General features: G+C 71.0%; 52 protein-coding genes and 2 pseudogenes (2 of these 54 cut by a window edge). 30 read left to right on the top strand and 24 right to left on the bottom strand.

The genetic code is table 11. The features are described 5' to 3' along the window. Positions 1–737 carry the 3' portion of a DUF1214 domain-containing protein gene (locus OG959_RS10435; protein ID WP_326657888.1) on the top strand. 334 nt of this gene lie to the left of the window's left edge, so the window shows 737 of its 1,071 coding nt (coding positions 335–1,071); its start codon lies beyond the left edge, outside the window; the stop codon is at positions 735–737. Positions 738–867: 130 nt separating this feature from the next. Here OG959_RS10435 and OG959_RS10430 read toward each other — a convergent pair whose 3' ends face one another. From OG959_RS10430 to OG959_RS10420, 3 genes are all read right to left on the bottom strand, one after another. Beyond that, positions 868–1,491 (bottom strand): helix-turn-helix domain-containing protein, encoded by a 624-nt coding sequence (locus tag OG959_RS10430; protein ID WP_326666315.1) that lies wholly within the window; start codon positions 1,489–1,491, stop codon positions 868–870. Between the two features lie 176 nt (positions 1,492–1,667). Beyond that, positions 1,668–2,342 carry a response regulator gene (locus tag OG959_RS10425; RefSeq protein WP_326657887.1) on the bottom strand — a complete coding sequence of 225 codons (675 nt, stop codon included), beginning with the start codon at positions 2,340–2,342 and terminating at the stop codon, positions 1,668–1,670. Next, positions 2,339–4,009 carry a sensor histidine kinase gene (locus tag OG959_RS10420; protein ID WP_326657886.1) on the bottom strand — a complete coding sequence of 557 codons (1,671 nt, stop codon included), beginning with the start codon at positions 4,007–4,009 and terminating at the stop codon, positions 2,339–2,341. The genes OG959_RS10425 and OG959_RS10420 overlap by 4 nt, the downstream gene beginning before the upstream one ends. Before the next feature lie 130 nt (positions 4,010–4,139). On the opposite strand from OG959_RS10420, the gene OG959_RS10415 reads away from it, so the two are divergent. Continuing rightward, positions 4,140–5,501: a cation:dicarboxylate symporter family transporter gene (locus tag OG959_RS10415; protein WP_326657885.1), complete on the top strand. Its 1,362-nt coding sequence runs from the start codon at positions 4,140–4,142 to the stop codon at positions 5,499–5,501. Between the two features lie 68 nt (positions 5,502–5,569). On the opposite strand, the gene OG959_RS10410 is transcribed toward OG959_RS10415, so the two are convergent. Then, positions 5,570–7,042: a glycoside hydrolase family 16 protein gene (locus tag OG959_RS10410; RefSeq protein WP_326657884.1), complete on the bottom strand. Its 1,473-nt coding sequence runs from the start codon at positions 7,040–7,042 to the stop codon at positions 5,570–5,572. 177 nt (positions 7,043–7,219) lie between these two features. Between OG959_RS10410 and OG959_RS10405 the strand changes: the two genes are divergently transcribed. Continuing rightward, positions 7,220–7,636: a MerR family transcriptional regulator gene (locus tag OG959_RS10405; protein ID WP_326657883.1), complete on the top strand. Its 417-nt coding sequence runs from the start codon at positions 7,220–7,222 to the stop codon at positions 7,634–7,636. Beyond that, complete coding sequence (trxA, locus tag OG959_RS10400; RefSeq protein ID WP_326657882.1) at positions 7,633–7,977, top strand: thioredoxin; 345 nt, start codon at positions 7,633–7,635, stop codon at positions 7,975–7,977. Before OG959_RS10405 ends, trxA begins: the two co-directional genes overlap by 4 nt. Before the next feature lie 62 nt (positions 7,978–8,039). Here the strand turns inward: trxA and glgB are convergent, their stop codons facing one another. The 4 genes from glgB to OG959_RS10380 form a co-directional block, all read right to left on the bottom strand. Continuing rightward, positions 8,040–10,466: a 1,4-alpha-glucan branching enzyme gene (gene glgB / locus OG959_RS10395; RefSeq protein ID WP_326657881.1), complete on the bottom strand. Its 2,427-nt coding sequence runs from the start codon at positions 10,464–10,466 to the stop codon at positions 8,040–8,042. 69 nt (positions 10,467–10,535) lie between these two features. Continuing rightward, a complete protein-coding gene (locus tag OG959_RS10390; RefSeq protein ID WP_326657880.1) occupies positions 10,536–11,930 on the bottom strand; it encodes a maltokinase N-terminal cap-like domain-containing protein in 1,395 nt (464 codons plus the stop codon). Positions 11,931–12,159: 229 nt separating this feature from the next. Beyond that, a complete protein-coding gene (gene treS / locus OG959_RS10385) occupies positions 12,160–13,866 on the bottom strand; it encodes a maltose alpha-D-glucosyltransferase (protein WP_326657879.1) in 1,707 nt (568 codons plus the stop codon). Then, complete coding sequence (locus OG959_RS10380; protein WP_326657878.1) at positions 13,863–15,902, bottom strand: alpha-1,4-glucan--maltose-1-phosphate maltosyltransferase; 2,040 nt, start codon at positions 15,900–15,902, stop codon at positions 13,863–13,865. The genes treS and OG959_RS10380 overlap by 4 nt, the downstream gene beginning before the upstream one ends. A gap of 766 nt (positions 15,903–16,668) precedes the next feature. Between OG959_RS10380 and glgP the strand changes: the two genes are divergently transcribed. Further along, positions 16,669–19,272 carry an alpha-glucan family phosphorylase gene (gene glgP / locus OG959_RS10375; protein ID WP_326657877.1) on the top strand — a complete coding sequence of 868 codons (2,604 nt, stop codon included), beginning with the start codon at positions 16,669–16,671 and terminating at the stop codon, positions 19,270–19,272. 223 nt (positions 19,273–19,495) lie between these two features. Then, positions 19,496–20,719 (top strand): alginate lyase family protein, encoded by a 1,224-nt coding sequence (locus OG959_RS10370; RefSeq protein WP_326657876.1) that lies wholly within the window; start codon positions 19,496–19,498, stop codon positions 20,717–20,719. 82 nt (positions 20,720–20,801) lie between these two features. On the opposite strand, the gene OG959_RS10365 is transcribed toward OG959_RS10370, so the two are convergent. The 3 genes from OG959_RS10365 to OG959_RS10355 form a co-directional block, all read right to left on the bottom strand. Then, entirely contained in the window at positions 20,802–22,838 is a 2,037-nt protein-coding gene (locus tag OG959_RS10365; RefSeq protein WP_326657875.1) for a M4 family metallopeptidase, read from the bottom strand. Between the two features lie 428 nt (positions 22,839–23,266). Continuing rightward, on the bottom strand, positions 23,267–25,153 hold the full coding sequence (locus tag OG959_RS10360) for an ABC transporter ATP-binding protein (protein ID WP_326657874.1): 1,887 nt from the start codon (positions 25,151–25,153) through the stop codon (positions 23,267–23,269). After that, the gene (locus tag OG959_RS10355; RefSeq protein WP_326657873.1) at positions 25,150–27,015 is read right to left on the bottom strand and encodes an ABC transporter ATP-binding protein; all 1,866 of its coding nucleotides are present in this window, start codon (positions 27,013–27,015) and stop codon (positions 25,150–25,152) included. The genes OG959_RS10360 and OG959_RS10355 overlap by 4 nt, the downstream gene beginning before the upstream one ends. A gap of 177 nt (positions 27,016–27,192) precedes the next feature. On the opposite strand from OG959_RS10355, the gene OG959_RS10350 reads away from it, so the two are divergent. The 4 genes from OG959_RS10350 to OG959_RS10335 all read left to right on the top strand — a co-directional run bounded on the left by OG959_RS10350 (position 27,193) and on the right by OG959_RS10335 (position 30,977). Then, complete coding sequence (locus OG959_RS10350; RefSeq protein WP_326657872.1) at positions 27,193–28,131, top strand: ABC transporter ATP-binding protein; 939 nt, start codon at positions 27,193–27,195, stop codon at positions 28,129–28,131. A 1-nt stretch (position 28,132) separates the two neighbouring features. Then, complete coding sequence (locus OG959_RS10345) at positions 28,133–28,915, top strand: ABC transporter permease (RefSeq protein ID WP_326657871.1); 783 nt, start codon at positions 28,133–28,135, stop codon at positions 28,913–28,915. Between the two features lie 45 nt (positions 28,916–28,960). After that, a complete protein-coding gene (locus OG959_RS10340) occupies positions 28,961–30,211 on the top strand; it encodes a sensor histidine kinase (RefSeq protein ID WP_326657870.1) in 1,251 nt (416 codons plus the stop codon). Between the two features lie 115 nt (positions 30,212–30,326). After that, positions 30,327–30,977, top strand: coding sequence for a response regulator transcription factor (locus tag OG959_RS10335; protein ID WP_326657869.1), 651 nt, complete (start codon positions 30,327–30,329; stop codon positions 30,975–30,977). A gap of 16 nt (positions 30,978–30,993) precedes the next feature. On the opposite strand, the gene glgX is transcribed toward OG959_RS10335, so the two are convergent. Then, positions 30,994–33,261, bottom strand: coding sequence for a glycogen debranching protein GlgX (gene glgX / locus OG959_RS10330; protein WP_326657868.1), 2,268 nt, complete (start codon positions 33,259–33,261; stop codon positions 30,994–30,996). A gap of 154 nt (positions 33,262–33,415) precedes the next feature. On the opposite strand from glgX, the gene OG959_RS10325 reads away from it, so the two are divergent. Both OG959_RS10325 and OG959_RS10320 read left to right on the top strand, forming a co-directional pair. Continuing rightward, positions 33,416–34,648, top strand: coding sequence for a L,D-transpeptidase (locus OG959_RS10325; protein ID WP_326657867.1), 1,233 nt, complete (start codon positions 33,416–33,418; stop codon positions 34,646–34,648). 270 nt (positions 34,649–34,918) lie between these two features. Beyond that, positions 34,919–36,172 carry a L,D-transpeptidase gene (locus OG959_RS10320; RefSeq protein ID WP_326657866.1) on the top strand — a complete coding sequence of 418 codons (1,254 nt, stop codon included), beginning with the start codon at positions 34,919–34,921 and terminating at the stop codon, positions 36,170–36,172. Positions 36,173–36,308: 136 nt separating this feature from the next. Here OG959_RS10320 and OG959_RS10315 read toward each other — a convergent pair whose 3' ends face one another. The 4 genes from OG959_RS10315 to OG959_RS10300 form a co-directional block, all read right to left on the bottom strand. Continuing rightward, entirely contained in the window at positions 36,309–37,028 is a 720-nt protein-coding gene (locus OG959_RS10315; protein ID WP_326657865.1) for a hypothetical protein, read from the bottom strand. A gap of 637 nt (positions 37,029–37,665) precedes the next feature. Next, positions 37,666–38,331, bottom strand: coding sequence for a 4'-phosphopantetheinyl transferase family protein (locus OG959_RS10310; protein WP_326657864.1), 666 nt, complete (start codon positions 38,329–38,331; stop codon positions 37,666–37,668). Next, positions 38,328–39,176, bottom strand: coding sequence for a metallophosphoesterase family protein (locus OG959_RS10305; protein WP_326657863.1), 849 nt, complete (start codon positions 39,174–39,176; stop codon positions 38,328–38,330). The genes OG959_RS10310 and OG959_RS10305 overlap by 4 nt, the downstream gene beginning before the upstream one ends. A 108-nt stretch (positions 39,177–39,284) precedes the next feature. Then, positions 39,285–41,990, bottom strand: a complete 2,706-nt coding sequence (locus OG959_RS10300) for an AAA family ATPase (protein WP_326657862.1) — start codon at positions 41,988–41,990, stop codon at positions 39,285–39,287. Between the two features lie 266 nt (positions 41,991–42,256). On the opposite strand from OG959_RS10300, the gene OG959_RS10295 reads away from it, so the two are divergent. Continuing rightward, positions 42,257–42,871 carry a TetR/AcrR family transcriptional regulator gene (locus tag OG959_RS10295; RefSeq protein ID WP_326657861.1) on the top strand — a complete coding sequence of 205 codons (615 nt, stop codon included), beginning with the start codon at positions 42,257–42,259 and terminating at the stop codon, positions 42,869–42,871. Between the two features lie 75 nt (positions 42,872–42,946). On the opposite strand, the gene OG959_RS10290 is transcribed toward OG959_RS10295, so the two are convergent. The 4 genes from OG959_RS10290 to OG959_RS10275 all read right to left on the bottom strand — a co-directional run bounded on the left by OG959_RS10290 (position 42,947) and on the right by OG959_RS10275 (position 46,316). After that, positions 42,947–43,216 carry a PqqD family protein gene (locus OG959_RS10290; protein WP_326657860.1) on the bottom strand — a complete coding sequence of 90 codons (270 nt, stop codon included), beginning with the start codon at positions 43,214–43,216 and terminating at the stop codon, positions 42,947–42,949. Positions 43,217–43,601: 385 nt separating this feature from the next. Beyond that, positions 43,602–44,366 (bottom strand): thioesterase II family protein, encoded by a 765-nt coding sequence (locus tag OG959_RS10285; protein ID WP_326657858.1) that lies wholly within the window; start codon positions 44,364–44,366, stop codon positions 43,602–43,604. A gap of 82 nt (positions 44,367–44,448) precedes the next feature. Then, complete coding sequence (locus OG959_RS10280) at positions 44,449–44,682, bottom strand: acyl-CoA carboxylase epsilon subunit (RefSeq protein WP_326657857.1); 234 nt, start codon at positions 44,680–44,682, stop codon at positions 44,449–44,451. A gap of 23 nt (positions 44,683–44,705) precedes the next feature. Beyond that, positions 44,706–46,316: an acyl-CoA carboxylase subunit beta gene (locus OG959_RS10275; protein WP_326657856.1), complete on the bottom strand. Its 1,611-nt coding sequence runs from the start codon at positions 46,314–46,316 to the stop codon at positions 44,706–44,708. Between the two features lie 546 nt (positions 46,317–46,862). Here OG959_RS10275 and OG959_RS10270 point away from each other — a divergent pair. From OG959_RS10270 to OG959_RS10215, 12 genes and pseudogenes are all read left to right on the top strand, one after another. Beyond that, a complete protein-coding gene (locus OG959_RS10270; RefSeq protein ID WP_326666313.1) occupies positions 46,863–47,729 on the top strand; it encodes an ACP S-malonyltransferase in 867 nt (288 codons plus the stop codon). 116 nt (positions 47,730–47,845) lie between these two features. Beyond that, complete coding sequence (locus tag OG959_RS10265) at positions 47,846–48,709, top strand: sugar phosphate isomerase/epimerase family protein (protein WP_326657855.1); 864 nt, start codon at positions 47,846–47,848, stop codon at positions 48,707–48,709. A 49-nt stretch (positions 48,710–48,758) separates the two neighbouring features. After that, a complete protein-coding gene (locus OG959_RS10260; RefSeq protein WP_326657854.1) occupies positions 48,759–49,988 on the top strand; it encodes a cytochrome P450 in 1,230 nt (409 codons plus the stop codon). An 11-nt stretch (positions 49,989–49,999) separates the two neighbouring features. Next, positions 50,000–50,194: a ferredoxin gene (locus OG959_RS10255; RefSeq protein ID WP_018551427.1), complete on the top strand. Its 195-nt coding sequence runs from the start codon at positions 50,000–50,002 to the stop codon at positions 50,192–50,194. 158 nt (positions 50,195–50,352) lie between these two features. After that, positions 50,353–51,888 (top strand): AMP-binding protein, encoded by a 1,536-nt coding sequence (locus OG959_RS10250; protein ID WP_326657853.1) that lies wholly within the window; start codon positions 50,353–50,355, stop codon positions 51,886–51,888. Continuing rightward, positions 51,885–53,147, top strand: a complete 1,263-nt coding sequence (locus OG959_RS10245) for a type III PLP-dependent enzyme (protein WP_326657852.1) — start codon at positions 51,885–51,887, stop codon at positions 53,145–53,147. The genes OG959_RS10250 and OG959_RS10245 overlap by 4 nt, the downstream gene beginning before the upstream one ends. Next, positions 53,144–53,644 (top strand): cobalamin B12-binding domain-containing protein, encoded by a 501-nt coding sequence (locus OG959_RS10240; protein ID WP_326657851.1) that lies wholly within the window; start codon positions 53,144–53,146, stop codon positions 53,642–53,644. Before OG959_RS10245 ends, OG959_RS10240 begins: the two co-directional genes overlap by 4 nt. Continuing rightward, complete coding sequence (locus OG959_RS10235) at positions 53,641–54,999, top strand: methylaspartate mutase (RefSeq protein WP_326657850.1); 1,359 nt, start codon at positions 53,641–53,643, stop codon at positions 54,997–54,999. Before OG959_RS10240 ends, OG959_RS10235 begins: the two co-directional genes overlap by 4 nt. A 110-nt stretch (positions 55,000–55,109) precedes the next feature. Beyond that, positions 55,110–71,435, top strand: coding sequence for a type I polyketide synthase (locus OG959_RS10230; RefSeq protein ID WP_326657849.1), 16,326 nt, complete (start codon positions 55,110–55,112; stop codon positions 71,433–71,435). Between the two features lie 109 nt (positions 71,436–71,544). After that, positions 71,545–76,635, top strand: a pseudogene (locus OG959_RS10225) (beta-ketoacyl synthase N-terminal-like domain-containing protein); the annotation flags it as partial. Positions 76,636–76,709: 74 nt separating this feature from the next. Continuing rightward, on the top strand, positions 76,710–77,915 hold the full coding sequence (locus OG959_RS10220) for an NAD(P)/FAD-dependent oxidoreductase (RefSeq protein WP_326657847.1): 1,206 nt from the start codon (positions 76,710–76,712) through the stop codon (positions 77,913–77,915). Between the two features lie 174 nt (positions 77,916–78,089). Then, positions 78,090–78,851 (top strand): TetR/AcrR family transcriptional regulator, encoded by a 762-nt coding sequence (locus OG959_RS10215; RefSeq protein ID WP_326657846.1) that lies wholly within the window; start codon positions 78,090–78,092, stop codon positions 78,849–78,851. Positions 78,852–78,947: 96 nt separating this feature from the next. Here the strand turns inward: OG959_RS10215 and OG959_RS10210 are convergent, their stop codons facing one another. The 4 genes from OG959_RS10210 to OG959_RS10195 form a co-directional block, all read right to left on the bottom strand. After that, positions 78,948–80,543 carry an MFS transporter gene (locus tag OG959_RS10210; RefSeq protein WP_326657845.1) on the bottom strand — a complete coding sequence of 532 codons (1,596 nt, stop codon included), beginning with the start codon at positions 80,541–80,543 and terminating at the stop codon, positions 78,948–78,950. Between the two features lie 130 nt (positions 80,544–80,673). Then, the gene (locus OG959_RS10205) at positions 80,674–82,224 is read right to left on the bottom strand and encodes an AMP-binding protein (RefSeq protein ID WP_326657844.1); all 1,551 of its coding nucleotides are present in this window, start codon (positions 82,222–82,224) and stop codon (positions 80,674–80,676) included. Beyond that, a complete protein-coding gene (locus OG959_RS10200; RefSeq protein WP_326657843.1) occupies positions 82,193–83,077 on the bottom strand; it encodes a helix-turn-helix domain-containing protein in 885 nt (294 codons plus the stop codon). Before OG959_RS10200 ends, OG959_RS10205 begins: the two co-directional genes overlap by 32 nt. Before the next feature lie 29 nt (positions 83,078–83,106). Further along, positions 83,107–83,343 carry an acyl carrier protein gene (locus OG959_RS10195; protein ID WP_326657842.1) on the bottom strand — a complete coding sequence of 79 codons (237 nt, stop codon included), beginning with the start codon at positions 83,341–83,343 and terminating at the stop codon, positions 83,107–83,109. Between the two features lie 511 nt (positions 83,344–83,854). Between OG959_RS10195 and OG959_RS38675 the strand changes: the two are divergent. From OG959_RS38675 to OG959_RS10175, 5 genes and pseudogenes are all read left to right on the top strand, one after another. Then, a pseudogene (locus OG959_RS38675) lies at positions 83,855–83,902 on the top strand (polyketide synthase docking domain-containing protein); the annotation flags it as partial. Positions 83,903–83,914: 12 nt separating this feature from the next. Next, complete coding sequence (locus OG959_RS10190; RefSeq protein WP_442805734.1) at positions 83,915–94,411, top strand: SDR family NAD(P)-dependent oxidoreductase; 10,497 nt, start codon at positions 83,915–83,917, stop codon at positions 94,409–94,411. Positions 94,412–94,552: 141 nt separating this feature from the next. Beyond that, the gene (locus tag OG959_RS10185; protein ID WP_326657840.1) at positions 94,553–99,409 is read left to right on the top strand and encodes a type I polyketide synthase; all 4,857 of its coding nucleotides are present in this window, start codon (positions 94,553–94,555) and stop codon (positions 99,407–99,409) included. Positions 99,410–99,473: 64 nt separating this feature from the next. Then, on the top strand, positions 99,474–110,198 hold the full coding sequence (locus OG959_RS10180) for a type I polyketide synthase (RefSeq protein ID WP_326657839.1): 10,725 nt from the start codon (positions 99,474–99,476) through the stop codon (positions 110,196–110,198). Then, on the top strand, positions 110,195–115,343 hold the start of the coding sequence (locus tag OG959_RS10175) for a type I polyketide synthase (protein ID WP_442805558.1). Its footprint extends 6,047 nt past the window's final position; the window shows 5,149 of its 11,196 coding nt (coding positions 1–5,149); the start codon lies at positions 110,195–110,197; its stop codon lies off the right edge, out of view. Before OG959_RS10180 ends, OG959_RS10175 begins: the two co-directional genes overlap by 4 nt.

Here is a 115,343-nt window from a genome sequence, read left to right as displayed (position 1 = left end):
GCTACCACATCGACGGCACCATGCTGCAGACCGGCGATCTGCACGGCCACGACCTCCCGGTCGACGAGCACGGCCGGTTCTCGTTCATCGCGAGCGTCGACAAGCCGGCGGAAGGTGCCTGGCTGCCGCTCGCGCCGGACAGCAACCTCATCTCCGTACGGCAGACCTACCAGGACCGCGTCAACGAGACCGCCGCCGAGCTGTCCATCGAATGCCTGCACCCGGAAGGTGAGTTCACCCCGCTGACCCCGGAGCGGATCGGCGCGCGCCTCACCGCGGCCGTCGGCAACGTGAGCGGCACCGCGAAGACCTTCCTGGAGTGGAGCCGCAAGTTCCGGCCGCGGGCCAACGAAATCGTGGACTGGGGCCAGGACTTCTTCCAGAACGCCGGTGGCGATCCGACGATCTTCTACCTCCACGGGTACTGGAAACTGGCCGAGGACGAGGTCTGGGTGATCGAGACCGAGGTACCGGACTGCGAGTACTTCAACTTCGTCCTGCAGAACTTCTGGGTGGAATCCCTCGACTACCACCGCACCACCGTCTACATCAACAACCACACGGCCAAGCTCAACGACGACGGCACCCTGACCATCGTGGTGGCCGCGAAGGATCCGGGCTACGGCAACTGGCTCGACACCGACGGACACCGTGAGGGCACCTTCGCGATGCGCTGGATCAAGGCCGACGCGCACCCGATCCCGACGTCCCGGGTCGTGAAGGCGCAGGACGCGTAGAGCCGAAGTCCTCCGCGCGGGAAGAAAGGCCTCGCCGACCGCCGGCGCAGCGACGGCGGCGAGGCCCCGCGTGGCCGGCAGCCTCACCTGCGCGGGCATCCTCGCCACCGTCCGTCGAGCCCGGTCGGTCCTACGCCTGGGCCGTCTCCCAGAACCGGTCCACGATGCCCACGAGGTACGCCCGGCCGGCGTCCCCGGTGGCGCCCGACGACTCCGTGCCCGTACTGCTCCAGCTGAGCGTGGACACCATCAGCGCCTGGTAGTCCGAGTGCAGCCGCTCCAGCGAGCCCTGGATCAGCGGGCGGTCCAGGGGCGCGAGTTTCGCCACCGGCCTGACGTACGCCTGCCAGCGGGTCTTCACCGCGCTGCGCAGCAACTCCGCCAGTTCCTCGTCGCGTCCGGAGACCGTCACGAACGCGGCGGGGCCGAGTCCCAGCGCCTCGCTGAGGGCGGCGGACTGGCGCTCGTTGCCCCGCCAACGTCCCGACTCCTCCATCCGGAGATACGCGGACGCGGAGATCCCCAGCTGCCCCGCCAGCTCCTCCGCGGTCATCTCCCGGGCGACCCGGTGCTCACGCAGGGTGCGGGCGGCGGTGAGGAGTTCGCCCGGCGCGCACCACAACACGCCTGCCAGAGCGGTGAGTTCGTACTCGGTCGGCCAGGCGAGTCCGCGCTCCCAGGCGGCGACCGTCTCGGCGCTGATCCGAAGGCCGTACTGGGCGCCGAGACCGTAGGCGACATGGCCGGGAGCCATCCCCAGGGCCTCGCGCAGTCTGCGCGCGGCGGGGGCGTTGAAAGGCGGGGTGGGGTGCACGGCCCCACCGTAGGAGGTCAGAGGCGGTATGACCACGGTGTGTTCACACGATGACCACAGCTCATAGGAACCTCCAGACGGCCGGGCGGTTCCGTTCGGGGCCGCCGCGAACCCGCTCAGCGCCCCTCCGCCAGCCACCGGTAGTGCAGTTCCGGGCGTCCGATCTGTCCGTACTGCGGACTGCGCACCGCCCGCCCGGCCGTCACCAGATGTTCCAGGTAACGGCGCGCGGTGATGCGCGAGATCCCGAGTTCCACCCCGGCCACCGCCGCCGTCACACCGTCCGGGGCCGCCCGCAGTACGCGGGTCACGGCCTCCAGCGTCGGGCTGCTGAGGCCCTTGGGCAGGCGGGCGGGCTGCGGGGTGCGCAGCGTGGCCAGCGCGCGGTCCACCTCGTCCTGGCCGCTCGCCTCACCGGCCGCCGCGCGGAACTCGGCGTACCGGACGAGCCGGTCGCGCAACGTGGCGAAGGTGAAGGGCTTCAGTACGTACTGGACGACGCCGAGCGAGACCCCCTCGCGGACCACGGCCAGATCGCGGGCCGAGGTCACCGCGATCACATCGGCCCCGTGCCCGGCCGCACGCAGCGAACGCAGCAGCTGCAGCCCGTGCCCGTCGGGCAGATACAGATCCAGGAGCAGGAGGTCGACCGGCACGCGGTCCAGGGCCCGCACCGCCTCGGCCCGGGAGTGCGCGACGGCCGCCACCGTGAACCCCGGGACGCGGTCCACGTACAGCTGATGGGCGTCGGCGGCGACGGGGTCGTCCTCGACGACCAGTACCTGGATCACGGGGTCCTCTCCTCCTGCACACCGCCGCGCCGCGCGAGCGGCAGCCGTACCGTGAACTCCGCGCCGCCGTCCGGCCCCTGTTCCAGCACCACCGCCCCGCCGTTGCGGTGCGCGGCCTGCCGGACGAGCGCCAGGCCGAGCCCGCGGCCCGCGCCGTGCGTCGACCAGCCGCGCCGGAACACCTCCGCTGCGTCGTCCGGTCCGACGCCCGCCCCGTTGTCGGCGACGCGCAGCAGGAGCTCCCCGTCGTCGGCGAGCGCGGTGACCGTGACACGGGCGCGGGCCGGGCGCGGGCCCGTGCGCCGGCCGGGCACCCCGCCGCCGGAGCCGGGGCCGGTCGCCGCCTCCGACGCCGCGTCCACCGCGTTGTCGATCAGATTGCCGAGGATGGTCACCAGATCGCGCTGCGGCAGCGTCGCGGGCAGCGCCCCGTCGTCGATCAGGCTGTCGTCCGCCAGCACCAGTTCCACCCCGCGCTCGTTCGCCTGCGCGGCCTTGCCGAGCAGCAGCGCCGCCAGCACCGGTTCACCGACCGCGCCGACGACCCGGTCGGTGAGCACCTGGGCCAGCTCCAGTTCCGCCGTGGCGAAGCCGACCGCCTCCTCCTCGCGGCCCAGCTCGATCAGTGAGACCACCGTGTGCAGCCGGTTCGCCGCCTCGTGCGCCTGCGAGCGCAGGGCCTGGGTGAACCCGCGCTCGGAGTCCAGCTCGCCGGACAGCGCCTGGAGTTCCGTGTGATCGCGCAGGGTGACGACGGTGCCGCGCCGCTCCCCGCCCACCACCGGGCGGGTGTTGACCACGATCACCCGGTCCGCCGTCAGATGCACCTCGTCGACCCGCTCCTCGGAGGCGAGCAGCGCCCCCGTCAGCGGCGCGGGCAGGTCGAGTTCGGCGACCCGGCGTCCGACCGTGCCGGGCGCCAGTCCGAGCAGTTCGCGGCCGGCGTCGTTGATCAGGGCGATCCTGCGCTGCCCGTCGAGCATCAGCAGCCCCTCGCGCACCGCGTGCAGGGTGGCCTCGTGGTAGTCGTGCAACCGGCTCAGCTCGGCGGCGTTCATCCCGTGGGTGTGCCGTCGCAGCCGGGCGTTGATCACGTACGTACCGAGACCGCCGAGCGCCAGCGCCGCACCCGCCGCGAGCCCCAGCGCGCCCAGCTGGGCCCGCACCTGCGAGGAGACCCGCTCGACCGTGATGCCCGCACTGACGAGGCCGACGATCCTGCCGCCGTCCCGGATCGGTGTGACGACCCGTATCGAGGGGCCGAGCGTGCCGGTGTACGTCTCCGAGAAGGTCTCGCCGCGCAGGGCCCGCGCGGTGTGCCCGAGGAAGCTCTCACCGATCCGTTCGGCGTGCGGGTGCGTCCAGCGGACCCGGTGCGGATCCATGATGGTGACGAACGCGATCCCGGTGTCCTTGCGGACCTGCTCCGCGTACGGCTGCAGCACCGCCGACGGGTCCGGGGTACGGATCGCCTCCCGTACCGACGGTGCGCCGGCGATCGCCAGCGCGGCCGTCCGTACCTGCCGGGTCGCGGTCTCCTTGGCCTGGGAGCTGCCGGAGACGTACGCGAAGAAGGCGCACCCCGCCACCACGGCCGCGACCAGCACCACCTGCATGGCGAAGAGCTGGCCCGCCAGGCTGCGCGGACGGGTAGGGGGGAAGCGCATCTCCACAGTCTGCCTGGCCGAAAACCTATGAACGAAATGCACACAAGGGTGACCGGCGTCACAGGGGGCGGGATAGTCGCCGGGGCCCCCAGGGACGGGGGAGGGACAAGGACGAGCCGAGGAGACCCCCGTGGGAGTGGCCGCCGCCAAGCGGGACCGTACGAAATATCTGTATCTCGCCGTGATCGCGGCGGTGGGGCTCGGCATTCTGGTCGGCCTCGTCGCTCCGGACACCGCCGTCGAGCTCAAGCCGATCGGAACCGGCTTCGTCAACCTCATCAAGATGATGATCTCGCCGATCATCTTCTGCACGATCGTGCTGGGCGTCGGCTCCGTGCGCAAGGCCGCCAAGGTCGGCGCCGTCGGAGGTCTGGCCCTCGGCTACTTCCTGGTGATGTCGACCGTCGCCCTGGCCATCGGCCTGGTCGTCGGCAACATCCTGGAGCCCGGCTCCAGCCTCCACCTCACCGAGGCGGCCCGCGCCGCGGGTGAGGCGCAGGCGGGGGACAGCGAGTCCACCGCGGACTTCCTGCTCGGCATCATCCCCACCACCATGGTGTCGGCCTTCACCGAGGGCGAGGTCCTCCAGACCCTGCTCATCGCGCTGCTCTCGGGCTTCGCGCTCCAGGCCCTCGGCTCGGCGGGCGAGCCCGTCCTGCGCGGCATCGGCCACATCCAGCGCCTGGTCTTCCGTATCCTCGCCATGATCATGTGGATGGCCCCGGTCGGCGCCTTCGGCGCGATGGCGGCCGTGGTCGGCGAGACCGGTGTGGACGCGCTGAAGTCCCTCGCGGTCATCATGATCGGCTTCTACGTCACCTGCGCGCTCTTCGTGTTCCTGATCCTGGGTACGATCCTGCGGCTGGTGGCCGGGGTCAACATCTTCGCCCTGCTGAAGTACCTGGGCCGGGAGTTCCTGCTCATCCTCTCCACCTCCTCGTCCGAGTCGGCCCTGCCGCGGCTGATCGCGAAGATGGAGCACATGGGCGTCAGCAAGCCCGTCGTCGGCATCACCGTGCCGACCGGCTACTCCTTCAACCTCGACGGCACCGCGATCTACCTCACGATGGCGTCGCTCTTCATCGCCAACGCGACGGGTGACCCGCTCAGCATCAGCGAGCAGATCTCGCTGCTGGTCTTCATGGTGATCGCCTCCAAGGGCGCCGCGGGCGTCACCGGCGCCGGACTCGCCACCCTCGCGGGAGGCCTCCAGTCGCACCGCCCCGAGCTGGTGGACGGGGTCGGCCTGATCGTCGGCATCGACCGCTTCATGAGCGAGGCCCGCGCCCTCACGAACTTCGCGGGCAACGCGGTGGCCACCGTGCTCGTCGGCACCTGGACCAAGGAGATCGACAAGGAGCGGGTGGACCAGGTCCTCTCCGGATCTCTCCCGTTCGACGAGGCGATGCTCGCGGACGAGGGCCCCGCCGAGCCGCACGTCCCCGAGGCCAGGGACGGCGGCGGGGAGCAGCCCTCGCTCACGAAGGTGTAGCGCGTTCGCCGATGCCGCCGGTACGGGAGGGCTCCCGTACCGGCCGCACCTGTCTGTCGCGGCCGGCCTCAGCCGTAGGGGATGTGCACGACGGACTGGTTGCCGACGCCCACCGTGCTCGTGCCGTTGCCGATCGCGTTCCAGATCTCGACCTTCACCGTGCCGTTGACCAGGTTGCCGTGGCTCCCGGTGGACGACATGAGGCCCTTGGCCTGCGTGTAGTGCTCGTACCCGCTGACCGGATCGGTGGCGAAGTAGTGGTACGTCTCCGTGCGGTCCCAGGTCCCGTCGCCCGTACGGTCGAAACTCACCCTCACCTGTTGCCCGTTCGCGATGGTGGTGCCCGAATCGGCGAAGACGTCGAACTGGGTGGAGCCGCCGTCGTACGCCCGGGTGATGCCGGTGGCGGTGAACGTCTGCGGGCTGTGCGGGGAGCCGTCGTGGTTACCGCCCCCGGCCGAGGCGACCGTCACCGACGAGGCGGTGGACTGGGTGGCCCCGAGGCCGCCGGCACTGCGCAGGGCGAGGGTGGAGGATCCGGTCGGCGGATCCGTGGGCGGGTCGGTCGGCGGCTCGGTGGTTCCTCCGCCGCCCTTGGTCCAGACGCCCACGTAGTCGACCAGCATGGGTCGGCCCGGCACCGTCTCGGCGGTCGGGGTGGAGCCGCCGAGCGCGTTCGGGAAGGCGCCGCCGATCGCGAGGTTCAGCAGGAGGAAGTACCCGGCGTGGTCCGTCATGTTCGCCCACGTCGAGGCGTCCAGCTGGTTCTGGGTGACGCTGTGGAAGAGCTGGTCGTCGACGTACCAGCGCAGGGCGTTCGGGGTGACGGCGCGGTCCCACTCGAAGCGGTAGGTGTGGAACGCGGACTGGCAGCTCGCCCCCGGGCAGGTGCGGCTGTTGCCGAGGCCGGTGGTCTCGTTGCAGGGGCCGCCCGGGTTGACTCCGCAGTGCAGGACGCCCCAGACGGAGTTGATCCCGTTGACGTTCTCCATGATGTCGAATTCGCCGATGCCCGGCCAGTTCCAGTAGTTGCCCCGGTACGGGGAGCCGAGCGCCCAGAAGGCCGGCCAGTAGCCGAGGGCCGCGTTGCCGGTGACGTTCGGCATCTGTACGCGGCCCTCGATGCGCAGGGTGCCGCCGGCCGGGGCCTTGAAGTCCGCCCGCTTGGTCTCGATACGGCCCGAGGTCCAGTTGCCCGCGCCGTCGCGGAGCGGGGTGATGCGGAGGTTGCCGCTGCCGTCGAGGCTCACGTTGTCGGGGGCGGCGGTGTAGTTCTGGATCTCCCCGGTGCCCCAGTTGCCCGGGCCGCCGGGATAGCCGTGCCCCGTGTCGATCTGCCAGTTCGCGGAGGACGGCAGGCTGCGGTTCGCGCCGTTGAAGTCGTCACTCCACTGAAGGTTCCAGCCGGGGGCCGGCGGTACGTCGCCGCGGGCGGGCCCGGAGCCTGCGACGGTGATCGCTCCGGCGAGGGTGAGGGCCAGGGCCGTGAGGGCGGCGAGGACGGTGGTGCGTCTGTGGGGGGTGGTGCGGCTCGTACGCAAGGGAACCTCCGGTGGGGACGGTGCCGGGAAGGTTGTCGTTGAGAGCGCTCTCAGAGTTATTTAGTTGCACCCGGGGCTACCGTCAATGGCTCCGGACGCTTTACGTCCCGAAGGTTCCGCGCGCCGTGCCCCGTCTCTCCTTGCCTTGACGCCGACGTCAAGGATTACCGTCGGGGCATGCGAATCGGGGAACTGGCCGAACGCGCCGGGACGACGACACGGACGCTGCGGTACTACGAGTCACGCGGCCTGCTGCAAGCACGCCGCGCGGAGAACGGCTACCGCACGTACGACGAGGGCGACCTGCGGCTGATCCAGCAGATCCGGACCCTTCAGGACTTCGGGTTCGACCTGGAGGAGACCCGCCCGTTCGTCGACTGCCTGCGCGCCGGCCATCCGGCGGGCGACTCCTGCCCGGCCTCGCTGGCCGTCTACCGGCGCAAGCTAGGCGAGCTGGACGCGCTCATCGGCCAGTTGCAGTCGGTTCGTACGGAAGTGGGCGCCCAGCTGGCCCGCGCCGAGATCGAGGCCTCCGCCGAGCTGCCGGGCGGTCCCGAACCACGTTGTGAACTGAACTGGGAGGACGAAGGATGATCCACGCAGAAGGTGTCGCCGAGGTCACCGACACGACGTTCGACGCCGAGGTGCTGGCAGGCGGCCTGCCGGTCCTGGTCGAGTTCACCGCCGACTGGTGCGGCCCCTGCCGCCAGCTGGCCCCGGTGCTCAGCGCGATCGCCGCGGAGGAGGCCGGCCGGCTCAAGGTGGTGCAGATCGACGTGGACCACAACCCGGGGATCACGAGCCGCTACGCGGTGCTCTCCATGCCGACCCTGATGGTGTTCCAGGACGGCGAACCGGTGAAGTCGATGGTGGGCGCCCGCCCCAAGCGGCGTCTGCTCCAGGAGCTGGAGGAGGTACTGCCGGCGGCCGTCTGACCCGCGCCGGGCAGGCGGGGGCCCGCACCACGGGTGCGTGGTGCGGGCGCCCCGTACCGCGGTCAGGCCGGCCGCAGCCACACCGTCGCCAGCGGCGGGAGCGTCAGCGTGATGCTGGTGTCCCGGCCGTGCGCCGCCACCGCCTCCGGCTTCAGCGGCTCCTCGTTGCGCACGTCACTGCCGCCGTATCGCAGCTCGTCCGTGTTCAGGACCTCCACCCAGGCCTCCGGCCCGTCCGGCACCCCGATGCGGTAGTCGTGCCGCACCACCGGCGAGAAGTGGGAGACGGCGATCAGCGGTGATCCGGCCGCGTCGTACCGGACGAACGCGAACGCGTTGTCCTCCGCGGCGCCGCCCTCGATCCAGCTGAAGCCCTCCGGCACGGTGTCGCGCTGCCAGAGCGCCGGCGTCGCCCCGTACACGGTGTTGAGGTCGCTCACCAGGGTCCGTACGCCGCGGTGGTCGCTCTCCGCCGCGTACGACGGGTCGAGCAGCCACCAGTCGGGGCCGTGCCCCTCCGACCACTCCGCTCCCTGGGCGAACTCCTGTCCCATGAAGAGAAGCTGTTTGCCGGGGTGGGCCCACATGAAGCCGAGATAGGCGCGGTGGTTGGCGCGCTGCTGCCACCAGTCGCCGGGCATCTTGCTGACGAGCGACCGCTTGCCGTGCACGACCTCGTCGTGCGAGATCGGCAGGACGTAGTTCTCGCTGTACGCGTACACCATCGAGAAGGTCATCTCGTTGTGGTGGTACTTGCGGTGCACCGGCTCCTTCGACACGTACTCCAGCGAGTCGTGCATCCAGCCCATGTTCCACTTCAGCCCGAAGCCGAGACCGCCGAAGCCGCCGGGGCCCACGTGGTGCGTGGCGCGGGTGACGCCGTCCCAGGCGGTGGACTCCTCCGCGATCGTCACGACACCGGGGTTGCGGCGGTAGACCGTCGCGTTCATCTCCTGGAGGAAGGCCACGGCGTCCAGGTTCTCCCGGCCGCCGTGCTCGTTGGGGGACCACTCCCCGTCCTCGCGCGAGTAGTCGAGGTAGAGCATCGAGGCGACCGCGTCGACCCGCAGCCCGTCGATGTGGAACTCCTCGCACCAGTACGTGGCGTTGGAGACGAGGAAGTTGCGCACCTCGGTGCGGCCGTAGTCGAACTCGAGCGTGCCCCAGTCCGGGTGCGCGGCCCGCTGCGGGTCCGAGTGCTCGTACAGCGGACGGCCGTCGAACTCGGCGAGCGCCCACTCGTCGCGCGGGAAGTGCGCCGGCACCCAGTCGACGATCACGCCGATCCCGGCGCCGTGCAGCGCGTCGACGAGGAAGCGGAAGTCGTCGGGCGAGCCCATCCGGGACGTCGGGGCGTAGAAGCCGGTGACCTGGTAGCCCCAGGAGCCGCCGAAGGGATGCTCGGAGACCGGCATCAGCTCGACATGGGTGAAGCCCAGATCGCGTACGTACGCCGGGAGTTGCTCGGCGAGCTGGCGGTAGGTGAGACCGGGGCGCCAGGACGGCAGATGCACCTCGTAGACCGAGAGCGGCGCCTCGTGCACGGGTACGTCCCCGCGGTGGGCCATCCACTCCTGGTCCTGCCAGACGTGGTGCGCGGCCGTGACGACCGAGGCGTTGGACGGCGGGACCTCGGCGTGCCGGGCCATCGGGTCGGCACGCAGCGTGTGCGAGCCGTCCGGGCGGCAGACGTCGAACTTGTACAGCGCGCCCTCGCCGATCGCCGGCAGGAACAGCTCCCACACCCCGGTGGAGCCGAGCGAACGCATCGGGAAGCCGGTGCCGTCCCAGTAGTTGAAGTCCCCGGACACCCGCACCCCGCGGGCGTTGGGAGCCCAGAGGGTGAACCGGGTCCCGGTGACGCCCTGGTGCTCCATCACCCGGGCACCGAGCGCGGTCCACAACTCCTCGTGGCGGCCCTCGCCGATCAGATGCAGATCGAGATCGCCGAGCGCGGGCAGGAAGCGGTACGGATCGTGGATCTCGATCTCGTTGTCGTCGTAGGCCACCAGGAGCCGGTACTCGGGGACGGTGGACATCGGCAGGAGGCCGGAGAAGAACCCGTCGCCGTCGTCCAGCAGTTGGGCCCGCAGCCCCTTGGCGAGGACGGTGACGGAGCGGGCGAAGGGGCGCAGCACCCGGAAGGTGACCCCGCCGCGGATCTGGTGGGCGCCGAGCAGCTCGTGCGGGGCGTGGTGCTCGCCCGACAGGAGGCGTGCCCGGTCGCCGTCGTCGAGCGCACCGGCGGGGCGGACGCCCTGTCCGCCGGCGCGCCGGGGCCGCGGCGGCGCCGCCCGCTTCGCCCGCTTGGCCGGTGGGGGCGTCGCCGCCGGCTCGGCGGGCGGTGCCTCCGCCTCCACCGGTGCGAGGGTTCCGGTGGCCGGGCCGGCGGCGGCGTCCGCGTGCTCGGCGGGGGCCGCGGAGAGGGGAACGTCGAGGGTGGGCGGGGCGGGGTCGGACGCTTTGCGGGACGGCTTGCGGGCGGTCACAGGGACAGCCTCCTCGGAGGGTGTGGGTGGGGTGGGGCGGGCAGGCGGGCAGCGGGTGGTCGTGCCGCGTCAGTCGGCGTCGGCCGCCAGACGGTGGATCGCGGCCATCGGGACGGGCAGCCAGTCGGGCCGGTGCCGGGCCTCGTACAGCACCTCGTAGACCGCCTTGTCGGTCTCGTGGGCGCGCAGCAGCTCCGGCTCGTCGCGCGGGTCGACGCCCGCGGCCTTGGCGTAGCCGTCGCAGTAGGCGGTCCGGCAGCGCGCCGCCCATGCCGCGTTCCAGGGGCGGTGCGAGCGGGCCGCGTAGTCGAAGGAGCGGAGCATCCCGGCGATGTCGCGCACCGGTGGCTGCGGGCTGCGGCGCTCCGGGAGCGGGCGGGCCGGTTCGCCCTCGAAGTCGATCAGTGACCAGAATCCGTCGGTGCCGCGCAGCGTCTGGCCGAGGTGGAGATCGCCGTGCACCCGCTGGGTGGGCCGGCCGCCACCCCGCCGGCCCAGGGCCGTCACGGCGTCGAAGGCGGCGCGCAGCCCGGGGACGTACGGCACCAGCGCCGGCACCGCGTGGGCGGCCGCCTCCAGGCGCTGCACCATCGCGGCGGCCAGCTCGTCGGTCTGGGAACGGCGCAGGGACGGTGTGGGCAGCGCGGCGGCCAGCGCGGTGTGCACCTCGGCGGTGGCCCGGCCCAGGGCGTGGGCCTCGTGTGTGAAGTCGTCGCCCGCCGCCAGGGCGCGCAGCGCGAGTTGCCAGCCGTCCTCGGCGCCCCGCAGGAACGGCTGGAGCACGCCGAGCGTGAGACGTTCCGGTGTGGCGGCCTCGAACCACGCGACCGGCGCGGGGACGCGTCCGCACCCCTGACGGGAGAGCGCGAGCGGCAGCTCCAGATCGGGGTTGGTGCCGGGGAAGACCCGGCGGAAGATCTTGAGGATGTAGGAGTCGCCGTACACGAGCGAGGAGTTGGACTGCTCGGTGTCCAGCACCCGGGGGGTGAGTGCGGCGGGGATCGGCTCCGCCCCCCGGCCGAAGCGCAGTGCGCCGAGGCCGCCGGGTGTGCGCAGCCGTTCCAGCAGCAGCGCGGCCAGGCGCCGGTCGTGCAGCCCCTCGTAGACGGCGCGGCCGGCCAGCGGTCCGTCCGTCACATGGCCGATGAGCGCGGGCGCGAGGCGCGGGGGCAGCGCGGACCGTACGCCGAGCAGCAACTGGTAGCAGTCCGCCGGGGGCTGGTCCGGCATCGTGGGCTGATGGGCCCGCACCAGCAGGTGCAGGAGCCCCGGGCCCGTATCGACGGCGGCGGAGTCCACCGGCAGTATCTCGGTCGCCGAGACGAGCGAGAAGGCGGTGATGGGCCGCCCCTTGCCCGCGAACCACCGCTGCCGGGGCAGCCATTCGTGCAGCAGCGGTCCGAGAGACGGGAGCAGGGCTGTGCTGTTCGCCAGGGTGACCTGAGCGGATGCAGCCTCCGACATGGCATCGCGTCCTTTCCCCGGGCACACCACAGGATGCGAAGAGTGTCCCGGATTGCGGCTTTGGCTGTCCGGCTGTGCGGGACGTGTCGGGTCAGGATGGTCCGTACGGACTCGACTCGGGGTGATCGAAACGCCAGGAGCGTCCAGGAAGCTTCCGGAACTGCTCGATATGGGGGGAAGAGTGCCCCGTGCGGGGCGGCGGAAACCGCCCCGCAGGTGCCGTTCGTGCTCAGGCCGGCGGTGCGTCCTTGCGCAGCCGGAACCAGTAGAAGCCGTGTCCCGCGAGAGTCAGCAGGTAGGGCCACTGACCGATGGCGGGGAAGCGCACCCCGCCGATCAGCTCCACCGGATGACGCCCGTTGAAGGACCTCAGGTCGAGCTCCGTCGGCTGCGCGAACCGCGAGAAGTTGTGCACGCACAGCACGAGGTCGTCCCCGTGCTCACGGGTGAAGGCGAGCACGGCGGGGTTGGAGGAGGGCAGTTCGTTGTACGAGCCCAGCCCGAACGCCGGGTTCTGCTTGCGGATCTCGATCATCCGCCGCGTCCAGTGCAGCAGCGAGGAGGGCGAGGCCATCGACGCCTCGACGTTGGTGACCTGGTAGCCGTAGACCGGATCCATGATCGTGGGGAGGTAGAGCCGCCCCGGATCGCTGGAGGAGAAGCCGGCGTTCCGGTCGGGCGTCCACTGCATCGGGGTGCGTACCGCGTCCCGGTCGCCCAGCCAGATGTTGTCGCCCATCCCGATCTCGTCCCCGTAGTAGAGGATCGGGGAGCCCGGCAGGGACAGCAGCAGGGCGGTGAACAGCTCGATCTGGTTGCGGTCGTTGTCCAGGAGTGGCGCGAGGCGGCGACGGATGCCGATGTTGGCCCGCATCCGCGGGTCCTTGGCGTACTCCGCGTACATGTAGTCGCGCTCTTCGTCCGTGACCATCTCGAGCGTCAGCTCGTCGTGGTTGCGCAGGAAGATGCCCCACTGGCAGCCGGACGGGATCTCCGGGGTCTTGGCCAGGATTTCCGAGACCGGGTAGCGGCTCTCGCGCCGTACGGCCATGAAGATCCGCGGCATCACGGGGAAGTGGAACGCCATGTGGCACTCGTCGCCGCCGGCCCGGTAGTCGCCGAAGTAGTCGACGACGTCCTCGGGCCACTGGTTGGCCTCGGCCAGCAGCACGGTGTCCGGGTAGTTGGCGTCGATCTCCTTGCGGACCCGCTTGAGGAATCCGTGGGTCTCCGGGAGGTTCTCACAGTTGGTGCCCTCGCGCTGGTACAGGTAGGGCACGGCGTCGACGCGGAAGCCGTCGATGCCGAGGTCGAGCCAGAAGCGCAGCGCGGAGATGATCTCCTCCTGCACCGCCGGGTTCTCGTAGTTGAGATCGGGCTGGTGCGAGAAGAACCGGTGCCAGTAGTACTGCTTGCGGACCGGGTCGAAGGTCCAGTTGGACGTCTCCGTGTCGACGAAGATGATCCGGGCGTCCTGGAACTGCTTGTCGTCGTCGGCCCAGACGTAGTAGTCGCCGTACGGCCCGTCGGGGTCGGTACGGGACTGCTGGAACCAGTCGTGCTGGTCGCTGGTGTGATTCATGACGAAGTCGATGATCACGCGCATGCCGCGCTGGTGCGCGGCGTCGACGAACTCGACGAAGTCGGCGAGGTCGCCGAACTCCGGCAGCACGGCGGTGTAGTCGGACACGTCGTAACCGCCGTCGCGCAGCGGCGACTTGAAGAACGGCGGCAGCCAGAGGCAGTCGACGCCCAGCCACTGCAGATAGTCCAGCTTGGCGGTGATGCCCTTGAGGTCTCCGATGCCGTCGCCGTTGGAGTCCTGGAAGGACCGGACGAGGACTTCGTAGAAGACGGCACGCTTGAACCAGTCGGGATCGCGGTCCTTGGCCGGGGTGTCCTCGAAGGTGTCGTGGACGGGCTCGTTGACGATCATGGTGTGGGTGACCCTCCGGTCGGCGGGGACGGTCGCAGGACCGCGATGTGCGCGGGCGTGACGCCCGGTTCCAGGCGCACATAGAAGGTCCTGCCCCAGTGATAGGAATGGCCGGTGAGCTCGTCGCGCACCGGCACGCTCTCGTGCCGGTCGAGGCCGAGTTGCGGCATGTCCAACGAGACGGTCGCCTCCTGGGTGTGGTGCGGGTCGAGGTTGACGACCGTCAGAACGATGTTCGAACCGGAGCGCTTGCTGTACACGATCAGGGCGTCGTTGTCGGACGAGTGGAAGTGCACGTCACGCAGCTGCTGAAGCGCCGGGTTGCGGCGCCTGATCCGGTTGAGTGTGGTGATGAGCGGAGCCAGTGACCGGCCCTCGCGCTCGGCGGCTTCCCAGTCCCTGGGCCGGATCTCGTACTTCTCCGAGTCGAGGTACTCCTCACTGCCGTTGCGGACCGGGGTGTTCTCGCACAGCTCGTACCCCGCGTACACCCCCCAGGACGGGGAGAGGGTCGCCGCGAGCACCGCCCGTGCCTCGAAGGCCGGCCTGCCGCCTTCCTGGAGATAACCGGGAAGGATGTCGGGGGTGTTCACGAAGAAATTGGGCCTCATGAAGGAGGCCGATTCACCGGACAGTTCGGTCACGTAGTCCGTGATTTCCTGCCGGGTGTTGCGCCAGGTGAAATAGGTGTACGACTGCTGGAATCCGACGGTGGCCAGGGTGTGCATCATCGCGGGGCGGGTGAATGCCTCGGCCAGGAAGATCACGTCGGGGTCGGTGCGGTTGATGTCGGCGATCACCTTTTCCCAGAAGATCACCGGCTTGGTGTGCGGATTGTCGACGCGGAAGATGCGTACGCCGTGATCCATCCAGAAGCGCAGGATGCGTACGGTCTCCGTGACGAGGCCCCGCAGATCCTTGTCGAAGGCGATCGGATAGATGTCCTGGTATTTCTTCGGCGGATTCTCCGCATAGGCGATGGTGCCGTCCGCCCGGTGATGGAACCACTCGGGGTGCTTCTCCACCCACGGATGGTCGGGCGAGCACTGGAGGGCGAAGTCCAGCGCGATCTCCATGCGCAGGGTGCGGGCCGCCTCGACGAAATGGTCGAAGTCCTCCAGCGTGCCGAGATCCGGATGCACCGCGTCATGACCGCCCTCCGCGGAACCGATCGCCCACGGCACACCCACGTCGTGCGCGGCGGGGGAGAGGGAGTTGTTGGGGCCCTTGCGGTGGGTGGTGCCGATGGGATGGATGGGCGGGAGGTAGACCACGTCGAACCCCATGGCGGCGACCGCGGGCAGCCGTTCGGCCGCCGTGCGGAAGGTGCCGCTGATGATCCGGGGCGGCTTCGGGGCCGCGGCGGCCTTGGCCGTACGACCCTTGCGGGGCGCCTTCACCGGCTCCACCCTGGCGCCCTCGGAGCGGGGGAACAGCTCGTACCAGGAGCCGAACAGCGCGCGCCTGCGCTCGACGACGAGCGGGTGCGGACGGGACGCGGTGACCAGCTCGCGCAGGGGATGACGGGCCAGCGCGTCGCGCGCCTCGGGGGTGAGCGCGGCGGCCAGCCGGGCGGCCGCCGGCCGGGACTCGTCGCGCAGGGCGTCGACCGCGGCCAGCACCGCCTCGCGCCCGTCGCGCTTGGGCACGCCCTCGGCGGCCCGCTCGTACAGCTCGGCGCCCTCCGCCAGGACCAGCGCGGTGTCGATCCCGGCCGGGATCTTGATCTTCGCCGCGTGCAGCCAGGTGGACACCGGGTCGCTCCAGGCCTCGACCGTGTACGTCCAGCGGCCCTCCGCGTCCGGAGTCACCTCGGCGCCCCAGCGGTCGGTGCCCGGAGCGAGCTCGCGCATCGGCGTCCACGGTCCGGGGCGCCCGCTCGGATCGCGCAGCACGACATCGGCCGCGACCGCGTCATGGCCCTCGCGGAAGACGGTGGCGGTGACCTGGAAGGTTTCACCGGAGACCGCCTTGGCGGGCCTTCTTCCGCAGTCGACCAGCGGACGGACGTCGAGGACGGGAATGCGACCGATCATGAAATCACCTGGGGACTGGAGCTCGGACTCGACAGGGCGCGAACCGGGCGCGGACGGCTGAACGTGTACGCCGCGATGGTGGGGTTCGGTCCTTTCTAGCTGCTCCGTCGACGACTGATGGGGTGTGGGCATGGCCGCTCCTGTCCGCGTTCACTCGAATGGCACTCGAATGGATGAGGTAGACGGTCCGGTGCACGGGTGTGGACCGAATGCGTGTGTCGTCCGTACCGATTGCATACGAACCGGGAGCGGATCGCCGGTGGACAGGGGATGAATCGTGCGGGGGCGGTTACGGATCGCCTTCGGCTCTCATCCGAATGCAGTCGTTCCGGGTACCGGAGAAGCCTTCCCACGGATCTCGGTGGGCCAATCCGGTGGTGTGTTAACTACTCGGGCGTATCTGTGAAGGTCCGAATGCGCCGGGCTCGACCGCGCGTACGCGGGATTGCGGGGAACCGGCGTACGCGGGGCGGTACCGGTGCCACAGGGCAGCTTTCCCTGTGGCGCGAAGCCCCACAAGGCCGCACGAGGGGAGGGAATCGGCCATAACGCCTGTGACGGATGTGTCTGGATCTGCGGATGATGCGGGACGGACCAGGGAGGGACCGGCGGTGGGGGCGGTCGGACCACCAGGGGTCGCACCACCCGCCCCGGCCGTGCGCCGTGGCTGCGGCCCACCGCGCACCGCTACCGTCGAGGGTGACGGAGCGGCGCACACAGCGGTGCGTCCCCTCGGATTCGTACGTCCCCTGTAAAGGTGGAATACGTGAAGGCCATTCGTCGATTCACCGTGCGTCCCGTCCTCCCCGACCCCCTTCAACCGCTCAGCGACCTCGCGCGCAACCTGCGCTGGTCCTGGCACACCGAGACCCGAGAGCTCTTCCAGGCCGTCGACCCGGTGGCCGGCCGGACGGCGGAGTGCGATCCCGTGCGTCTGCTCGGCGCCGTGTCCGCCGGACGCCTCGCGGAGCTGGCCCGGGACGAGCAGTTCCTGCACCGGCTCAATGAGGTGTCCGCCGACCTCCGGGAGTACCTGGAGGGCCCCCGGTGGTACCAGGAGCAACGCGCCCGCGGCGACGGGCTCCCCGCCGCCATCGCCTACTTCTCGCCCGAGTTCGGAGTGACGGCGGCCCTGCCGCAGTACTCCGGCGGACTCGGCATCCTCGCCGGAGACCATCTGAAGGCCGCCAGCGACCTGGGCGTTCCCCTCGTCGGCGTCGGCCTGCTCTACCGCCACGGCTACTTCCGCCAGAGCCTGTCGCGCGACGGCTGGCAGCAGGAGCGCTATCCCGTCCTCGACCCGAACGAACTACCGCTCACGCTCGTGCGCGAAACCGACGGGACGCCCAGCCAGGTCGTCCTGTCCCTCCCCGGCGGCCGCTCCCTGCACGCCCAGATCTGGCAGGCCCAGGTGGGCCGGGTACCGCTGCTCATGCTCGACTCCGACGTCGAGGACAACGCCCCGCTCGAACGCGAGGTCACCGACCGCCTCTACGGCGGCGGCAGCGAACACAGGCTGCTCCAGGAGATGCTGCTGGGCATCGGCGGGGTACGCGCGGTGCGGACCTACTGCCGGCTCACCGGCCACCCCGACCCCGAGGTCTTCCACACCAACGAGGGGCACGCCGGCTTCCTCGGCCTCGAACGCATCCGCGAGCTGTCCGGCACCGGCCTCGACTTCGACTCCGCGGTGGAGTCCGTCCGCGCCGGTACCGTCTTCACCACCCACACCCCGGTCCCGGCCGGTATCGACCGCTTCGACCGCGACCTGGTCGCCCGCCACTTCGGCGACGACGGCGAACTGCCCGGCGTCGCGGCCGACCGCATCCTGCACCTGGGCACGGAGACGTACGACGGCGGCGACCCCGGCGTCTTCAACATGGCGGTCATGGGGCTCCGGCTCGCCCAGCGCGCCAATGGCGTCTCCACCCTGCACGGCGCCGTCAGCCGCGAGATGTTCGCCGGACTCTGGCCGGGCTTCGACCCGCCGGAGGTGCCCATCACCTCCGTGACCAACGGGGTCCACGCACCCACCTGGGTCGCCCCCGAGGTCTACCGCCTGCGCACCGAGTCCGGGGGCACCCCCGGCCGGTGGGACTCCGTCGCGCAGATCCCCGACCGGCAGCTCTGGGACCTGCGCCGCACCCTGCGCGAACAACTGGTCACCGAGGTGCGGGAGCGGCTGCGCGCCTCCTGGCTGACCCGCGGCGCGCAGGCGGCCGAACTCGGCTGGATCGACGGCGTGCTGGACCCCGGCGTGCTCACCATCGGCTTCGCCCGCCGGGTGCCCTCGTACAAACGCCTGACGCTGATGCTGCGCGACCGGGACCGGCTGCGGGCGCTGCTCCTGCACCCCGAGCGCCCGGTCCAGATCGTCGTGGCGGGCAAGGCGCACCCGGCCGACGACAGCGGGAAGCGCCTGGTCCAGGAGCTGGTCCGGTTCGCCGACGATCCCCGGGTGCGCCACCGCATCGTCTTCCTGCCCGACTACGGCATGGCGATGGCCCAGAAGCTCTACCCGGGCTGCGACGTCTGGCTGAACAACCCGCTGCGCCCGCTGGAGGCCTGCGGTACGAGCGGGATGAAGGCGGCGCTCAACGGCTGCCTCAACCTGTCCGTCCTCGACGGCTGGTGGGACGAGTGGTTCGAGCCGGACTTCGGCTGGGCGATCCCCACGGCCGACGGCTCCGCGCTGGACGAGGACCGGCGCGACGACCTGGAGGCGGGCGCCCTCTACGAGCTGATCGAGGACCGGGTCGCACCGCGCTTCTACGACCAGGGGGAGGAGGGACTCCCCGGGCGCTGGATCGAGATGGTCCGCAGCACCCTGGGCACGCTGGGCCCCAAGGTGCTGGCCGACCGGATGGTCCGTGAGTACGTGGAGCGGCTGTACGCCCCCGCGGCGCAGGCCCGGCGCACGCTGGATCCCGCCGCGGCGCGGGAGCTCGCCGGCTGGAAGGCCAGGGTGCGGGCGGCCTGGCCGCGGGTGGCCGTCGACCATGTCGAGGCGGTGACGCCCACCGCGGCCGGCGGCTCGGCCGAACTGGGTGCCACGCTGGCGCTGCGGGTCCGGATCAGCCTCGGGGTGCTGGAGCCTGACGACGTGGAGGTGCAGGCGGTGGCCGGCCGCGTCGACTCCGCCGACGCGATCTCGGACGCCCAGGTGTTCCCGCTGAAACCGGCGGGCGGCCAGGACCTGGAGGGCCGCTGGCTGTACGACGGTCCGCTCGCCCTCGACCGCACCGGTCCGTACGGCTACACCGTGCGGGTGCTGCCGGCCCACCGGCTGCTGGCCACGGGTGCCGAACTCGGCCTGGTCGCCCAGCCGACGGAGGCGACGGGGGAGGGCGCGGGCGTGCTGATGCGCTGACGGTCCGCGTCACCGAGGGCCCGGCACCCCAGGGTGCCGGGCCCTTCGGCTGCCCGGGTACGGGTCCTTCGCCTTCTGAACACAAGACCTTGACGTGTGCATGGGAAGCCTTTAGGTTCCTCACTCATTGCAGCGTTCACAACTCGACTCGATGTTCACGCATATGAACTCCCTTTGTGTCGGGCCGAGTTGCGACCTCCTCCGTACCGGAAGGCACCCCCACATGCGCACCGGAACCATCGGGCGCGGCCTCGGCCTCGCCACCGCCCTCGCGGCCCTGCTCACCGGCCTCTTCACGGCCCCGGCCTCGGCCGGCCGCGCCGCCCCGGACCGGGCACCCGCGGCGGCGCGGGCCGCCGCTCCCGCGGCCTTCACCCATCCAGGCGTACTCGTCAGCCGCCCCCAGCTCGACTTCGTACGCGCCAAGGTGCAGGCCGGCGCGCAGCCCTGGAAGAGCGCGTACGACCAGATGATGGGGAGCAAGTACGCCTCGCTCAGCCGGACGGCGAAACCCCGCGCAGTCGTGGAGTGCGGCTCGTACTCCAACCCCAACTACGGCTGCACCGACGAGCGCGAGGACGCCATAGCCGCCTACACGCTCTCGCTGGCCTGGTACGTCACCCAGGACAGCCGCTACGCCGTGAAGGCCGTCGAGATCATGGACGCCTGGTCGGCCGTGATCAAGGACCACACCAACAGCAACGCCCCCCTGCAGACCGGCTGGGCAGGCTCCTCCTGGCCGCGGGCCGCCGAGATCATCAAGTACACCTACAGCGGCTGGCCGAACGCGGGCCGCTTCGCCACCATGCTGCGCACCGTGTACCTCCCGAAGGTCATCAACGGCTCGAACAGCAACGGCAACTGGGAACTGAGCATGACCGAGGCGGCGATCGGCATTTCCGTCTTCCTGGAGGACCGGACCTCGTACGACAAGGCCGTGAGCAAGTTCCGCGGACGTGTCCCCGCGTACATCTACGTGACCGCGGACGGTTCGCTGCCGAAGGCCGCGCCCGGCAGCGGTCTGGACACCCGTGACGAGATCATCGGCTACTGGCAGGGCCAGTCGACCTTCATGGACGGCCTCTCGCAGGAGACCTGCCGCGATCTGACCCACACCGGATACGGACTGTCCGCCATCTCGCACATCGCCGAGACCAGCCGGATCCAGGGACAGGACCTCTACCCGGAGATCGCCGACCGGCTGCGCCACGCCCTCGGCCTGCACGCCAAGTACCAGCTGGGGACGGCCGTTCCCTCGTCGCTCTGCGGGGGGTCGCTCAAGGACAGCCTCGGGCCGGTCACCGAGGTCGGCTTCAACGCGCTGCACAACCGGATGGGCATCGCGATGACCAACACCCAGACCCTCACCGAGCGGCAGCGGCCCGCCGGGTCCAACAACCTGTTCGTCGCCTGGGAGACCCTGACCCACGCGAACAACCCGAACTGACCGCACACACAGCCGCCCGGGAGGAGCGGTCTCCTCCCGGGCGGGGCGGTGCGTCAGATGCGGGTCAGGCGGCGGTACCGGTTCAGAAGGTCAGCTTGAAGCTGTTGATCTTGCCGGTGTCGCCCGAGTAGACGTCCTGGACCTTCAGCTTCCAGGTGCCGTTCGCCACCTCCGAGGAGGCGTTGACGGTGTACGTCGTCTTGACGTTGTCCACCGAGTCGCTCGACGAGGAGTTCTTCAGGCGGTAGGCGGTGCCGTCCGGGGCGACGAGGTCGATGACCAGGTCACCACGGTAGGTGTGGGTGATGTCCACGCCGACCTTGAGGGTGCTGGGGGCGTTGCCGGTGCGGCCGGTGACGGCGACCGAGCTGGTGACGGCCGCGCCGCGGTCGGGGATGGAGACGGCGGTGGCGTTCTCGAAGACCGTGCCGCCGGGGTCGGGGTCGGTACCGCCGGGACGGGCGCCGACGTTGATGCCGGCCCAGGCGTTGGCGACGGCGGTGTACTCGGCGCTGGTCGTGCCGTACAGCTCACCGGCCGCGGCGAGCGTGCCCGTGCGGGCGGCCGCGTAGTTGGTCGTGGAGGTGAACTTGGTGGTCAGCGCCTTGAACCAGATCAGCGCGGCCTTGTCGCGGCCGATGCCGGTCACGGGCAGGCCGTCGGAGGTCGGGGAGTCGTAGGAGACGCCGTTGATGGTCTTGGCGCCGCTTCCCTCCGAGAGGAGGTAGAAGAAGTGGTTGGCCGGGCCCGACGAGTAGTGCACGTCGACGTTTCCGATGCCCGAGTACCAGGCGTCCTTGGACGCGCCGTCCTTGCTGGGCTTGTCCTGGTAGCGCAGCGGGGTGCCGTCGCCGTTGATGTCGATCTTCTCACCGATGAGGTAGTCGCCCTTGTCGGTGGTGTTGTTCGCGTAGAACTCGACGGCGGTGGCGAAGATGTCGCTGGTCGCCTCGTTGAGGCCACCGGACTCACCGCTGTAGTTCAGGTCCGCGGTGTTGGAGGTGACGCCGTGCGTCATCTCGTGCGCGGCGACGTCCAGCGCGGTCAGCGGGGAGGCGTTGCCGCTGCCGTCGCCGTACGTCATGCAGAAGCAGCTGTCGTCCCAGAAGGCGTTGACGTAGTTGTTGCCGTAGTGGACGCGGGAGTACGCGCCGACGCCGTCGCCCTTGATGCCGTTGCGGCCGTGGACGTTCTTGTAGTAGTCCCACGTCTCGGCCGCGCCGTAGTGGGCGTCCGCCGCCGCGGTCTCCGCGTTCGAGGCGAGACCGTTGCCCCAGACGTCGTCGGAGCCGGAGAAGAGGGTGCCCGTGCCGGACGTGCCGTGGTTCAGGTTGTACGTCTTGTGGTTGCCGCGGGTGGTGTCGGTCAGCGTGTACGACGGGGCGGTGCCGAGCGTGACCTGCCCGCTGTACTCCGTGTTGCCGACGCCGTTCTCGATGGCCTGCCACTCGTAGAGCTTCGCTCCGGAGGTGGCATCGGTGATGACGTGGAGGGCGTTCGGGGTGCCGTCCTCCTGGAGTCCGCCGACCACGGTCTCGTAGGCGAGCTGCGGTGTGCCCGACGCCATCCAGACGACCTTGCGGGGCGCCTTGTCGGCCGCGGTCTTCGACGAGCCGTCCGCCTTGGCCAGGCCGACGGCCTGCTTCTCGGCGGTCGCGGGGGCCACGTCCGCGGTCAGGTCGACGGCCTTGAGCTGCGCCGAGGTGGTCCTGGACGCCTTGGTGACGCTCTTGGTCGCGCCGGCCTTCGACTCCTGGACGACCAGGTCGCCGCCGAGGACGGGGAGCCCGCCGAAGGTGCGCTCGTAACGGGTGTGCGTGGTGCCGTCGTTGTCCTGGATGACGTCCTTGACGACGAGCTTCTCCTGCGAGCCGAGCCCGAGCTTCCTGGCCGCGGCCGAGGTGCCGGCGCTCGCTTCGCGGATCAGCTCGGCCCGCTGCGAGGGCGAGAGCTGCTTGGCCAGTGCGCCGGGATTGGGCTGTGAGGCCGAGGGGGCGGCCTGTGCTCCGCCGCCCGGTGTGGCGGTGGCGGTGCCGGTCTGGACTCCTACGGCGAGGAGGGCTGCTGCGGCTATCAGAGCGCCGGTCGCGGTGGTACGACGGCTGAGCGTGGATCTCACGCGGACTCCTTCTGCGAGGGGGGTACCGGCGGCTGGGTGAGCCGTCCGGGCAGAGCAAGCAGTGCGCAGAACGGGGTGAACAGTGTCAGCAGATGGCGTTCTCTGTCAGGACCGCGTCAACAAGTTGGCCGGAATTCGTCCGTTGCCGGAATGGTCATGTTCGTTAAGCGGACGTTTCGCCGATCATCGCCGCGATGTCATCCGGGGCCCCGGAAGCCCAAATGTGAAGAGGGCGTCGAGGTAGGGGCCGAAGGTGACGTGTTCGAAAAGTGTGTGAAGAACAGGGAAGTGACCACCTGGCGAGACGGCCGGCAACTGTGGCTCGTTCCGCGCCTTCGGGCCCGCTGCCGGGCCGCCCGCAGCCGCCGGAACGGCCGGCCCCACTGACCGGGCGCTCCGGCCGCCCGGCCCGGTCCGCGGGAGGCGCCCTACGCCAGGCTCTCCCGCCACGCCCGGTGCAGTCCGGCGAACCGGCCCGTGCCGCCGATCAGTTCGGCCGGGGCGCCGTCCTCCACGATGCGGCCGTGCTCCATCACCAGGACCCGGTCCGCGATCTCCACGGTCGACAGCCGGTGGGCGATGACCACCGCGGTGCGGCCGTGCAGCACGGTGTCCATCGCCCGCTGCACCGCCCGCTCGCCCGGGATGTCCAGGGAGCTCGTCGCCTCGTCGAGGATCAGGACCGCCGGATTGGCGAGCAGGGCGCGGGCGAACGCGACCAACTGGCGCTGACCTGCCGAGATCCGGCCGCCCCGCTTGCGTACGTCCGTGTCGTAGCCGTCGGGCAGACCGGCGATGAAGTCATGGGCGCCGATCGCCTTGGCGGCCTGCTCGATCTCCGCACGGGTCGCGTCCGGGCTGCCGATCGCGATGTTCTCCGCGACCGTGCCGGAGAACAGGAAGGCCTCCTGGGTCACCATCACCACCCCGCGCCGCAGCTCGGGGGTGGCGAGGTCCCGCAGATCGGTGCCGTCCAGCAGCACCCGTCCCTCGGTCGGGTCGTAGAAGCGGGCCAGCAGCTTGGCCAGCGTCGACTTGCCCGCGCCCGTCGAGCCGACCACGGCGACCGTCTGGCCCGCCGGAACGGTCAGATCGAAGCGCGGCAGCACCTCACCACCCGTGCGGTAGGCGAAACGCACCCCGTCGAAGACCACTTCGCGGCCCGGGTGCTCGTCCACCGACGCCGGCAGCTCCCGAGGCTCCAGGGACTCGGGGACGGTGGGCGTCTGGGCCAGCAGTCCCGCGATCTTGTCCAGCGAAGCCGCCGCCGACTGGTAGGAGTTGAGGAACATGCTGAGCCGGTCGATCGGATCGTAGAGCCGTCGCAGGTACAGGACCATCGCGGCCAGCACACCGAGGGCGAGGGATCCGGAGGCGACGCGATAGGCGCCCCACAGTACGATTCCGGCCACGGCGGTGTTGGCCACCAGCCGGGACCCGACGACATAGCGCGCGTTCTCCAGCATCGCGTCGCCGTTCGTGCGCCGGTGCTCGTGGTTCAGCTTCCGGAAGACCTCGTCGTTGACCGGCTCCCGGCGGAACGCCTGGACGGGCCGGATCCCGTTCATCGTCTCCGCGAACTTCACGATCACCGCCGCGATCGCCGTCGACCGCGACGCGAAGATCACCGCGGCCCGGCGCTGATAGAGCCGCACCAGCAGGTACAGCGGCACGAAGGACAGGACGGCGACGGCACCCGTGCCGAAGTCGAGCCAGAGCAGCATCAGGGAGATGGAGACGAAGGAGAGGACGACACCGATCAGCTCCTGAAGGCCCTCGCTGAGCAGCTCCCGCAGCGACTCCACATCGGTGGTGGAACGGGAGATCAGCCGTCCCGAGGTGTACCGCTCGTGGAAGTCCACGCTCAGCGCCTGCGCATGGCGGAAGATCCGGCCCCGCAGATCGAGCAGCACGTCCTGGTTGACCCGCGCGGAGGCCTTGATGAAGGCGTACTGCATGGCGCCGGCACCGGCCGAGCAGAGCGCGTAGCCGAGGGCCACCGCGATCAGCGGCCCGTAGTCCTCGTCCCGGAACGCGGGCACCCCGCTGTCGATGGCGTACGCCACCAGCAACGGCCCCGCCTGCACCGCGGCCTGCTGGATCAGCAGGAACAGCGCGGCGACCACGACCCGGCCCCGCAGCGGCCGCAGCAGCGACACGAGCAGCGCGCGGGTCGCGCCGCGCGGAGTGGGCAGGTCGTCGCGGTCGAAGGGGTCCCCGGCGCGCGCGGCAGGTGCGACGGCCACCGCCTCCGGAGGCCCGCTCTCCTCGCTGTCGCCCGGCTCCGTGGGACGTCCGGTCGTGGTGCTCGTCATCGGGTGCTGCTCTCCTCGGCAGGGGCGTGGGCGCCCGGAAGGTCATCGGCCGTCGGGCCCGAAGGGGAGGTGTCAGCGGTTCCGCCCCCCGTGACACCCGCGCCGGACATCAGCCAGGCGTACTCGGCGTTGGTGCGCAGGAGTTCCTGATGGGTGCCGACCGCGCTGATCCGGCCCTCCGTCAGCAGCGCCACCCGGTCGGCGAGCATCACGGTGGACGGCCGGTGCGCGACCACGATCGCCGTGGTCTCCTCCAGCACGCGCCGCAGCGCCGCCTCGACCAGCGTCTCCGTGTGCACGTCCAGCGCGGAGAGCGGGTCGTCCAGTACCAGGAACCGCGGCCGGCCGACGACGGCCCTCGCCAGTGCGAGACGCTGGCGCTGGCCGCCGGAGAGGCTGAGGCCCTGCTCGCCGACCTGGGTGTCGACGCCGTGCGGCAGATCGTGGACGAAGTCGGCCTGTGCGACCGACAGGGCCCGCCGCAACTCCTCCTCGCCCCCGCCGCCGGCGCCCATCAGCACGTTCTCCCCGACGCTCGCCGAGAACAGCGTCGGCTCCTCGAACGCCACCGACACCAGCTCGCGCAGTCGCTCACGCGGCATGGCGGTGATGTCCTCGCCGTCCAGCGTGATCCGACCCGACGTGGCGTCGTGCAGCCGCGGAACGAGCGCGGTGAGTGTGGTCTTGCCGGACCCGGTGGCCCCGACCAGGGCCATCGTCTCGCCCGGCCGGATCCGCAGATCGATCCGCTTCAGGACGGGGACGGAATCCTCCTCCGCGTCCGGGTAGCGGAACCCGACCCCCTCGAAGACCATGCCGCCGGCCTCGGGCCGGTCATCGGGGGCAGCGCTCCCGGACACCGAGGTGTCCTCCTCCGCCACGTCCATGACCTCGAAGAACCGCTCCGTCGCCGTCGCCGACTCCTGGCTCATCGCGAGCAGGAAGCCGATCGACTCGACGGGCCACCGCAGCGCCAGCGCCGTGGAGAGGAAGGCGACCAGGGTGCCCGCCGACAGGCCCCCGTCCGCGACCTGGATCGTGCCGAGCACCAGCGCGGCCCCGATCGCGAGTTCGGGGATCGTCGTGATGAGCGCCCAGATGCCCGCGAGCAGCCGTGCCTTGCCGAGCTCCGTGGTGCGCAGCCGCTCGGAGAGCGCCCGGAAGGCGAGCGCCTGGCTGCGGTGGCGGCCGAAGCCCTTGATGATGCGGATGCCGAGCACGCTCTCCTCGACCACCGTCGTCAGGTCGCCCACCTGGTCCTGGGCCCTGCGCGCCACCACCGAGTACGTGGTCTCGAAGACGGAGCAGACGATCACCAGAGGCACGACAGGGGCGAGCAGCACCAGTCCGAGCGTCCACTCCTGGAACAGCAGGATCACGAAACCGACCAGGATCGTGGTGGTGTTGACCAGCAGAAAGGTCAGCGGAAAGACCAGGAACATCCGCAGCAGCATCAGATCCGTGGTGCCGCGCGACAGCAGCTGCCCCGAGGACCACCGGTCGTGGAAGGCCACCGGAAGCCGCTGCAGATGCCGGTAGAGGTCCGCCCGCATCGACGCCTCGACACCGGCCAGCGGACGCGCCACCATCCATCGCCGTACCCCGAACAGGACCGCTTCGGTGATCCCCAGCAGCAGCAGGAACAGCGCGCCGAGCCAGACACCGCCCGGGTCCTGGTGGGCGACCGGACCGTCGACGATCCACTTCAGTACGAGCGGGATCACCAGACCGAGACACGAGGCGACGATCGCGATCAGGGCGGCACCGAACAGACGGGTCCGTACCGGCTTCACATACGGCCACAGCCGCAGCAGGGACTGCGCGGCGGACCGGTCCTTGGGTGCTACATGTTCTTCGGGCATCAGGGGCGAGCCTACGGTTCACCACTGACATCGCTCATGTGGTTTTCCTCGTCCGGCCGAGGCGAGACGGAGCATGACCGAGGACGGTCGTAGTGCGGCATCAACCGATCGGCGGATGCCGGTTCGAGCGCGATGGCGGATGCCGCGGAGGGCCCTGCGCCCGCGATGCTCGCAGGCATGGCAATCATCGAGGTGAACGGGGTGCGCAAGACCTACGCGGGCCGCCCCGTGGTCGACGGGGTGAGTTTCTCCGTGGACGAGGGGGAGATCTTCGGGATTCTCGGCCCCAACGGTGCGGGCAAGACCACCACCGTCGAATGCGTCGAGGGGCTACGGGTCCCCGACGCCGGTACGGTCCGGGTCGCCGGTCTCGACCCCGCCGCCGACCACGACCGCGTGACCCTGCTGCTGGGAGCGCAGCTCCAGGAGAGCGAACTCCAGCCGAAGATCACGGTGGGCGAGGCACTGGAGCTGTACAGCGCGTTCTACCCGCAGCCCGCCGACTGGCGCCCGCTCGCCGAACGGCTCGGGCTGCACACCACGCTCACCACCCGGTTCGGCCGGCTCTCCGGCGGTCAGAAACAACGCCTGTCCATCGCACTGGCCCTCGTCGGCAACCCCCGGGTCGTGGTCCTCGACGAGCTGACCACCGGTCTGGACCCGCGCGCACGGCGCGACACCTGGCAGCTGATCGAAGAGGTACGGGACAGCGGGGTCACGGTGGTGCTGGTCACCCACTTCATGGAGGAGGCCCAGCGCCTCTGCGACCGGATCGCCGTGATCGACCGGGGCAGACTCGCCGCCCTCGACACCCCGTCCGGACTGATCGCCGGGGCAGGCAGCTCCACAGCCATCTCCTTCACCCCCTCCGAGCCGCTCCCCGACGCCGAACTGGCCGGACTGCCCGGTGCGAGCTCGTGCGAGATCAGGAACGGACGGATCGTCATCAACGGCACCGACGAGACCGTCAACGCCGTCATCTCGCTGCTGGCCCGGCTCCGGATCACCGCGCGGCAGCTCCGCGTCGCCGAAGCCACCCTCGACGACGCCTTCCTCGACCTGACCGAACACCCCGGCCCCGCGGACGAGCGCGGACTGACAGAACAGGCAGCCTGAGATGGTCACGGCGAACACCGTCCCCGCGCCCCGCACCGCCCTCTCGCGCGCCTCGCTCGCGGTCCTGAGGTCCGAGGCCCGGCTCTTCCTCCGCGAGCCCGGCAGCCTGTTCTGGATCCTCGCCTTCCCGACCCTGCTCATGACGATCCTCGGCCTGATCCCGTCCTTCCGCGAGCACGACGACGCGCTCGGCGGGCGCCGCGTCATCGACCTGTACGTACCCGTGGCCGTACTGCTCGCCATGATCATGGCCGGTCTGCAGGCGATGCCGCCCGTACTCACCGGCTACCGCGAACGCGGGATCCTGCGCCGCATGTCCACCACCCCCGTACGGCCCACCGCGGTGCTCGGCGCGCAGATCGTCCTGCACGGCGCCGCCGCGCTCGGCTCCACCCTGCTCGTGATGGCCGTCGGCCGGATCGCCTTCGGAGTACGGCTGCCGGGACAGCCGTTCGGCTATCTGCTCGGGCTGCTGGCGGCCGTCGCCTGCGTGCTGGCGCTGGGCGCGCTGGTCTGCGCCGTCTCGCGCACCACCAAGATCGCGGCCGCCGTCGGCTCGGTCGTCTTCTTCGTGATGATGTTCACCGCGGGTGTCTGGGTGCCGGTGCAGACCATGCCCGACACGCTCCGCCGCATCGTCCAGGTCACCCCGCTCGGCGCGGCCTCCCAGGTGCTGGACCGCGCGGCCACCGGCGCCTGGCCGAGCTGGGCGTATCTCGGGGTGGTGGCGCTGTGGACCGTACTGGCTGCGGCGGCCGCGATCCGCACGTTCCGCTGGGAGTAGGCGTTACGGGAGACTCCACCCATGGACGCGGGGGAGAGGAAGGCCATGAGCGGTGTGACGACGGCCGAGCAGTGGTGGGAGCGGTTCTTCCGGCACGGGCCCTACGGTCTGCTCGGCCTGGCCACCGTGGTCTCCGCCGTGACCAGCGGGCTCATCATGTCCCGCACGGACGTGTACGCCGCCGCGGTGCTGCTCCCGGCCGCGCTCGCCCTGCAGTTCCTGTGGAGCCGGGTCGCGGCCGAGCAGGGATCACGCGCCGCCCGGGCCTACTTCGTCGTCCGAACCCTGCTGGCCTTCGGGCTGACCTGGTGCAACCCGTTCTTCTCGATCTACGCCGTGCTCGGCTACTTCGACGCCGGCCGGCTGCTGCCGCCACGGGGCATGCGGGCCGGGCTGCTGGCCACCGCCGTCATCATGGCGGGGTCGCAGTCCGGCAGCGGCCTGCCGCCCCTCACCCTCATGAACTGGGTCGTCTTCGCCATCGTGCTGGCCGTGCACGTGAGCCTCACCATGGTCTTCGCCCAGATCGGGAACCGGGAGGCCGAGCAGGCGCGTACCCGGACCGACACCATCACCGCGCTGGAGTCGGCCAACGCCCGGCTCGAACAGGCCCTGGCGGAGAACGCCGGGCTGCACGCCCAACTCCTCGTCCAGGCACGTGAGGCCGGGGTGGCCGACGAACGGAGCCGGCTGGCCGCCGAGATCCACGACACCATCGCCCAGGGACTCACCGGCATCATCGCCCAGCTCCAGGCAGTGACCTCCACGGCGGAGACCGACCCCGCGCTGGCCGGTGAGCACCTCGCCCGGGCCGCCGCACTCGCCCGGCACAGCCTCGGCGAGGCGCGCCGCTCCGTGCACAACCTCGTCCCGTCGGCGCTGGTCCACGACGACCTGCCCGCCGCCCTGGAGAAGACGGTCACCACCTGGTCGGAACGGACCGGGGTCCGGGCCGAGTTCACCGTCACGGGCACCGCCGAGCCCCTGCACGACGAGGTCGGCGCCACCCTGCTGCGCATCGCGGAGGAGGCCCTCGCCAACGCGGCCCGGCACGCCGGGGCGTCCCGGGCCGGCATCACCCTGTCCTACATGGGCGACGAGATATCGCTGGACGTACGGGACGACGGCCGCGGCTTCGACCCGGCCACGCTGCCGCCGTACCGGGGCGCCGGCGGATTCGGGCTCGGCGGCATGCGGGCCCGCGCCGAACGCATCGCGGGCACGGTCGAGCTGGAGACCGGCCCCGGCCTCGGCACCGCGGTCTGCGCCCGGGTCCCGGTCGTCCGGCAGGACTGAGGGCCGTCCCTCAGGGCCACTCGTTCGGATCATGCCGGGCTCGCGGGGTCCGGTACCCGGCCTGATCCCAACGAAAGGACCTGGGGCCCTTCTCGGCGAAGTACGGTGGGCCGCTATGGACCGGGAACCCGCACGCGTCATCACGTTGATCGTCGTCGACGACCACCCCGTCGTACGGGACGGACTGCGCGGCATGTTCGAGTCCGCTGCGGAGTTCCGGGTGCTGGGTGAGGCGGCCGACGGTGTCGAGGGCGTCGACATGGCCGTCCGGCTCGACCCCGACGTCGTGCTGATGGACCTGCGGATGCCGGGCGGCGGCGGAGTAGCGGCGATCACCGAACTGACCCGTCGCGGCGCCCGTTCCAGGGTCCTGGTCCTCACCACGTACGACACCGACTCCGACACCCTGCCCGCGATCGAGGCGGGCGCCACCGGCTATCTGCTCAAGGACGCGCCCCGCGACGAGCTCTTCACCGCCGTCCGCGCCGCCGCCGACGGGCGCACCGTCCTGTCGCCCGCCGTCGCCTCCCGGCTGATCTCACGGGTGCGCACCCCGGTCGCGCCCGGCCACGAGGCGCTGTCCGCGCGCGAGCGCGAGGTGCTCCGGCTCGTCGCCCGGGGCACGTCGAACCGCGAGATCGCCGCCGAACTGTTCATCAGCGAGGCGACCGTGAAGACCCACCTCACCCATGTCTTCGCCAAACTGGGCGCCAAGGACCGGGCCGCCGCGGTCGCGGTCGCGTACGAACGCGGCATCCTCGGCTGACCGCTCTCCGCCGCGCCTACGACCTCACCCGCAGCAGCAGCACGGACCTCGCCGGCACGGTGAAGGGCGCGCCGCCCTCGTGGACCGTGCCCGGTGCGGCGGACTGGTCCTCCCGGGAGGTGTCCAGGACCAGTTCGTACGCGTCCGCCCACGGCGGTCCCGGCAGCAGGAAGTCCGCGGGCCGGTCCCCGGCGTGCAGGACCGCGAGGAAGCTGTCGTCGGTCACCTGCTCGCCCCGGGCGTCCCGGCCCGGGATGTCACGGCCGGAGAGGTAGAGGCCGACCGTGGCGGCCGGTGCGTACCAGTCCTCCTCCGTCATCTCCGCGCCCTGCCGGGTGAACCACGCCAGGTCCCGCAGTCCGTCGGGTGCCTGGGCCCGGCCGGAGAAGAACGCCCGGCGCCGCAGCACCGGATGGGTGTGGCGCAGCGCGAGGACCCGGGCCGTCAGCTCGGTCAGCTCGCGCCACTGCGGCTGTTCCAGCAGAGACCAGTCCACCCAGCCGATCTCGTTGTCCTGGCAGTAGGCGTTGTTGTTGCCGCCCTGGGTGCGGCCCATCTCGTCGCCCGCGACGAGCATCGGCACGCCCGTCGACAGCAGCAGCGTGGTGAGGAGGTTGCGCAGCTGGCGGCGGCGCAGCGCGTTGACACCGGCGTCGTCGGTCTCGCCCTCTGCGCCGCAGTTCCAGGACCGGTTGTCCGAGGTGCCGTCCCGGTTGCCCTCACCGTTGGCCTCGTTGTGCTTGTGCTCGTAGCTCACCAGGTCGCGCAGGGTGAACCCGTCGTGCGCGGTGACGAAGTTGACGGAGGCGTACGGCCGCCGGCCGCCCCAGGCGTAGAGGTCGCTCGACCCGGTCAGCCGGTAGCCGAGATCGCGTACGTCCGGGAGAGCGCCGCGCCAGAAGTCCCGTACGGCGTCCCGGTACCGGTCGTTCCACTCGGTCCACAGCGGGGGGAACGCCCCCACCTGGTATCCGCCGTTGCCGACGTCCCAGGGTTCGGCGATCAGCTTCACCCGGCGCAGCACCGGGTCCTGGGCGATCACCGCGAGGAAGGGGGACAGCATGTCGACGTCGTGCATCGAACGGGCCAGCGCCGCGGCCAGGTCGAAGCGGAAGCCGTCGACGCCCATCTCCGTCACCCAGTACCGCAGCGAGTCGGTGATCAGCCGCAGCACGTTCGGCTGCACCACGTGCAGGGTGTTGCCGCAGCCCGTGTAGTCCGCGTATCTGCGGGCGTCGGCCTGGAGCCGGTAGTAGCCCCGGTTGTCGATGCCGCGCAGCGACAGCATCGGGCCCAGTTCGCCCGCCTCGGCCGTGTGGTTGTAGACGACGTCGAGGATCACCTCGATGCCCGCGTCGTGCAGGGCGCGCACCATCCGCTTGAACTCGCCGACCTGTTCGCCCGCCGTGCCGCTCGCGGAGTACGCGGCGTGCGGGGCGAAGTAGCCGATCGAGTTGTAGCCCCAGTAATTGCGCAGCCCGCGCCGCAGCAGGTGGTCCTCGTGGGCGAACTGGTGCACCGGCAGCAGTTCCACGGCCGTCACCCCGAGGCGCCGCAGGTGGCCGATGGCCGCCGGGTGCGCGAGACCCGCGTAGGTGCCGCGCAGTTCCTGGGGGATACCGGGGTGGCGGGCGGTGAAGCCGCGGACGTGCAGTTCGTAGATGACGGATTCGGCCCAGGGCGTCTTGGGGCGGCGGTCCTCGGCCCAGTCGTCGTCGTCATGGACGACCACTCCTTTGGGAACGTACGGAGCGGAGTCCCGTTCGTCGCGCACGGTGTCGGCGACATGCTGCTGGGGCCAGTCCCTCACATGGCCGTACACCTCGGCCGGAAGGGTGAAATCGCCGTCGACGGCCCGTGCGTACGGATCGAGGAGCAGCTTCGCCGCGTTCCACCGGGCGCCCGTCCACGGGTCCCAGCGGCCGTGCACCCGGTAGCCGTAGCGCCGGCCGGGGCGCACGCCGGGCACGAAGCCGTGCCAGATCTCGTGGGTCAGCTCGGTCAGCGGGAGGCGGGTCTCGGTGCCGTCCTCGTCGAAGAGGCAGAGGTCGACGGCCTCCGCCCCGCCGGCCCAGAGGGCGAAGTTGGTGCCCGCGACCCCGTCGGGGCCCACACGGAAGCGGGCTCCCAGGGGGGTCGGGGCCCCCGGCCACACCGCGGGCGCCCGCGGTGCGGGGCCGGTGGCCCGGCCGGATCCGGTGGCGGGCGCACGCTCCACCGCTGCCGTCCCGGACGGCCCCGTGGCCGTCCTCGGCACTGCCTCCTGCTCGGCTGCGCTCGACACCTGCTCGCCTCCCGCGGCTCATGGGACCGGCACCGGAAATAGGGGTGTGCGGCGTCCCGGCCGCGGCTCCCCGAGTGTGGTCGTCCCCTCTGTTCTGCCCACGAGGGGGCCCGCACTCACGTTTCCCCCGGACCGCCCCCGTCGTTGGGGGGACGTGAACCACGTAGCGAAGAAGGCAGGGGCGAGCCCGGCGACCGTGAAGGCCCGGTCGGGACTGCTCGCCGTACTGGCCGTACTGGCTGTCCTGACGGGCTGCTCGGGTACGGATTCGATCATCGGCGGGAAGTCCCGCTCGCCGCAGGAAGCCATCCGGATCACCCCGCGGGACGGGGCCGAGGACGTCGCGCCCGACACCCGGGTCGAGGTGAAGGTGCCCGACGGGCGGCTGGAGAACGTCGAGGTGACCCGGATCGAGGACGCGCAGCAGCAGGAGGTGCGGGGCCTGATCGCCGAGGACGGCCTCTCCTGGTCCCCGCAGGGGGTGTCCGCCCGGCTCGGGCTCGCCGCCAAGTACAGCGTCGACGTGGTGGCCGTGGACGGTGCGGGGCACCGCTCGGCCCGCCACACCACCTTCACCACGGAGGTCCCCGAGCACCGCTTCATCGGGTACTTCAAACCGGAGAACCGGTCGACGGTCGGCACCGGCATGATCGTCTCCTTCGCGTTCAACCGTCCCGTCACCCGTCGCGCGGCCGTGCAGCGGGCCATCCGGGTGACGGCCGATCCGGCGGTCGAGATCGCGGGGCACTGGTTCGGCGACAAGCGTCTGGACTTCCGCCCGGCCGCGTACTGGCAGCCGGGCACCGAGGTGACCGTCGAGATGGGGCTGCGCGATGTCGAGGGGGCGCCGGGGGTGTACGGCAGCCAGCGCAAGACGGTCCGGTTCACCATCGGCCGGGAGCAGGTGTCCCGGGTGGACTCGGCCGCGCACACGATGGAGGTGCGCCGGGACGGGCAGCTCGTCTCCACCGTCCCGATCACCGCAGGCTCCCCGACGACGACCACGTACAACGGGAAGATGGTGGTCAGTGAGATGCACGAGGTGACACGGATGGACGGGCGGACCGTCGGCTTCGGCGGCGAGTACGACATCAAGGACGTCCCGCACGCCATCAGACTCACCGAGTCCGGCACCTTCCTGCACGGCAACTACTGGTCCGACGACGACATCTTCGGCTCGACGAACGTCAGCCACGGCTGCATCGGGCTGCGCGACGTGCAGGGCGGCAGCGGTTCCACCCCGGCCGGCTGGTTCTTCGACCGGACGCTGATCGGGGACGTCGTCGAGGTCGTCAACTCCAAGGACAAGAAGGTCGCTCCGGACAACGGTCTGGGCGGCTGGAACCTGGACTGGAAGCGCTGGAACGCGGGTTCCGCACTCCGCTGACACCTGGAGGCGCCCCCTCCGTCCCCCCTCGACGGCGCGGCCACTTCGGCCGCGCCGTCCGGCGTACCGGCCCCATGGCGGCGGCAGTACCCCCGACCAGGCGAAGTCCCGGGACGAGTTGGGACTGAACGGTGACATTCCGGGGGAGATCTGCCCCCAGTCGGTGTGATTATCTTTCGCTGAGCGCGCGTGTGCAGCGTGCGGGGGTGGGAGCCTGCGGGCTCCCTGGGGCCTTGGCGGGACCAGGCCGTGTGAGGGGAGACGACCACATTGAACGGGCAGCCGATATCGGGGGCATCGGCCGGGGCGGACAGCAGGCGGCGGGGGCGTGGGTCCACGGGTCTGCCGGCTCTGGTACTGGGTGCGCTGCTGTTGCTGGTGACGGCGTGCGGCGGGGGAGACACCGACGGCGGGAGCAAGGGCGGCAAGGCGGCCGGGGCGGGGACCGGGGACACCACGGCCTCGCAGGCCGTCGTGAACATCGTGCCGAAGGACGGGGCCGACTCCGTCGCCACGAGCGGGGCGCTGAAGATCTCGGCCCAGCAGGGGAAGCTGGCCACGGTCAAGGTCTCCGACCCGAAGGGGGCCGAGGTCGAGGGGAAGATCGCGGCCGACGGTACGAGCTGGGAGCCGGACCGTCACCTGGCATCGGCGACGAAGTACAAGGTCCACGCGGTCGCCAAGGACGCGAAGGGCCGTGAGTCGGCGAAGGACACCAGCTTCACCACGCTGGTTCCGAAGAACACCTTCATCGGCCAGTACACCCCGGAGGACGGTTCCACGGTCGGCGTCGGCATGCCGGTCTCGATCCACTTCACCCGGGGCATCACCGACCCGGAGTCGGTCGAGAAGGCCATCGAGGTGACGGCCGAACCCGCCGTCGAGATCGAGGGCCACTGGTTCGGCAACGACCGTCTGGACTTCCGTCCCGAGGACTACTGGGCCGCGGGCACCAAGGTGACCGTGAAGCTCAACCTCGACGGTGTCGAGGGACGTCCGGGGGTCTACGGCAAGCAGGCCAAGACGGTCTCGTTCACCGTCGGCCGCCGGCAGGTCAGCACCGTCGACGCGGAGTCGCACCGGATGAAGGTCGTCCGCGACGGCAGGCAGATCAAGGACATCCCGATCTCGGCGGGTGCCCCGGCCACCACCACGTACAACGGCCAGATGGTCATCAGCGAGAAGCTCCGGGTGACCCGGATGAACGGTGACACCGTGGGCTTCGGCGGCGAGTACGACATCAAGGACGTGCCGCACGCGATGCGCCTGTCCACGTCGGGCACGTTCATCCACGGCAACTACTGGGGCGGATCGGGCATCTTCGGCACGACCAACACCAGCCATGGCTGTGTCGGTCTGCAGGACGCGCGCGGTGCCGGTGACCCGAGCACTCCGGCTGCCTGGTTCTTCAACAGCTCCCTCATCGGGGACGTCGTGGTCGTCAAGAACTCCCACGACAGCACGATCCAGCCGGACAACGGTCTCAACGGCTGGAACATGAGCTGGTCGGAGTGGACCAAGTAGGGCCCGCCACCGGGCACGAACGCGGCGTCGGCTCCCAGCACCTCGGTGAGGTGCTGGGAGCCGACGCCGTTCTGCGCAAGGGGAAGTAAAGCGGCATTCCGGCAGATACTCGATACGTGCGTAACCGTCCGGTTCGTTACGTGGGTGATGTTCCGGGCTCTGCGGAGGGCGACGGCCCTTCCGTGGCGCGGGAATTATTCGGTGAGGCGGAAAAGTTTTCCGCCAGGCCTGCCGGGTCCACCGGAAAAGGGTCGTCGACGAGGCCCGCCCGGGTCAGGACAACACCGGCTTGGAAACGGCTGATGGCGCCCTGTTCATCCATGATTTCCGCTATATGCCGACGGCAGGTGCGGACCGATATGCCGAGTCGGCGAGCCACCATTTCGTCCTTGTGGCCCATCGCCATAAGGCGCACTATCGACTTCTTGAGGGCGTCGATCGTGTGGGGGGTGTCCTTTGCGTCGGGAATGAGCGGGCATGCGGTGTTCCACAGGTTCTCGAAAGCGGCACAGGCGAACGCCACCATCGCCGGGTCCCGCACCGCGACCGCCGCCGTCATGCCGGCCTCCCCCGAGGAGGCCGGTGAGTGGGGCAGGACGAGGGTTTCGCGGTCGAAGGCGACGAGCGGATCGATCAGTTCGGCGCTGGTCCTGACCTCGGCCCCGTGCTGGGTCAGCTCCCGGATCAGAGCGCGTGTGACCAGGTCGCCGCGTACGGCGTGCTGGTAGATCAGCCGGGCCCGCACTCCGCGGCCCAGCAGGTCCAGGGCGATGGTCCGGGCGGCCGGGAACGCGTGACAGGGGCGGGCGCCGCTCGGCAGCACGAGGAGGAGTTCCCGCTCGCAGCGGCTGCTCATCCCGCTGACCAGTGTGTGAAAGGCCGTGACGCCCGCGGGGCCGCCTGCCGTGGAGGGAGGAGGGTCCACCGGGGCCGGCCGTCTCTCGCCGCGGTCGAACGGTGGCCCGCCGCCACGGATGCGTTGCGACGGTGCGCCGTGGTCCAGTGGTGTGCGTTCCCCGACCGAGTGGGACCCTCTGGCTGCCGGCATTCGCTGCTCCCCCTTGCGCCCGCAGGTCGTTCGGGCGTCAACTATAAGGTATCCGGATTTCGTGAAAAGAAATGGAGTGCAAATCCACTCACGAGTGATCCGAGAGTACGGCCAAGCAGTGGAGAGAGGGAATACGCAAAGTTTCGCAACGGGTGGCGGAAATTAACACAAGGGTGCTCGGTGGGGGTGGCCCGGTAGTGCTGGGTCAGGGAATTGTCTCCCTCGTCCAGGATTTCCGGTAAGTTATTCCGATTTGGTTCGGTCGATCATGAGCGTAACTGAGTGGGTTGCCCATCGAACAACATTTACTCAATAAATGCGTTTCATTTACTTTCCCTTTACTTGCGTTCAGATCGTGACACCGTTTGGGCACGCCGCATGAAGGGAACGCGGAACAATTCCGGCGCGCGCCCGCACCGGGCGGCCCGTGGACGGGCGGGCTGCTTCAGCCCGGCAGGACGATCGCGGTCAGGACGAAGCCGTGCCCCACGGTCCAGCGCCCCGAGAACGTGGTGTGGCGGTGCCCGGCCACATCGGGTCCGGGCACCAGGAGTCGCGCCGAGAACGTGCCCTCCCCGGGGTCGAAGTCGAGCTCCGCCTCCGTGAAGTCGAGCTCGCGCCGGGTCAGCGGGTACCAGGTCTTGAACACCGACTCCTTGGCGCTGAACAGCAGCCGGTCCCAGTGCACGTCCGGGCGTTGCCGGGAGAGTCCGGCGAGCCACGCCCTCTCGCGCGGCAGGGAGACGACCTCCAGGATGCCGTCGGGCAGGGGCAGGTTCGGTTCCGCGTCGATACCCAGTGACACGGCGACCTCGGTGCGGGCGACCGCCGCCGCACGGAAGCCGGTGCAGTGGGTCATGCTGCCGGTCACGCCGGCCGGCCAGTCGATGGCGCCCCGCTTCCCCGGCACCAGGGGTACCGGGGACATTCCGAGCTTGTCCAGAGCGCGGCGTGCGCACAGCCGGACGGTGGTGAACTCGGCGCGGCGCTGCGGCACCGAACGGGCGATCACCGCCGTCTCCGCCGGGAAGAGCCCGCGGCCGTCCGCGGGCGACAGATCGCCGAACACGCTCACGGCTGCCACGTCCGGGGGCAGCACTGCGTCGATCATGCCGTGTGCTCCGATGCGGGGCCGGGCAGGATCTGACGCAGCGGCGAGCGGGGCGGCCGGGAACGCCACTCCCTCGGGTACCCGATCGACACCTCTTCGAAGCGGACGCCGTCGTGCCAGGTGACCCGCGGGATATGGAGGTGGCCGTAGACGACGGCGGCCGCCCGGAAGCGCAGGTGCCAGTCCGCGGTCAGCTCCGTGCCGCACCACTGTGCGAACTCGGGATACGTCAGGACCCGTGTGGGGTCCCGCACCAGCGGATAGTGGTTGACCAGGACCGTGCGGTGCCGCGGGTCGACGGCCGCGAGCCGTTCCTCGGTGAGAGCGACCCGGGCCCGGCACCAGGCGTCACGCGACGGGTACGGGTCGGGGTGGAGCAGGTACTCGTCGGTGCACACCACCCCTGCCTCGTGGGCAACGCGCAGGGACTCCTCCTTCGTGTGGGTCCCGGGAGCGCGGAAGGAGTAGTCGTACAGGACGAACAACGGGGCGACGGTGACGGGCTCCTCGCCGCCGTGCCAGACCGGGTACGGATCCTCCGGGGACAACACGCCCAGTTCCCGGCACAGTTCGACCAGGGACTCGTAGCGTTCCGCGCCGCGCAGAGTGACAGGGTCGGCGGGATGGGTCCACAGCTCGTGGTTGCCGGGAGCCCAGACGACCTGGCGGAATCGCTCCGAGAGGAGTTTCAACGCCCAGGCGATGTCCTCGAACTTCTCGCCCACATCCCCTGCGACGAGCAGCCAGTCGTCGTCGGACTCCGGCCGGATCGACTCGGTGATGCGCCGGTTCTCCTTGTGGGCGACGTGCTGGTCGCTGAGCGCGAACAGCTTTCCGGGGGTCACGGAGGGCAGTCCTTCCATCGCGTTGAAGCCGGCTGATCGGACCGGCTCGGCTGATCGGAGCGGCTCGGCCGGTCGGACTGACCCGGCCGGCCGGACCGCTTCGGTTCATCAGACCGCTTCTGCCGTGGAGACCGCAAGATGGAGATCGACCGGAAGATCCTGCCGACGCGTGATGTTGAGCTTGCGGTAGACGCGTGTCAGGTGCTGCTCGACGGTGCTGACGGTGATGTGCAGTTTCAGGGAGATCTCCCGGTTGGTGTAGCCGCTGGCCGCGAGAGTGGCCACCCGGCGCTCGGAGTCGCTGAGCTTCGTGTCGAGATCGGAGCGGAACTCCTCCGGGGCGCCGCGCCGGCGCATCCGGTCCTCCGGACCGAGCTCCGGGCTGAACTCCTCGCACAGCGTCTCGGCACCGCACTCCCGGGCCAGGTTCCAGGCCCTGCGGATCACCGCGTCCGCACGGGCGGGCTCGGCGACCGCCCGCAGGGCGCGGCCCAGCTCCGCGAGTGAACGGGCCAGCTCCACCCGGTCGCCGGACCGGCTGAGCTCATCGACCGACTGATTGAGCAGGGTGAGCCGCTGGCGCGGATCCGAGGTCACCGCGCGTAGACGCAAGCTGATTCCGCGCACCCAGGGCCGGCGCGCGTCCGGGTCGGCGAACTGCTGCTCCACGAGTGTCCTGGCCCGCTGGGTCTCCCCGAGCCGGAACAGTACGTCGGCCGCGTCCGTGCGCCAGGGCAGCACCGCCGGCCGGTCCACGCCCCAGCTCCTGGCGAGCCGGCCCGCTTCCAGGAAGTCGCCCAGGGCGGCGTGAAGCTGATGCGTCGCCAGCAGGTAGAGGCCGCGGGCGCGGAGATAGGCGAGGCCGTGGGTGCTCTTGAACAGCGTGTCCGAGACGGGCTGGTGGAGCTGGCGGGCGACTGCCGCATGGTCCCCCATGAGGGTGCGCGCACGGATCAGGGTGGCGGTCGGGCTCCCGACGAACGCGCTGCTGCTCTGCTCCGGCAGGCAGTCGAGTGCCCGGCACGCGTGCTCCTCGGCGGCGTGCAGATCGCTCAGGCGCAGAAGTACCGCCGCGAGGGCCGAGGAGAACAGGGCCTGCCAGGCGGGTGCCTTCTGCCGCTCGGCCTCGGCGATCAGTTCGCGGCAGCAGGCTGCGGCCTGCTCCGGGTGACCGAAGTAGGCGAGGGACCGCAGCGCCCGCATGACCGGTTCCAGTGTGTCGTCGGTGAGGACGGTCGTGCGCAGGAAGCGTTCGGCGGCCGTGGTCTCCGTGCCGCTCTCGGTTCCGGGCGCGAGCCTTCCCTCCCCGGGCCCTCGCGGGTTCTCGGTCCGGGTGCCGGACACACCGGCGTTCTCGTCCGGGCGGGGTCCGAATCCGGTGCGGTCCTCGCCCCCTGTGCTGCCGGCCACGGTCTCCCGCAGGATCCTGGACGTCACCTCTCCCGCCTCGGCGACCCGGCCCTGACAGGTGAGGAGTTCGGCCAGCGGCGCCAGGCGCTCCGCTGCCAGGCGGCCGGCACGGAGCACCGCGAGCGGAGCGGACAGGTGCTTCTCCGCCCGTCCCGGGTTGACCCGCCAGGTGACGGCCGCGAGCCGGGTCTTGATATCGGCACGCTGCTGCTCGTCACGGCTCAGTTCATGGGCGAGTTCGAGCGCCTGGGTGGCCCGGTCGGGGTCGCTGTGCGTCAGCAGGTCCTCGGTGGCCTCGCGCAGTACGTCCACGGCCCACGGGAGGGCGCTGAGCGATCCGCCCAACTGGGCTGCGGTGATCAGATGTCCGGAAACCCGGGTGACGGATTCGCCCTCCACATGGAGGAGTTCGCCGGTCCGCAGATGCAGGGCGGCCAGCACATCGGCCGGGACCTGATCGAGGACGGCCGTCTGGGTGTGCGGGTGCGGGAAACGGTGACCGCTGAGGATGCCGGAGGCGGACAGGGAGGCGACCGACTGCGCGGCGGTGAAGGCCGGGACGCCCAGGAGTCTGCCGGCCCGTTCCGGGGTGTAGGCGTCGCCCAGCACGGCGAGCGCCGCTCCCAGGTCCAGCATGCGTGGTCCGCTGTGGCGCAGACATGTCAGAACCGCCTGTCCGAACAGCCCGCCCTGCTCGGGGCGGAAGGCATCGCCGGTGGCCGGCGCGGAACGGTACTCCTCCAGGAGGGCGCGCAGCAGCAGCGGGTTGCCCCCGCTGATCGCGTGCAGCTCGCCCGAGAGCGCCTCGCGCGGTGTGGGGCCGGGGGAGGTGGCTGCGACGCGCCGGCACCCCTCGGGGGTGAGCCGCCGCAGCCGGATGCGCCGCACGTTGCGGCTGCGCAGCAGCTCCGTACCGAAGGAGGCGTCCTGGCTGTCTTGGTGCAAGGGTGTCGTGAGCACCAGCAGCATCCGGGTGGAGCGGCTGTGCCGGACGATGTGCTGGAGATAGCGCAGGGAGGCGCTGTCCGCGTGGTGCACGTCGTCGACGGAGATCACGACCGGAGTCGTGCTGCTCAGCCGCTCCAACGCCGCCTGGAACTCGCGCATCGCACTGACCTGCGGTTCTCCGTCCGGTGTGGCGGAGACCTCGGGTAGTGCGCCGGCCGGTGCGTCCCCGGTCAGCTGTCGCATCAGGCCCAGGGGCAGATCCCGTTCGGTCGGTGAACCGAACGCCCGCAGGGTCAGGTCGTCCGCGTCGGCCCATTCGGCGAGGGAGTCGATGAGTTCACTCTTGCCGCATCCCGCGGCTCCCTCGATGACGACGATGCGGGCCGCGCCGCCCCGGCACTCACCGAGTGCGGTGCGCAACGCCCGGACTTCCAGCTCTCTTTCGGCAAATTCCACAGTGTCCCCCGAACCCATGCTGCGCTTCGACCTGTCCCGGCATTGGGAAAACGCCTTGATGGAACGCGTGTGGCGTATATGGAACGCGTGTGCGTACGCTACACGCCTATGAGTGTGGCGCACGCTCGTCGCATCCTCTAGTGGCCACAAGCTGCACGCTCGGCGAAGCGGTGGCACGTTCGGCATCCATTGGTCAACGCTTTCCCATTACAGGCGAGTTGGGTCGGTCTAAGATGCCCCGACGGCTTCGAGGCAAGGGTGGTGCTGTGGGTCACCGTGAAGATCTTCTGGAAGGCGCGAAGCGCTGTCTGCTGGAGAAGGGCTTCGCCCGGACGAGCGCCCGGGACATCGTGGCGGCATCCGGAACCGCCCTGGCATCCATCGGGTACCACTACGGTTCCAAGGACGCCCTGCTGGTTCAGGCCTACGTCCAGGCGATGCAGGAGTGGGCGGACGAGTTCGGCCCGGGCACCGCGATCGGGGCCGATCTCGAATCCGCGTCGTCGCCGATCGAGCGCTTCGAGCTGGTCTGGAACCGCATCGTCGAGATCTTCCCCGAGCGCAAACCCCTGTGGGCGCTGAGCGTGGAGGTCGCCGTGCATGCCGAGAATCTGCCGCAGATGCGCGAAGGGCTCTCCAGGGCCCAGCCGTTCGGCTGGTCGGCGCTGGTGGCGCTCTTCCACGGCGTGGACGAGAGCGAGGTCGACGAACAGATGGCGGTCACCCTCGGCCGGTTCTACGCCGCCCTGCTCAACGGCGTGATGTCGCTGTGGCTGTTCTCGCCGGAGACCGCGCCCTCGGGGCGTGATCTGGCCGAGGCGATGAGGTCGATTCTGGTACTGCATCAGGGCGCCGCCGCCGGTGCCGGCCCGGCCGCCTGAACGGGGTGGCCGCAACGGCCGGGAAGAGGGCCGGCGGCCGGCGCCTGGAGGGGCAGGTCGTGCGTCGCGGCGCGCTCAGGGCTCGTCGCGGACCAGGCCGGCGTCCCGCAGCTCGCTGACCCAGATGTCCATGTCGGTGCGGGTGTTCTCCGGGTCCGTACACCACAGTTCGGCCAGCATCTCGGCCGCCGGGCCGAGTTGGCCGTTGTGCTGGCGCAACGCGATCCACATGGCTGCGGCGACGGGGCTGCACCGGTAACTGGCGCCGTCCTCCGCGGTGAGGAATTCGAGGTACCCGTCCTCGGTCACGCGCGACGTGACGCCGTTCTCTGGTCGTACCGGCACTCTGGCCTCCGTAGTCGATAGCCGGTCGGTGACGGCCAACCATGGGAAGGAGGCGTGACCGTGTACACGGGGCGGGGATGGGGGTGTCTGCCCGGGCGGTGCGTTTGCCGGCGCCGACCGGGGCTGCCTCGCACATCGGCTCTTGAGGGCAGGCTGCCCGATGCCGCGATAGACGTTAGTCTAGTACGGTCGTCTAGATTCTGGTGAGGGAAGCGCAACTCTGTCCGGAATACATTGCCCGGTACATGAAGTACGCCTGCCCCGGAAGTGGTTCCGGGGCAGGCGGGAGCGGGTCCGGGAAGGGATGCCGGTCGTCGGCGCCCCATAGGGAGTCACCCGTGTGTGACCGGGAGCGACGGCCGGACGGTCCGCCGTTCCCCGCCGTTCACGTTCCGACCGTCAGCGCGCTCGTGCGGGCGCGGATCAGGTCGAGGACCTGGGCCACATGGGAGTCGAGGTAGAAGTGGCCGCCGGGGAACACCTTCAGCTCGAACGACCCGGTGGTGTGCTCGCGCCATCCGGCCGCCTCGTCGACCGTCACCTGCTGATCGGTGTCACCGACGAGCGCCACGACGTCCAGGCCGAGCGGCGGACCCGGTCGGTAGCGGTAGGTCTCCGCGGCCTTGTAGTCGCTGCGGATCGCCGGAAGGATCATGCGCAGGATCTCGGGATCGCCGAGCACCGCGGCATCCGTGCCGCTCAACTGGGTGATGTCGGCGATGAGGCGGTCGTCGTCCGCCAGATGCACGCGCTCGTCGCGCACCCGGGAGGGTGCCCGGCGGCCGGAGGCGAACAGCGCCACCGGTGATGTCCCCGCGGCCTCCAGCCGGCGGGCCACCTCGAACGCGAGCGTGGCCCCCATGCTGTGGCCGAACAGGGTCAGGGGCAGGTCCTTCCAGGGGCCCAGCTCCTCCACGACGAGATCGGCAAGCTTCTCGATGTCCTCGACGCAGGGTTCCTGCCTCCGGTCCTGGCGGCCCGGGTACTGGATCGCGAGAACGTCGATCGCCGGGGACAGCGCACGCGCCACCGGGAAGTAGTAGGTGGCCGATCCGCCCGCGTGCGGGAAGCAGACCAGGCGGGTGCGGGCCTCGGGCGCCGGATGGAAACGCCGGATCCAGGGTCCGGTCTCCCGTGAGTCGTCCCTCATCAGTCCTGTACATCCTTCGTCTGCGGCTGTGACTGTGGCTGTGGTCGTCGGGTCGGGTCCGGCGGGGGCCGGCGCCCTCGCCTCATCGTGCCGCCCAGCTTCCGGGGGGCCGGTAGTGAAGGGGCGTGCTCCACCGGGGCGCCGTGCCCCGACCGGTTCCCGGGCCGTCCGCCGGGGCGCGGCGCAGGCTCAGCAGTGCGGCGGTCACCGCGGCGATCTCCTCGGCGGACGGCACGCCGCCGAGGAAGCGCAGCGCCGGTCCGGCGCGGTCCGGGTCCGCGGCTCCGGATGCGGGGGAGCAGGGGGCAGTGGTCATGGTTCGGTCACTCCTCACAGGGCTCAGGTCGGGGGGTTGCCGTGCTTGCGGGCCGGGACAGGCGCGTCCTTGGTCCGCAGCATCGCCAGGGAACGCACCAGCACCGCGCGGGTCTCGGCCGGATCGATCACGTCGTCGACCAGGCCGCGCTCGGCCGCGTAGTACGGGTGCATCAGCTCCTGCTGGTACTCCTTGATCCGCTGCTCGCGGGCCGCCGCGGGATCCGGCGCGGCGGCGATCTCCCGGCGGAAGACGATGTTCGCCGCGCCCTCCGCGCCCATCACCGCGATCTCGTTGGTCGGCCACGCGAAGGAGAGGTCGGCTCCGATGGAACGCGAGTCCATCACGATGTACGCCCCGCCGTACGCCTTGCGCAGGATGACCTGGACGCGGGGAACGGTCGCGTCGCAGTAGGCGTAGAGCAGCTTCGCGCCGTGCCGGATGATTCCCTGGTGCTCCTGGTCGGTGCCCGGCAGGAAGCCCGGCACGTCGACCAGGGTGATCAGGGGGATGCTGAACGCGTCGCAGGTCTGGACGAACCGAGCCGCCTTTTCCGAGGCGTGGATGTCCAGCACCCCGGCCTGCGCCGCGGGCTGGTTCGCCACGATGCCGACCGTGTGGCCGTCCAGCCGGGCGAGCGCGCAGATGATGTTGGTGGCCCACTGCGCGTGGACCTCGAAGAAGTCCTCGTCATCGACGATCTCCCGGATCACCGCGCGCATGTCGTACGACTGGTTGGCGTGATGGGGCACCAGGCTCAGCAGCGCCTCGCACCGCCGGTCCGCAGGGTCGTCGGTCGGTGCCTCGGGCGGGAGTTCTCGGTTGTTCGCGGGCAGCAGCGAGAGCAGGTGCCTGACTTCTTCCAGGCACTCCGCCTCGTCGTCGTACACGAAGCCGGCCGCGCCGGAGACCGTTCCGTGGACCTCCGCCCCACCGAGCTGCTCGTGCGTCACGCGTTCGTTGGTGACGGCCTGGACCACATCCGGCCCGGTGATGTACATCTGCGAGATGTCCCGCACCATGAAGACGAAGTCGGTGAGCGCCGGCGAGTAGGTGGCACCGCCCGCGCACGGCCCGAGGATCACGCTGATCTGGGGGATCACCCCGGAGGCCCGTACGTTGCGGCGGAAGATCCCGCCGTATCCGGCGAGCGCCGTCACACCCTCCTGGATCCGGGCCCCGGCACCGTCGCTCAGCCCCACCAACGGCGCGCCGGACGAGATCGCCAGGTCCATCACCTTGTGGATCTTCTGCGCGTGCGCCTCGCCCAGCGAGCCGCCGAAGACCCTGAAGTCGTGCGCGTACGCGAACACCGTACGTCCGTGCACCAGGCCCCATCCGGTGATCACCCCGTCCCCGCTCGGCCGTCGGTGCTCCAGGCCGAAGCCCGTGGACCGGTGCCGCCGCAGCGACTCCACCTCCTGGAACGTCCCCGCGTCGAAGAGCAGCTCCAGCCGCTCGGGTGCGGTCAACTTGCCCCGTGCGTGCTGCTGTTCCGTGGAGCGAGGACCCATTCCCTCGCGTGCCGCGCTCTTCAGCTCCGCCACCTGAGCCACCAGCGAGCGCAGATCGGGCCGGAACTCCGTCGAGTCGTTACCGCCGTTGTCCGACGGGGCGTCCTGAATCACTGTCATGGTCCCACCCACCCAAGGCTTGACGGTGCGCGGTGGCTGCTCGCACCGGCGCCGGAATCGGGATAACCGTCCCTCATTGAAGACCCGGTGCGATCCCCGTGCCCTCCCCTAAGTTGTCCGGCACCCCCCTAGGACTTCTCGTTCGGAGGCCCGGAGACCCGACAGCCGTCGCCACCTCACGGCCCGCGGGCAGGCCCCCGCCCGCCCGCCGGCCCGGCCGCTTCGGACCCAGGACCCTTAGGGGCTCTACGGGGCCTCGCCGGGTGGAGGCGAAGTGCCTTTACACCACCTGGGTTGCGGGGTGTCCAGCGTCCGGCACAAGTGGCTGTCAACGGAATTGGGACCCGCGAACCTTAGGGGTTTTGGCAGCGACGGGCAGACCTCAGCCTGGATCCCGACCGGTTCGGAAACGAAGCGCCCGACGGGCTGATCGCTCCGGAACGACGTGCTGAAGGGCAGGACACCATGAGACACGACTTCCGCACCGGCGGTGCGCTGGTCTTCCCCGGCATGAGCCCCACACGCTTCCAGGACTCGGCCAAGTTCATGCTGATCAACCCGGTGGCCCGGCGGCTCGTCGCCGAGGCCGACGAGGCGCTCGGCTACTCGCTCGTCGACCGCTACCGCGACACCGAGGGCGACTACAGCGAATACGCGCAGGTCGCCTTCCTCGTCAACTGCCTGGCCCTCGCCGAGTGGGCGCAGGACCGGTTCGACCCGCAGCCCGCGCTCTGCGTCGGCCCCAGCTTCGGCGGAAAGACCGCGGCGGCCCACACCGGCGTCCTGGACTTCGCCGACGCGGTCCGCCTGACCGCCGGCTGGGCCAGGCTCCTGGAGTCCTGGTTCGCCGAGAACCACCGGGACGTCGTCACCCACTCCTTCACGCGCGTCCCGCGCCCCGAACTGGACCGGGTGCTCGCCGAACTCGACGAGCGCGGTGAGTGGTACGAGATCGCCTGCCACGTCGACGAGGACTTCTACATGGTGTCGCTGCGCGAGACCGTGCTGGAGTGGCTCGGCAAGCGGCTGCGTTCGGTCGGGGGCCTGCCGCTGTACACGATGCGCCCGCCCATGCACGCGAGCGTCTTCGAGCCCCTGCGCCGGCGGGCCGAGGAGGAACTCTTCGCCCCGCTGACCTTCCACGATCCCCGGATACCGGTCGTCGCCGACCAGGACGGCGCCCTGCTGACCACCGGCGACGAGGTCCGCACCATGCTGCTGGACGGCTTCGTCCGTCCGGTCCGCTGGCCCGCCGTCGTCGACGCCCTGCGCAGCCACGGCGTCGGCAAGCTGTACGTCGCCGGGCCGGACAGCCTCTTCGGCCGGGTTCCCGTCACCACCGGGAACTTCGACGTCGTCGCCGTGGACCCGAGGACGGCCCTCCAGCCCGTCCGCCGCAGCCTCGCCGCCTGAGCGAAGCCGGGGCACCCCGGACCCGACGCACCTCCGGTGGGACGCGCCCAGGCCGGCGCCGCGCCCCTGCCGCCTGCACCAGGACCGGCCGAGGACTTTCGAGTGAGAGGTACACCATGACCCTTCTGACCAGGACCGACCTGGGATTCGCCTATCTGCAGCTGACCGGGTCGGTCTGGCAGGAGCCGGTGCGGTACACGCTGGAGGAACGCCTGGCGGCGCTGGCCGAGAACAACTGTGTCTCGATGGGCATGAGCGTCGAGGAACTGGAGGCGTTCCTCGCCGACCACTCGGCGGACAAGCTGCGCGGCCTGCTCTCCGAGTACGGGGTCCGGCTGCACGAGCTGGAGGTCCTGTTCGGCTGGAACGCAGGACCGGAGGAGAGCGGCCCCGCCCTGGAGTCGGAGACCCGCCTCTTCGAGCTGGCCGTGCTGGCCGGCATCCCCACCGTCAAGTCCTGCGCCGTGTACCCGACCGGTGTCGAGATGCCGCCCACCGAGGTCCTCGCCGAGCGTTTCGGCGCGATGTGCGACCGTGCGGCCGCACGCGGGCTGGACATCTCCCTCGAAGCCATGGCCGTGATGCCCGGCTTCACCTACCAGGTCGCCTCCGACGTCATCGTGGCCGCCGACCGTCCCAACGCCGGTCTGCTCATCGACATGTGGCACCTCTTCCGCGACCCGACGGGCCTCGGCGCGGTCGACCAGCTCACGGGCGCGCAGATCGCCGGCGTGGAGTTCGGGGACGCCCCGAGCACCCCGTCCCCCGACGTCATGAACGAGGTCCTCAGCGGCCGCCTGCTGCCCGGCGACGGCGACTGCGACATCACCGGGCTGCTGCGCACGCTGGACGCCAAGGGCGTCGACGTCACCCCGTCCGTGGAGGTCCTCTCCGCCGACCTGCGGGCGCTGCCGCTCAGCGAGAACATCGCCCGCACCGCCGCCGCCGTACGCGCCTCCCTCGAGAAGGCCCGTGGCTGAGAGCGCCGCCCCCTACCCACCGAGCGCAGAGACCTCTGGAGAAGGAACCATGTCCGATCTCGTCGACGCATGTCCGCACGCCCAGCCCCGCCCGTTCCCCCTGGAGCGCACCGGCTGCCCCCTGGACCCCGCACCGGAGTACGCGGTGCTGCGGGAGACCGAGCCGGTCTCCCGGGTCAAGCTCAAGTTCAACGGCCGTGAGGCCTGGCTCCTCACCCGGTACGAGGACGTCCGGCAGATGCTGGTCGACCCGCGGTTCAGCTCCAACATGGCCGACCCCGGCTACCCGCTCCAGTTCCACTTCCCCATGGAACTCCTCGGCAAGGTCAAGCCGGCCCTGCTCCACATGGACCCGCCGGAGCACACCGCGCACCGCATGATGCTGATGCCGGAACTCAGCGTGAAGCGCGTCGAGGCGATGCGGCCGCGTACCCAGGAGATCGTCGACGAGTGCGTCGACGCGATGCTGGACGGGGGCGGCCCGGTGGACCTGGTCTCCATGCTGTCGATGCCCGTGCCGTCCATCGGAATGTGCGAGCTGACCGGCGTGCCGCACGAGTCGCGTGACCTGTTCCACCGCTGGGTCACCCTCCTCGTCACCCAGGGCAGCGCCGAGGAGCACGCCTCGGCCAACGCCGAGGTCGAGGTGCTGCTCTACGAGCTCATCGCCGAGCGGCAGAAGAACCCCGGCGACGACCTGATCAGCAGCCTGCTCCAGCGCAACGACCAGAAGAACGAGCTGGAACCGTCCGACATCAGCGCCCTGGTACGGGCCATGATCGCCGCCGGTCACGAGAGCACCGTCAACGGCATCACCATCGGCACCCTGGTCCTCCTCCAGCACCCCGAGCAGGCCGACTGGCTGCGCGCGCACCCCGAAATGTCGGGCCAGGCCGTCGACGAGCTGTCGCGCTACTCCAGCATCTCCGATCACGGCACCGTCCGCGTCGCCCTGGAGGAAGCCGAGATCGGCGGCCAGCTGATCCGCAAGGGCGAGGGCGTCATCTGCTCGCTCTCCGCCTCCAACCACGACCCGGCGGTCTTCAAGGACCCCAACACCCTCGACCTGACCCGCCGCGAGGCACGCCACAACGTGGCCTTCGGCTTCGGACGCCACCAGTGCGCGGGCCAGATGCTCGTCCGCATGCAGCTGGAGGTCGTCTTCACGACCCTGCTGCGTCGCATCCCCGGACTGCGTCTCGACGCGGCCCTGGACGAACTGCCCTTCAAGGCCAACGCCCTCATCGACGGCGTCCACGAGCTGCCGGTGACCTGGTAAAGGAGTTTTCCATGCGTGTGATCGTCGACAAAGAGCGTTGTGTCGCGGCCGGTTCCTGTGTGATCACGTCACCCGCCGTCTTCGACCAGAACGACGAGGACGGCAAGGTGGTCCTGCTGATCGAGACGCCGGACGACAGGCTGCGCGAGGAAGTCCTGGAGTCCGTCAACGTCTGCCCGGTCGGGGCACTGAGCATCGCCGACTAGGGAGCGACCACCCCCCCCCGGAATCCGGGGCACGGGCCCGCCCCCTCCGGGTCCGTGCCCCGGCCGCACCGGGACCTCCCCACACCCCCAAGAGCCGGGCCCCGTCGTGCGACGGTGCGGTCCGCTCGCCACCCACTCCCGAAAGCGACGTTGGAACCGTGGAGAATCCGAACACCACTTGCGCGCCGACGGCGCACGGGAACGGCGGGACGGTCCATTCCCTGCTCGACGACGCGGCCGCGGACACCCCGGACGGGCAGTGTCTGCACGACGCCGCCGGCGAGGTGACGTACCGGCGGATGGCCGAACTCAGCCACGGCTTCGCCGTCTGGCTCAGCGAGCAGGGCGCGGCACGCGGTGACCGGCTGCTCGTGCAGCTCCCCAGCCGGCGCGAGCTGGTGGCCATGGTCTACGGGGCCTCGCGCCTCGGTGTGATCCTGGTGCCGCTCAACCCCGCGATGAAGGAGTACCACCTGCGGTCCGTCATCGAGGACGCCGAACCCTCCCTGGTCATCGGCGACGGCCCCACCACCGAGGTGCTCGGCCGGGCCGCCGCTCTTCCCGTGCACGACCTCGCGGCGATCTGGCCCCACGTCGAGGAGGCCGCGGGCCGCCCGGCGCCGCCGCCCCGCGGCATCAGCGCGGACGACACCGCGTTCCTCGTCTACACCTCCGGCAGCACCGCCGCCCCCAAGGCGGTCGTGTGCCCGCACGCTCAGGTCACCTTCGCCTCCCGCGCCATCCAGGAGGTGCTGGGCTACCGTCCGGACGACGTCGTCTTCTGCCGCTTCCCGATCTCCTGGGACTACGGCCTGTACAAGGTGCTGCTCGCCTGCCTGGGACGCTCCCAACTGGTCCTGGACGGTGGTGAGTCCGACCTCGTGCTGCTGCGGCGGATGCGGGAGACCGGCGCCACCGTGGTCCCCATCGTGCCGTCGCTGGCCACGATGATCGGCACCCTCGCCGCACGCGACGCGCAGGACCCGCCCCCCGTGAGGATGTTCACCAACACCGGCGCGGCGCTCCCCGACCACGCGGTCAGCGCCCTGCGCGAGGCGTTCCCCGGAGTACGGGTGGTCCGCCAGTTCGGCCAGACCGAGTGCAAGCGCGTCAGCATCATGCCGCCGGACCAGGAACACGAGCGTCCCGGGTCGGTGGGGCTGCCGCTCCCCGGCACCACCGTCCTGATCCTTGACGCGGAGGGCCGGTCCCTCCCGGCGGGCGAGACCGGCGAGATCGTCGCCGTGGGACCGCACGTCATGCCCGGCTACTGGCGCCGCCCCGAACTCTCGGCGCGCACCTTCCGCCCCGACCCGGACACCGGGGCGCCGCGGCTGCACACCGGCGACTACGGCCGGCTCGACGAGGACGGCTACCTCTACTTCGAGGGCCGCCGCGACGACATGTTCAAGCGCAAGGGCATCCGGATGAGCACGGTGGAGATCGAGGCCGCCGCCATGGACATCCCCGGCGTGCGCACCGCCACGGCGCTGCCGCCCACCGACACCCGCGACCTGGTCATCTTCGCCGAGACCGATCTGGCCCCGCACACCGTTCTGAAGGAACTGGCCGAGCGTCTGGAGTCGGCCAAGGTGCCCGCCCTGTGCCGCGTCCTGGACGAACTGCCGCTGAGCCTGCACGGGAAGAACGCCCGGCAGGTACTGACCGAGATGATCGACGGGGAAGGGCGATGAGCCGATACCAGGCACTGGCCGAACGCTTCGGCACACCTCTGTACGTGTACGACCTCGACGAGGTCGACGCGGCACGTCAGCAGCTGTTCGACGCCCTGCCCGAGGAGTTCACCCTCTTCTACGCCCTCAAGGCCAACCCGCACCCGGGTCTGGTCCGGGCCCTGCGTGAGGGCGAAGGCCGCCACTGCCGGCCCGAGATCAGCTCCACCGGCGAGCTGGAGTCCGCCCTCGCCGCCGGGTTCCGCGGCGAGGACTGCCTCTACACCGGTCCCGGCAAGACCCCGGGCGAGCTGGCCGAGGCGATCCGGCTGGGGGTCCGCGTCTTCTCCACCGACTCGGTCTCCGACGTCCGCCACGTGGCCGCCGCCGCCCTGGCGAACGGTGCGACCGCCGACTGCCTGCTGCGCGTCAACAGCGCCACCGCCAGCGCCACCAGCAGCATCCGGATGACCGGCACCCCCTCGCAGTTCGGCTTCGACAGCGAGACCCTGGCCGGTGTCCTCCCCGAGCTGCGCACGATCGCGGGCGTCCGCATCACCGGGATGCACTTCTTCCCGCTGAGCAACGCCAAGGACGAGGAGAGCCTCGTCGGCGAGTTCCGGCACACCATCGAGCTGGCCGCCCGCCTCCAGGACGAACTGGACCTTCCCCTGCGCTTCCTCGACATCGGCGGCGGCTTCACCGTGCCGTACGCCGTTCCCGGTGGCCGAGGCGTGTACCCCAAGCTGCGCGGCGAACTCGCGGCCGCGCTGGACACCCACTTCCCGCAGTGGCGGACCGAGGGCCCCGAGCTCGCCTGCGAGTCGGGCCGCTACCTCGTCGGGGCGAGCGGCACGCTGGTCGCCTCGGTCAGCAACGTCAAGGTCAGCCGCGGCCGCAAGTTCGTCATCCTCGACGCGGGCATCAACACCTTCGGCGGCATGTCGGGCCTCGGCCGGCTGCTGCCCGTCGCCGTGGGGACCGAATCGGGGGAGTGCGTCGAATCCGCCAGTCTGGTCGGCCCGTTGTGCACCCCCGGTGACATCCTCGGCCGTGAGATAGACCTGCCGGCACTCGCCCCGGGCGACCTGGTGACGATCCCCAACGCCGGTGCCTACGGGCCGACCGCCAGCCTGCTGATGTTCCTGGGCCGCCCGGCCCCCACCGAGGTGGTGGTGCGGGGCGACGCGGTGCTGTCCGTCTCCCGGATCGAGCACAGCCGCTCCTACGCGGCCGTGGACGGAACGTCCGCCCACACCGCTGCGGGAGAGGCGGAGTGAGCGCCGGCCTGATGCACGGCGCCACGCGCACCGTGAGCCCGGCGGGCGCCCGGCGCGGCACCGTCGTCGTCACGACCGTGGCCTCCGACTCGCACACCTGGAACCTCGTCTTCCTCCAGCTGCTCATCGAGGAGCTGGGCTACGAGGTGATCAACCTCGGCCCGTGCGTCCCGGACCGGGTCCTCGTCGACGCCTGCCGGGAGACTGCCCCCGACCTGGTGGTGATCAGCAGCGTCAACGGGCACGGCCACCAGGACGGCCTGCGCGTCATCGACGCGCTGCGCGCCTGCGGTGAACTGGCCTCCACCCCGGTGGTCATCGGCGGCAAGCTCGGCGTCGCCGGACAGCAGAGCGACGCGGCGATCGGTGAGCTGATGTCCGCCGGATTCGACGCCGTCTTCGACGACTCCTCCACCACCACGAGGGAGTTCAGCCGGTTCGTCGGCGCGCTGTCCACGGCGGCCCGTCCCCTGGAACGTACCGAGGTCGTGGCGTGAGACCGGGCGCGCACCCGCTCCGGCGGACGGCCGAGGGCGCGCGCCCGGTGGACTTCGGAGCCTTCGTCCGAGCGAGAAGCCGGACCGGCGACCTGGTGGTCCAGCCCCGCATGGGGTTCAGTGACCCCGCCACCATGCGCGCGGGACTGGCCGCCACCAGCGCCGCCGACGCCACGACGGTCGGCACCATCACCCTCGACAGCTATACGAGGGTCGGTGAACTCACTGCCGTGGACGAGGCGTTGAGCTCGGGTGCGAAGCTCAACGGATACCCCATCGTCACCTACGACCGGGCCGTGACCGGGCAGGTCCTCGCGGGCATCAGGGACGAGACGTTCCCGGTCCAGGTCCGGCACGGATCGGCGGTTCCCGGGGACATCTTCGCCGCGCTGCGCAGGACGCTGATCAATGCCACGGAGGGCGGCCCCGTCTCCTACTGCCTCCCCTACGGGCGTACTCCGCTGGACGAGTCCGTACGGAACTGGGTCCGCTGCACCGAGGATTTCGCGCAGCTGCGGGAATCGGGAGTGGAACCCCATCTGGAGACGTTCGGCGGCTGCATGCTGGGGCAGTTGTGCCCCCCTAGTCAGCTGGTGGCGATCAGTGTGCTCGAAGCGCTGTTCTTCTGCCAGCACGGAATACGCAGTGTGTCCCTCAGTTATGCCCAGCAGACCCATCCGGGCCAGGACCGGGAAGCGGTCGCGGCTCTGCGGCGGCTCTGCGGCGAATTGCTTCCGACCACCAACTGGCACGTGGTCATCTATGCCTACATGGGCGTGTACCCGACCACGGACGAGGGCGCCTACCGGCTGCTCGACGAGGCGACGCGGCTCGCTGTCACCTCCGGTTCGGAGCGGCTCATCGTCAAGACCGTGGCGGAGTCCCGCCGGATCCCGACCGTCGCGGAGAACGTCGCCGCACTCGAGGCGGCGGCCCTGACCGCGAAGGCGGCGCGGTCCGGCGGCCCGGCCCCCGCCGAGTCCGACTCGCAGACGTACCTGGAGGCCAGAGCGTTGGTCGAGGGCGTACTCGAACTGTCCTCCGACATCGGGCACGCATTCGAACTCGCCTTCAGGCAGGGGGCCCTGGACATCCCCTACTGCCTGCACCCGGACAACCACGGACGGGCCCGCAGCTACATCGACGGCGACGGCCGGCTGCGGTGGGCCGGCACCGGGAGGCTGCCGCTGGCCGGGCTCGTCGGCCCGGCCCGTACCCGCGAGGTCACCGCGTCGGGACTGATCGCCGACCTCTCCTACGTACAAAGGGCGTTCGACAGGCCGGCGATGGAATCCGGTGGTGTCCGGCACCGTGACCGCGCGGATATCGCGCCGCCGGATTCCGGTTCCTCTTAGGGGGGCTCTAGGGGCTGTGCGCGGCCCTTCGCCTTCATAGCGTGACCCGCAATGGTGCGGTTCCTTGGTGAATTCCGTCCGGTGACGGGCGACAATTGTGTGGAGTGCAGATGACTGAGTCGGAAAACTTCGTCTCTGGCACCGACGGTGTGCCGGACGGGGGTACGGAGCGGCAGGCCGCACTCGTGCGTGAGCTGGAATCCCTCCCCACCTCGGAGCAGACCCGGGTGCTGCTGGACCTGGTGCGCGAGCACACCTCGGCCGTCGTGCGGCAGACCCGGCCGGACACCACACGGACCGTGGACCCGGCACGCGCCTTCCGCGAGCTGGGGCTCGACTCCGTGGCGCTGGTGGCCCTGCACGCCCGGCTGATCGCGGCCACCGGCCTCCCGCTGCCCCCTACCGTCGCCTTCGACCACCCCTCACCGGCCGCCCTCGCCGCACATCTGCGCACCGAGGCGCTGGGCCTGCCGGACCTGCCCGATCCGGTCGTCGCGCCGGGCATCGCGACCGACGACCCGATCGCCGTCGTCGGCATCGGCTGCCGCTACCCCGGTGACGTGTCGTCGCCCGAGGATCTGTGGCGACTGGTCGCCGACGGAACGCACATCCGCGACGACTTCCCCACCGATCGCGGCTGGAACCTGGACCGCCTCTTCGACGACGACCCCACGACCCCCGGCACCACCTATGCCCGCCACGGCGGGTTCCTGTCCGGCGCAGCCGAGTTCGACGCCGACTTCTTCTCCGTCAGCCCTCGTGAAGCCCTCGCCATGGACCCGCAGCAGCGTCTCGTGCTGGAGACCGTGTGGGAGGCCGTGGAGCGGGCCGGCATCGACGCGCAGACCCTGCGCTCCAGCCGGACCGGCGTCTTCGTCGCCGCGGAGCCGCAGGAGTACGCGATGCGCCTGCACGAAGCACCTGACGGTCTGGACGGATATCTGCTCAGTGGCAACGCTCCCAGCGTGGTCTCCGGCCGGGTCGCCTACACACTCGGTCTGGAAGGCCCCGCGCTGACCGTCGACACGGCCTGCTCGGGTTCGCTGGTCGGCCTCCACCTCGCCGTCCAGTCCCTGCGGCGCGGCGAGTGCACCCTCGCGCTGGCCGGCGGGGTCGCCGTCATGGGCAGCCCCGGCGTGTTCACCGCGTTCAGCCGGCAGCGCGGTCTCGCGGCCGACGGCACGGTCAAGGCGTTCGCCGCCGCCGCGGACGGCACGGCGTTCGCCGAGGGCGCCGGTGTGTTCGTCCTGGAACGCCTCTCCGACGCACGGGCCAACAACCACCCCGTCCTCGCCGTCATACGCGGCACGGCCATCAACCAGGACGGGGCGTCCAACGGCCTGACCGCACCCAGCGGCCGCGCCCAGCGCCAGGTCATCCGCCAGGCACTCGCGGACGCCGGACTCACCGCCGGCGAGGTCGACGCCGTCGAGGCGCACGGCACCGGCACCACGCTCGGCGACCCCATCGAGGCCCAGGCGCTGCTGGCCACCTACGGGCAGGAGCGCACCGGGGGACCGGCCTGGCTCGGTTCGGTGAAGTCCAACATCGGGCACACCCAGGCGGCGGCGGGCTCGGCCGGACTGATCAAGATGATCATGGCGATGCGTCACGGGCTGCTGCCCGCGACACTGCACGTGGACGCGCCCTCGCCCAACGTCGACTGGTCGGCGGGAGAGGTCCGGCTGCTGACCGAACCCGTGCCATGGGTGCCCGGCGAACGCCCCCGCAGGGCCGCCGTCTCCTCCTTCGGCGTCAGCGGCACCAACGCCCACATCGTCGTCGAGGAACCGCCGGCCGGGAGCGCGCAGAGCGACGCCGGGGGCGACGGCGCCGCGGCCGACGAGGGCCTGCTGCCGGCGGCTCTCTCCGCGAAGAGCGAGGCAGCCCTGCGCGACCAGGCGCGACGCCTGCTGACACACGTCGAGAACACCCCGGGCACCCGGCCGCTCGACCTCGCCCACTCCCTGGCGACCACCCGCTCCGCGCTGCCGCACCGTGCCGTGGTGCTCGCCGGTGACCACTCGGGCCTCCTGGACGGACTGCGCGCCGTGGCCGACGGCCGTGAAGTCCCGGGCGTGTTCACCTCGGTCGCCGAAGGCGGTGGCACCGCGTTCCTCTTCACCGGTCAGGGCAGCCAGCGTCTGGCCATGGGGCGTCGGCTGTACGACGCCTACCCGGTCTATGCCAAGGCCCTCGACAACGCCATCGGCTATCTCGATCTCCAGCTCGACCGCTCCCTGTGGGACGTCCTGTTCGCCGACGAGGGCACCCCCGACGCGGCTCTGCTGGACCGCACCATGTACGCGCAGGCGGCCCTCTTCGCCGTCGAGATCGCCCTGTTCAGGCTCCTGGAGTCCTGGGGCGTTCGCCCCGACTACGTGGCCGGGCACTCCATCGGCGAGCTGACCGCCGCCCATGCCGCCGGTGTGCTCTCGCTCGACGACGCCGCCACCCTCGTCGCCGCACGCGGCCGGCTGATGCAGGAGCTGCCGGAGGGCGGCGCCATGATCGCGGTGGAGGCCGACGAGGCGACGGTGGAGCCACTCCTCGCGCACTGCCGCGACACGGTGAGCATCGCCGCGGTCAACGGCCCCCGCTCGGTCGTCCTGTCCGGCGACGAGGCCGCGGTTACCGCCCTCGCCGCCCGGCTGGAGGCCGACGGCCACCGCACCAAGCGGCTCCGGGTCAGCCACGCGTTCCACTCGCCGCTGATGACACCCATGCTCGAAGAGTTCCGGCAGATCACCCGGATCCTCACCTACACCGCGCCGAAGATCCCCGTCGTCTCCGCCCTCACCGGCGGGCTCGCCACCGCCGAGGAACTCACCGATCCCGAGTACTGGGTACGGCACATCGGCGCGCCCGTACGCTTCCACGACGCCGTCGCCTCCCTCACGGACCGGGGCGTCGCCACCTTCCTCGAGCTCGGTCCCGACCCGGTGCTCTGCGCCATGGGCCGCGCGAGCACCGGTTCGTCCGCGGTGTTCATCCCGCTCCTGCGACGCGGGCACGACGACCCGCAGCAGTTGCTCACCGCCGTGGCTGTCGCCCACACGCGTGGCACGCGCATCGACTGGAACGCCTTCTTCGCCGGTTCCGGCGCCCGTCGCGTCGAGCTGCCCACCTATGCCTTCCAGCGCGAGCGGTTCTGGCTCAGTGCCCCCGACGCCGCCCAGGACGCGACGGCACTCGGCCAGATGGCCGCCGACCACCCCCTGCTGGGCGCGGTGGTGGGCCTCGCGGACACCGGGGGAGCCGTTCTCACCGGACGGGTCTCGCTGCGCTCGCACCCCTGGCTCGCCGACCATGTGATCGACGGCCATGTCCTGCTGCCCGGAACCGCGTTCGTCGACCTCGCGGTCCGGGCCGGTGAACAGACCGGCTGCGAACGCCTCGACGAACTCGTCATGGCGGCCCCGCTGACCCTGCCCACCACGGGCGGTGTCGCCCTCCAGATCGTCGTCGACGCCCCCGACCCCGCCGGACTGCGCGCCGTCGCCTTCTACTCACGCGACGAGGACGCCCCCGCCGACGCCCCGTGGACCCGTCACGCGACCGGCCGCCTCGCCCCCCGGAACCCCTCCGGGCCGCAGACCGCGGACTTCGCGGCCGGCACCTGGCCGCCTCCCGGTGCCGAGCCCCTCGACATCACCGGCCTCTACGGTGACCTGGCCACGCAGGGCTACGAGTACGGGCCCGCCTTCCACGGACTGCGAGCCGTGTGGAGGGGCGGGGAGGGCGAAGTGTTCGCCGAGGTGCGGCTGCCCGGGACGGCCGGCGACCCGCCCTCCGCCTACGGACTCCACCCCGCGCTCCTCGACGCGGTCCTGCACGCCACCGACTTCGCCACAGCGGCCGACACGGACACCCCGGACGACCGCATCCTGCTGCCCTTCGCCTGGACCGGAGTCACCCTGCACACGGCGGGCGCGGCCATGCTGCGGGTACGCGTCACCGCCACCGGCACCGACGAGGTCGCCCTCGAACTGGCCGATGACGCCGGAACCCCCGTGGCCTCCGTCGACTCCTTCCTCGTCCGGCCCCTCGCCGCCGGCGGACTGGCCGCCACCGCCCACCCCGACGCTCTCCACCACGTCCGGTGGATCCCGCTGCCGGCCCCCGCCGCCATCCGGCCGGCCCCCGACGCCGCCGTCCACATCTGCCCCGTACCGGCAGGTCCCGATATCGCTGCCGACGTCCGTACCGTCCTCGGGGCCACGCTGGCGGCGATACGGGACCGGCTCGCCGACGAGCGGTCCGCCACCGCGCGGCTGACCGTGCTCACCCGGGGCGCGGTTGCCGCCGTCGCGGGCGAACCGGCCGCGCTCGCCCAGGCGCCCGCCTGGGGTCTGGTGCGCTCGGCCCAGGCCGAACACCCCGGCCGCTTCCTCCTGCTCGACACCGACGGATCCCTCGACACGGACGAGCTGCTGCGCCTCACCGCCGACACGGACGAACCAGAAATCGCCCTGCGCGAGGGACAGCTGTACGTACCCCGGCTGACCCGCACCACGCAGGCACCGGACACCGCCGCCGCCGCACCCTGGCGCACCGACGGCACCGTACTGATCACCGGTGGCACCGGCGGCGTCGGCGCCACGGTCGCCCGGCACCTGGTCACCGCACACGGCGTACGCGGACTGCTGCTCACCGGCCGCCGGGGCGTGGATGCCCCCGGCGCCGAGGAGCTGCGGGCCGAGCTGACCGCACTCGGCGCAGAGGTCGTGATCGCCGCCTGCGACGCGGCCGACCGCGATGCGATGGCCGAGACCCTGGCCGCCGTACCGGAGGGGCTGCCGCTGAGCGCCGTGGTGCACGCGGCGGGGGTGCTCGACGACGCACTGGTCGACTCCCTCGACGACGCCCGCCTGGACACCGTCCTGCGGCCCAAGGCCGACGGCGCCTGGCATCTGCACGAACTCACCCGCGACATGGACCTGTCGGCATTCGTCCTGTTCTCCTCCACCGCCACCGTGCTGGACGGTGCCGGACAGGGAAACTACGCCGCCGCCAACGTTTTCCTCGACGCCCTGGCCACCCACCGCGCCGCCCTCGGACTCCCCGCGACCTCGCTCGCCTGGGGGCTGTGGACCGGCACCGGCGGTATGGGCGGCACCCTCGACGAGGCCGCGCTGCGGCGCATCGAACGCCTCGGCCTCCAACCCCTGTCCGTCGCGGAGAACCTCGCCCTCCTGGACCGTGCGGTCACCACCGCGGACCACCCGGCCGTCATGCCCGTACGCCTGAACCTGCGCACGCTCAACGCCCGCGCCGGTGACGTACCGGCCCTCCTTCGCGCTCTGGTCCGTCCGGTGCGCCGCGCCGTGGGCGGTGGCGGGATCAGGGTCGAGCAGTCCCTCGCGCGCAGCCTGGCCGGCCTGACCCGCTCGGAGCGTGGCGAGGCCCTCCTCGACCTGGTCCGTACCCAGGTGGCCGCCGTCCTCGGCCACGACGGACCCGAACGCGTCGTCACCACACGGGCGTTCAACGAGATGGGCTTCGACTCCCTCGCAGCCGTCGAACTCCGCAACCGGCTCGGCTCCGCCACCGGCCTGCCCCTGACGGCCACCCTCGTCTTCGACTACCCCTCGCCCGGAGCCCTCGCCGACCATCTGGCCTCCCGGCTCGGCGGCGACACGGAACGACGGGCCGGCCTGCCCGCCCCGGCCGCTGCCACCGCCTCCGACGACGACCCCATCGCCATCGTCTCCATGGCCTGCCGCTACCCCGGCGGCGTCACCTCGCCCGAGGAGCTGTGGCAGCTCGTCGAGGAGGGGCGCGATGTCGTCTCGGCGTTCCCCACCGACCGCGGCTGGGCCACCGACATCCACGACACCGTGCCCGGCACACCGGGCAAGAGCCTCACCGACCAGGGCGGCTTCCTCTACGGGGCGGCGGACTTCGATGCCGAGTTCTTCGGCATCAGCCCCCGCGAGGCGCAGGCCATGGACCCCCAGCAGCGACTGCTGCTGGAGATCGCCTGGGAGACCGTCGAACGCGCGGGCATCGACCCGCACGCCCTGCGCGGCAGCGACACCGGTGTGTTCGCCGGTGTGATGTACCACGACTGGGGGCTGCGGCTGGGCCCGCTGCCCGAGCACGTGGCCGGGTACCACGGCAACGGCAGCCTCGCCAGCGTGGTCTCCGGACGGGTCGCCTACACCCTGGGTATCGAAGGCCCGGCCGTCACCGTCGACACCGCCTGCTCGTCCTCGCTCGTCGCCCTGCACTGGGCCGCCCAGGCGCTGCGCCGCGGCGACTGCAGCCTCGCCCTCGCGGGCGGCGTCACCGTCATGTCCACCCCCGACACGTTCGTCGACATGAGCCGGCAGCGAGGCCTGGCCACCGACGGGCGGTGCAAGTCGTTCGGCAGCGGTGCCGACGGCACCGGCTGGGGCGAGGGTGTCGGCATGCTCCTGCTGGAGCGGCTCTCCGACGCCGAACGCAACGGTCACCGGGTCCTCGGTCTCGTCCGGGGCTCCGCCGTCAACTCCGACGGGGCCTCCAACGGTCTGACTGCACCCAACGGGCCCGCTCAACAGCGCGTCATTCGGCGTGCGTTGAGCGTTGCCGGCCTCACCCCGGCCGACGTCGACGCCGTCGAGGGCCATGGCACCGGCACCGTCCTCGGCGACCCGATCGAGGCGCAGGCGCTGCTGGAGACCTACGGCCAGGAGCGCCCGTCGGACGACAGCCCACTGCTGCTCGGCTCCATCAAGTCCAACATGGGCCACACCCAGGCGGCGGCCGGCGTGGCGGGCATCATCAAAATGGTGCAGGCGATGCGTCACGGCACCCTGCCCGCGACCCTGCACGCCGACGAGCCGTCACCCCAGGTGGACTGGGAATCCGGCGCCGTCGCGCTGCTGACCGGTCCCACCGTCTGGCCCGCGCACGGTCGCCCGCGCCGCGCCGGGGTGTCGTCGTTCGGCATCAGCGGCACCAACGCCCACGTGATCATCGAGGAGCCGCCCGCCTCCACGCCGCAGGACGCGCCAGAGCCCGCCGGGCCCCCTACCACCCTGGTCACCTGGCCGATCTCGGCGAGGACCCCGGACGCGGTGAGCGCCCAGGCGGCACGCCTGCTCAGCCACCTCGCGACGGTCCCCGACGACGCCCTCGCCGCGACGGGCCACGCCCTCGCGACGACCCGCGCGGCTCTGGACCACCGCGCCGTCGCGATCGGCGCCGACCGTACCGAACTCGCCGCCGCTCTGGAGGCGTTGGCCTCCGGCGGCGGGCCGGTGCGGGACGCCGTCAGCGAGGGCAAGGTCGCGTTCCTGTTCACGGGTCAGGGTGCGCAGCGGTTGGGGATGGGCCGGGAGTTGTATGGGGCGTTTCCGGTGTTCGCGGCGGCGTTCGACGATGTGCTCACGGAGTTGGATGTCCGGCTGGGCGTGAGTCTGCGTGAGGTGGTGTGGGGTGAGGATGCCGGTCTGTTGAGCGGGACGATGTTCGCTCAGGCGGGGTTGTTCGCGGTGGAGACGGCGTTGTTCCGGTTGGTGGAGTCGTGGGGTGTGCGGCCGGACTATCTGGTGGGTCATTCGGTGGGTGAGATTGCCGCTGCCCATGTGTCGGGTGTGCTGTCGTTGGCGGATGCGGCTGAGTTGGTGGTGGCGCGTGGTCGGTTGATGCAGGGGTTGCCGGCGGGTGGGTCGATGGTGGCGGTGGAGGCGACGGAGGCTGAGGTTCTTCCGTTGCTGAATGCTGAGGTGGGGATCGCGGCGGTCAACGGGCCGCGTTCCGTGGTCGTCTCGGGTGCGGAGTCGGCGGTTCGCGAGCTCGTCGCGACGTTCGAAGGTCAGGGGCGTAGGACGAGTGTGTTGCGGGTGTCGCATGCGTTCCATTCGCCTTTGATGGAGCCGATGTTGGCGGAGTTCGGGGCGGTGGTGGCCGGGCTGTCGTTCGGGGCCGCGTCGATTCCCGTGGTGTCGGGTGTGTCCGGGGACCTGGCGGAAGGATGGGGCGCCGCGGACTACTGGGTGCGGCATGTGCGGGAGGCTGTGCGGTTCGCCGACGCGGTCCGGTTCCTGGAGGACCGGGGCGTCACCTCGTACATCGAGATCGGACCGGACGCCGTGCTCAGCGGCATGGGCCAGGACTGCGTCCAGGACACGGAGGCGACGGCGTTCGTCCCGTCGCTGCGACGGAGCCGGCCCGAGGTCCGCGAACTCCTCGCTGCCGTCGGTCGCGTCCACACACGAGGTGTCACCGTCGCATGGGACGCCTTCTTCGGTCTCCGTGGCACCGGGCAGGGCCCGGACCTGCCCACCTACGCCTTCCAGCACCAGCGCTACTGGCTCGACCTGGCCACCGCCCCCGGCGACCTGGACGCGGCCGGCCTCGAAGCCGTCACCCACCCCCTGCTCAGCGCCGCCGTGGCGACACCGGACGACGGCGGGGTCGTCCTCACCGGACGGCTCGCGACCGGCACCCAGCCATGGCTCGCGGACCACGGCGTGCTGGGCAGCGTGCTGCTGCCGGGCACCGCTTTCGTCGAGCTGGCGGTCCGGGCGGGCGACCACGTCGGCTGCGGCCGGATCGAGGAGCTGCTCCTCGAAGCGCCGTTGACACTGCCGGCCCGCGGAGGTGTGGCCCTGCGCGTCGTCGTCGGCGCACCGGACCCCTCCGGCGCCTGCACCGTCAGCATCCACTCCCGCGGCTCCTCGGACCCCGACGCGCCCTGGACCCGGCACGCCCACGGCACCCTCACCCGTGAGGCACCCGAACCCGCCTTCGACCTCACCCAGTGGCCGCCGGCCGGCGCCACCCCGGTCGACGTCGACTCCGCCTACGAGCGGCTGCGCGAGCGCGGCTACGCGTACGGCCCCGCCTTCCAGGGCCTGCGCGCGGCGTGGCGGCGCGGCGACGACGTGTTCGCCGAGGTCGCCCTCGACGGTGCCGCCCGCGACGAGGCGGCGGCCTTCGGACTGCACCCCGCGCTCCTCGACGCGGCCATGCACGCCGATCTGCTGACGGATTCGGCCGACGACGCGGCCACGCTGCTGCCCTTCTCGTGGAACGGCGTCACCCTGCACGCCGCCGGAACCCCTTCGCTGCGCGTCCACATCCAGCGGATACGCGGCGACGAGGTGTCCGCCATCCTGGTCGCCGACGAGAGCGGCGCACCGGTGGCCACCGTGGAGTCGCTCGTCTCCCGTCCTGTCTCGCCGGAACAGATCGCGGCAGCCTCCGGAGCACGGTCCGCCTCCCTCCACCGGATCGTCTGGCAGCGGACGGACCGTGCCCCCGCGGACGCCGGCGCCACCTCCGCGTACGCCGTCCTGCACTGCCCGGCGGCGCCCGAGGGCCAGGACGTGCCGGAAGCGGCGCGTGCCCTCGCGCACAGGGTGCTCGGCGAGATACGCGACCGGCTCGACGATCCCGAGGCGGGCACCGCCCCCCTCGTCGTGGTTACCCGGCGCGCCGTGCCCGTGCGGTCCGGCGAGGACGTGGACCCGGCCCAGGCCCCCGTATGGGGGCTGGTACGTGCCGCGCAGGCCGAGAACCCGGGCCGGTTCCACCTGCTCGACGTCGAGGACGGGCCCGAGGCGACGGAGGCCGTCATCGCGGCCGCGGCCGCGTCCGGCGAACCCGAATCCGCCGTGCGCGGCGGGGAGTCGTGGGTGCCCCGGCTGGGCATCGCCACCCCACCCGAGCCCGCATCGCCCGCCCCGTGGGACACCGGGGGCACGGTGCTGATCACCGGAGGCACCAGCGGACTCGGCGCCCTCGTCGCGCGCCACCTCGTCACCGAACACGGTGTGCGGCACCTCCTGCTGGCCGGCAGACGTGGCCCGGGCACACCCGGTGCGGATGCACTCGCCGCCGAACTGACGGGCCTCGGCGCCCAGGTGAAGATCGCCGCGTGCGACGTGGCCGACCGTGACGCCCTGGCCACCCTGCTCGGCGGGATCGACGCCGACCGCCCACTGCGCGCCGTCGTGCACGCCGCCGCGGTCGCGGACGGCGGCCTGGTCGGCAGCCTCACGCCCGAACGGTTCGACGCCGTCCTGCGCCCCAAGGCCGAGGGCGCCTGGAACCTCCACGAACTGACCAGGGACACCGATCTCACCGCCTTCGTCATGTTCTCCTCGGCGGGCGGCCTCGTCCTCGCCGCCGGGCAGGGCGACTACGCGGCGGCCAACGTCTTCCTGGACGCGCTCGCCACCCACCGCACGGCGGCCGGACTGCCCGCGACGTCGATCGCGTTCGGCATGTGGGACGTCAGCACCGGGCTCGGCGGCGACCTCACCGAAGCCGACCTGGACCGGATGCGCCGCCTCGGCCTGCCGGCGCTCCCCGCCGACCGGGGCCTGGAGCTCTTCGACGCCGCCCTCGTCGCCGAGGACGCCGTCGTCGTCCCCCTCACCATCGACGCGGCGGCGCTCGCCGCTCGCAGCGACGAGGTGCCCGCACTGCTGCGCGGCAGGGGGCGTGCTCCCGCCCGCCGCACCGTACGGGCGACCGCCACCGGCTCCGCCCTGGAACGCCGCCTGGCCGGCGCGACACCGGACGAGCGGGCCCGCATTCTGCTGGACACGGTCCGCACCCAGGTCGCCTCCGTCCTCGGCCATGCGACCCCCGAGGCGGTCGGACCCGACACGGCCTTCCGCGATCAGGGTTTCGACTCCCTCGCCGCAGTGGAACTGCGCAACCTGCTGGCCGGCTCCACAGGGCTGCGACTGCCCGCCACGCTGGTCTTCGACTACCCCAACTCCCGTGCCGTGGCCGGGTATCTCGACACCCTGCTCACCGGCACGACCACCTCCGCGGCGCCCGCCGCCACCCCGCTCGCGGCCTTCGACGACGACCCGATCGCCGTGGTGGCCATCAGCTGCCGCTTCCCCGGCGGCGTCCGCTCACCCGAGGACCTGTGGGACCTCGTCGCGGACGGTGTCGACGCCATCGGCGACTTCCCCGCCGACCGTGGCTGGGACGCCGACGCCCTCTACGACCCCGAACCGGGACTCCCCGGCCGCACCTACGTGCGCGAAGGCGGATTCCTCTACGACGCGGCGGAGTTCGACCCCGGGTTCTTCGGCATCATGCCGCGCGAGGCCCTGGCGATGGACCCGCAGCAGCGGCTGCTGCTCCAGTCCGCATGGGAGACCTTCGAGCGGGCCGGCATCGACCCGGAGACGCTGCGCGGCAGCCAGACCGGTGTGTACGCCGGTGTGATGTACCACGAGTACGGCAGCCGGGTCACCGACGTTCCCGACGACCTGGCCGGATACCTCGGCAACGGCAGCGCGGGCAGCATCGCCTCAGGCCGCGTCGCCTACGCGCTGGGCCTCGAAGGGCCCGCCGTCACGGTCGACACCGCCTGCTCCTCCTCCCTGGTCAGCCTCCACATGGCCTGCCAGGCGCTGCGCACCGGCGAGATCGACCTCGCCCTGGCCGGCGGTGTCACCGTCATGCCGACCCCGGAGATCTTCGTCGACTTCAGCCGGCAGCGCGGACTCGCGGCCGACGGACGCTCCAAGGCGTTCGCGGGCGCGGCCGACGGCACGAGCTGGGCCGAGGGCGTCGGCCTCCTGCTGGTGGAGCGCCTCTCCGACGCCCGCCGCAACGGGCACCCCGTCCTCGCGGTGGTCCGGGGAAGCGCCATCAACCAGGACGGCGCCTCCAACGGTCTGACCGCCCCCAACGGCCCCTCCCAGCAGCGCGTCATCCGCAAGGCCCTGTCGGCAGCGGGTCTCACCCCGGCCGATGTGGACGCGGTGGAGGGACACGGCACCGGCACCCGGCTGGGCGACCCGATCGAGGCGCAGGCCCTGCTCGCCACGTACGGTCAGGACCGCCCCGCCGACCGTCCGCTGTGGCTGGGCTCGGTCAAGTCGAACATCGGGCACGCCCAGGCCGCCGCCGGGGTCAGCGGCGTCATCAAGATGGTGATGGCCCTGCGCAACGGCCTGCTGCCCCGGACCCTGCACGTCGACGAGCCGTCACCACAGGTGGACTGGGAGACCGGCGGCGTACGACTGCTGACCGAGCCGGTCGACTGGGCGGCGCGGGACCGGCCCAGGCGGGCAGGCGTCTCCTCGTTCGGGCTCAGCGGTACCAACGCCCACGTCATCATCGAGGAGGCGCCGGCGGCCGAGGGCGGCGAACCGGACGGCACTGCCGCCCCGCTGCCCCCCGCCCCGCTGTCCGTCGTACCACTGCCGCTCTCCGCGCGGAGTGCCACGGCGCTCACGGCTCAGGCGGAGCGTCTGCTCGCGCACGTGGAGGCCCACCCCGACGCGTCGCCGGTCGATATCGGCTTCTCGTTGGGTACGACGCGTGCGGTGCTGGATCACCGTGCGGTGGTGCTGGCCTCGGATCGTGGGGCGGCGGTGCGTGCGCTGTCGGATCTGGCGGCGGGCCGGGAGTGCGCGGATGTGGTGATGTCGGCGGGTTCTTCCGCGGAGGGGCTGACGGCGTTCCTGTTCACGGGTCAGGGTGCGCAGCGTCTCGGTATGGGGCGTGAGTTGTACGGGGCGTTCCCGGTGTTCGCGGAGGCGTTCGACGCCGTCACCGCAGAGCTGGATGCCCGGCTGGGTTGCTCCCTGCGTGAGGTGGTGTGGGGTGAGGACGCCGAGCTGCTGAACGGAACGATGTTCGCCCAGGCCGGGTTGTTCGCGGTGGAGACGGCGTTGTTCCGGCTGGTGGATTCGTGGGGCGTACGTGCCGATGTGGTGGCGGGGCATTCGATCGGTGAGATCACGGCCGCGCACGTCGCGGGCGTGCTGTCGCTGACGGACGCGGCTGAACTCGTTGTGGCGCGGGGGCGTTTGATGCAGGCACTTCCGGCCGGTGGGGTGATGGTGGCGGTGGCGGCTTCGGAGGCGGAGGTGCTTCCGTTGCTGGGTGGTGGTGTGGGGCTGGCGGCGGTGAACGGTCCGTCGGCGGTGGTGGTGTCGGGGTCGGAGAAGGAGACGCTCGCGGTCGCGGAGCACTTCGCGGGGCTGGGGCGTCGGACGAAGCGGCTGGCCGTGTCGCACGCCTTCCACTCACCGCTCATGGAACCCATGCTCGACGCCTTCCGAAAGGTCGCCGAGTCACTCTCGTACGCCGCACCCTCGATACGCGTCGTGTCCCACGTGACGGGAGCCGAGGCGACCGCGGAGCAACTGACCTCGCCCGAGTACTGGGTACGTCATGTGCGCGAGGCCGTCCGGTTCGCCGACGGCATCGCCCACCTCTCGGACCAGGGCGTCACCCGCTTCGTGGAACTCGGACCCGACGCGGTGCTCACCGCACTCGCCGAGGCCACCGCACCCGACTCGCCCGGCACCCTCACGGTGCCCGTCCTGCGCAAGGGCCGGCCCGAGGTCCCCACCCTGCTCACCGCCCTCGCCCGGCTGCACGTCGCCGGCCCCGTCATCAGCTGGGCCGACGTCCTCGACGGCCGCGGCGGCCGCAAGGTCGAGCTGCCCACGTACGCATTCGACCGGACCACGTACTGGCTCGACGCCCCCGACCCCGTCGGCGGCGACGTGACCGGCCTCGGCCAGACCGCCGCCGCGCACCCGCTGCTCAGCGCCGTGGTCGCCTCCCCGGAGGCCGGCGGTGTGGTGCTCACCGGGCGGCTCTCCGTCCGCACCCACCCCTGGCTCGCCGACCACGACGTTCTCGGGACCGTGCTGCTCCCCGGCACCGGCTACATCGAACTGGCCATCCGGGCCGGTGAGGAAGTCGGCTGCGAGGTGGTGGAGGAACTCACCATCGAGGCACTGATGCCGCTCCCGCCCCACGGCGGACTTGCCGTCCAGGTCGTCGTCGACGCACCCGACGCGGGCGGGCGCTGCTCACTCGCCGTCTACTCCCGCGCCGACGACGCTCCGGCGGGCGCGGCCTGGAGCAAGCACGCCAGCGGCGTACTCGCCCCGGGAAGCGGACAGGCGCCGCCCGCCGGAGCCTTCGCCCCCGCCCCGGCCGACTGGCCGCCCACAGGCGCGACCGAGGTCGACATCTCCGGGGTGTACGACTACCTCACCGGCCAGGGATACGGCTACGGCCCCATGTTCCGGGGCCTGCGCGGCATCTGGTCCCGGGGCCGTGAGACGTTCGCGGAGGTGTCACTGCCGGAGGACTCCCTGGACGTCGGCAAGGACTTCCGGCTCCACCCCTCCATCCTCGACGCGGCGCTGAGCGCCACCGACTTCATGGACGGACGCCGCCCCCAGGACGTCGGCGGCACCCAACTGCCGTTCGCCTGGTCCGGAGTCACCCTGCACGCCGCAGGCTCCTCGCGGCTGAGAGTGCGCATCACCGCCGTCGAATCCCACCGGTCACAGGGGTCCGACGCGGTACGTCTCGAACTCACCGACCCCACCGGCACCCCGGTCGCCACCATCGACTCCCTGGTGGTCCGTCCCGTCACAGCGGCGAAGGTCAACGCGGCCGCAGCCGCGGGAGGCGGCGGCGCGCACGAGACCGTGTTCCAACTGGTCACCCAGCAACTGCCCCTCGGCGCATCCGTCGCCGCGGCCACCGACCGCTGGGCGGTGCTCGGTACCGGCCCCGACGGCACTGCCGCGGCCTGGCCCGGCACGGCGTACCGGGACCTCTCCGGCCTCGGCGCCGCACTGACCGACGGCGCCCCGCTGCCCGACGTCGTCGTCCTGCCCGTACCCCGCGCCACGGATCACGAGGACATTCCGGCGGCCGTCCGCTCCGTCACCGGCCAGATCCTCGCCACGCTCCAGTCCTGGCTGGCGGACGAGCGGTACGCCCGGTCCCGCCTCATGGTGGTCACCCGTGACGCCCTGCCCCTCCAGGAGGCCGACGCCGGCGGCGTGGACCTGGTCCAGGCACCGGTGTGGGGGCTGCTGCGTTCCGCCCAGGAGGAGTACCCCGGCCGTTTCGTCCTCGTCGACTCCGACGGCAGCGACACGGCGCGCGAGTCGCTGGCCGCGGTGGCCGCGTCCGGAGAACCCGAAGCGATCCTGCGCGGCGCCGAAGTCCGGGTGCCCCGCCTGGCCCGGGTGACAGCGGCGGCACCCACCACGCCCCTGCCCTGGGACGCCGAGGGAACCGTACTGATCACCGGAGGAACCAGCGGCCTCGGCGCTGTCGTCGCCCGCCACCTGGTGGAACGGCACGGCGTACGCCATCTCCTGCTCGCCGGACGACGCGGCCAGGACGCGCCGGGCGCCACCGAGCTCCGCGACGTACTGCACGAACTCGGCGCCCGCGTCACCCTCGCGGCCTGCGACACGTCCGACCGCGCGGCCGTCGACGAACTGCTGAGCGCTGTACCCGCCGAACACCCGCTGACGGCGGTGGTCCACGCAGCCGCCGTCATGGACAACGCGCTGTTCGCCGCCCTCACCCCGGCACAGGTCGACACGGTCATGCGCCCCAAGGTGGACGCGGCCTGGAATCTGCACGAGGCGACACGCGGCCTGGATCTGAAGGCATTCATCCTCTTCTCCTCCTGCGCCGGCCTGGTCGTCGGAGTCGGTCAGGCCAACTACGCCGCCGCCAACCGCTTCCTGGACGCCCTCTCCGCACACCGGCGCGCGGCCGGGCTTCCCGGCACGTCCCTCGCGTTCGGCCTCTGGGAGACCAGAACCGGCCTCGGGGGCGGCGTGACCCACGCCGACCTGCGGCGCATGCGCATCATGGGCATGCCCGCCCTGCCGACGGCCGAGGGCCTGGCCCTGCTCGACGAGGCCCTGGAACTCGACCGGCCGGTCCTCGTGCCGATCCGGGTGGAGCGCGACCAGCACGCCCCGGCCGAACCGCCGTACCTGCTGAAGGACGTGCTCGGCGCACCGGAACGGCCCACTGCCCGCAAGGAGGTCCGCGCACCCGCCGTCACCGCGACGGTCACGCAGGCGGCCGAACTCACCCTGGAACAACGGCTGTCCGGCATGAAGGCGGCCGAACGCCGCCGCACGGTACTCGACGTCGTACGCGAACAGGTCGCCGGAGTCAGCCACAGCGTCCCGGCCACCATCGACGTCTCCAAGGGCTTCACCGAGCTCGGCCTCGACTCGCTCGCGGCGATCGATCTCCGTAACCGGCTCCAGAAGGCCACTGGCCTCCGACTCCCGGCGACACTCATGTTCGACTACCCCAGTCCGACGGTGCTGGCCAACTTCCTCCTCGACGAACTCCCTTCGGACGTCGACGAGAACACACCGGACACACCCGTCGCCTCCGCACCGGGCGGGCCCGTGACCGCGGAGACCGACGCCTCCATCCGGCAGACCCTCGCGGACACCCCGGTCGACGCGCTCCGCGAGTCCGGCCTGCTGGACGCACTGCTGAAACTCGCCGCACGACCCGCGGCACCCGCACCCGCCACCCGATCCGGCACGAACGCCCCGCACGACGTGGCCGTGGCGGCCGGCGAAGCGATCAGGACCATGGACGTCGACGACCTGGTGCGCGCCGCGCTCGCGTCCGCCGACCCGACCCGGAACCCGAGCGAGGGCTGAGGACATCATGGAAGCATCTGTAGAGCAGCTGGTTGCAGCCCTCCGCTCGACCATGGTCGAGAACGAACGCCTGCGGTCGGCCAACGACCGCCTCACCGGAGACGCCACCGAGCCGATCGCGATCGTGGGTATGGCGTGTCGTTATCCGGGTGGGGTGGGTTCTCCGGATGAGTTGTGGGATCTGGTGGTGGAGGGCCGGGACGGTGTGTCGGGGTTTCCGGTGGATCGTGGGTGGGATGTGGAGGGGCTCTACGATCCGGAGCCGGGGAAGCCGAATCGTACGGTGACGCGTGAGGGTGGGTTTCTGTACGACGCGGCTGATTTCGATGCCGGGGTGTTCGGGATCTCGCCGCGTGAGGCGTTGGGGATGGATCCGCAGCAGCGGTTGTTGCTGGAGGCGTCGTGGGAGGCGGTGGAGAGTGCGGGGATCGATCCCCTCTCCCTGAAGGGCAGCCGGACCGGCGTCTTCGCCGGTGTCATGTACCACGACTACGGACCCGGCACGAGTGACGGCAGCCTCGTCACCGGCCGCGTGGCCTTCACGCTCGGCCTCGAAGGCCCTGCCGTCACCGTCGACACCGCGTGCTCGTCGTCCCTCGTCGCCCTCCACTGGGCAGGGCAGGCACTGCGCCGGGGAGACTGCTCGATGGCGCTGGTCGGTGGCGTGACGGTGATGACGACGCCGGACATGTTCCTCTACTTCAGCCACCAGCGCGGCATGGCCAGGGACGGCCGCTGCAAGTCGTTCGCCGCCGATGCCGACGGCACCGGCTGCTCGGAGGGCGTCGGCGTCCTCATGGTCGAGCGCCTCTCCGACGCCCGACGGAACGGCCACCCGGTCCTCGCCGTGGTCCGGGGCAGCGCCATCAACCAGGACGGCGCGTCGAGCGGGATGACCACCCCGAACGGCCCGTCGCAGCAACGCGTGATCCGCGCGGCGCTGGAGAACGCCGGGATCACGACCACGGACGTGGATCTGGTGGAGGCGCACGGGACGGGGACGCGGTTGGGTGATCCGATCGAGGCGCAGGCGCTGCTGGCGACGTATGGGCAGGGTCGCCCGGAGGGTGATCCGCTGTGGCTGGGCTCGCTGAAGTCGAACCTGGGCCACACGCAGGCGGCCGCCGGTGTGGGTGGGGTGATCAAGGCGGTGCAGGCGATCCGGCACGGTGTGCTACCGAAGTCCCTGCACTCGCAGACGCGTTCGCCCCACGTGGACTGGGATGCGGGTGCGGTGGAGTTGTTGACGGAGTCGCGGGCGTGGCCGGTGCGGGATCGTCCGAGGCGTGCAGGTGTGTCGTCGTTCGGCCTGAGTGGGACGAACGCGCATGTGATTGTGGAGCAGGCTCCGGCGACGGACGAGCCGGAGACCGAAGCGGTGAACGGGCTCTCCGTCGTCCCCGTCGTGCTGTCGGCGCAGAGCGGGAGCGGCCTCCTGGACCAGGCCACGCGGTTGCTGGGCCGGGTGGCGGGTGAGTCCTCTCCGTCGTTGTTGGATGTGGGTTTTTCGTCGGTGGTGTCGCGTGCGGTGTTGGAGCATCGTGCGGTGGTGGCGGCTTCGGGCCGTGAGGAGTTGGTGCGGGGTCTGACGGCGCTGGTGGAGGGTGAGGCGTCGGCTTCGGTGGTGCGGGGGTCGGCCCGGCCGGCTGGTGCTACGGCCTTCTTGTTCACGGGGCAGGGTGCGCAGCGGTTGGGGATGGGCCGGGAGCTGTATGAGGCGTATCCGGTGTTCGCAGCGGCGTTCGACGATGTGCTCACGGAGCTGGACGCCCGGCTGGGCGTGAGTCTGCGTGAGGTGGTGTGGGGTGAGGATGCCGGTCTGTTGAACGGGACGATGTTCGCTCAGGCGGGGTTGTTCGCGGTGGAGACGGCGTTGTTCCGGTTGGTGGAGTCGTGGGGGGTGCGGCCGGACTATCTGGTGGGTCATTCGGTCGGTGAGATTGCCGCTGCCCATGTGTCGGGTGCGCTGTCGTTGGCGGATGCGGCTGAGTTGGTGGTGGCACGTGGTCGGTTGATGCAGGCGTTGCCGGCGGGCGGGTCGATGGTGGCGGTGGAGGCGACGGAGGCTGAGGTCCTTCCGTTGCTGAACGGTGAGGTGGGGATCGCGGCGGTCAACGGGCCGCGTTCCGTGGTCGTCTCGGGCACGGAGTCGGCGGTTGCTGATCTGGTGGGGAAGTTTGCCGGTGAGGGCCGCAGGACGAGTGTGTTGCGGGTGTCGCACGCCTTCCACTCGCCTTTGATGGAGCCGATGTTGGCGGAGTTCGGGGCGGTGGTGGCCGGGCTGTCGTTCGGTGCTGCGTCGATTCCGGTGGTGTCGGGTGTGTCCGGGGACCTGGCGTCGGACTGGGGTTCGGCGGAGTACTGGGTGCGGCATGTGCGGGAGGCGGTGCGGTTCGCGGATGCGGTGTCGTTCGTGGTGTCGCGTGGGGTGACGTCGTTCGTCGAGATCGGTCCGGACGGGGTCCTGTGCGGGATGGCGCAGCAGTCGGTGGACGCGGAGGCCGCGGTCTTCGTTCCGCTGGTGCGTAAGGGGCGTCCTGAGGTGGCGGCGACGGTTACCGCGCTGGGGCAGTTGCATGTGAGTGGTGTGCCGGTGGACTGGGCCGGGTTCTTCGAGGGCACCGGCGCCCGTCGCGTCGATCTGCCGACGTATGCGTTTCAGCGTGAGCGTTTCTGGTTGGAGAGCGTGGGCGGTGGGGATGCGGGCGGCCTGGGGCAGGTCGTGGTGGATCATCCGGTGCTGGGCGCGGCGGTGTCGTTGCCGGATTCGGGTGGTGTGGTGTTGACGGGGCGGTTGTCGGTGGAGGGGATGGGGTGGTTGGGGGATCACGTGGTGTTGGGGTCGTTGTTGTTGCCGGGGGCGGCGTTTGTGGAGTTGGCGGTGAAGGCCGCTGATGAGGTGGGTTGTGGGGTGGTGGAGGAGTTGACGTTGCGGGCGCCGTTGGTTGTTCCGGAGCGTGGTGGTGTGGCGTTGCAGGTGGTGGTGGGTGGTCCGGATGAGGCGGGTTCTCGTTCGGTGCGGGTGCATTCACGTCGGGAGAGTGCGGGTGCGGGTGGGGCGTGGGTGTTGCACGCGGATGGTGTGGTGGGTGGTGGCGCGGGGGAGCCGGTGCCGTCGTTCGACCTCACCGAATGGCCCCCGCCCGGAGCAACAGCCGTACGAACGAGCGATGCCTACGAGCTGCTCCACAAGCAGGGTTACGTCTACGGCCCCGTCTTCCGGGGGCTCAAAGCCGCGTGGCGGCGAGGCGACGACGTCTTCGCCGAGGTCGAGCTGCCCGAGCAGGCGCACGGTGACGCCGAACGCTTTGGTCTCCACCCCGCTCTGCTCGACGCGACCATGCACGCGTTGGGAGTCGGTGAGGATGTCACGGGCGACGAGCCGACCGAGCTTCCCTTCACCTGGACGAACGTGTCCCTGCATGCCGCCGGTGCCCGCTCGCTGCGGGTGAGGCTCTCGCCCCACGGTGTCAGCAGCCGCACGCTGAGCCTGGCCGACCAGGACGGCGCCCCTGTGGCCACGGTCGGCGGACTCATGTTCCGTCCGGTGTCGGTGGAGCAGTTGGCGGGGTCGGGTGTGGGTGGTGGGTTGCATGAGGTGGTGTGGCGGCCGTTGGTGTCGGCTGGGGGTGTTGCTGGTGGTGGTGTGTCGGTGCCGAGGGTGTTTGAGGTGCCGGTGTCGGTGGGTGTGGATCCGGTGGTGGGTGTGCGGTCGGTGTTGGGTGGGGTGTTGGGGGCGGTTCAGGGGTGGTTGGAGGCTGATGAGGCTGGTCCGTTGGTGGTGGTGACGCGTGGTGCGGTTTGTGTGGGTGGTGATGTGGGGGTGGATGTGTGTCAGGCGCCGGTGTGGGGGTTGGTGCGGGCGGCTGAGGCGGAGAATCCGGGTCGGTTCGTGTTGGTGGATGTGGATCCGGTGGGTGGTTCGTTCGCTGATGTTGCGGGTGTGGTGTTGGGGTCGGGTGAGCCGGAGGTTGCGGTGCGTGGGGGTGAGGTTCTGGTTCCGCGTCTGGTCGAAGTGGCTGCTGCGGAGGCCGTTCCGGACACGGTGGTGGATGGGGCGGTGTTGGTGACGGGTGGTACCGGGGGTTTGGGTGGTTTGGTGGCCCGGCATCTGGTGGAGGTGCGTGGGGTGCGGCGTCTGGTGCTGGCGGGGCGTCGGGGGATGGAGGCCCCCGGTGTCGATGAACTGTGTGGCGTTCTGCGTGGGTTGGGTGCTGAGGTGTCGGTGGTGGCGTGTGACATGTCGGACCGGTCCGCGGTGGTGGGTCTGGTGGAGGGTGTGGGTGCTGGTCTGGTGGGTGTGGTGCATGCGGCGGGTGCGGGTGACAACGGTCTGGTGGGGTCGATGGATGGGGCTCGGTTGGATCGGGTGTTGGGTGCGAAGGCGGATGGTGCCTGGTACTTGCATGAGCTGACACGTGAGCGTGAGTTGGCGTTCTTCGTGATGTTCTCGTCGGCGGGTGGTTCGGTGCTGGCGGCGGGTCAGGCGAACTACGCGGCGGCGAACGTGTTCCTGGACGCGCTCGCGGTGCATCGCCGGGCGGAGGGACTGCCGGCCACCTCCCTCGCGTACGGGCTGTGGGACGTCGCCACGGGCCTGACCGAGACCATCGACGACGATGTCCGCCTCATGGCGGCACGCGGCCTCCCGGCCCTCGCCCCGGCCGACGCACTCCGGCTCTTCGATGCCGGCCTGCGCTCCCAGTTGCCGGCGCTGGTGCCGCTCGCCGTCGACGTACCGACCCTGAAGGCGAAGCCGGGTGCGCTGCACCCCCTTCTGCGGGACATGGTCCCCGCCGGGGCCGGCCCCGTGGTCCGGAGCCGCACGAGGAGCGCCGATCCCGCCGCGCTCGTCGCCCGTCTTGCCGGACTGGGCACCGAGGACCGCGAACGGGCCCTGCTGGACCTGGTGCGCGGTCACGCCGCCGCCGTTCTGGGGCACTCGGGCGCCGAGGCCGTCCCGGCCGAGCGCGGATTCCTCGACATCGGATTTGACTCGCTGACGGCTCTGGAACTCAGGACCCGACTGGGTGAGGTGACCGGCTGCCGGCTGGCACCGACCCTGATCTTCGACCACCCCTCGGCCGCCGATCTTGCCACGCACCTGCGCACGACGCTCTTCGGCGAGGACACCCCCGCGGACGACCTCAGTGCGGCCACCGCGGACGAGCTGTTCGACATTCTCGACGGCGAAGCGTAATGCCCTCCGGGCAGACCTCGTCGGTCATGGCACCAGGTGTTGACGTGAGTACGGAACGGAGACGAGGAGCGAGTGTGCTGAACCGGATAGTCGTCGTGGGCGCGGCGGCCGCAGGACTGACCGCGGTGGAGACGCTGCGTGCCAAGGGGTACGAGGGAGAGCTCACGCTGGTCGGTGACGAGCGCCATCCCCCCTACGACCGGCCGCCCCTCTCCAAGGAGTTGCTGAGCCCGGGCTGGGAGCCCCCGAGCACATGGTTGCGGAAGAAGGACGTGCTGGCCGCCGTCGATGCCGATCTGCGGCTCGGCTGCCGGGCCACCGGCCTCGACCCCACCGCCCGCACCGTCACCCTCTCCACCGGCGAGAAGCTTCCCTACGACGCGGCGATCATCGCGACGGGACTGCGGCCGCGCCGGCTGCCCTGCGGGGACGGCCTCCGCGGTGTTCATGTCCTGCGGTCACTGGACGACGCGGTCCGACTGCGCGAGGCGCTCGCGGCAGGCCCCAGGGTCGCGGTGATCGGAGCCGGCTTTCTCGGTGCGGAGATCGCCGCCACGGCACGCGGGGCCGGGCTCGACGTGACACTGATCGACACGAACGCCCAGCCGCTCGCGCGTCAGGTCGGCGCCGAGATCGGCGGGCTCGTGGCAGGCCTCCATCGTGAGCACGGGGTGCGGCTCGTTCTCGGTGCCGATGTGGTGGGAATGGCACGGGACGGCGCCGGTGTCCGGGGGGTTCTGCTCGCCGACGGCACCACCGTCGACGCCGACCTGGTCGTCGTCGCGATCGGCTCCGAGCCCGCCGTGGACTGGCTCGCCGATTCCGGACTGCCCCTGGGCGACGGGGTCCTGTGCGACGCCTACTGCCGTGCCGCCCCCGGGGTGTGGGCGGCGGGAGACGTCGCCAACTGGCCCCACCCCATGGTGGCCGGGGCCCGGGTCAGGCTCGAACAGCGGACCAACGCCGCTCAGCAGGCCATGGCGGTCGTCGCCAACCTGCTGGCCGGCGACGGGGGAGGAGCGCGGCCGTACACGCCCGTGCCCTTCGGCTGGACCCATCAGTTCGGGGAGAAGATCCAGACCATCGGCTGGTGCCCCCCCGACGCACGGACGGAGATCATCAGCGGGTCCACCGCGGACCGGGAGTTCGTCGCCGCGTACCACCGCGACGGGATCCTCGTTGGCGGGCTGGGCTGGAACAGTGCGCGTGGCCTGCGGCAGTGCCGGCAGCTGCTCGGCCGGCCGTCGTCGGAGCTGTCCGCCACGGCGGCCGGCGTCTGACATCCCTACCAGGAGGCGGGCGTGGGCCGCCCGGTACGGCACCGCGCTCGGTGTCGTACCGTCTCTCCACCTCGGTCTCACACCGGCTCCGCGTACGGCGGACCCGGGGCGTATACGATGCTCTATGCGTGCGTGGTACGCATGGGAAGGGCTCCTGATGAAGGCAGGCACGAGATGACTACTGGTGAAGGAACGAGCACGGAAGGCGTCGGTCTGCCGAACAGCATCGCGGTGCTCTGGGAACTGCGGAACCGGGAGCAGCGCACCGCGCGCACCGGTCTGAGTGTCGAGCGCATCGTGACGGCCGCGATCGAGTCGGCGGACGCCGACGGTCTGGCCGGTCTGTCCATGTCCCGCGTCGCCAAGAGCCTCGACTTCGGCACCATGTCGCTGTACCGCCACGTGTCGAGCAAGGACGAGCTGCGGCAGCTGATGCTGGACATGGCGTACGGCACCCCGCCCCGTATCGACACGGCCGAGGGCGACTGGCGGGACGGGCTGGAGCAGTGGGCCCGGGCCTTCCAGGAGGTCTTCCACCGGCACCCCTGGATGCTGCAGATCTCGGTCAGCGGACCGCCTCTGGAGCCGGGCCAGCTCAGCTGGCTGGAATGCGGCCTGCGCACTCTGGGAGGTACCACTCTCCGGCCGGACGACAAGCTGTCCGTGATGATGCTGATGATCGGCTATGTGCGCAACAACGTGCAGATGTCGCTCGGTGTCGTCACCCAGGACATCAGCGAGGCGGACCTGATGGCCAACTACGGCCGCGCGCTGGCCAAGTACGCGGACTCCGCGTCGTTTCCCGCTCTCGCCGAGCTGCTGGAGGCCGGTGCGTTCGACGAGCCCGAGGACGACTTCACCTTCGGGCTCCAGCGGGTTCTGGACGGCATCGAAGTGCTGGTCCGCATCCGCAACGGTGAGAAGCCGCTCACCTGACGGGCGTTCCGGCCGCACGCGTGGAAGGGGGCTGGTTGCCCACCCGGCCGGGTGGGCAACCAGCCCCCTTCCACGCGTGCGGCGCCCCGGGCCGGATCAGCCCGCGGTGGGCTGCATGCGCTTGGGGGAAGGCACGGTCGCCGGTGCGTCTATGTCGTACGGGTCGATCGGCTCGCCCGTCTCGATCGGTACCTTGCGCAGCAGCACGGCGACGATCGCGGCCACCACGACCATCGCGGCGGCCCCGGAGAGCGCTGCCACCTGGAGGCCGTGGGTGAAGGCCTCGCGGCTGGTGGCGAGCAGCTCGGCACCGACCGCGGCCGGCTGCTGGGCGGCGACGGTGGCGGCACCGCCGATCGTGTTGCGTACCGCGTCCAGCGCCTCGCCGCCGAGACCGGTCGGGTTTACCGCGTCCATGTCATGCCGGTAGATGGCGGAACCGATGCTGCCGATGACGGCGAAGCCGAACGCGCTGCCGAACTCGGTGAACGTCTCCGAGGTGGCGGTGGACGATCCGGCGTGCTCCTTCGGTGCGGAGGTGACGACGATCTCCGCGGTGAGCGTCTTCGAGGCCGTCATGCCGGCTGCCATCAGCCCCACACCCACCAGCAGGACGGCGACGTTCGAGTCCACCGTGAGCCGGCTGAGCACGCCGAATCCGACGGCCATCACGAGCATCCCGCTGGCGACCAGGTAGACCGGCTTGACCTTGCGGGACAAGGCCGAGACGAGGCCGACCGCGATCCCGATCGCCGGCATCACCGCCATGGACCACAGGGCCGCCCGGAAGGGCGTCATGCCCAGCACCATCTGGAGGAACTGGTTGGTGAGGATGCTGACGCCCATGAACGAGAACATCACCATCAGGTTGGTCAGGATCGCTCCGGTGAAGCCGCCGTAGCGGAACAGCGAGATGTCGATGAGCGGGTGGGACGTCATGCGCTGGCGCTGCACGAAGGCGACGAGCAGGACGGCGCCGACGCCGGCCCAGATCGCGGACTCGCTGGACCAGCCGTCGACGGCCAGCTCCTTGAGGCCGTAGATGAACGGCATGATGCCCGCGATCGACAGGAACGCACCGAGCACGTCCAGCTTGCCGCGCGAGGGGTCGCGCCGTTCCGGAAGCAGGATCGGGGCCAGGACCAGCACCAGCACCATGACCGGGGTGTTGATCATGAAGACCGAGCCCCACCAGAAGTTGTTCAGCAGCAGGCCGCCGACGACCGGGCCGAGGGCCGCCCCGGTGGCGAGGGTGCCGCTCCAGGCGGCGATGGCCGACTTCCGCTGCTTGGAGTCGTGGAACATGTTGCGGATCAGGGCCAGGGAGGTCGGCGTCAGCGTCGCGGCACCGAGCCCCAGCAGGGCGCGCGAGGCGATGAGCATCTCGGGGCTGTCCGCTGTCGCGGCGAGTGCGGACGCGACGCCGAAGACCAGAGCGCCGATGATCAGCAGCTTCCGCCGTCCGAAGCGGTCGCCGACCCAGCCCATCGTGATCAGTGCGCCGGCCAGTACGAAGCTGTAGATGTCCATGATCCACAGCAGCTGGGTGGCGCTCGGCTTCAGTGACTCGCTGATGGGCGTGATCGCGAAGCCGAGTACCGAGATGTCAATGGCGATCAGCAGGGTGACCAGGACGATCACCACGAGGCCGAGCCATTCCTTGAGCCCCGCCCGGGGCTTGATTTCTGTCATGGCAAACGTCCATGCCTTCCTGCGTCATGACCATGGGTACGTAACACGCTGAGCGTATCAGGTACGCGTGGGCGTGTCGCGTACTCATCAGTGGCCGCCCGGGGCCCCGGGGGCCTGCCCCACAGAGGCTTCAGTGCGGCCGACCGAGCAGTTCCAGTGCGCGGTGCAGCAGTGCTCGGCGGTCGATCTTCCGGTTGGAATTGAGCGGGAATTCCGCGATGTGGAAGAAGTGCTGGGGGAGTACGGAGCGGGGGAGTGTGCGGCTCAGCTCGCGGGCCAGGGCGACGGGCGGCACGCGCTCGCCGGTGTGGAACGCCGCCAGCGTGATGCCCTGCTCCGAGGGCACCGGTACCGCGACGGCGTCCTCCACCCCCGGGCATCGGCGCAGCGCCTCGTCGACCTCCGCCAGTTCGATCCGTACGCCACGCACCTGAACCTGCTGATCCAGCCGGCCGAGGTAGAGCAGTTGGCCGTCTTCGCCCAGCCGGATCCGGTCGCCCGTCCGGTAGTAGCGGGCTCCGTCCCGGTCGAGGAACCGGCCCGCGTCATCGGCCGGGTCCAGATACCCGGCGGTGAGCTGCGGGCCGGCGACACACAACTCGCCTTCCAGCGGGTCCGGTTCCCCGCCCGCGCCGAGGAGCATCCACGCGTGCCCTGCGTGCACCGGCCCGATCGGGACGACACCGGCGACGGAGATCCCGGGCGACCTCTCGGGCGACCAGTGGTGCCGGGTGATGGTGATCGTCAGTTCGGTCGGGCCGTAGAGGTTCTCGACGGCCGAATGCGATGCCGCGCGCTGCCAGTCCGTGACGTCCTGGCAGGTCACCGCCTCGCCCGCGAAGAAGCTCCAGCGCAGGGAGGGCAGTGCGCCGTCCGTCAGTTGTCCCGTGCGACGGATCAGACCGATCGCGCTGGGGGTGGAGAACCAGACGGTGACGCCCTGTTCGGCGACGAAGCCGGGGAGGTCCCGGTACGCACCCGCCGGAACGGCCACCAGCGTCGCGCCGGCACCCCACGCGCAGAACAGGTCGAACATCGCGCAGTCGAAGTTCAGATCGAAGTTCTGGGAGAACACGTCGTGCGGGCCGAAGTCGTACCGTGCGTCGAGCAGGCCGAAGTAGTGGGCCCCGTTGGCGTGCGTGACCGGCACACCCTTGGGGCGGCCCGTGGAACCGGAAGTGAAGAGCACGTACGCGATGTCGTCGGGGGCAACCGGGTGAGGGCGTGACAGACGGGATGCCGGATCGGGGGCGATCATTCCGGCGGCACCGTCCGCGGCCCCGTCCAGCAGGGCGGGAAGTGCGACGCCTTCGGCGCGCAGCTTCTCCAGCGCCGTGACCGCCTCGGCGTCGACGATCAGTGCCTCCACCTCCGCCGCTTCGAGCATCTGGAGGGTACGGAGCACCGGGAAGGAAGGCTGCAGCGGGACCATCGGCACCCCGGTGAACAGGCAGGCCAGGATGCCCGTATAGGCGTCGAGGCCCTTGCCCGCGAGCACGCCCACCGCGGCCGGGCGCTCCGGGAGCGCGGTCAGCAGCGAGCCCGCCCAGGTCAACGCCCGGTCGTGCAGCTGCCGGTACGTCAGCGAGGCGTCGCCGACACGGATGGCCACCCCCTGCGGGGACCGCGCGAGTCCGCGCAGGAATCGGTCATAGAGGGCGTGGATCGACGTCTGGTCCATGAGTGTTCCCCGGATGGCGATGAATGGATGAGAGGGAGCGGTGCCCGGAGCCCGCGAGCCGCAGGACGACCTCGGTGAGATCGGCCCAGGAACGGGTGGCCGGCGCATGGTGCAGGGAGACCCGGGGATTTCTCACCAGCCACTCGCGTACGCCCCTGGAGCGCACCGCACCCGTTCCGTTCAGGAGCACGTGCAGCCTCGGATAGGGGTGGGCCTGTGCGACCGCGTCCAGGAGGTTCAGAAAGGCGGCCGGCGCGGAAGCGCGGTCGGCGCCCGGCCCGGCCCGGTCGACCAGCAGGGGGCGGAACCGCTCCTCGGCCCGGCGCCCGGTCCGCTCGTCCGCCCGCAGGACCACGGCGTTCCACGACGACGCGCGAAAGACACCGACGACCCCGCGATGGACACCCGGCGGAAGGGGCGGCACGGACGGCAGTTGGAAGGTCTCCGGGCGATGCGGCCGCACTCCCCACTTGCGCCATACGCGCGACACCGTGGAGTGGGCGATTCCCAGCTCGTCGGCGAGCAGCCGCGACGACCAGTACGGGGCCCGCAGCCGGGTCGGAGGCCTGGCGCCGTCAGCGAGCGTGGCGACGAGCACCGCCACCTCGTCCACCGTCGCGGGACGCCCCGGCCGGGGCAGATCACCCAGCGCCGCGATACCCGAATCCGCGTACCGCGAACGCCACTTGATGACGGTCGGACGGGAGACCCGCAACTGGGCGGCCACCTCCGTGTTCGAGGCGCCCCCCGCGGCGAGCAGCACGATCCGCGCCCGCCGGACGAGCCCGGCGGGCGCCGTCGACATGCGGGTCAGAGCCTCCAGCCGGGCCCGGTCGCCCTCGTGCAGTCGCAATGCCGGGACGCTATGCATGTCACCGGCCCTCAGCGCAGACGTTGCAGTGCGTTCCAGAGGACGTCCGGGGTCTCGAATATCTCCAGGGAGAGCGCCTCGTCGCGGAAGCGCACGTCGTAGGCGGCTTCGAGGCCCGCGAGCAGCTCGATCATGCCAAGTGAATCGAGACCGAATTCGCGCATTCTCATGTCCCCCGTGATCGGCTCGTCCGGGGAAAGGAAGGACAACTGCTTCCGAAGGAGAATGTCGAACTGTTCATCCCACATGATGGCTCCGGTTTCAGGCGCGAAGGGGTGAATGGTGTTCCGGGATCGCCCGACCGCCGGACGGAACGGGACGGAGGCGAGGCAGCCGGCCGCCCACGTGCCCGGCCGGAATTGGGATACCGGGCCCCGACGCTAGTCCCGACGGGCCCGAACCAGTACCCCTACCCGCCCCTATGAAGGCGTCGCGTGTTGGGCGTCTTCGACAGCGGATACGGGCTGAGTCCTCCGCGGCCGCACCTTCCCTCGCAGGTGAGGGCGGTAGCCCGGCCCTCGCCGCACCGCTCTCCGCCCGCCGGGACGGTCCGGTGACTCCACCCCGGCTCTGGGGTGACCGGGGTGGAGCAGGGGCCCGATTGTGGGGACCCCGGGCACGACTAAGGGGTGGGCAACAGGTCCGTCGGCCACGTAATTTTCCGAGTGGCCCCACGCTTCATTCTCTTCATTCCGCTCATTCCGTCATTTTCTCGGGTCCGCGGTCCGCTGAACGTCATGACACAGGAGGGCATGCTCGGTGAGTAACGAGGAAAAACTTCTCGAGTATCTGCGCCGGGCGACAGCCGACTTGCGCGACATGCGTAAAAGGCTCGCTGCCGCCGAACGCAAGTCCAGTGGCGAGCCGATCGCGATCGTGGGTATGGCGTGTCGTTATCCGGGTGGGGTGGGTTCTCCGGATGAGTTGTGGGATCTGGTGGTGGAGGGCCGGGACGGTGTGTCGGGGTTTCCGGTGGATCGTGGGTGGGATGTGGAGGGGCTCTACGATCCGGAGCCGGGGAAGCCGAATCGTACGGTGACGCGTGAGGGTGGGTTTCTGTACGACGCGGCTGATTTCGATGCCGGGGTGTTCGGGATCTCGCCGCGTGAGGCGTTGGGGATGGATCCGCAGCAGCGGTTGTTGCTGGAGGCGTCGTGGGAGGCGGTGGAGAGTGCGGGGATCGATCCCCTCTCCCTGAAGGGCAGCCGGACCGGCGTCTTCGCCGGCCTGATGTACCACGACTACGCACTGGGCACGGAAGCCGCCGCCACGACCGGCGGCAGCCTCGTCTCAGGGCGCGTCTCCTACACCCTGGGCCTCGAAGGGCCGTCCGTCACGGTGGACACCGCCTGCTCGTCGTCACTGGTGGCCCTGCACCTGGGCGCCCAGGCCCTGCGGTCCGACGAGTGCTCGATGGCGCTGGTCGGTGGCGTGACGGTGATGACGACGCCGGACATGTTCCTCTACTTCAGCCACCAGCGCGGCATGGCGAAGGACGGCCGCTGCAAGTCGTTCGCCGCCGATGCCGACGGCACCGGCTGCTCGGAAGGCGTCGGCGTCCTCATGCTGGAGCGCCTCTCGGACGCCCAGCGGAACGGCCACCCGATCCTCGCCGTGGTCCGGGGTAGCGCGATCAACCAGGACGGCGCCTCCAGCAGCATGACGGCTCCGAACGGTCCGTCGCAGCAGCGGGTGATCCGTGCGGCGTTGGCGGATGCGCAGATTTCGTCGGATCAGGTGGATCTGCTGGAGGCGCACGGGACGGGGACCCGGTTGGGTGATCCGATCGAGGCGCAGGCGCTGCTGGCGACGTATGGGCAGGGTCGCCCGGAGGGTGATCCGCTGTGGCTGGGCTCGCTGAAGTCGAACCTGGGCCACACGCAGGCGGCCGCCGGTGTGGGTGGGGTGATCAAGGCGGTGCAGGCGATCCGGCACGGTGTGCTGCCGAAGTCCCTGCACTCGCAGACGCGTTCGCCCCACGTGGACTGGGACGCGGGTGCGGTGGAGTTGTTGACGGAGTCGCGGGCGTGGCCGGTGCGGGATCGTCCGAGGCGTGCAGGTGTGTCGTCGTTCGGTCTGAGTGGGACGAACGCGCATGTGATTGTGGAGCAGGCTCCGGTGGTGGAGGAGCCGGAGGTGGCCGCAACGGTCGAACTTCCGGTGTTTCCGGTGGTGTTGTCGGCGCGGAGTGGGGCGGGGCTGTCCGGTCAGGCGGGGAAGCTGCTGGAGCAGGTCGGGGCTTCTACTTCGTTGTTGGATGTGGGTTTTTCGTCGGTGGTGTCGCGTGCGGTGTTGGAGCATCGTGCGGTGGTGGCGGCGGGGAGCCGTGAGGAGTTGGTGCGGGGTCTGACGGCGCTGGTGGAGGGTGAGGCGTCGCCGTCGGTGGTGCGGGGGTCGGCCCGGTCGGCTGGTGCTACGGCCTTCTTGTTCACGGGGCAGGGTGCGCAGCGGTTGGGGATGGGGCGGGAGTTGTATGGGGCGTTTCCGGTGTTCGCAGCGGCGTTCGACGATGTGCTCACGGAGCTGGACGCCCGGCTGGGCGTGAGTCTGCGTGAGGTGGTGTGGGGTGAGGATGCCGGTCTGTTGAACGGGACGATGTTCGCTCAGGCGGGGTTGTTCGCGGTGGAGACGGCGTTGTTCCGGTTGGTGGAGTCGTGGGGTGTGCGGCCGGATTTCCTGGTGGGTCATTCGGTCGGTGAGATTGCCGCTGCCCATGTGTCGGGTGTGCTGTCGTTGGCGGATGCGGCTGAGTTGGTGGTGGCGCGTGGTCGGTTGATGCAGGGGTTGCCGGCGGGTGGGTCGATGGTGGCGGTGGAGGCGACGGAGGCTGAGGTTCTTCCGTTGCTGAATGCTGAGGTGGGGATCGCGGCGGTCAACGGGCCGAGGTCGGTGGTCGTCTCGGGCACGGAGTCGGCGGTTGCTGATCTGGTGGGGAAGTTTGCCGGTGAGGGCCGCAGGACGAGTGTGTTGCGGGTGTCGCACGCGTTCCATTCGCCTTTGATGGAGCCGATGTTGGTGGAGTTCGGGGCGGTGGTGGCGGGGCTGTCGTTCGGTGCTGCGTCGATTCCGGTGGTGTCGGGTGTGTCCGGGGACCTGGCGTCGGACTGGGGTACGCCGGAGTACTGGGTGCGGCATGTGCGGGAGGCGGTGCGGTTCGCGGATGCGGTGTCGTTCGTGGTGTCGCGTGGGGTGACGTCGTTCGTCGAGATCGGTCCGGATGGTGTGCTGAGTGGGATGGCGCAGCAGACGGCGGAGTCGGGTGTTTTCGTTCCGTTGGTGCGTAAGGGCCGCTCCGAGGTGGGGTCGGCTGTGTTGGCGTTGGGGCAGCTGCATGTGTCGGGTGTCCCGGTGGACTGGGCGCGGTTGTTCGAGGGCTCGGGTGCCCGCCGGGTGGATCTGCCCACCTACGCCTTCCAGCGTGAGCGGTACTGGATGCAGGCGGAACGGGGAGCATTCGACGCGGGAGCACTGGGCCTGGACCAGGCCGGCCACCCCCTGCTCGGCGCCGCTGTCACCCTTCCCGGAGCGGACGGGCCCGTACTGACGGGCAGGCTGTCCCTCGACAGCCAGCCGTGGCTTGCCGACCACCGGATGGGCACGTCCACCCTGTTTCCCGGCGCGGGCCTGGTGGAACTGGCGCTCTGTGCCGGTGCTCAGGTCGGATGCGATGTACTTGACGAGCTGACCCTTCAGGTACCCCTGGTGCTGCCGCCACGCGGCGGCGTTCAGATCCGGGTCCTGGTCGGGGCCGACGACGGCACCGGCGCCCGGAGCGTCACCGTGCATGCGCGGGACGAGGACGGCGAAGAGGGCGACGCGCCATGGACCCTGCACGCCGACGGTGTGCTGATCCCGGACACGGCCGTACCCGGTTTCGACGCCGCCAGCTGGCCCCCGGATGACGCCTCGCCTCTTGAACTGGGCGACGTGTACGAGGTATTGGCCCAGCAGGGATACGGCTACGGGCCCGTGTTCCAGGGGCTCGAAGCGGCCTGGCGGCGTGACGGCGAGATCTTCGCGGAGGTTGCCCTGCCGGAGGCGGCGGTCGCGGACGCCGAACACTACGGTCTGCACCCCGCCCTGCTCGATGCCGCACTGCACGCCTCACTCGTCGACGACTCCGGCGCGATGCCCGACGGAGAGGGAACGGCGCGGCTTCCCTTCGCGTGGAAGGGGGTCCGTCTCCATGCCGTGGGCGCGGACCGGCTCCGGGTGAGGATCGCGCCCACGGGGCCCGACAGCATCACCGTGGACGGAGCGGACACCGAGGGGCGCCCCGTGTTCTCCGTGGGCGCCCTCATCACCCGGCCGGCGGCCGTAGCGGCCACGACCGGAACGGCACCGCACGGTTCCCTGTACTCCGTGCGGTGGACGCCGCTCACGCCGGCCCCCGCGCCCGTCGCCCCCGAGTCCGTCGCCGTGCGGTGGGACGACCGGCACGACGGCTTCGTGCCGGAGGCCGCCGTCCTCGTCTGGGAGTGTCCGCCGCCCGTCGGCGACACGGTGTCCGACGCCCACGAACTGACCGCCCGCGCCCTCGGTGTCGTACAGGAGTGGCTGACGGAAGAGCGGTTCGCATCCAGCAGGCTGCTCATGGTCACCCGGGGAGCGGTGGCCCTGCCGGGTGAGGCGCTGTCCCATCCGGCGGCTGCAGCCGTCTCCGGTCTTGTGCGGTCGGCTCAGACGGAGAACCCCGGACGGATTCTGCTCACCGACATCGCCCCCGCCGCCACCCCTGACGTCACCGCCCTGGCCGCCTCCGGCGAACCCGAGTCGGCAGTCCGGGAAAGCGGCACATGGGTGCCCCGGCTGGTCCGTGTCCCGTCGGCGCCGGACACGGCGGACCGCGCTCCGTTCGGTGGTGACGAGGCGACCGTGCTGGTCACCGGTGGTACGGGCACCCTCGGTGCTCTCGTCGCCCGCCATCTCGTCACCGCGCACGGCGTCCGGCGTCTGGTACTCACCGGCCGCCGCGGACCTGACGCACCCGGAGCCACCGCGCTGTGCGCCGAACTGGCGGATCTGGGCGCCGAAGTCACCGTCGTGGCGTGTGACCTCGCCGACCGGGAGGCCGTCCGCGCCCTCCTGACCCCGCACCCGCCGACAGCGGTCGTCCACTGCGCGGGGGTGCTGGACGATGCCACCGTCGGCTCGCTCACCGCCGCCCAACTGGCCCGTGTACTGCGGCCGAAGATCGACGCGGCGTGGAACCTGCATGAGCTGACGGCCCGCCTGGACCTGTCCGCCTTCGTTCTCTTCTCGTCCGTCGCGGGCGTCCTCGGCAACCCGGGGCAGGCCAACTACGCCGCCGGTAACGCCTTCCTGGACGCTCTGGCCGTCCTGCGGCAGGGCCTCGGCCTGCCGGGGCAGTCCCTCGCGTGGGGTCTGTGGGCCGACGGCGACGGGATGGCGAGCGGGCTGGACGACACCGACCTGCGACGGATGAGCCGGTCCGGTGTGGAACCCCTCCTGCCGGGCCACGCGCTGACACTGCTGGACGAGGCCGGGCAGTCGGACGAGGCGCTGCTCCTCCCGGTCCGCCTCGACCTCAGGACCCTGCGCGCGGCGGAGCCACCGGCGCCGATCCTGTCCGGTCTGGTACGCCGCAAGGCGCGTGCCACCTCCGCCGCACCCGCTCAGCAGCCCCGCTCCGGCCTGGCCGCCCTGGCGCCGAAGGAGCGGCTACGGGCTCTGCTCGACCTCGTACGGGACCGGGTGGCCTCCGTGCTCGGCCACGGGTCGGCGGCCGACGTGGAACCCGACCGGGCCTTCACCGAGATCGGGTTCGACTCCCTGACGGCGATGGAGCTGCGCAACCAGCTCGCCTCCGCCACCGGACTGAGGCTGCCCGCCACCCTGGTCTTCGACCACCCCAACGCCCGCGTCGTCGCAGGGCACCTGGACACCCTGCTCGCGGGCGACAGCACCGCCGCCACGCCTACCGTCGTCGCCGCTCGGACCGCCGACGACGACCCCGTCGTCATCGTCTCCATGGCCTGCCGCTACCCCGGCGGCGTGCGCTCGCCCGAAGACCTGTGGCGCCTCGTCGACGACGGCGTCGACGCCATCACCGAGTTCCCCCGCAACCGTGGCTGGGACCTGGAACGGCTCTACGACCCCGAGTCCACCCGGCCCGGCACCTGCTACGTACGCCACGGCGGATTCCTGCACGACGCCGCCGACTTCGATCCCGGCTTCTTCGGCATGAGCCCGAACGACGCGCTGACCACCGACCCGCAGCACCGGCTGATGCTGGAGGTGGCGTGGGAGGCGATGGAGCGGGCGACGATCGATCCGCTCTCGCTCAAGGGCACCGCTACCGGCGTCTTCACCGGCACGATGTACCACGACTACGCGGGCAACAGCGCCGCCGGATCGCTCGGCCCCGGCCGCGTCTCGTACACCTTCGGGCTCGAGGGGCCCTCGCTGGCCGTCGACACCGCGTGCTCGTCTTCCCTGGTCGCGCTGCACCTGGCCGCCCAGGCCGTGCGGTCGGGCGAATGCGGGCTCGCCCTGGTCGGCGGTGTGACCGTCATGTCGACCCCCGAGACGTTCATCGAGTTCGCCCGGCAGCGCGGGCTGTCCCGCGACGGCCGCTGCCGCTCGTTCTCCGCGGCCGCCGACGGCGCCGCCTGGTCCGAGGGCGCTGGCGTGCTCGTGATCGAACGGCTCTCCGACGCCCGCCGGAACGGGCATCCGGTCCTGGCCGTCCTGCGCGGCAGCGCCGTCAACCAGGACGGTGCCAGTAACGGGCTCATGGCCCCCAACGGACCCGCCCAGCAACGTGTCATCCGGCAGGCCCTCGCGAACGCGGGACTCGGCACCGCCGACGTGGACGCCGTCGAGGCACACGGGACCGGGACCACTCTGGGCGATCCGATCGAGGCGCAGGCCCTGCTCGCCACGTACGGCCGCGGCCGCCCCGCGGACCAGCCGCTGTACCTGGGCTCGATCAAGTCGAACATCGGGCACGCCCAGGCCGCCGCCGGCATCGCCGGAGTGATCAAGATGGTCGAAGCGATGCGGCACGGAGTCCTGCCGAGCTCCCTCCACCTGGAGGAGCCCTCGCCCCAGGTCGACTGGACAACGGGTGACGTCACGCTGCTGACGGCGGCGCGCCCGTGGCCCGAACTGGACCGACCGCGCCGCGCCGGAATCTCCTCGTTCGGCATCAGCGGCACCAACGCCCACGTGATCATCGAGGCGCCGACAGCCGATACCGACGCCGCGGCGGATCAGACCGCCCCCGACCCCGTCGAGCAGAGCGCCCCCGTGCCGTGGCTCCTGTCGGCCCGCGACCCCGAGGGCGCGGCCCGCCAGGCCGGCCGGCTGCTGGCCCACCTGGAGTCCCGGCCCGACGCGGACGCACTCGACGTCGCCCACTCCCTGGCCACCACCCGCACCCCCCTGGAAGAGCGCGCCGCGCTTCTGGTCACCGACCGGGCCCAGGCCATGCGCGATCTGGCCGTGCTCGCCGACGGCGGATCACCCGCCTCGCTCGTGGCCGGGCAGGACACCGGACGCACCGGCGGCGGGCCGACCGCCTTCCTCTTCTCCGGCCAGGGATCCCAGCGCCTCGGCATGGGCGGGCGGCTCCACCGCACCCACCCCGCCTTCGCGCAGGCCTTCGACGAGGCCGTCGCCGCGCTCGACGTCCACCTCGACCGCCCGCTCGCCGGCATCATCCGCGGGGACGAAGCCGCACTGCACCGCACCGGGTACACGCAGGCCGCACTGTTCGCCTTCGAGGTGGCGCAGTTCCGGCTCCTGGAGTCCTGGGGCGTCCGCCCCGACTTCCTCGCCGGCCACTCCATCGGCGAACTGGTCGCCGCCCACGTCTGCGGGGCCCTGTCGTTGCCGGACGCCGCACGCCTGGTCGCCGCACGCGGCCTTCTGATGCAGGCGCTGCCGGAGGGCGGGGCCATGGCCGCGCTGCGGGCGAGCGAGGACGAGGTGGCACCGCTCCTCACCGGGGAGGTGGCCGTCGCCGCCGTCAACGGCCCCGAGTCCGTCGTCGTGTCGGGCACCGCCGGTGCCGTACGGGCCGTGACGGACCACTTCGCGGCGCTGGGCCGCTCGGCCAAGCCGCTGCGGGTGTCACACGCCTTCCACTCGCCGCTGATGGAACCCATGCTGGCCGACTTCGCGCGCGCCGCCGCCGGGATGACGGTGACGGAACCGTCCGTCCCGCTCGTCTCCACCCTGACCGGACGCATCGTGACGGCCGCCGAGCTCGCCGACCCCCAACACTGGGTCGCACACGTGCGGGAAGCGGTGCGGTTCGCCGACGCCGTAGGCACTCTGGACGAGGCGGGTGTCACCACCTACGTGGAGATCGGCCCGGACGCGGCACTGTCCGCCCTCGGTCCCGCCTGCCTGCCCGACACCACCACTGCCGCGTTCCTGCCGCTGTCCCGCCGCGACCGCGACGAGGCGGCGGAACTGGTGGGAGCCCTCGCGCTCGCCCACGTACGCCATGTCCCGGTCGACTGGGCGCGGTTCTTCGCCGGGAGCGGGGCGAACCGCATCGACCTGCCGACGTACGCGTTCCGCCGCGAGCTGTTCTGGGCGCTGCCCGAACGGGCCGGGGCCGACCTCACCGCAGCCGGACTCGGCGCGACGGAACACCCGCTGCTCGGCGCCGTCGTGGCGCTCCCCGACGGCGGCGCCCTCTTGACCGGCCGGCTGAACCGGACCGAACTGCCCTGGCTCGACGACCACGACCTGCTCGGGACCCCCGTCCTGCCGGCCGCCGCCTTCGCCGACCTTGCCCTGAGCGCCGGTACGGAGACGGGCTGCCCCCGCCTGGACGAGCTGACGGTGACGGCCCAGCTGCCGCTCGCCGACCCCGGCGCCGCGCTCCGGGTCACCGTCGGAGCGCCCGCGGACGACGGCCGCCGTACGGTCGACATCCACTCCAGGACGCAGGGTGGCCGACCGGAGGACGACGAAGCTGCCTGGGTCCGGCACGCCCGGGGCGTCCTCGCCCCGCTCGCCGCCGACCCGGCCGGCGAGACGACCGCCTGGCCCCCGCCCGGCGCCACCCCGGTGGACCCGGCCACCCTCTACGACCGGTTGTTCGCCCTCGGCCACGGACACGGCCCGGCCTTCCGCACCATCGGCTCCGCCTGGCGGCGCGGGGACGAACTCTTCGCCGACGCCGTACTCGACGAACAGACGGCCCGTGAGCTCTGCGTGCTGCACCCGGCCCTGCTCGAAGCGGCCGTCCAGCTGGCCCGCTTCGGCGCCCTGCCCGACGGCACGGAGCCGGACGACGGCACGCCGCTGAGCCCCGCGGCCTGGACCGGAGTACAGGTGCACCGCACCGGCGCCACCGAACTGCGGATACGGGTCCGGCCGACCGGCCCGAACCGTGCGTCGTTCGACCTCGCGGACGGCCAGGGGCGGCCCGTGCTGACCGTCGCGGACATCACCTGGAAGCCCGTCACCCCGGCCGAACTGACCGCCGGCACCCCCACGGGCGCGCTGTACCGGCTGGAGTGGGCGCCCGCACCCGTCGACATCGCCGATCTCGGATCCAGGACCGCAGTCCTCGCATCCGCCGGACCCCTCGACGACCCGCGCACCGGCCTCCCCTTCCCGGCCTTCGACCCGCGCGGCCCCTGGGACGGGGACGCCCCCGACTTCGTCCTGCTGCCCCTGCCCGCCCCGGCCGGCGATGTGCCGGATGCCGTCCGCACGCACAGCGCCGAGGTCCTCGCACACCTACGGGAGTTCCTCCGCCACATGCCGGACGGAGGAACGACCCGGCTGGTAGTAGTCACCCGGCACGCCGTCCCGGCGGGGGGCGTTGCGCCGGACGTCCGGCACGCGGCCGTGTGGGGTCTCGTCCGGGCGGCACAGAGCGAACACCCCGGACGGTTCGTCCTCGCCGACGTGGACGGACTGGACGCCTCCGCGACCGTACTGCCGGACGCGCTCGCCACCGGCGCCGACGAACTCGCCGTCCGGGGCGGCACCGTACTCGTCCCGAAGCTGGTCCCGGCGGAACCGGACACCGACGCGACCGCCCCGGCCGCCGGCGGCGGCACGGTGCTCGTCACCGGCGGAGTCTCCGCGACGAGCGCCGCACTGGTCCGCCGCCTCGTCACCGGACACGGAGTTGCCCGGGTCCTCCTCGCCGGCGGACCCACGGATCCCGGCACGGCGGACGCGCTCACGGACGGCACCGATGCGGCACTGGTCCTCAGCGACTGCGACCCCGCCGACCGCGAAGCGCTCGCCGATCTGCTGGCCGGCCTTTCCGAGTGCCTCCCGCTCACCGCCGTCGTCCACACGGGACCCTCCGGGGAGAACGCGCCGATCGGCGAACGCACCCCGCACCTCCTCGACGAAGCGCTGCGCAACCACGCCGACGTCGCCTGGAACCTGCACGAACTCACCACCGGACTCGACCTGTCGGCCTTCGTCCTGCTCACCTCGACCCACGGCCTCGTCCACGGCGCCGGAGAAGCCCACCAGGCCGCCGCACACACCTTCCTGGACGCCGTCGCCCGGCACCGGCACACCCTCGGCCTCCCCGCGACGGCCATCGCCACCGGCCCCGCGGAGGCCGGCACCGGCCTCCTGCCACTGACCGCCGAGCGCATGGGGGCACTCCTCGACGACGCGCTGCACACTCCGGCCGCCGCCCTGTTCGCCCTGCACCCGGACCGGGCCGCCCTGCGCACCCTCGCCGGCCACCTGCCCCCCGTACTCGACACACTGGTCCGCACCCCCGGCCGCCCCGGAACCCGTCCCACCGGCCTCTCGGCCGCCGCCGATCTGCGCCGGCGCCTCGACGGCCGGGGCGAGGAGGAGCGGGGCCGCATCCTCCTGGAACTGGTCCGCACACACGTCGCCACCCTGCTCGGCCACCCCACCCCCGACGCGGTGGGCGCCGACCGGGCCTTCCAGGACCTCGGCTTCGACTCACTGGCCGCCGTCGAACTCCGCCGCCGCCTCGGCAGCGCCACCGGCCTCAGCCTCCCCGCCAGCCTCGTCTTCGACCACCCGGACTCCCGCGCGGTCGCGGCGCACCTCACCGGACTGATCGACGACGGATCCGAGGAACAGGACCCTGCCGCAGCCCTGTTGGGCGTGCTCGACCAACTCGACGCGAGCCTCACCGCCGCACAGCCCGACGCAGGTGCCCGCCCGCGCATCACCTCCCGCCTGGAAGCACTGCTGCGCCGCTGGCAGGACACCCACGGCGACGACATCGGCGGCACCCGGCACGAGGACGACGACGCGCTCGACTCGGTCACCGACGACGAACTGTTCGACGTGCTGGACCAGGAGATCGGACTCCTCTGACGCCCCACCGACAAGGCCGTAGGGCCGGGCGGAGCCCGGCCCCGCCACCGACACGCACCGCCCGTTCGCGCATCCCACCGGTCACGGCACCGGTCCCGCCCGGCACGGCTGACACCCGCACCGAGATTGGTTGAGGTACAGATGGCAACCCAGGACAAGCTTCGCGACTACCTCCAGCGGGCCACGGCCGACCTGCGGCAGGCGAAGCGCCGCCTGCGCGAAGCCGAGGCCAGGGAGCACGAGCCGATGGCGATCGTCGGCATGAGCTGCCGCTACCCCGGTGGCGTGACCTCTCCCGACGAGCTGTGGGAACTCGTGGCCGAGGGCAGGGACGGCATCACGGCCTTTCCGGTCAACCGCGGCTGGGACGCGGACGGACTGTACGACCCCGAACCCGCCACACCGGGACACACGTACGCCCGCGAGGGCGGCTTCCTCCACGAGGCGGACCGGTTCGACGCCGACTTCTTCAGGATGAGCCCCAAGGACGCCCGCGAGACCGACCCCCAGCAGCGCCTGCTGCTGGAGACGTCATGGGAGGCCCTGGAACACGCCGGAGTGGACCCGCTCTCCCTCAAGGGCTCCCTCACGGGCGTGTTCGCCGGCGTCGTCTACCACGACTACGCCACCGACGGCGGCACCGGCGGCCTGGCCAGCGTCGCCTCCGGGCGCGTCTCCTACACCCTCGGGCTCCAGGGACCGGCCGTCACCGTCGACACGGCCTGCTCCTCCTCCCTCGTCGCCCTCGACTGGGCGGTCAAGTCGCTGCGCACCGGCGAGTGCGACCTCGCCCTGGCCGGTGGCATCACGGTGATGGCCACACCCACCTCCTTCGTGGGCTTCAGCCAGGAGCGCGGGCTCGCGCCCGACGGCCGCTGCAAGTCCTTCGCGGCGGCCGCCGACGGCACGGGCTGGGGCGAAGGCGTCGGCATGCTCGTCGTGGAACGGCTCAGCGACGCCAGGCGCAACGGACACCGGGTGCTCGCCGTGGTCCGGGGCAGCGCCGTCAACTCCGACGGCGCGAGCAACGGCCTCACCGCGCCCAACGGCCCCGCACAGCAACGGCTCATCCACCAGGCACTCGCAGCCGCCCAGCTCACCGCCGACCAGGTCGACGCGGTCGAGGCCCACGGGACCGGGACCACCCTCGGCGACCCGATCGAGGCGCAGGCCCTGCTCGCCACGTACGGCCGCGGTCGCCCCGCGGACCAGCCGCTGTACCTGGGCTCGATCAAGTCGAACATCGGGCACGCCCAGGCCGCCGCCGGTGTCGGCGGAATCATCAAGATGGTGATGGCCATCCGCCACGGCATCCTGCCCCGCACCCTCCATGTGGACGGCCCGACGCCGAACGTCGACTGGTCCACGGGCAACATCTCCCTGCTCACCGACGCCATCGCCTGGCCCGATCTCGGACGCCCGCGCCGCGCAGCCGTCTCCGCATTCGGGCTCAGCGGGACCAACGCCCACGTCATCATCGAAGAGGCACCGGCGGCCGAGGACATCGAACAAACGGCCCCGCCCACCGTGACGTCCTCACTGGTCCCGATGCCGATCTCCGCCAAGACCCCTGACGCCCTCAAGGCGCAGGCGGGGCGTCTGCTCGCCCACCTGGAGGCGCATCCGGAGGAGCCGCTGGTGGACGTCGGCTTCTCGTTGGGTACGACGCGTGCGGTGCTGGATCACCGTGCGGTGGTGCTGGCCTCGGATCGTGGGGCGGCGGTGCGTGCGCTGTCGGATCTGGCGGCGGGCCGGGAGTGCGCGGATGTGGTGATGTCGGCGGGTTCTTCCGCGGAGGGGCTGACGGCGTTCCTGTTCACGGGTCAGGGTGCGCAGCGTCTCGGTATGGGGCGTGAGTTGTACGGGGCGTTTCCGGTGTTCGCGGAGGCGTTCGACGCGGTGCTGGTGGAGTTGGATGTCCGGCTGGGGTGTTCCCTGCGTGAGGTGGTGTGGGGTGAGGACGCCGAGCTGCTGAACGGGACGATGTTCGCCCAGGCGGGGTTGTTCGCGGTGGAGACGGCGTTGTTCCGGCTGGTGGATTCGTGGGGCGTACGTGCCGATGTGGTGGCGGGGCATTCGATCGGTGAGATCACGGCCGCGCATGTCGCGGGTGTGTTGTCGTTGACGGACGCGGCTGAACTGGTGGTGGCGCGGGGCCGGTTGATGCAGGGGCTTCCGGCCGGTGGGGTGATGGTGGCGGTGGCGGCTTCGGAGGCGGAGGTGCTTCCGTTGCTGGGTGGTGGTGTGGGGCTGGCGGCGGTGAACGGTCCGTCGGCGGTGGTGGTGTCGGGGTCGGAGAAGGAGACGCTCGCGGTCGCGGAGCACTTCGCGGGGCTGGGGCGTCGGACGAAGCGGCTGGCCGTGTCGCACGCCTTCCACTCACCGCTCATGGAACCCATGCTCGACGCCTTCCGGAAGGTCGCCGCCCGGATGACCTACCACGCGCCCCGACTGCCCGTCGTCTCCAACGTGACGGGCCGGCTCGCCGGTCCCGACGAACTGACCTCGCCGGACTACTGGGTCCGCCACGTCCGCGAAGCGGTCCGCTTCCACGACGGCGTACGCGCCCTGCACGCAGAAGGGGCCCGTGTACTCATCGAGATCGGGCCGGACGCGGCACTCACCCCCATGGCGGCCGACTGCCTGCCGCCCGCCGCCGGCACTCTGTGCGTCCCCGTCCTGCGCCGCGCACGCGACGAGGAACACACCCTGATCACCGCCCTGGCGCACGCGCACGCGCACGGCAGCGCGGTCGACTGGCACGCCTTCTTCGAGGGCCGGGGCGCCCACCGCATCCCCCTTCCGACCTACCCCTTCCAGCGCCGCAGCCACTGGCTGGAGCGCCCCGAGCCCCAGGACGCCACCGACCGGACCGCGGACCCGGCCGGAGCCGCCTTCTGGGAGGCCGTCGACCGGGAGGACGTCACGGCCCTCGCCGAACGGCTGTCGGTCACCGAGAACGCACTCGGCGAGGTCCTGCCCGCGATGGCACGCTGGCGTCGCCTCCACCAGGAGAGGGCCGCAGTCGACAACCTCCGCTACCGCGTCGTCTGGCAGCCCGTCACCGCACCGGCCGCCGACGCCACCGCGCTCGACGCCCCCTGGCTCGTCGCCGTCGCCGAAGGACAGGCCGACACCCCCACGGTCACCGCGATCCTGGCCGCGCTCATCGAACGCGGCGCCTCCCCGCACGTCATCGAAACGGCCCCCGGCCGGAGCCGAGCCGACCTGGCCGCCCGCCTCGCCGCGCAGCCCGCAGCCGGGATCCTGTCGCTGCTCGCCCTCGACGAACGCCCCGAACCCGCGCACCCCCATCTCACCCGAGGCCTCACGGCCACCGTCACCCTCGTACAGGCCCTCGCCGACATCCCGGACGCCCCCAGGCTCTGGTGCGCCACGCAGTCCGCCGTCGCCACCTCCCACTCCACCGAGCTGACCGCGACGGAACAGGCCCCGTTCTGGGGCCTCGGCGGTGGCCTCGCCCTCGACCACCCCGACACCTGGGGCGGCATCGCCGACCTCCCCGCCGAACCGGGCCCGGCCGACCTGCACCGTCTCTGTGACGTGCTCTCGGGCGCGACCGGCGAGGACGCGGTGGCCCTGCGCGCCGACGGCATCCTCGCCCGTCGCCTGGTCCGCGCCCCGCTGGGCGACCGGACCCCGGTCCGGGCCCGACCGTCGAACGGCACCGCGCTGATCACCGGCGGCACCGGAGGCCTCGGAGCCCACGTGGCCCGCATGCTCGCCGCCGACGGCATCCCGCACCTGCTGCTCCTCAGCCGGCACGGCGACGCGGCCGACGGAGCCCGCGCGCTGGCGGCCGAACTGGAGGCGTCCGGAACCCGGGTGACCCTCGCCGCCTGCGACGTCACCGACCGCGCCGCGCTGGCCCGGGTCCTCGACGCCGTCCCCGGGGACCTGCCGCTGACCACCGTCGTGCACGCCGCCGGTGCCATGCAGCGCATGGCACCGCTCACCGAACTGACCGAGGACGAGTTCGCGGCCGTCGGCCACGCGAAGGTCACCGGGGCCCAGCACCTCGACGACCTCCTCGGCGACCACCCCCTCGACGCCTTCGTGCTCTTCTCCTCCGGCGCCGCCGTCTGGGGCAGCGCCGGGCAGGCCGCCTACGCCGCCGCCAACGCCCACCTCGACGCGCTCGCCCACCGCCGCCGCGCTCGCGGGCTCACCGCCACCTCCGTGGCCTGGAGCTCCTGGAAGGGGGGCATGGTCGACGCCGAACTCGCCGCGGTGATGGAACGCATCGGCGCCCCCGCCATGGATCCCGGCCTCGCCGTAGGCGCGCTGAAGCAGGTCCTGGAGTACGACGAGAGCCACCTCGTCGTCGCCGAGTTCGACTGGTCCCGCTTCGCCCCCACGTACACGCTCGCCCGGCCCCGCCCCCTGCTCGACGCCCTCGACGACGTACGCCGGATCCTCACCGCCGAGCCCGAAACGGCGGCCTCGGACGCCGAAGCCCTGATGGCACGGCTCGCCGGCCTCTCCGCCGCCGAGCGCGGCCGCGCGCTGCTCGACCTCGTACGTACCCGCGTCGCGACCCTGCTCGGCTACGACGCCGCTTCGCCACTCGACCCGCAACGCGCCTTCGAGGACCTCGGCTTCGACTCCGTCGCGGCCGTGGAACTCCGCCAGGCCCTGACCGCCGCCACGGGTGCCCAACTGCCCGCGACGCTGATCTTCGACTACGCGACACCCACAGCACTCGCCGACCACCTGCACACCCGGCTCTTCCCGGACAGCGACGACACCGCCACGCCGGTCCTCGCGGAGGTCGACCGGTTCGAGGAACTGGTCGGGGCGCTGGACGTCGAGGAGATCCGCAGCAGCCGCATCACCTCACGTCTGCAGGCCCTCCTCGACACACTGACCACCCTCCAGAGCGGCGAAACGGGGGTGGCCGCCGTGCGGGACTCGCTCGACGAGGCCTCCGCCGACGACGTCCTCGCCTTCATCGACCAGGAACTCGGCCTCGCCTGACACGGGCACGCTGCCGTCATCTGACCCCTGCCGTCATCTGACCCCGAAGGACCGTGAGACCGATATGGCCAACGACGAGAAGATCCTCGACTACCTCAAAAAGGTGACCGCCGACCTGCACCGCACCCGGCGCCGCCTCCAGGACGCCGAGGCAGCCGCGCAGGAACCCATCGCGATCGTGGGCATGGGGTGCCGCTTCCCCGGCGGGGTGACCACCCCCGAAGAGCTGTGGCAACTGGTGGCAGAGGGCCGCGACGCCGTATCGGGCATGCCGGACGACCGCGGCTGGGACCTCGACCAGCTCATGGGCGAGGACGCCTCGCAGCCGGGAACCAGCTACGTGCACCAGGGCGGATTCCTCGAAGGTGCGGGCGACTTCGACGCCGGGTTCTTCGGGATCAGCCCCATGGAGGCTGAGGCCACCGACCCGCAGCAGCGCCTCAGCCTCGAAGTCGCCTGGGAGGCCTTCGAACGGGCCGGAATCGACCCGGAGTCCCTGCGCGGCGGTCGCGTCGGCGTCTACATGGGCTCCGGCATCCAGGACTACGGCGACTTCCCCGAAGGCGTACCGGAGGCCGTCGAGGCCTACATGGCCACTGCACGGGCCGCGTCCGTCATCTCCGGCCGCATCTCGTACGCCCTCGGCCTCGAAGGACCCTCCTTCACCGTCGACACCGCCTGCTCGTCGTCGCTCGTCGCCCTCCACCTCGCCGCCCAGGCGCTGCGCCAGGACGAATGCGGCCTCGCCCTGGCCGGTGGAGTCATGGTCATGTCGACAGCTGCGCCGTTCGTGGCCTTCAGCAAGCAGCGCGGCCTCGCACCCGACGGACGGTGCAAGGCGTTCTCCGACAGCGCCGACGGCACCGGCTGGTCCGAGGGCGCGGGCATCGTCCTGCTGGAGCGCCTCTCCGACGCCCGCCGCAACGGGCACCCCGTCCTCGCCGTCATCCGCGGCTCGGCCATCAATTCCGACGGGGCCTCCAACGGCCTCACCGCCCCCAGCGGCCCGTCCCAGCAGCGCGTCATCCGCCAGGCCCTCGCCAACGCACGTGTACCCGGCGCCCACGTCGACGCCGTCGAGGCGCACGGCACCGGCACCACGCTCGGCGACCCGATCGAGGCGCAGGCCCTGCTCGCCACGTACGGCCAGGACCGCACCGCCGAACAGCCGCTGAGGCTGGGATCGTTCAAGGCCAACATCGGCCACGCCCAGGCGGCAGCGGGCGTCGGCGGCGTCATCAAGATGGTCATGGCCCTGCGCAACGGTCTGCTGCCCAGAACCCTGCACGTCGAGCAGCCCTCCACCCACGTCGACTGGACCACCGGTCACGTCAGCCTGCTCACCGAGGCCGAACCCTGGACGCGCCACGGCCACCCGCGTACCGCAGGCGTCTCGGCGTTCGGACTCAGCGGCACCAACGCCCACGTGATCCTCCAGGAGGCACCGGAACCGGAACCGGCGGCGGCAACCGACGGGAAGAGCGCGGAGCCGGCCGAGGGCCGTCCGGCCGCGGACAGCCGGACACTCCCCTTCAGCACGCCCGTCACCCCGTTCCTCGTCTCAGCACGCAGCGCCGCGGGCCTGCGTGCCCAGGCGGAGCGGCTGGCCTCCTTCGTACAGGACGAAGCCGGCGCCACCGCCCGTCCCCAGGACATCGGGCACGCCCTGATCGCCACCCGCACCGCGTTCGAGCACCGCGCCGTCGTTCTCGACACCGGGGATTCCGCGGGCACGGACGTCAGCGAATCCGCCCCCCTGCTCACCGGTCTGGACGCCCTCGCCGCCGACGCCAAGGCCCCGCACGTGGTGCGGGGCACCGCCACCGGCCCCGCCCAGGTCGCATTCGTCTTCCCCGGCCAGGGCTCCCAGTGGGTCGGCATGGCCGTGGAACTCCTCGCATCCTCACCGGTGTTCGCCGACCGGATGCGCGAGTGCGCCGACGCGCTGGCCCCCTTCACCGACTGGGACCTCCTCGACGTGGTCCATCAGCGCCCGGGCGCACCCACCTTCGAGGAGGTCGACGTCGTCCAACCGGTCCTGTGGGCCGTCATGGTCTCCCTCGCAGGCCTCTGGCGCGCGTGCGGTGTGGAGCCCGCCGCCGTCGTCGGCCACTCGCAGGGAGAGATCGCCGCCGCCTGCGTCGCCGGTGCCCTCTCGCTGGAGGACGGGGCGCGAGTGGTCGCACTCCGCAGCAGGATCATCCGCCAGGACCTCGCCGGACGCGGCGGCATGATGTCGGTCGCACTGCCCTCCGAGGAGGCCGAGTCGGTGATGCGCGGCTGGGGCGACCGGCTCCAGGTCGCCGTGGTCAACAGCCCCGCCTCCACCGTCGTCTGCGGCGAGAAGGAAGCCCTCGACGAGCTCTACACCCACCTGGAGGCCCAGGGCGTGCAGGCCCGCCGGATACCGGTGGACTACGCCTCCCACTCGGTGTTCGTCGAAGAGATCCGCGACCGCCTCCTTGCCGAGATAGCCGAGGTCGAACCCCGCCCGTCCACCACGACCTTCTACTCCACGGTGACCGGCGGGCCGCTCGACACGACAGCGCTCGACGCCGGCTACTGGTACGAGAACCTGCGCCGCACCGTGCGCTTCGAGGACACCACCCGGGCCATGCTCGACGACGGGTTCACCCTCTTCGTGGAGGCAAGCCCCCACCCGGGCCTCTTCATCGCCCTCGGAGAGACGATCGCCACGACACCGGCCGGCGCCACCGCCGTCGGATCGCTGCGCCGTCACAGCGGAGACCAGGCCCGCTTCGCGCTGTCGCTGGCCGAGGCCTACGTACACGGTGCCCCCGTCGACTGGAGCCTCTTCCACGACGCCGCGCCCACCGCCCGCGTGGAGCTGCCGACGTACGCCTTCCAGCGCGAGCGCTACTGGGTCACCGCACCCACCGGAGCCGGCGACGTGCTGACCGCCGGCCTCGAACCGGCCGGCCATCCGCTGCTCGGCGCACGGGTATCCGCTCCCGACACGGACGCGCTCAGCCTGACGGGCCGCCTGTCCCTCGGCACGCACCCGTGGCTCGGCGACCACCGCGTGGGCGACTCCGTGTTCTTCCCCGGCACCGGACACGTGGAACTCGTCGGCTACGCCGGTGACCAGGCCGGCTGCCCGGTCATCGACGAACTGACGCTGGAGACCCCTCTGACCGTCCCCGATCGGGGCGGTGTGGCGGTACGCGTCACGGTCGGCACGGCCGCGTCCGACGGCAGGCGCCCGGTGACCGTGCACGCGCGCACGGACGACGGCGACCAGCCGTGGACACGGCACGCGACCGGCATCCTCGCACCGGAGCCCCCGGCTCCGGGAGCGAGCGGAGCCGCGGACGTGGCCTGGGCCTCGGCGCAGTGGCCGCCGGCCGGAGCGGAACCGGTGGATCTGGACGGCTTCTACGACGGCATGGCGGAGGAGGGGCTCGGGTACGGCCCCGTCTTCCGGGGGCTGAACGCCGCGTGGCGCGCCGACGGTGGCGTCTACGCCGAGGTCGCCCTGCCCACCGGCACGCCCGCGACCGACTTCCGGCTCCACCCGGCCCTCCTCGATGCGGCATTGCACGGGGTGGCGTTGTCGGGTGCGGTGGGTGAGGGTGCTGCGCTGCCGTTCGCGTGGTCGGGTGTGTCGTTGGGCGCTGTGGGTGCGTCGATGGTGCGGGTCCGGGTGTCGGTGGTGGGTGAGGGCCGGGTGTCGGTGGTGCTGGCCGATGCCGGGGGCGAGGTGGTGGCGTCGGTCGAGTCGCTCGTGCTGCGTTCGGTGGGCGGAGAACGGCGTGCGGTGGCGGAGTCGGGCGTGGCGGGGTCCCTGTTCGGGATGGAGTGGCCCGAGGCGGCGCTGCCGGACGCGGGAGCCGTCGACGGTGTCCCGGTGGGACGTTGGAACGACGTGACGGGAACTTCGGGCGTCGTGCCGGACGTGGTGGTGTACGAATCGCTGCGCGCCGGCGAGGTGGGGGCAGGCTCTGCGGACGGTGTGCGGGATGCGGTGTGCGAGGCGCTGGAAGTGGTGCAGGAGTGGCTGAGCGATGAGCGCTTCGCTGACGCCCGACTGGTGGTCCGGACGGCGGGTGCGGTCGCGCTGCCGGGCGAAGGCCTGGTGGACATGGCTGGTGCCGCGGTGTGGGGGCTGGTGCGCTCGGCACAGTCGGAGAACCCGGGGCGCGTGGTGCTGCTGGACGGGGACTCGGACGACGTGACCGAGCAGGCCGCGCGCGTGGCCGCCATGGGTGAGTCGCAGGTGGTGGTGCGCGACGACCGGGCCTTCGTGGGCCGGTTGATGCGTGCGGCACAGCCGGCCGATGGGACCTCCCGCGTGGAGTTCGATTCTGCGGGGACGGTGTTGTTGACGGGTGGTACGGGGACGTTGGGGCGGGTGTTTGCGCGTCATCTGGTGGTGGAGCGTGGGGTGCGGCGGTTGGTGTTGACGAGTCGTCGTGGTGGTGCGGTCGAGGGTGTGGGGGAGTTGGTCGAGGAGTTGGCGGGTTGGGGTGCGGAGGTGGTGGTCGAGGCGTGTGATGTGGCTGACCGGGCTTCTGTGGAGCGGGTGTTGGGTTCGGTTCCGGTGGATCGGCCGTTGGTGGGTGTGGTGCATCTGGCGGGGGTGCTGGATGACGGGGTGATCGGTTCGTTGACGGCGGAGCGGGTGGGGGCGGTGTTGCGTCCGAAGGTGGACGCGGCGCTCAATCTGCACGAGCTGACGCGTGACATGGACCTTGCCGCGTTCGTCCTCTTCTCCTCCGTGGCCGGCACCTTCGGCAACGCGGGCCAGGGCAATTACGCGGCGGCCAACGCGTTCCTGGACGCGCTGGCCACGTACCGCAGAACGGAAGGACTCCCCGCACACTCCCTCGCCTGGGGCTTCTGGGACGAGGCCAGCGGGATGACCGGCAAGCTGTCCGGGGCCGAACGCTCCCGCATCTCGTCCGTCGGTGGCGTCTTCCCGATCTCCTCGGACCGAGGCGTGGCCCTCTTCGACGCTGCCCTGCGGATGGACCGGCCGGTAGTGGTTCCGGTACAGCTCGACCTCGCCGCCGTACGGGCCCAGGGCGCCGCGAGCCGCGAGCTCTTCCGCACCCTGGTCCCGGTGGTCACGCGGCGCCAGGCCACCGGCCGGGCCGAGGCGAACGGCCTTCAGCAGCGGCTCGCCCGCCTCGCCGAGCCCGAGCGCGAAGCCGCCGTGCTGGAGGTCGTCCTCGCACAGGTCGCCTCCGTCCTCGGCTACAGCTCGCTCCAGGCCGTCGAGCCGGAGAAGGCCTTCAAGGACCTCGGCTTCGACTCCCTGCGGGCGGTGGAGTTCCGTAACGCGCTGGCCGAAGCCACCGCGCTCCGTCTCCCCGCAACCGTCGTCTTCGACTACCCCACCCCCCTGGCCCTGGCCCGCCACCTGCTGGGCGAGGTATCCGGTACCGACGCTCCCGCGACGGCAGCCCTCACCACGGTGCGCCCGAACCCCGCCACCCACGCCGACGACCCGATCGCGATCGTGGGCATGGCTTGCCGCTACCCGGGGAACATCGGCTCACCCGAGGACCTCTGGCAGGCCGTGATCGAGGGTGCCGACCTCATCTCCGACTTCCCGACCGACCGGGGCTGGCACCTGTCGAAGATCTACGACCCGGAAGGCGTACGGCCCGACACCACCTACGTCGCCCGCGGCGGGTTCCTCGACGACGCTCCTGGATTCGATCCGGCGTTCTTCGGTATCAGTCCGAACGAGGCCCTGATCATGGACCCGCAGCAGCGGCTGCTGCTGGAGGCGTCCTGGGAGGTCTTCGAGCGGGCCGGCATCGACCCGCTCTCCCTCAAGGAGAGCCGGACCGGTGTCTTCGCCGGGATGATGTACCACGACTACGCCCACAACGCGAGCACGGGCGGCATCGCCTCCGGCCGGATCTCCTACGTACTCGGCCTCGAAGGTCCGTCGATGACGGTGGACACCGCGTGTTCGTCGTCGCTGGTGAGCCTGCACCTCGCGATCCAGGCGCTGCGCTCCGGTGAGTGCTCCCTCGCGCTGGCGGGCGGCGTGGCCGTCATGTCGGAGCCCGAGGTCTTCGTGGAGTTCAGCCGGCAGCGGGGGTTGGCGAAGGACGGGCGGTGCAAGTCGTTCGCGGGTGCTGCGGATGGTGCGGCGTGGTCGGAGGGTGTCGGTGTTCTGCTGGTCGAGCGGTTGTCGGATGCTCGGCGGTTGGGGCATGAGGTGCTGGCTGTGGTGCGGGGCAGTGCGGTGAATCAGGACGGTGCGAGTAATGGGTTGACGGCTCCGAACGGTCCGTCGCAGCAGCGGGTGATCCGTGCGGCGTTGGCGGATGCGCAGATTTCGTCGGATCAGGTGGATCTGGTGGAGGCGCATGGGACGGGGACGCGGTTGGGTGATCCGATCGAGGCGCAGGCTTTGTTGGCGACGTATGGGCAGGGTCGCCCGGAGGGTGATCCGTTGTGGTTGGGGTCGTTGAAGTCGAATCTGGGGCATGCGCAGGCGGCTGCGGGTGTGGGTGGGGTGATCAAGGCGGTGCAGGCGATTCGGCATGGTGTGTTGCCGAGGACGTTGCATGTGGATGTGCCGACGCCGCAGGTGGATTGGTCGGCGGGTGCGGTGGAGTTGTTGACGGAGTCGCGGGCGTGGCCGGTGCGGGATCGTCCGCGTCGGGTGGGTGTGTCGTCGTTCGGTCTGAGTGGGACGAATGCGCATGTGATTGTGGAGCAGGCTCCGGTGGTGGAGGAGCCGGAGGTGGCCGTATCGGTTGAGCTGCCGGTGGTGCCTGTGGTGTTGTCGGCGCGGAGTGAGGTGGGGTTGTCGGCGCAGGCGGGAAAGCTGCTGGAGCGGCTGGAGGTCCCCTCTTCGCTCGTGGACGTGGGTTTTTCGTCGGTGGTGTCGCGTGCGGTGTTGGAGCATCGTGCGGTGGTGGCGGCGGGGAGCCGTGAGGAGCTGATGCGCGGTCTGACAGCGCTGGCGGGGGGTGAGCTGTCGGCTTCGGTGGTGCGGGGTTCGGTGGGGCCGGTGGGCAAGGTCGCGTTCCTGTTCACGGGTCAGGGTGCGCAGCGGTTGGGGATGGGCCGGGAGTTGTATGGGGCGTTTCCGGTGTTCGCGGCGGCGTTCGATGAGGTGCTCACGGAGTTGGATGTCCGGCTGGGCGTGAGTCTGCGTGAGGTGGTGTGGGGTGAGGATGCCGGTCTGTTGAGCGGGACGATGTTCGCTCAGGCGGGGTTGTTCGCGGTGGAGACGGCGTTGTTCCGGTTGGTGGAGTCGTGGGGTGTGCGGCCGGACTATCTGGTGGGTCATTCGGTGGGTGAGATTGCCGCTGCCCATGTGTCGGGTGTGCTGTCGTTGGCGGATGCGGCTGAGTTGGTGGTGGCGCGTGGTCGGTTGATGCAGGGGTTGCCGGCGGGTGGGTCGATGGTGGCGGTGGAGGCGACGGAGGCTGAGGTTCTTCCGTTGCTGAATGCTGAGGTGGGGATCGCGGCGGTCAACGGGCCGAGGTCGGTGGTCGTCTCGGGCACGGAGTCGGCGGTTGCTGATCTGGTGGGGAAGTTTGCCGGTGAGGGCCGCAGGACGAGTGTGTTGCGGGTGTCGCACGCGTTCCATTCGCCTTTGATGGAGCCGATGTTGGTGGAGTTCGGGGCGGTGGTGGCGGGGCTGTCGTTCGGTGCTGCGTCGATTCCGGTGGTGTCGGGTGTGTCAGGGGATGTGTCGGAGGGTTGGGGTTCGGCGGAGTACTGGGTGCGGCATGTGCGGGAGGCGGTGCGGTTCGCGGATGCGGTGTCGTTCGTGGTGTCGCGTGGGGTGACGTCGTTCGTCGAGATCGGTCCGGATGGTGTGCTGAGTGGGATGGCGCAGCAGACGGCGGAGTCGGGTGTTTTCGTTCCGTTGGTGCGTAAGGGCCGCTCCGAGGTGGGGTCGGCTGTGTTGGCGTTGGGGCAGCTGCATGTGTCGGGTGTCCCGGTGGACTGGGCGCGGTTGTTCGAGGGCTCGGGTGCCCGCCGGGTGGATCTGCCCACCTACGCCTTCCAACACCAGAACTACTGGATCGTCGGCGAGCAGCACGGCGCCGACCTGGAGTCGATCGGGCAGGAGCCGGCCGGTCACCCCCTACTGAGTGCGGTCGTCACCTCGCCCGATTCCGACAGCGTGATCCTGACCGGTCGCCTGTCCACCGGCACCCAGCTCTGGCTCGCCGATCACGCGATCGGTGACGCCGCACTTTTCCCCGGAACGGGCTTCGTGGAACTGGCACTCAGAGCAGCGGACGAGGTCGGGTACGCCGGGCTGGAGGAGCTGAACCTGGAAGCGCCACTGGTACTCCCGGAGCATGGAGGCGTTGCCCTCCAGGTTGTCGTCGGCCCCTCAGACGACTCCGGTCGGCGAACAGTGACCGTGTACTCGCGAGGCGAGGCTGCGGATCTGCCGTGGGTACGCCATGCCACGGGTTCGCTCATCGCTGCCGTTGATGCACCCGGAGCCGCGGACGCGGCCTGGGCCTTCGGGCAGTGGCCGCCGGTCGGTGCCGAGCCGGTGGATCTGGACGGGTTCTACGACGGAATGGCGGAAGCCGGTCTGAGCTACGGGCCTGCCTTCCGCGGGCTGAGCGAGGCCTGGCGGACCGACGGGCACGTCTTCGCCGAGGTGGGTCTCCCCGAAGGGATCGAGCCCGACACCTACGCCCTGCACCCCGCGCTGTTCGATGCGGCTTTGCATGGGGTGGCGTTGTCGGGTGCGGTGGGTGAGGGTGCTGCGCTGCCGTTCGCGTGGTCGGGTGTGTCGTTGGGTGCGGTGAGCGCGACCGTAGCGCGGGTCCGGGTGTCGGTGGTGGGTGAGGGCCGGGTGTCGGTGGTGCTGGCCGATGCCGGGGGCGGGGTGGTGGCGTCCGTTGATTCGCTCGTGCTGCGTTCGGTGGAAGGGGAGAGGCGCGCGGCGGCCGAGTCCGGCGCGTGGGGTTCTCTGTTCGGGGTGGAGTGGCCGGAGGTGGCGTTGCCCGACGCTGACGAGGCGGCTGAGCTGACGGTGGGGCGTTGGGATGAGGTGGCGGGTTCGTCGGGTGTGGTGCCGGACGTGGTCGTGTTCGATTCGCTGCGCGCCGGTGAGGCTGGGGTTGGCTCCGCAGGTGATGTGCGGAATGCGGTGTGTGAGGCGCTGGAAGTGGTGCAGGAGTGGCTGAGCGATGAGCGCTTCGCTGACGCCCGACTGGTGGTCCGGACGGCGGGTGCGGTCGCTTTGCCCGGTGAAGGCGTGGGCGATGCAGCGGGTGCGGCCGTGTGGGGCTTGGTGCGGTCGGCGCAGTCGGAGAACCCGGGGCGTGTGGTGCTGCTGGACGGTGAGCTGGGCGCACTTGGCGAAATGACGCGGGTGCTGGCGCTGGGCGAGTCGCAGGTGGTGGTGCGCGAGGGCCGTGCGCACGTGGGCCGGCTGCAGCGCGTGGTGCCGTCCGGCGGTGACAGGTCGGCCGTGGAGTTCGATTCTGCGGGGACGGTGTTGTTGACGGGTGGTACGGGGACGTTGGGGCGGGTGTTTGCGCGTCATCTGGTGGTGGAGCGTGGGGTGCGGCGGTTGGTGTTGACGAGTCGTCGTGGTGGTGCGGTCGAGGGTGTGGGGGAGTTGGTCGAGGAGTTGGCGGGTTGGGGTGCGGAGGTGGTGGTCGAGGCGTGTGATGTGGCTGACCGGGCTTCTGTGGAGCGGGTGTTGGGTTCGGTTCCGGTGGATCGGCCGTTGGTGGGTGTGGTGCATCTGGCGGGGGTGCTGGATGACGGGGTGATCGGTTCGTTGACGGCGGAGCGGGTGGGGGCGGTGTTGCGTCCGAAGGTGGACGCGGCGCTCAATCTGCACGAACTGACGCGTGACATGGACCTTGCCGCATTCGTCCTCTTCTCCTCGGCTGCCGGTGTGATCGGCAATCCGGGCCAGGGCAATTACGCTGCGGCCAACGCGTTCCTGGACGCGCTGGCCACGTACCGCAGAGCGGAAGGACTCCCCGCCCAGTCCCTCGCCTGGGGGCCGTGGGTGGACGGGGGCATGGCGGACAGCCTGCAGAGCGCCGACTCCCAGCGCATGCACCGGACCGGCATCCAGTCTCTGTCGGCTGACGAGGGAGCCGCCCTCTTCGACGCGGCCGAGACCGCCGGTGGGGCAGCACTCGTCACCATGCGGGTCGATCTCACCGGAACGGGCGCACCGGAGCGGGACGACCTGCCCGACCTGTTCCGAGGGCTGGTACGGCCCCGTGGTCAACGCGGCACCGACGCGACCGCGTCCGGTGCGGCGGCGTTCCGCCGGCGAATGGACGCCCTCACCGACGAAGAACGCGCAGAACAGGTGCTCGACCTCGTACGGGCCCACGCGGCCGCCATCCTCGGATACGCGGGTCCCTCGGCCATCGAGCCGGACCGGGCGTTCAAGGAGCTCGGGTTCGACTCGTTGGCTGCGGTGGAGTTCCGCAACGGCCTGGCCCAGGCCACAGGGCTGCGCCCGCCGGCGACGCTGGTCTTCGATTACCCGAACTCCCGCGCGCTCGCCCAGTACCTCGCTGAGGAACTGCGTCCCGACTCTCCGACGGATGACGAGGCCGTCGGAGAGGAACGGGTCCGACGCATTCTGCAGGGAATACCCCTGAGCCGGCTCAGGGACGCGGGATTGATGGAAGTCCTCTTCGAGCTTGCCGGTGCCCATGACGAGCCGGTGCATCCGGCCGAGGGTACCGACGAGAACTCGCCCGCATCCATCGACTCGATGGATGCCGAGAGCCTGATCAGCATGGCACTCGACGGTTCCGGCCTTGACGACGCGATCCAGGGAATGTGAGAGCCCCGATGAGTAATTCTGACGAGAAGCTGGTCGCCGCGCTGCGGGCGTCGCTCAAGGAGAACGACCGTCTGCGGGCCCACAACAGGAAGCTGTCGTCCGCGGCCCGCGAGCCCATCGCCATCGTCGCGATGAGCTGCCGTTTTCCCGGAGGTGTCGAATCGCCGGAGGCTCTGTGGCAACTGGTGAACGACGGCGTGGACGCGATATCCGAGTTCCCGGAGAACCGCGGCTGGAATGTCGGCTCCCTTTACGACCCGGAGGGGGAGCGGCCGAACACCAGCTACGTCAACAAGGGCGGATTCCTCCACTCCGCAGACACGTTCGACCCGATTCCCTTCGGTATCAGTCCGAACGAGGCCTTGATCATGGACCCGCAGCAGCGGCTGCTGCTGGAATGCTCGTGGGAGGTGTTCGAGCGGGCGGGCATCGACCCCACCACATTGAAGGGCAGTAAAACCGGCGTATTCGCCGGAATGATGTACCACGACTACGTCCACAACAACGCTACGGGTTCCATCGCGTCCGGCCGCGTTTCGTATGTCTTCGGTTTCGAGGGGCCGTCGATGACGCTGGACACCGCGTGTTCGTCGTCGCTGGTGGCGTTGCACCTGGCAGCCCAGGCACTGCGTTCGGGCGAGTGCTCGATGGCGCTGGCCGGAGGCGTGGCGCTCATGTCGACGCCTGAGGTCTTCGTCGAGTTCAGTCGACAGGGCGGCCTGTCCAGGGACGGCCGCTGCAAGTCCTTCGCAGGCTCCACCGACGGCACCAGTTGGTCGGAGGGGGCCGGCGTCCTGCTCCTGGAGAAGCTCTCCGACGCTCGCAGCAACGGACATCCGGTGCTGGCCGTGCTGCGGGGCAGTGCGGTGAATCAGGACGGTGCGAGTAATGGGTTGACGGCTCCGAACGGTCCGTCGCAGCAGCGGGTGATCCGTGCGGCGTTGGCTGATGCGCAGATTTCGTCGGATCAGGTGGATCTGGTGGAGGCGCATGGGACGGGGACGCGGTTGGGTGATCCGATCGAGGCGCAGGCTTTGTTGGCGACGTATGGGCAGGGTCGCCCGGAGGGTGATCCGTTGTGGTTGGGGTCGTTGAAGTCGAATCTGGGGCATGCGCAGGCGGCTGCGGGTGTGGGTGGGGTGATCAAGGCGGTGCAGGCGATTCGGCATGGTGTGTTGCCGAGGACGTTGCATGTGGATGTGCCGACGCCGCAGGTGGATTGGTCGGCGGGTGCGGTGGAGTTGTTGACGGAGTCGCGGGTGTGGCCGGTGCGGGATCGTCCGCGTCGGGTGGGTGTGTCGTCGTTCGGTCTGAGTGGGACGAATGCGCATGTGATTGTGGAGCAGGCTCCGGTGGTGGAGGAACCGCAGGTGGACTCCACGGTTGAGTTGCCGGTGGTGCCGGTGGTGTTGTCGGCGCGGAGTGAGGTGGGGTTGTCGGCGCAGGCGGGAAAGCTGCTGGAGCGGCTGGAGGTCCCCTCTTCGCTCGTGGACGTGGGTTTTTCGTCGGTGGTGTCGCGTGCGGTGCTGGAGCATCGTGCGGTGGTGGCCGCGTCGGATCGTGAGGAGTTGGTGCGGGGTCTGACTGCGCTGGCCGGTGGTGGGGTTGCGGCGTCGGTGGTGCGGGGTTCGGTGCGGCCGGTGGGCAAGGTGGCGTTCTTGTTCACGGGGCAGGGCGCGCAGCGGTTGGGGATGGGCCGGGAGTTGTATGAGGCGTTTCCGGTGTTTGCCGAAGCGTTTGATGCGGTCGTGGGGGAGTTGGATGTCCGGTTGGGGCGTTCGTTGCGTGAGGTGGTGTGGGGTGAGGACGCGGATCTGTTGAACGGGACGATGTTCGCTCAGGCCGGCCTGTTCGCGGTGGAGACTTCCCTGTTCCGGCTGGTGGAGTCGTGGGGGGTGCGTCCGGATTTCCTGGTGGGTCATTCGGTGGGTGAGATCGCGGCCGCGCATGTGTCGGGTGTGCTGTCGTTGGCGGATGCGGCTGAGTTGGTGGTGGCGCGTGGTCGGTTGATGCAGGGGTTGCCGGCGGGTGGGTCGATGGTGGCGGTGGAGGCGACGGAGGCTGAGGTTCTTCCGTTGTTGAACGGTGAGGTGGGGATCGCGGCGGTCAACGGTCCGCGTTCCGTGGTCGTCTCGGGCACGGAGTCGGCGGTTCGCGAGCTCGTCGCGACGTTCGAAGGCCAGGGGCGTAGGACGAGTGTGTTGCGGGTGTCGCACGCCTTCCACTCGCCTTTGATGGAGCCGATGTTGGTGGAGTTCGGGGCGGTGGTGGCGGGGCTGTCGTTCGGTACTGCGTCGATTCCGGTGGTGTCGGGTGTGTCCGGGGACCTGGCGTCGGACTGGGGTTCGGCGGAGTACTGGGTGCGGCATGTGCGGGAGGCGGTGCGGTTCGCGGATGCGGTGTCGTTCGTGGTGTCGCGTGGGGTGACGTCGTTCGTCGAGATCGGTCCGGACGGGGTCCTGTGCGGGATGGCGCAGCAGTCGGTGGACGCGGAGGCTGCGGTCTTCGTTCCGCTGGTGCGTAAGGGGCGTCCTGAGGTGGCGGCGACGGTTACCGCGCTGGGGCAGTTGCATGTGAGTGGTGTGCCGGTGGACTGGGCCCGGTTCTTCGAGGGCACCGGCGCCCGCCGGGTCGATCTGCCCACCTACGCCTTCCAGCGTGAGCGGTACTGGATGCAGGCGGAGGCCGGCGGCAACGACCTCCGTTCGCTGGGCCTGGGCGCCAGCAGCCACCCGCTCCTCGGGGCGATCGTCACGCTGGCGCAAGCCGACGAGGTGGTGCTCACCGGAAGGCTGTCCCTGACCGATCAAGCCTGGATCGCCGACCACGGCGTGCTGGAAAGCGTGCTCCTCCCCGGCACGGCCTTCGTCGAATTGGCCGTCAGAGCAGGTGACGAGGTCGGTTGCGACCTTCTGGAAGAGTTGACGCTGCAGGCGCCGCTCGTACTCCCCGAGAAGGGTGGTGCCGCAATTCAGGTAGCCGTCGGCGCGGCTGACCGGACGGGCCGGCGTTCGGTGACGGTGTACTCACGGGGCGACGGTGCCGATCATGGTCCTTGGACGCGTCACGCCGAAGGCATCCTTGCCATGGGCGCTGAAACACCGCCCGTGGATCTGACTGCTTGGCCACCGAAGGGCGCTGCGGCGATCAGTGTGGAGGGAGCCTACGAACTCCTTTCCGAGCGTGGCTACGGCTACGGGCCGGTGTTCCAGGGCCTGAAGGCCGCCTGGACATCCGGGGAGGAACTGTACGCGGAGGTCGTACTGCCCGACTCGGCGCACGACGACGCTCAGCGCTTCGGCCTGCACCCCGCTCTGCTCGACTCCGCCATGCACGTGGCGCTCCTCGATGACGGTTCACGGACGGACGAATCGACCGTTCTGCCCTTCGCCTGGACCGACGTCGCTCTTCACGCGGCAGGGGCATCTGCCCTCCGCGTACGGATTGCGCCGGCCGGGCAGGACAGCGTGTCGGTCCTGGTGGCCGACGCTGCCGGCCGGCCCGTCCTGACGGTGGGCGCGTTGGTGTCCCGTCCGGTGTCGGTGGAGCAGTTGGCGGGGTCGGGTGTGGGTGGTGGGTTGCATGAGGTGGTGTGGCGGCCGTTGGTGTCGGCTGGGGGTGTTGCTGGTGGTGGTGTGTCGGTGCCGGTGGTGTTTGAGGTGCCGGTGTCGGTGGGTGTGGATCCGGTGGTGGGTGTGCGGTCGGTGTTGGGTGGGGTGTTGGGGGCGGTTCAGGGGTGGTTGGAGGCTGATGAGGCTGGTCCGTTGGTGGTGGTGACGCGTGGTGCGGTTTGTGTGGGTGGGGATGTGGGGGTGGATGTGTGTCAGGCGCCGGTGTGGGGGTTGGTGCGGGCGGCTGAGGCGGAGAATCCGGGTCGGTTCGTGTTGGTGGATGTGGATCCGGTGGGTGGTTCGTTCGCTGATGTTGCGGGTGTGGTGTTGGGGTCGGGTGAGCCGGAGGTTGCGGTGCGTGGGGGCGGGGTTCTGGTCCCGCGTCTGGTCGAGGTGCCTGCTGGTGGCTCGGCGGTGGAGGGGGTGTCGGACGGTGTGGTGTTGGTGACGGGTGGTACCGGGGGTTTGGGTGGTTTGGTGGCCCGGCATCTGGTGGAGGTGCGTGGGGTGCGGCGTCTGGTGCTGGCGGGGCGTCGGGGGATGGAGGCCCCCGGTGTCGATGAACTGTGTGGCGTTCTGCGTGGGTTGGGTGCTGAGGTGTCGGTGGTGGCGTGTGACATGTCGGACCGGTCCGCGGTGGTGGGTCTGGTGGAGGGTGTGGGTGCTGGTCTGGTGGGTGTGGTGCATGCGGCGGGTGCGGGTGACAACGGTCTGGTGGGGTCGATGGATGGGGCTCGGTTGGATCGGGTGTTGGGTGCGAAGGCGGATGGTGCCTGGTATTTGCATGAGGTGACGCGTGGGCGTGAGTTGGCGTTCTTCGTGATGTTCTCGTCGGCGGGTGGTTCGGTGCTGGCGGCGGGTCAGGCGAACTATGCGGCGGCGAATGTGTTCCTGGACGCGCTCGCGGTGCATCGCCGGGCGGAGGGACTGCCGGCCACCTCCCTCGCGTACGGGCTGTGGGCGGGTGCGGGGATGGGGGAGTGGTTGGGTGAGGCGGATCTGGAGCGGATGAGGCGGCAGGGGTTGCCGGCGTTGGAGGCGGAGCAGGGTCTGGCGTTGTTCGATGCGGGTCTGGCATCGGGGCGGGCTGCTCTGGTCCCGTTGCCGATCGACGTCACCGCACTGCGCTCCCGTACCGACACGATCCCCGCACTCCTCCGCGACCTCGTCCCCACCACCAGGCGACCCGCCGCACGCGCGGTGGCCGGGTCCGGAGACGGGCAGGAGTTGTTGCGCGGCCTGGCCGGACTCGATGACGACGAGCGTGCCCGCAGGTTGCTGGAGATGGTCCGCGGCCGCGTGGCCAAGGTGCTGGGCCACGCGTCGGCCCAGGCCATCGAGGCGGACCGGCCGTTCCAGGAGCTCGGCTTCGATTCGCTCAGCGCAGTGGAGCTCCGCAACGAACTGAACCTGACGACCGGGCTCCGGCTGCCCGCGACGCTGGTCTTCGACTACCCGACCTCACGAGCCGTGGCGGGGCACATCGACAGCGAGCTCGACGGAAGCGGGGTGGGGGAGGCGGAGCAGCCGGGTG

The organism is Streptomyces sp. NBC_00385 (assembly GCF_035917155.1).
GTDB lineage: Bacteria > Actinomycetota > Actinomycetes > Streptomycetales > Streptomycetaceae > Streptomyces > Streptomyces poriferorum.
The sequence above is the reverse complement of the archived record's forward strand: the minus strand, read 5'-3'. Positions and strand labels throughout refer to the sequence as shown.

What these genes read in the sequence shown, in the direction of transcription:
- OG959_RS10430 (WP_326666315.1), bottom strand. Translation starts at nt 1,491, where the DNA reads ATGGCTCCCGGCCATGTCGCCTACGGTCTCGGCGCCCAGTACGGCCTT.
- OG959_RS10420 (WP_326657886.1), bottom strand. Translation starts at nt 4,009, where the DNA reads ATGCGCTTCCCCCCTACCCGTCCGCGCAGCCTGGCGGGCCAGCTCTTC.
- OG959_RS10405 (WP_326657883.1), top strand. Translation starts at nt 7,220, where the DNA reads ATGCGAATCGGGGAACTGGCCGAACGCGCCGGGACGACGACACGGACG.
- trxA (WP_326657882.1), top strand. Translation starts at nt 7,633, where the DNA reads ATGATCCACGCAGAAGGTGTCGCCGAGGTCACCGACACGACGTTCGAC.
- OG959_RS10390 (WP_326657880.1), bottom strand. Translation starts at nt 11,930, where the DNA reads ATGTCGGAGGCTGCATCCGCTCAGGTCACCCTGGCGAACAGCACAGCC.
- treS (WP_326657879.1), bottom strand. Translation starts at nt 13,866, where the DNA reads ATGATCGTCAACGAGCCCGTCCACGACACCTTCGAGGACACCCCGGCC.
- OG959_RS10380 (WP_326657878.1), bottom strand. Translation starts at nt 15,902, where the DNA reads ATGATCGGTCGCATTCCCGTCCTCGACGTCCGTCCGCTGGTCGACTGC.
- OG959_RS10370 (WP_326657876.1), top strand. Translation starts at nt 19,496, where the DNA reads ATGCGCACCGGAACCATCGGGCGCGGCCTCGGCCTCGCCACCGCCCTC.
- OG959_RS10360 (WP_326657874.1), bottom strand. Translation starts at nt 25,153, where the DNA reads ATGACGAGCACCACGACCGGACGTCCCACGGAGCCGGGCGACAGCGAG.
- OG959_RS10355 (WP_326657873.1), bottom strand. Translation starts at nt 27,015, where the DNA reads ATGCCCGAAGAACATGTAGCACCCAAGGACCGGTCCGCCGCGCAGTCC.
- OG959_RS10350 (WP_326657872.1), top strand. Translation starts at nt 27,193, where the DNA reads ATGGCAATCATCGAGGTGAACGGGGTGCGCAAGACCTACGCGGGCCGC.
- OG959_RS10345 (WP_326657871.1), top strand. Translation starts at nt 28,133, where the DNA reads ATGGTCACGGCGAACACCGTCCCCGCGCCCCGCACCGCCCTCTCGCGC.
- OG959_RS10340 (WP_326657870.1), top strand. Translation starts at nt 28,961, where the DNA reads ATGAGCGGTGTGACGACGGCCGAGCAGTGGTGGGAGCGGTTCTTCCGG.
- OG959_RS10335 (WP_326657869.1), top strand. Translation starts at nt 30,327, where the DNA reads ATGGACCGGGAACCCGCACGCGTCATCACGTTGATCGTCGTCGACGAC.
- OG959_RS10315 (WP_326657865.1), bottom strand. Translation starts at nt 37,028, where the DNA reads ATGAGCAGCCGCTGCGAGCGGGAACTCCTCCTCGTGCTGCCGAGCGGC.
- OG959_RS10310 (WP_326657864.1), bottom strand. Translation starts at nt 38,331, where the DNA reads ATGATCGACGCAGTGCTGCCCCCGGACGTGGCAGCCGTGAGCGTGTTC.
- OG959_RS10285 (WP_326657858.1), bottom strand. Translation starts at nt 44,366, where the DNA reads ATGAGGGACGACTCACGGGAGACCGGACCCTGGATCCGGCGTTTCCAT.
- OG959_RS10280 (WP_326657857.1), bottom strand. Translation starts at nt 44,682, where the DNA reads ATGACCACTGCCCCCTGCTCCCCCGCATCCGGAGCCGCGGACCCGGAC.
- OG959_RS10275 (WP_326657856.1), bottom strand. Translation starts at nt 46,316, where the DNA reads ATGACAGTGATTCAGGACGCCCCGTCGGACAACGGCGGTAACGACTCG.
- OG959_RS10270 (WP_326666313.1), top strand. Translation starts at nt 46,863, where the DNA reads ATGCTGATCAACCCGGTGGCCCGGCGGCTCGTCGCCGAGGCCGACGAG.
- OG959_RS10265 (WP_326657855.1), top strand. Translation starts at nt 47,846, where the DNA reads ATGACCCTTCTGACCAGGACCGACCTGGGATTCGCCTATCTGCAGCTG.
- OG959_RS10260 (WP_326657854.1), top strand. Translation starts at nt 48,759, where the DNA reads ATGTCCGATCTCGTCGACGCATGTCCGCACGCCCAGCCCCGCCCGTTC.
- OG959_RS10255 (WP_018551427.1), top strand. Translation starts at nt 50,000, where the DNA reads ATGCGTGTGATCGTCGACAAAGAGCGTTGTGTCGCGGCCGGTTCCTGT.
- OG959_RS10245 (WP_326657852.1), top strand. Translation starts at nt 51,885, where the DNA reads ATGAGCCGATACCAGGCACTGGCCGAACGCTTCGGCACACCTCTGTAC.
- OG959_RS10230 (WP_326657849.1), top strand. Translation starts at nt 55,110, where the DNA reads ATGACTGAGTCGGAAAACTTCGTCTCTGGCACCGACGGTGTGCCGGAC.
- OG959_RS10215 (WP_326657846.1), top strand. Translation starts at nt 78,090, where the DNA reads ATGACTACTGGTGAAGGAACGAGCACGGAAGGCGTCGGTCTGCCGAAC.
- OG959_RS10210 (WP_326657845.1), bottom strand. Translation starts at nt 80,543, where the DNA reads ATGACAGAAATCAAGCCCCGGGCGGGGCTCAAGGAATGGCTCGGCCTC.
- OG959_RS10205 (WP_326657844.1), bottom strand. Translation starts at nt 82,224, where the DNA reads ATGGACCAGACGTCGATCCACGCCCTCTATGACCGATTCCTGCGCGGA.
- OG959_RS10195 (WP_326657842.1), bottom strand. Translation starts at nt 83,343, where the DNA reads ATGTGGGATGAACAGTTCGACATTCTCCTTCGGAAGCAGTTGTCCTTC.
- OG959_RS10190 (WP_442805734.1), top strand. Translation starts at nt 83,915, where the DNA reads ATGCGTAAAAGGCTCGCTGCCGCCGAACGCAAGTCCAGTGGCGAGCCG.
- OG959_RS10185 (WP_326657840.1), top strand. Translation starts at nt 94,553, where the DNA reads ATGGCAACCCAGGACAAGCTTCGCGACTACCTCCAGCGGGCCACGGCC.
- OG959_RS10180 (WP_326657839.1), top strand. Translation starts at nt 99,474, where the DNA reads ATGGCCAACGACGAGAAGATCCTCGACTACCTCAAAAAGGTGACCGCC.